At 34.4% G+C, this 115,343-nt stretch carries 92 protein-coding genes (2 of these 92 only partly in view); 45 read left to right on the top strand and 47 right to left on the bottom strand.

The genetic code is table 11. The annotated features are described in order from the left end of the window. From AC3Y25_RS04685 to AC3Y25_RS04630, 12 genes are all read right to left on the bottom strand, one after another. On the bottom strand, positions 1-43 hold the beginning of the coding sequence (locus AC3Y25_RS04685; protein WP_489901922.1) for a TerB family tellurite resistance protein. 593 nt of this gene lie to the left of the window's left edge; the window shows 43 of its 636 coding nt (coding positions 1-43); its start codon is at positions 41-43; its stop codon lies beyond the left edge, outside the window. 11 nt (positions 44-54) lie between these two features. Beyond that, the gene (locus AC3Y25_RS04680) at positions 55-669 is read right to left on the bottom strand and encodes a hypothetical protein (RefSeq protein ID WP_489901921.1); all 615 of its coding nucleotides are present in this window, start codon (positions 667-669) and stop codon (positions 55-57) included. 16 nt (positions 670-685) lie between these two features. Next, a complete protein-coding gene (locus AC3Y25_RS04675) occupies positions 686-1,369 on the bottom strand; it encodes a conjugal transfer protein TraI (protein WP_489901920.1) in 684 nt (227 codons plus the stop codon). Positions 1,370-1,381: 12 nt separating this feature from the next. After that, on the bottom strand, positions 1,382-3,850 hold the full coding sequence (locus AC3Y25_RS04670) for a TraG family conjugative transposon ATPase (protein ID WP_489901919.1): 2,469 nt from the start codon (positions 3,848-3,850) through the stop codon (positions 1,382-1,384). Between the two features lie 37 nt (positions 3,851-3,887). Continuing rightward, entirely contained in the window at positions 3,888-4,499 is a 612-nt protein-coding gene (locus tag AC3Y25_RS04665; RefSeq protein WP_489901918.1) for a DNA cytosine methyltransferase, read from the bottom strand. A gap of 30 nt (positions 4,500-4,529) precedes the next feature. After that, positions 4,530-4,844 (bottom strand): DUF4133 domain-containing protein, encoded by a 315-nt coding sequence (locus AC3Y25_RS04660; protein ID WP_489901917.1) that lies wholly within the window; start codon positions 4,842-4,844, stop codon positions 4,530-4,532. A 13-nt stretch (positions 4,845-4,857) separates the two neighbouring features. After that, positions 4,858-5,118, bottom strand: coding sequence for a DUF4134 domain-containing protein (locus AC3Y25_RS04655; protein WP_489902046.1), 261 nt, complete (start codon positions 5,116-5,118; stop codon positions 4,858-4,860). Between the two features lie 204 nt (positions 5,119-5,322). After that, entirely contained in the window at positions 5,323-5,784 is a 462-nt protein-coding gene (locus tag AC3Y25_RS04650) for a hypothetical protein (RefSeq protein WP_489901916.1), read from the bottom strand. Positions 5,785-6,030: 246 nt separating this feature from the next. Then, positions 6,031-6,225, bottom strand: coding sequence for a YqaE/Pmp3 family membrane protein (locus tag AC3Y25_RS04645; RefSeq protein WP_091490775.1), 195 nt, complete (start codon positions 6,223-6,225; stop codon positions 6,031-6,033). Positions 6,226-6,296: 71 nt separating this feature from the next. Continuing rightward, entirely contained in the window at positions 6,297-7,433 is a 1,137-nt protein-coding gene (locus AC3Y25_RS04640) for a hypothetical protein (RefSeq protein WP_489901915.1), read from the bottom strand. Between the two features lie 78 nt (positions 7,434-7,511). After that, positions 7,512-8,399, bottom strand: coding sequence for a helix-turn-helix domain-containing protein (locus AC3Y25_RS04635; RefSeq protein WP_489901914.1), 888 nt, complete (start codon positions 8,397-8,399; stop codon positions 7,512-7,514). 301 nt (positions 8,400-8,700) lie between these two features. Beyond that, the gene (locus AC3Y25_RS04630) at positions 8,701-9,384 is read right to left on the bottom strand and encodes a hypothetical protein (RefSeq protein ID WP_489901913.1); all 684 of its coding nucleotides are present in this window, start codon (positions 9,382-9,384) and stop codon (positions 8,701-8,703) included. 335 nt (positions 9,385-9,719) lie between these two features. Between AC3Y25_RS04630 and AC3Y25_RS04625 the strand changes: the two genes are divergently transcribed. Continuing rightward, positions 9,720-11,423: a helix-turn-helix domain-containing protein gene (locus AC3Y25_RS04625; RefSeq protein WP_489901912.1), complete on the top strand. Its 1,704-nt coding sequence runs from the start codon at positions 9,720-9,722 to the stop codon at positions 11,421-11,423. 59 nt (positions 11,424-11,482) lie between these two features. Beyond that, positions 11,483-11,659: a histone H1 gene (locus AC3Y25_RS04620; RefSeq protein ID WP_290969628.1), complete on the top strand. Its 177-nt coding sequence runs from the start codon at positions 11,483-11,485 to the stop codon at positions 11,657-11,659. A gap of 1,007 nt (positions 11,660-12,666) precedes the next feature. Here AC3Y25_RS04620 and AC3Y25_RS04615 read toward each other — a convergent pair. The 4 genes from AC3Y25_RS04615 to AC3Y25_RS04600 form a co-directional block, all read right to left on the bottom strand. Next, positions 12,667-13,671: a DNA-processing protein DprA gene (locus AC3Y25_RS04615; RefSeq protein ID WP_489901911.1), complete on the bottom strand. Its 1,005-nt coding sequence runs from the start codon at positions 13,669-13,671 to the stop codon at positions 12,667-12,669. Positions 13,672-13,684: 13 nt separating this feature from the next. Then, positions 13,685-14,437: a hypothetical protein gene (locus tag AC3Y25_RS04610; RefSeq protein ID WP_489901910.1), complete on the bottom strand. Its 753-nt coding sequence runs from the start codon at positions 14,435-14,437 to the stop codon at positions 13,685-13,687. 3 nt (positions 14,438-14,440) lie between these two features. Next, entirely contained in the window at positions 14,441-15,037 is a 597-nt protein-coding gene (locus AC3Y25_RS04605; RefSeq protein ID WP_489901909.1) for an HAD hydrolase-like protein, read from the bottom strand. Positions 15,038-15,688: 651 nt separating this feature from the next. Beyond that, positions 15,689-15,931, bottom strand: a complete 243-nt coding sequence (locus AC3Y25_RS04600) for a helix-turn-helix domain-containing protein (RefSeq protein ID WP_489901908.1) — start codon at positions 15,929-15,931, stop codon at positions 15,689-15,691. 544 nt (positions 15,932-16,475) lie between these two features. Here AC3Y25_RS04600 and AC3Y25_RS04595 point away from each other — a divergent pair. Genes AC3Y25_RS04595 through AC3Y25_RS04585 form a run of 3 tightly spaced genes read left to right on the top strand, consistent with a single transcriptional unit; the run spans position 16,476 to position 23,563 of the window. Then, entirely contained in the window at positions 16,476-19,499 is a 3,024-nt protein-coding gene (locus AC3Y25_RS04595) for a SusC/RagA family TonB-linked outer membrane protein (protein ID WP_489901907.1), read from the top strand. Positions 19,500-19,510: 11 nt separating this feature from the next. After that, complete coding sequence (locus AC3Y25_RS04590; protein ID WP_489901906.1) at positions 19,511-20,899, top strand: RagB/SusD family nutrient uptake outer membrane protein; 1,389 nt, start codon at positions 19,511-19,513, stop codon at positions 20,897-20,899. A 9-nt stretch (positions 20,900-20,908) separates the two neighbouring features. Continuing rightward, positions 20,909-23,563: a S9 family peptidase gene (locus AC3Y25_RS04585; RefSeq protein ID WP_489901905.1), complete on the top strand. Its 2,655-nt coding sequence runs from the start codon at positions 20,909-20,911 to the stop codon at positions 23,561-23,563. A 65-nt stretch (positions 23,564-23,628) separates the two neighbouring features. Here the strand turns inward: AC3Y25_RS04585 and AC3Y25_RS04580 are convergent, their stop codons facing one another. From AC3Y25_RS04580 to AC3Y25_RS04565, 4 genes are all read right to left on the bottom strand, one after another. After that, positions 23,629-23,889, bottom strand: coding sequence for a DUF6520 family protein (locus tag AC3Y25_RS04580; RefSeq protein ID WP_489901904.1), 261 nt, complete (start codon positions 23,887-23,889; stop codon positions 23,629-23,631). 89 nt (positions 23,890-23,978) lie between these two features. Beyond that, on the bottom strand, positions 23,979-25,031 hold the full coding sequence (locus AC3Y25_RS04575; protein ID WP_489901903.1) for a hypothetical protein: 1,053 nt from the start codon (positions 25,029-25,031) through the stop codon (positions 23,979-23,981). Beyond that, a complete protein-coding gene (locus AC3Y25_RS04570) occupies positions 25,028-25,510 on the bottom strand; it encodes a MauE/DoxX family redox-associated membrane protein (RefSeq protein ID WP_489901902.1) in 483 nt (160 codons plus the stop codon). The genes AC3Y25_RS04575 and AC3Y25_RS04570 overlap by 4 nt, the downstream gene beginning before the upstream one ends. Before the next feature lie 216 nt (positions 25,511-25,726). Beyond that, complete coding sequence (locus tag AC3Y25_RS04565; RefSeq protein WP_489901901.1) at positions 25,727-26,014, bottom strand: hypothetical protein; 288 nt, start codon at positions 26,012-26,014, stop codon at positions 25,727-25,729. A gap of 304 nt (positions 26,015-26,318) precedes the next feature. Between AC3Y25_RS04565 and AC3Y25_RS04560 the strand changes: the two genes are divergently transcribed. The 14 genes from AC3Y25_RS04560 to AC3Y25_RS04495 all read left to right on the top strand — a co-directional run bounded on the left by AC3Y25_RS04560 (position 26,319) and on the right by AC3Y25_RS04495 (position 43,942). After that, complete coding sequence (locus tag AC3Y25_RS04560; RefSeq protein WP_489901900.1) at positions 26,319-26,708, top strand: plasmid mobilization protein; 390 nt, start codon at positions 26,319-26,321, stop codon at positions 26,706-26,708. Next, a complete protein-coding gene (locus AC3Y25_RS04555; protein WP_489901899.1) occupies positions 26,696-27,988 on the top strand; it encodes a relaxase/mobilization nuclease domain-containing protein in 1,293 nt (430 codons plus the stop codon). The genes AC3Y25_RS04560 and AC3Y25_RS04555 overlap by 13 nt, the downstream gene beginning before the upstream one ends. A gap of 18 nt (positions 27,989-28,006) precedes the next feature. Then, positions 28,007-29,983 (top strand): conjugal transfer protein MobC, encoded by a 1,977-nt coding sequence (mobC, locus tag AC3Y25_RS04550; RefSeq protein WP_489902045.1) that lies wholly within the window; start codon positions 28,007-28,009, stop codon positions 29,981-29,983. A 263-nt stretch (positions 29,984-30,246) separates the two neighbouring features. Continuing rightward, the gene (locus tag AC3Y25_RS04545; protein WP_489901898.1) at positions 30,247-31,788 is read left to right on the top strand and encodes an HsdM family class I SAM-dependent methyltransferase; all 1,542 of its coding nucleotides are present in this window, start codon (positions 30,247-30,249) and stop codon (positions 31,786-31,788) included. Continuing rightward, entirely contained in the window at positions 31,788-33,095 is a 1,308-nt protein-coding gene (locus AC3Y25_RS04540; protein ID WP_489901897.1) for a restriction endonuclease subunit S, read from the top strand. Before AC3Y25_RS04545 ends, AC3Y25_RS04540 begins: the two co-directional genes overlap by 1 nt. 3 nt (positions 33,096-33,098) lie before the next feature. Continuing rightward, positions 33,099-34,754, top strand: coding sequence for a restriction system-associated AAA family ATPase (locus AC3Y25_RS04535; RefSeq protein WP_489901896.1), 1,656 nt, complete (start codon positions 33,099-33,101; stop codon positions 34,752-34,754). Further along, on the top strand, positions 34,741-35,868 hold the full coding sequence (locus AC3Y25_RS04530; protein ID WP_489901895.1) for a hypothetical protein: 1,128 nt from the start codon (positions 34,741-34,743) through the stop codon (positions 35,866-35,868). Before AC3Y25_RS04535 ends, AC3Y25_RS04530 begins: the two co-directional genes overlap by 14 nt. Before the next feature lie 7 nt (positions 35,869-35,875). Then, complete coding sequence (locus AC3Y25_RS04525) at positions 35,876-36,619, top strand: hypothetical protein (protein WP_489901894.1); 744 nt, start codon at positions 35,876-35,878, stop codon at positions 36,617-36,619. A 756-nt stretch (positions 36,620-37,375) separates the two neighbouring features. Beyond that, positions 37,376-37,765 carry a single-stranded DNA-binding protein gene (locus AC3Y25_RS04520; protein ID WP_489901893.1) on the top strand — a complete coding sequence of 130 codons (390 nt, stop codon included), beginning with the start codon at positions 37,376-37,378 and terminating at the stop codon, positions 37,763-37,765. 37 nt (positions 37,766-37,802) lie between these two features. Continuing rightward, complete coding sequence (locus AC3Y25_RS04515; RefSeq protein ID WP_489901892.1) at positions 37,803-38,183, top strand: PcfK-like family protein; 381 nt, start codon at positions 37,803-37,805, stop codon at positions 38,181-38,183. Next, on the top strand, positions 38,180-39,496 hold the full coding sequence (locus AC3Y25_RS04510; protein ID WP_489901891.1) for a PcfJ domain-containing protein: 1,317 nt from the start codon (positions 38,180-38,182) through the stop codon (positions 39,494-39,496). Before AC3Y25_RS04515 ends, AC3Y25_RS04510 begins: the two co-directional genes overlap by 4 nt. A gap of 227 nt (positions 39,497-39,723) precedes the next feature. Continuing rightward, the gene (locus tag AC3Y25_RS04505) at positions 39,724-40,194 is read left to right on the top strand and encodes a JAB domain-containing protein (RefSeq protein ID WP_489901890.1); all 471 of its coding nucleotides are present in this window, start codon (positions 39,724-39,726) and stop codon (positions 40,192-40,194) included. Positions 40,195-40,433: 239 nt separating this feature from the next. Then, positions 40,434-41,366 carry a HamA C-terminal domain-containing protein gene (locus tag AC3Y25_RS04500; RefSeq protein WP_489901889.1) on the top strand — a complete coding sequence of 311 codons (933 nt, stop codon included), beginning with the start codon at positions 40,434-40,436 and terminating at the stop codon, positions 41,364-41,366. Then, positions 41,363-43,942: a DEAD/DEAH box helicase gene (locus AC3Y25_RS04495; RefSeq protein WP_489901888.1), complete on the top strand. Its 2,580-nt coding sequence runs from the start codon at positions 41,363-41,365 to the stop codon at positions 43,940-43,942. Before AC3Y25_RS04500 ends, AC3Y25_RS04495 begins: the two co-directional genes overlap by 4 nt. Before the next feature lie 167 nt (positions 43,943-44,109). Here the strand turns inward: AC3Y25_RS04495 and AC3Y25_RS04490 are convergent, their stop codons facing one another. Beyond that, positions 44,110-48,027 carry a hypothetical protein gene (locus tag AC3Y25_RS04490; protein WP_489901887.1) on the bottom strand — a complete coding sequence of 1,306 codons (3,918 nt, stop codon included), beginning with the start codon at positions 48,025-48,027 and terminating at the stop codon, positions 44,110-44,112. Positions 48,028-48,335: 308 nt separating this feature from the next. On the opposite strand from AC3Y25_RS04490, the gene avs2 reads away from it, so the two are divergent. Further along, positions 48,336-52,838: an AVAST type 2 anti-phage system protein Avs2 gene (gene avs2, locus AC3Y25_RS04485; RefSeq protein WP_489901886.1), complete on the top strand. Its 4,503-nt coding sequence runs from the start codon at positions 48,336-48,338 to the stop codon at positions 52,836-52,838. A 427-nt stretch (positions 52,839-53,265) separates the two neighbouring features. Here avs2 and AC3Y25_RS04480 read toward each other — a convergent pair whose 3' ends face one another. Beyond that, positions 53,266-53,868, bottom strand: a complete 603-nt coding sequence (locus AC3Y25_RS04480; protein ID WP_489901885.1) for a transposase — start codon at positions 53,866-53,868, stop codon at positions 53,266-53,268. Between the two features lie 184 nt (positions 53,869-54,052). Here AC3Y25_RS04480 and corA point away from each other — a divergent pair, with 184 nt between their 5' ends. From corA to AC3Y25_RS04415, 13 genes are all read left to right on the top strand, one after another. Then, a complete protein-coding gene (corA, locus tag AC3Y25_RS04475) occupies positions 54,053-55,126 on the top strand; it encodes a magnesium/cobalt transporter CorA (RefSeq protein ID WP_489901884.1) in 1,074 nt (357 codons plus the stop codon). A 66-nt stretch (positions 55,127-55,192) separates the two neighbouring features. After that, positions 55,193-57,286 (top strand): phosphate acetyltransferase, encoded by a 2,094-nt coding sequence (gene pta, locus AC3Y25_RS04470; RefSeq protein WP_489901883.1) that lies wholly within the window; start codon positions 55,193-55,195, stop codon positions 57,284-57,286. A 74-nt stretch (positions 57,287-57,360) separates the two neighbouring features. Next, complete coding sequence (locus tag AC3Y25_RS04465; protein WP_489901882.1) at positions 57,361-58,545, top strand: acetate/propionate family kinase; 1,185 nt, start codon at positions 57,361-57,363, stop codon at positions 58,543-58,545. 9 nt (positions 58,546-58,554) lie between these two features. Then, positions 58,555-59,211 (top strand): hypothetical protein, encoded by a 657-nt coding sequence (locus tag AC3Y25_RS04460; RefSeq protein WP_489901881.1) that lies wholly within the window; start codon positions 58,555-58,557, stop codon positions 59,209-59,211. Positions 59,212-59,311: 100 nt separating this feature from the next. Further along, positions 59,312-62,056 (top strand): helix-turn-helix and ligand-binding sensor domain-containing protein, encoded by a 2,745-nt coding sequence (locus tag AC3Y25_RS04455; protein ID WP_489901880.1) that lies wholly within the window; start codon positions 59,312-59,314, stop codon positions 62,054-62,056. A 244-nt stretch (positions 62,057-62,300) separates the two neighbouring features. Continuing rightward, positions 62,301-65,315, top strand: a complete 3,015-nt coding sequence (locus AC3Y25_RS04450; RefSeq protein WP_489901879.1) for a SusC/RagA family TonB-linked outer membrane protein — start codon at positions 62,301-62,303, stop codon at positions 65,313-65,315. Positions 65,316-65,319: 4 nt separating this feature from the next. Next, positions 65,320-66,798 carry a RagB/SusD family nutrient uptake outer membrane protein gene (locus AC3Y25_RS04445; RefSeq protein WP_489901878.1) on the top strand — a complete coding sequence of 493 codons (1,479 nt, stop codon included), beginning with the start codon at positions 65,320-65,322 and terminating at the stop codon, positions 66,796-66,798. Positions 66,799-66,873: 75 nt separating this feature from the next. Further along, entirely contained in the window at positions 66,874-68,250 is a 1,377-nt protein-coding gene (locus tag AC3Y25_RS04440; protein ID WP_489901877.1) for a glucoamylase family protein, read from the top strand. Positions 68,251-68,256: 6 nt separating this feature from the next. Beyond that, complete coding sequence (locus tag AC3Y25_RS04435) at positions 68,257-68,970, top strand: carboxylesterase family protein (protein ID WP_482501001.1); 714 nt, start codon at positions 68,257-68,259, stop codon at positions 68,968-68,970. A 92-nt stretch (positions 68,971-69,062) separates the two neighbouring features. Further along, entirely contained in the window at positions 69,063-71,363 is a 2,301-nt protein-coding gene (bglX, locus tag AC3Y25_RS04430) for a beta-glucosidase BglX (protein ID WP_428238197.1), read from the top strand. A 91-nt stretch (positions 71,364-71,454) separates the two neighbouring features. Further along, positions 71,455-72,228 carry a glycerophosphodiester phosphodiesterase family protein gene (locus AC3Y25_RS04425; RefSeq protein WP_489901876.1) on the top strand — a complete coding sequence of 258 codons (774 nt, stop codon included), beginning with the start codon at positions 71,455-71,457 and terminating at the stop codon, positions 72,226-72,228. Positions 72,229-72,257: 29 nt separating this feature from the next. Continuing rightward, a complete protein-coding gene (locus AC3Y25_RS04420; RefSeq protein WP_489901875.1) occupies positions 72,258-74,177 on the top strand; it encodes a discoidin domain-containing protein in 1,920 nt (639 codons plus the stop codon). Between the two features lie 166 nt (positions 74,178-74,343). Continuing rightward, entirely contained in the window at positions 74,344-75,735 is a 1,392-nt protein-coding gene (locus AC3Y25_RS04415; RefSeq protein WP_489901874.1) for a M20/M25/M40 family metallo-hydrolase, read from the top strand. Between the two features lie 55 nt (positions 75,736-75,790). Here AC3Y25_RS04415 and AC3Y25_RS04410 read toward each other — a convergent pair whose 3' ends face one another. From AC3Y25_RS04410 to AC3Y25_RS04330, 17 genes are all read right to left on the bottom strand, one after another. Further along, positions 75,791-76,093 (bottom strand): hypothetical protein, encoded by a 303-nt coding sequence (locus AC3Y25_RS04410; RefSeq protein ID WP_489901873.1) that lies wholly within the window; start codon positions 76,091-76,093, stop codon positions 75,791-75,793. Between the two features lie 5 nt (positions 76,094-76,098). Then, complete coding sequence (locus AC3Y25_RS04405) at positions 76,099-76,551, bottom strand: hypothetical protein (protein WP_427873130.1); 453 nt, start codon at positions 76,549-76,551, stop codon at positions 76,099-76,101. A gap of 90 nt (positions 76,552-76,641) precedes the next feature. Further along, positions 76,642-77,319, bottom strand: coding sequence for a YiiX family permuted papain-like enzyme (locus AC3Y25_RS04400; RefSeq protein WP_489901872.1), 678 nt, complete (start codon positions 77,317-77,319; stop codon positions 76,642-76,644). Between the two features lie 99 nt (positions 77,320-77,418). After that, a complete protein-coding gene (locus tag AC3Y25_RS04395) occupies positions 77,419-78,324 on the bottom strand; it encodes a hypothetical protein (RefSeq protein ID WP_320492617.1) in 906 nt (301 codons plus the stop codon). Between the two features lie 22 nt (positions 78,325-78,346). Continuing rightward, on the bottom strand, positions 78,347-79,165 hold the full coding sequence (gene kdsA / locus AC3Y25_RS04390; RefSeq protein WP_427873133.1) for a 3-deoxy-8-phosphooctulonate synthase: 819 nt from the start codon (positions 79,163-79,165) through the stop codon (positions 78,347-78,349). A gap of 238 nt (positions 79,166-79,403) precedes the next feature. Continuing rightward, complete coding sequence (locus AC3Y25_RS04385; protein WP_489901871.1) at positions 79,404-79,736, bottom strand: hypothetical protein; 333 nt, start codon at positions 79,734-79,736, stop codon at positions 79,404-79,406. A gap of 20 nt (positions 79,737-79,756) precedes the next feature. Continuing rightward, positions 79,757-80,203 carry a 2-dehydro-3-deoxyphosphooctonate aldolase gene (locus AC3Y25_RS04380; RefSeq protein WP_489901870.1) on the bottom strand — a complete coding sequence of 149 codons (447 nt, stop codon included), beginning with the start codon at positions 80,201-80,203 and terminating at the stop codon, positions 79,757-79,759. Positions 80,204-80,223: 20 nt separating this feature from the next. Then, positions 80,224-80,910 (bottom strand): lysoplasmalogenase, encoded by a 687-nt coding sequence (locus AC3Y25_RS04375; protein WP_489901869.1) that lies wholly within the window; start codon positions 80,908-80,910, stop codon positions 80,224-80,226. A gap of 8 nt (positions 80,911-80,918) precedes the next feature. After that, entirely contained in the window at positions 80,919-82,190 is a 1,272-nt protein-coding gene (locus tag AC3Y25_RS04370; protein ID WP_489901868.1) for a sterol desaturase family protein, read from the bottom strand. A 175-nt stretch (positions 82,191-82,365) separates the two neighbouring features. After that, a complete protein-coding gene (locus tag AC3Y25_RS04365; RefSeq protein ID WP_095927736.1) occupies positions 82,366-82,641 on the bottom strand; it encodes an ATP-dependent Clp protease adaptor ClpS in 276 nt (91 codons plus the stop codon). Between the two features lie 36 nt (positions 82,642-82,677). Continuing rightward, positions 82,678-83,511 carry a 50S ribosomal protein L11 methyltransferase gene (gene prmA, locus AC3Y25_RS04360; RefSeq protein ID WP_111424285.1) on the bottom strand — a complete coding sequence of 278 codons (834 nt, stop codon included), beginning with the start codon at positions 83,509-83,511 and terminating at the stop codon, positions 82,678-82,680. A 122-nt stretch (positions 83,512-83,633) separates the two neighbouring features. Then, positions 83,634-84,386: a triose-phosphate isomerase gene (tpiA, locus tag AC3Y25_RS04355; protein WP_379800624.1), complete on the bottom strand. Its 753-nt coding sequence runs from the start codon at positions 84,384-84,386 to the stop codon at positions 83,634-83,636. Positions 84,387-84,477: 91 nt separating this feature from the next. Further along, positions 84,478-84,975 carry a TlpA family protein disulfide reductase gene (locus AC3Y25_RS04350; RefSeq protein WP_320492622.1) on the bottom strand — a complete coding sequence of 166 codons (498 nt, stop codon included), beginning with the start codon at positions 84,973-84,975 and terminating at the stop codon, positions 84,478-84,480. Positions 84,976-85,300: 325 nt separating this feature from the next. Further along, positions 85,301-85,960 carry an alpha/beta hydrolase gene (locus AC3Y25_RS04345; protein ID WP_489901867.1) on the bottom strand — a complete coding sequence of 220 codons (660 nt, stop codon included), beginning with the start codon at positions 85,958-85,960 and terminating at the stop codon, positions 85,301-85,303. Between the two features lie 41 nt (positions 85,961-86,001). Further along, positions 86,002-86,457, bottom strand: coding sequence for a hypothetical protein (locus AC3Y25_RS04340; RefSeq protein WP_489901866.1), 456 nt, complete (start codon positions 86,455-86,457; stop codon positions 86,002-86,004). A 140-nt stretch (positions 86,458-86,597) separates the two neighbouring features. Continuing rightward, positions 86,598-87,698 carry a BT_3928 family protein gene (locus AC3Y25_RS04335; protein WP_489901865.1) on the bottom strand — a complete coding sequence of 367 codons (1,101 nt, stop codon included), beginning with the start codon at positions 87,696-87,698 and terminating at the stop codon, positions 86,598-86,600. 72 nt (positions 87,699-87,770) lie between these two features. Then, complete coding sequence (locus AC3Y25_RS04330) at positions 87,771-88,313, bottom strand: DUF1599 domain-containing protein (RefSeq protein ID WP_379800619.1); 543 nt, start codon at positions 88,311-88,313, stop codon at positions 87,771-87,773. 227 nt (positions 88,314-88,540) lie between these two features. Between AC3Y25_RS04330 and folP the strand changes: the two genes are divergently transcribed. Together folP and AC3Y25_RS04320 are read left to right on the top strand one after the other, a co-directional pair. Then, entirely contained in the window at positions 88,541-89,374 is an 834-nt protein-coding gene (folP, locus tag AC3Y25_RS04325; protein WP_489901864.1) for a dihydropteroate synthase, read from the top strand. A 149-nt stretch (positions 89,375-89,523) separates the two neighbouring features. Continuing rightward, on the top strand, positions 89,524-90,156 hold the full coding sequence (locus tag AC3Y25_RS04320) for a hypothetical protein (RefSeq protein ID WP_489901863.1): 633 nt from the start codon (positions 89,524-89,526) through the stop codon (positions 90,154-90,156). A 30-nt stretch (positions 90,157-90,186) separates the two neighbouring features. Here the strand turns inward: AC3Y25_RS04320 and rlmH are convergent, their stop codons facing one another. The 7 genes from rlmH to AC3Y25_RS04285 form a co-directional block, all read right to left on the bottom strand. After that, a complete protein-coding gene (rlmH, locus tag AC3Y25_RS04315) occupies positions 90,187-90,660 on the bottom strand; it encodes a 23S rRNA (pseudouridine(1915)-N(3))-methyltransferase RlmH (protein ID WP_035648259.1) in 474 nt (157 codons plus the stop codon). 208 nt (positions 90,661-90,868) lie between these two features. Then, positions 90,869-91,171 (bottom strand): antibiotic biosynthesis monooxygenase family protein, encoded by a 303-nt coding sequence (locus AC3Y25_RS04310; RefSeq protein WP_489901862.1) that lies wholly within the window; start codon positions 91,169-91,171, stop codon positions 90,869-90,871. A gap of 172 nt (positions 91,172-91,343) precedes the next feature. Next, the gene (locus AC3Y25_RS04305; protein ID WP_489901861.1) at positions 91,344-92,759 is read right to left on the bottom strand and encodes an amidohydrolase family protein; all 1,416 of its coding nucleotides are present in this window, start codon (positions 92,757-92,759) and stop codon (positions 91,344-91,346) included. Positions 92,760-93,170: 411 nt separating this feature from the next. Next, positions 93,171-93,455, bottom strand: a complete 285-nt coding sequence (locus tag AC3Y25_RS04300; protein ID WP_489901860.1) for a GNAT family N-acetyltransferase — start codon at positions 93,453-93,455, stop codon at positions 93,171-93,173. Positions 93,456-93,461: 6 nt separating this feature from the next. After that, on the bottom strand, positions 93,462-93,857 hold the full coding sequence (locus AC3Y25_RS04295; RefSeq protein WP_095927723.1) for an OsmC family protein: 396 nt from the start codon (positions 93,855-93,857) through the stop codon (positions 93,462-93,464). Positions 93,858-93,859: 2 nt separating this feature from the next. After that, positions 93,860-94,741 carry a pirin family protein gene (locus AC3Y25_RS04290; RefSeq protein ID WP_489901859.1) on the bottom strand — a complete coding sequence of 294 codons (882 nt, stop codon included), beginning with the start codon at positions 94,739-94,741 and terminating at the stop codon, positions 93,860-93,862. Positions 94,742-94,992: 251 nt separating this feature from the next. Continuing rightward, positions 94,993-96,093 (bottom strand): DNA alkylation repair protein, encoded by a 1,101-nt coding sequence (locus AC3Y25_RS04285; protein WP_489901858.1) that lies wholly within the window; start codon positions 96,091-96,093, stop codon positions 94,993-94,995. A gap of 205 nt (positions 96,094-96,298) precedes the next feature. Here AC3Y25_RS04285 and nadC point away from each other — a divergent pair, with 205 nt between their 5' ends. The 5 genes from nadC to priA all read left to right on the top strand — a co-directional run bounded on the left by nadC (position 96,299) and on the right by priA (position 101,841). Next, positions 96,299-97,156 (top strand): carboxylating nicotinate-nucleotide diphosphorylase, encoded by an 858-nt coding sequence (nadC, locus tag AC3Y25_RS04280; protein WP_489901857.1) that lies wholly within the window; start codon positions 96,299-96,301, stop codon positions 97,154-97,156. A gap of 87 nt (positions 97,157-97,243) precedes the next feature. Beyond that, complete coding sequence (locus AC3Y25_RS04275; protein ID WP_489901856.1) at positions 97,244-98,173, top strand: YihY/virulence factor BrkB family protein; 930 nt, start codon at positions 97,244-97,246, stop codon at positions 98,171-98,173. Further along, the gene (locus AC3Y25_RS04270) at positions 98,170-98,598 is read left to right on the top strand and encodes a DUF2147 domain-containing protein (protein WP_489901855.1); all 429 of its coding nucleotides are present in this window, start codon (positions 98,170-98,172) and stop codon (positions 98,596-98,598) included. Before AC3Y25_RS04275 ends, AC3Y25_RS04270 begins: the two co-directional genes overlap by 4 nt. Positions 98,599-98,608: 10 nt before the next feature. Continuing rightward, positions 98,609-99,367: a subclass B1 metallo-beta-lactamase gene (gene bla-B1-FLAV, locus AC3Y25_RS04265; protein ID WP_489901854.1), complete on the top strand. Its 759-nt coding sequence runs from the start codon at positions 98,609-98,611 to the stop codon at positions 99,365-99,367. A 23-nt stretch (positions 99,368-99,390) separates the two neighbouring features. Further along, entirely contained in the window at positions 99,391-101,841 is a 2,451-nt protein-coding gene (gene priA, locus AC3Y25_RS04260) for a replication restart helicase PriA (protein ID WP_427873162.1), read from the top strand. Between the two features lie 8 nt (positions 101,842-101,849). On the opposite strand, the gene AC3Y25_RS04255 is transcribed toward priA, so the two are convergent. Continuing rightward, the gene (locus tag AC3Y25_RS04255; RefSeq protein ID WP_008463025.1) at positions 101,850-102,548 is read right to left on the bottom strand and encodes a LytR/AlgR family response regulator transcription factor; all 699 of its coding nucleotides are present in this window, start codon (positions 102,546-102,548) and stop codon (positions 101,850-101,852) included. Between the two features lie 177 nt (positions 102,549-102,725). Here AC3Y25_RS04255 and rpsF point away from each other — a divergent pair, with 177 nt between their 5' ends. From rpsF to AC3Y25_RS04230, 5 genes are all read left to right on the top strand, one after another. Beyond that, positions 102,726-103,067: a 30S ribosomal protein S6 gene (gene rpsF, locus AC3Y25_RS04250; protein WP_068842999.1), complete on the top strand. Its 342-nt coding sequence runs from the start codon at positions 102,726-102,728 to the stop codon at positions 103,065-103,067. A 5-nt stretch (positions 103,068-103,072) separates the two neighbouring features. Continuing rightward, on the top strand, positions 103,073-103,369 hold the full coding sequence (gene rpsR / locus AC3Y25_RS04245; RefSeq protein ID WP_002987043.1) for a 30S ribosomal protein S18: 297 nt from the start codon (positions 103,073-103,075) through the stop codon (positions 103,367-103,369). A 68-nt stretch (positions 103,370-103,437) separates the two neighbouring features. Continuing rightward, entirely contained in the window at positions 103,438-103,878 is a 441-nt protein-coding gene (gene rplI, locus AC3Y25_RS04240; protein WP_095927713.1) for a 50S ribosomal protein L9, read from the top strand. A 133-nt stretch (positions 103,879-104,011) separates the two neighbouring features. Continuing rightward, a complete protein-coding gene (locus tag AC3Y25_RS04235; RefSeq protein WP_489901853.1) occupies positions 104,012-104,485 on the top strand; it encodes a DUF6495 family protein in 474 nt (157 codons plus the stop codon). A gap of 1,165 nt (positions 104,486-105,650) precedes the next feature. Further along, a protein-coding gene (locus AC3Y25_RS04230) for an Ig-like domain-containing protein (RefSeq protein ID WP_489901852.1) crosses the window boundary here: on the top strand, positions 105,651-115,343 show its 5' portion. 717 nt of this gene lie beyond the right edge of the window; 9,693 of the gene's 10,410 nt are visible here — the first part of the coding sequence; its start codon is at positions 105,651-105,653; its stop codon lies off the right edge, out of view.

Genomic DNA, 115,343 nt, shown 5'->3' with positions numbered 1-115,343 from the left:
TAAACAGGCAGATAAACAGTCCTAAAATCAATATCTTTTTCATCACTTATAAATTTATAGCCCGTAAAGAGCATTACTATTTTTAGCCTCTTTTTGATCTGCCGCCTTTGACAGTGCAAGCAGTTTGAGATCACCGCTGAAAGAAATGCAGAAATTGTAATCCTCCAGCATGGTTTTATGCAGCTCATCAATCCTCTGGATTCTCTGGTTATCCTTAAGCTCCAGTTTTGAATCAGTAGTGATAACTAAAAGCTGGTCCAGGGTATCGCTGCAGTTCTCAAGCAGCCTTTTAAAAGAACGTTCTATATAATCCATTTCACTTCCGTGAAATAAGTCTGCTGTTTTAAGATCAGCGTAAGATTTTTTATAAATTTTCATTATTTTAAACTGCATAGAGAGAATTTCTGCAGCCTTGTAATAATTCCTGACTTTTGGATTAATCTTCAAGAGTGAGGTAAAATAAGTACCGTGCAGATTCACTTCACCTCTTTTAGCATCACCAATAAAATTCAGTCCTTTTGACACAGCGGAATATCCTTTTTTAGCATAATCGATATAGACCTGCAATGCGGCAATCTGAAGCAGGAGTTCTTTTCTCTGCTTTGCCTGAGCCTGTATTTCCAGAGGGAAAATGATAAGCATCGAGAATATAAAAAACAGTTTTTTCATGATGATTGTTTTTAAATTATGGAATTCCGTAAAATTCTTTCACATGGTCTGCATCTGCTTCCGTTTTGGCACGCTGCAGGCTCAGCAGCATGTTCTGCCGGTTAAACAGGGTAAGGTCATCATAATTGGCATCAATCTGGTCTGCGGCTTTATTGATAATTTCAAGCCTTTTCAGATCGCTCATCTGGGTGGTGAAGGAGTCCAGTATCAAAAAGATCTGGTCAATATTCTTTACGCTTTCCTCCAGTATTCCGGTGTAGACACGCTCCATATACGCAATCTCACTTTCTTTAAAATGAGTGTCTCTTTTAAAAAGGTTCCACGCTCTTTCATATTCTTCGACAAGCCTTGTCTGTTTTTTTGTAATTTCCTTTATCCTCTGGTAATAGGTGATAATGGATTTTACTTTGGCCAGCTCTTCATAATATCCTTTATAGAGATCTTTCTGTTTCTGCGTCCAGTCTGAGATTTCGTCGAGTTTTAATTTAGACAGGACATTTTCGACCTGCTTCTGCGCGTTCTGAAGCCATATTGTTTTATTCTGCAGTTTCTGGATCCGCAGATCGATTGCTTTGATTACTTTTTTGGTTACTGCTTTTACTATTTCAAGAATGGGCAGTGCTGCAGTTTTTTCAGCCGGTCTGGCCGGAGTGCTGATTAGCAGCAGGCAGATCAGACAGGCGGTGATTTTTGTTTTCATTTTTCTCTTTCATTAATTTCCATTTCGCATTTCCTGAGCCATAGCGGCAATTCCCTTTTTGATGTCGCCGCCGAACTTCTGTGCGTAGGCATTCATTTTCACTTTCTCGCTTTCCTCCGTTGTGTAGGCAAGATATTCCTCCAGCGACACCTCTGTCCTGTATACCTTTGAAAGCATTCCTCCCAGAGAGATAAAAACCTCCTTGTATTTCTTTGCGGGATCATTGGCTTTATTTACCGAAAGCACCAGTGCTTTTTCTTTGTCGGTAAGGCCGAGAAGTTCCTGTATCTGGTCAAATTTATTCTGGTACTTGCTCTGGTCCAGCAGGATCTTGCAGTCACTGTTGTTGATAATGGCCTGTTTCACCACAGGTGAAGAAATAATATCTTCTACTTCTTGGGTTACCACTATTGCTTCCCCGAAGAACTTCCGAACGGTCTTAAATAAATAGCGTAAATATTCCGCCATCCCTTCTTTGGCTATGGCTTTCCAGGCTTCTTCAATTAATATCATTTTTCGGATGCCTTTCAGCTTGCGCATCTTGTTGATAAAGACTTCCATGATAATTATGGTTACCACTGGAAAAAGAATCGGATGGTCCTTGATATTGTCGAGTTCAAATACTATAAATCTCTCCTTCAAAAGGTTTAGATTTTCTGTAGCATTCAACAGATAGTCAAACTCGCCTCCTTTGTAATAAGGACGCAGCACATAAAGAAAGTTGTTTACGTCAAAGTCTTTTTCCTTAACCTTGTCGCTTTCCAGAATCGAAACAAAATCATCTTTTAGAAATTCATAAAAGCTGTTAAAGCAGGGAAATATAGCAGCATTCACTTCCATCTTTTCATAATACAGCTGAAGCGCATTGGAAAGCGCCACATATTCGCTTCGGTTAAAAGTTTCATCGTCTTTTTTCCAGAGTGCAAGCAGCAGGGTTTTAATACTTTCTTTTTTCTCGGTATCCAGATTGTCTCCATCTGAAATATAAAAAGGATTAAAACGGATAGGATTCTTTTCGTCATAAGTAAAATAGTAGCCGCTGACCATATCACAGAGCCCCTTATAGCTGTGACCGACATCCACCAGTACAATATGGGTTCCCTGCTCGTAGTAGCTTCTGACCATATGATTGGTAAAAAAGGACTTGCCGCTTCCCGAAGGCCCCAGAATAAATTTGTTTCTGTTGGTGCAGATTCCCATCTTTACCGGTTCATCGCTGATGTCCACGTGAACAGGTTTTCCTGTCAGACGGTCGCCGAGTCTTATGCCGCAGGGACTGAGCGATGATCTGTAGCCTGTTTCCATATTCAGAAAGCAGACTGCCTGCTCGGTGAAGGTATCAAAGGTGTCATTCATAGGAAAGTCCGCCGCGTTTCCAGGGATTCCCGCCCAGTAAATCTGGGGGGCTCCGACAGTTTCGTGCTTCGCTGCCACATCCATCTGCGCAAGGGCAGAGGAGACTTTGTTTTTAATATCCTTAAGCTCTTCTTTATTGGTGCTCCAGCATAACACATTAAAATGAGCCTTAACGGGAAGCCTCTGCTGGGAAACAGCTTCATTTAAAAAGTCATTCGCTGCATCCCTTGCGATCATATTTTCCCTGCTGTAGGCAGACAAAGACTGAAGCCTTAATCTTTTGCTTTCCAGCTTTTGGATTGTTTTCTGCGCATCTTCAATAAACAGATACTGATTATAGATATGATTGCAGGACAAGAGCTGTCCGAGAGTGGAGGCAAAGCCGACACTGAACTTGGTTTTATCCGTCGAATAACGGTCAAAGTTGATTCTTGAACCGCATAACGCCGGCAGATCTGCAGCATCTCCCAGAGTGAAAAGCTGGCAGTGTTTGTCGCCAACTGATAAACCTTCATCAAATTTGATATCATTAAAAACAAATGAATCCTCCCTTTCAGATAAGAAGCAGTACTTTTCGATCAGGCCTATTTTTCTGCTCTCGCTTTTAAGCGCTTCATTTTTCAGTCTGGCCAGCTTGACAAAACCGCCGTCTTCCATAATTCTCTTGAACTGTCCGCAGGCATCTTCAAAATCCTCAAGAAGCTGCGGGCTTAGAACATCTTCGGGAACAATGGAGCTTCTGAGCAGATTAGAAAAAAGGGAGCTTAAGCTCTTTCTTCCCTGCGGTTTCTTGGTCAGCATTATATAGCAGGAATGCTCTAAGAAAGGCCTTTCGTTGAAAAAACGTTCACTGCTTCTGGTCAAAAAACTGCTGTCTTCTCCTGTGAAATCAGCTTTATACGTGCTTTCTAAAAACCAATCCTGCTTATGAAAAACGCAGAACTTTGGAAGTACTTTTACTGCTTTAATCCATGACTGGTGAAAAGCTTCGTACTCCTGATCGGACAGCGTAAAAATCTCGGGAAGTTCCGCTTTAAAAACTATTGTTGCATCTCCCTGTTTTGATAAAATGCAATCATGTTCCACTGCCATAATGGGCAGTATTCCCTCCATCTCCTTTTTCATCTTTTACGTATTTTACTTATTGTCTAACAGCTTTAAATTACTGCTGCGGGCATATGCGGCTTTTTGCCGTTTCCAGAATATGCAGTCCAAGCTGCGGATTGACACAGTTGCGGAGAATCTGCCTTTTATTCTTGAGTTTGAATTCCTTCAGGCTGAATCCTAATGCTTTTTCAAGCTCAGGAATCTGCGCATGCCTGATCTTTATCTCTGAAAGACTCTCAATTGCAGGTATTGTAAAATTTGACCAGAACAAATGACGGTGCAGTACCGCATCGGGTTCAATCAGAGGTTTGTAATACGGTTTGACATTTTCAACTGCCCAGCAGCACGAGGCGTTATGTTTTAGAAACAGTATTTCCTGATAAAGCCGCATATCAGGGTAGACTGGGGGAGTGCCCCTGAATCTCACGCATATGTTCTGCCTGAAAGAAGAGTGCGACTGGCAGGGCGGAGAAGACCAGATAAAATCAAATTCGCGAAAATGATCTAAAAGATACTGGTGCGCATCGGCAGCTATTACATTGTCATCTGGAAATCGCTGCGCATATATGGAAGCCAGCAGCGGATCCATCTCAACAGCCGTCACTGATACATCTGTCCAGTTTTTCCTGTTGCCGCCAATTCCTGCATATAAGTTTAAGACTTTCATACATCATCATTCTAGTTTAACGTTCAGCAGCTATAACTTTGTAAACACAGCCCTGCTGTATGCCTTAATGCACTTCGGAATCTGTTTTGCAGCCAGTGCTTTCATCATGCCATGCTCGCCATACTTATTGCTCATCTTGTATATTTTAAAGACAAGAAAACCGCCTGAAGCTCCTATGATGCTGATACATATTATAGAAGGCAGCCCTATTATGTACAGCACTGCAAAGACAATCATAAGTGCGACAACGCCTCCGCCCAGGTACCAGATATACTGCGCTTTAAGACCTTTGAATTCTATGCTTTTGTTGATTCCCTTGTTGATCGGGTAAATACTATTGGCCATGGCGTATTATTGGCTAAACGCCGAAAAAGGATTTAATTACCGTTGCCACCACAACTAGAAATACACAGCTTCCAAACCAGGCAGCGGCAACCTTTCCTGTATCGGGATCTCCCGCATTCCACTTCTGATATACTTTTACAGCGCCTATAAGGCCGAGTATGGCACCTACTGCGTACATGAGTTCAGTGCCCGCATCAAAATAACTTCTCACTTTCTGGTTCGCTTCATTAATGCCGGCTACACCGTCCTGCGCGTAACCGATGCCGTTAACCATCAGCAGTAAAAAAGACGAACTGATAAGCACTTTATTTTTTCTGCAAAAACTCTTTAATTTCCATCCACATTTTTTCATCGCACATTATTTTAAAAGTTATTCCGTTATTAAAAAGCAGAGGAATACCGCCGTTACAGCTCTATTTCCTTGTCACATAAAGCCATACCGCACCAGAGAGAACAGGGGTGATTCCTCTGCTGGATTTTAGAAGACCGATCCTTCCCAGAGACTGTCTGCCTCGCTTAAAGTCAAATGCAGAGCAGGGTATTTTTCAGATTCGGAAACAATCAGTTTATTGATGCTTTCTCTAAGCGAAGAAATCTTTACATAGGGATATTCTTCGAGAAGCATTCTTAAGTAGTTTTGAAACTGTTCTTTTGATAGATTCTTTTCAGCACTTTCTGCAGCAGCCTGCTGGATGCGGGATGAAAGCTGTTCTGCATCATCTAAAGTGTCAAATGATTCGGAAAAAGAATCCGATATGGATTTTGCTTCCCTTGTATTTTGAATATTTTTTTTGAAAAAGGGGAGTTTTAGTTTCTTTTCCCCTGAGAAGATTTTTTTTAAATCTCCGCTGTAAAATTTTAGTGCTATAAATAAATACCAGATTATTACCGCTGTACCTATTACAGTTAGATAGCTGTTCCATGAAACATTTGTAAACATAGTTCTCATCATTTATCGTTCAACATCATCTTATCTATGTAAATCATTATCAGATTGGATATGATTTATTCTACAGTCCAAAGGAACAATACAAATACAGTCTCTGCAAGTACAACTTTTTTGTTGTACCCTTTTGTACCCCGATCGCCATCAGCAGAATTAGGCATTCACTAAAAAATAGTAATAAAAAAACCGGAGAAAGGGTTATTTCATTCTCTGGCCTTATGGTATAAGTCTTAAAGCTGTCTATTTTCTCATGGCTTTTATCAATTTGGCATTTCGTTTATCTGCTCTTGAATTCTGCAGGGAAATAACTGCCCATATTGCAGCAGGGAGCCAGCCGATCAAAGTAATCTGAAGAATGAGACAGATCAGGGCAGTAAAGATCTTTCCTCTTAAAAGAAAGGAAATACACGGAAAAAATATTGCGATTAATGTCATATTCTATGAGTTTTAATTATTTGTCGTTAATGAGCTGGATTGTTACTGAAAGTGATTTTATATTTCGATTTTCAGTAAGACCGGATTTTTTTAATCATTTTTTCCAGACCTGCTATAGCAGTTTCTTTGTCTTTTTCTTCCGCATTGTATGATTTGCTTCTGACGGATTGATAGGATAAATCTTTTTTAAAAGCGGTAGAAAGGTAGGGGATAATCGACTGAAAGACCAGATTCATAGAACGTGCCTTAATTAGTCTTGACTCATCTGCTGCTCTTAAAATTAATCCTAGCTGATCTGCTGAGAGATCGCATTCTACTTTTTCTTCTATTGATTTTGATTTTGCCCGTCGGACAGAAGCCCCTAATTCCTTTTTTTTCTCCCAGTAGGCAATTTCATTCTTAAACCAGTTATCTAAAACATATTTGATATTCTCCATACTGGCATCAAATGTTATTTTCTCATTGGAAGTGAGATGATTAAAATCTTTATAATATAGAAGAAGCAGTTCAAGCCTGAAAGCAGATTCTTTTTCCGTATCAATGTTTTTTAAAATTTGTTCTTTAATTAAGCTGATGTATTTTCTGCAGTTGAAATTCATAGCAATCAATATCTGGTCAGCTGTTCCAAAAATGGTTTCGTCTTTAGGATTATAATCCTGATTAATCAGGGCTTTTAATAAGTCGCGCTCATAGCGTATCTGCCGGAAAGTTACCTTATTCTGGGTTTTGGATTCAATAGATTCTGTAAAAGCATCAATTACAATCTGGATTTTCTCTTTGTCCTTTTCATTTTTCGCTCCGAGGGCTTTGAGCTTAGCCAGTTTGACTTTTAATTCTTTTCTCGAAACAATCAAGTAGGTTATGGGTACTCTTTCATCCATGCTTAAATAATAAGTAAACCTGTTTTCTATAAAACAAAGCATTTCATCCAGCACTTCAATTAGCTGCTCAATTAACTGTGAAAGCCTGTTTGTTTTTAATTCTTTAAAATTTTGATTTTCGATTACGGTATCCAGAAGAAATATTAAATTAGAGTGATACTTGCGCACTAGAAGCCGGATCTGTCTTTTCCTGAACATTGCGAAAATTTCATTTTTGATAAGCACTTGTATTCGCTGCGATTCTTTCTGTGCATTTTCTGAAATCAAATCAAGATCCTTTTCTGATAATGCTGAAACATTTGTTTTTTTCGGATTTAAAGTCTGCACTATCAAAGAATCTAACCATTCTAAAGGATATACATTACTCATAATACTTTGTTTTAATAGCAGGCATTTAAACGAAAATTAAAGATTTTTAAAATTTTCAATAGAGTTTAAACGGTATTGAGATGGGGAGATTGAGGTGTGATATTTGAAAAAATCACTGAAATTATGGACACTAGCGAATTCTAATTCTTCAGATATCTCAAAAATTGTCTGCTGCAGGTCTTCCAGCAGAATTTTTGCTTCGATTATAACTGCTTCATTAATAAAATCTTTAGCTGTCTTGCCTGTGGTATCCTTTATTATTTTACTTAAATAGGCAGGAGTGATAAAAAGGGCTCCCGCATAAAATTTTACCTGATGCTGTTTTCTGCAGTGAATGGATAAAATGGTTAAAAACTGTATAGTGAGGTTTTCTTTTCGGGAAAAATTCAGCATGATTCCTGAAGTATATTTTGAATATATAATTTTTAATTCGTAGAGAAACAGATTAAAGCTGATGCGCTGCAGATCATTAATATATCCATTGTTTTTACTGTCTTTATTTACAAAGTAAATCAGCTTGTAGATCATGGACAGAACCAGATAATCCTTATCTTCAAGATTTATTCTTAAAGGTTCTTTTCGGACTAAAAAGTAAAAGGAATCCACCAGTTCTTTTCGAAGGGTGTTTTTAAATGCAAAATCGGAGGAAAATGTAATAATATAAAGTTGCAGCTTATCTTCTATTTCCATTAACGTGCAGAAGGAGTTTTTGGGAATAATCAGTAAATCATGTGCCGTTAAATCCTGCACAATTTCTTTGAGCTTAATTTTAAACCTGCCCGACTTAATAAGCAGTATGGACAGATTGCTGGAGAGAAATGACTCATTTCTGTCTGTTTTAACAATATATTTTTTTATGATATGAATGTCTAATCCCTCGACTAACTGGTCTTTAAGTTCAATATTTATTATATCTTTTATCATGGTATTTTTAACTTAAGGAGTTAAATCAGTTTTTTATTTAGGGCTTATCGGTAAATTTCTTTTTTATTGCTGTATAGAATAAATAATAGAGGTTCAGAAGCGTGGAAATGTAAAACAGATAGGCCAGTCCCCTTGTCCGCATGGATTTTTTTTCTCCGCTTAGTAAAAAGCCGGTTATTTCATCATAGCTGAATAGGACTATGATGAAATACAGGCTGGCAAGATTAAATATGACCAGAATTATATAAAATATGGTGAACGGTTTTATTTTAGGCATGATCATTTTAACCTTAATTTGTTATTATTTGATGTAACTGCCGAGAAGTGCAATTATTGAGGTGAGTGCAGATTCTTTTACGGTAAAAAGAGTTTTGGCCGGCCTGCTGCCCACAGATGTTTCCCAGTCCCTGTCTTTTCTTTCTTCAGCCGAATAAAGAGAATATCGTGAAATAGAGGCGACCGTCAGGATAGTTTCGGTTTCATCCAGATCCAGAATGCTGTCTGTTAGAATATTAGATTCGTAATCCGTAATATAATTGTAGGTGATACTGAATTCTTCCTGCCTTTGAATAATGAGATTTTGAAGAAAATCAATCAGGCTGGCTTTGGCATAAGTCCCCAGCGTGCTTCCCTGGATAATGAGAATCATATTATTATCGGGATCTTCCATAATAGACTCTACTATTTCATCTGTAAATTCTATCAATCGGCTGTTTTTGAGGCTTTTTGTTATTGGTGTTTCAGTAATGAAATTGATCTGGTCAGCGAGTTCTGAATAAGAATCTGGAATTTTGTTTTTTTCGTAAAAAGCATTGAGCTTCTCGTAAATTTCTTTTCCTTTTTTATCGTAAGGGTTATGAATGTTTTCAGCCAGCTGATACTTTTTCTCTGCCAGCGGCTCACTTTCAGCTGCACTGAAATCAGAATCGGAAGAGCATGAAATAAGAAATAGTGAAACTGTGATGCATAATAAAATAGTTTTCATGATTTGGTTTGTTTGAAAGTGAATGAGAATTGCTTCTCAGTTCTTTTCATCCGGATAAGCAGAACTTTTATCCAGCACCCTGCTGGACTTTTTTTGCTTTTGAATTCATGACAAAGCTATTGGGCTCAAATATTGAAAACAACCCTATATCTGTGGATTTTCGGTATTTATGGTATGGATTTTCCGAAAATCCATACATCATTTTTTGTTAATAAGTGTTTGTAATACAGTTGTTTGTGTTATTTTTGGGTTAAGGTAAAGTAAAATTATTCCGATAGCTGTGAGGAAGTGCTTCGGGATTATTCCAGGCGCATTATCCCCTAAATATATGTATCATGAATAAACAGAATTTACTTGTATTGCTTTTAATTTTCTCCAATTATGCATTTACGCAGCAGTCCCGTTTTAGTATTCCTGACTCATTAAAACACAAAAGTTATGGATACTTGGATGACAGGATTTATGGACTTAGGAGAGACAGTTCCAGGGCGGCTGTTTACCTGTTCACCTATATCAGTAAAGCGAAAAATGAGAAAAACTGGAAGCAGCTGGTTAACGGATACCAGAACCTGCTGCATGAGTCTCCTGATAAACTTCGGCCGGCTTATGCTGACAGCATGATATATGCTGCCAGGAAGTCTAATGATGATGCCCTGATCGGATCTGCATATTTATCCAAAGGGATAGTATTTTATGGACGGAAGGATCAGGAAAAAGCGATGGATAACTATCTTATTGCCAACAGCTATATTTCTAGAACAGATGACGCTTACCAGAAATATAAAGTAAAATATCAGATCGCTTTGACCAAGCTTTACATTGGTTTTTATGAAGAGGCAATTTCACTTCTTCGCGAGTGCGTAGACTATTACAAGGACCGGAACGCACGGCCATATTTAAACTCGCTTCATACCCTTGGGCTCTGCTACAATAAAAACGGCAATTTTGGACTCTGCACCGAGACAAATAAATTAGGGCTTGATGAATGCCAAAGGCTAAATATTCTGGAAATGGTTCCCTATTTTGTCCATTCGCAGGGAATTAACGAGTTCTTTTTGAAAAATTACTCTAAGTCGATAAAAGACATCGAATCATCGCTGGACGCAGTTAAAAAGAATCATGATTTTGCAAACGAAGCAATCGGGAATTTTTATATTGGCAGGAGCTATTGGGCACTAAACAGGAAGGAAAAAGCTGCCGGGTATTTTCAGATAGTGGATAAAATTTTCAAGGAGAAAAACTATCTCCGCCCGGATCTGCGGCAGTCTTTTGAATTATTGATAAACTATTACAGGCAGAAGAAAGATTTAAATTCACAATTGTATTATATTGACCAGCTTTTGAAGGCGGACACTCTGCTGGTGGAAACCAATAGATATATAGTCGGTAAGATCCACAAACAGTATGATACCAAAGAGCTGGTGCAGGAAAAAGAAAATCTCCAACGGCAGAGCGAGGATCTAAAAGAGAAATTGCAAAGGGAAAAAAACTACGATATTATTTCTCTCATAGTATTTTTATTTATGCTGATTATCATTACAGTGCTTACGTATCGCTATTACAGGAACAGAAGGCTTTACAAAAAGCGTTTTGAAGAGTATATCACAAAGTTAGAGCAGAATAAAAATAAGCCAAAGAATAATATGGAGAGGCTGCCTGCCGCTGATATTAACAGCGGTACTGCCGCATTGATATTAAAGCAGCTGGAAAAGTTTGAAAAAGAAAATAAATTTTTAGACAGGGACTGGAAGCAGGGAAGCCTTGCAGCCTATTTTAACTCCAACTCAAATTATCTGGCGGGCATCATTAAGCAGTATAGGGGAAAAAGTTTTTCCGAGTATATAAACGGTCTTAGGATTGACTATATAATAGCACTTCTGCAAAACGAAAAGAAATACAGGAGTTATTCCAATGATGCTTTAGCCCAGGAAGCCGGGTTCAGCTCCACCCAGCGTTTTGCCAATGCGTTTTTAGCTAAAATGGGAATGCCTGCAGTCTATTTCGTTGATCAGATGAAAAAGAATAATTATGAGGCATAGGATTAGTATTTTATTGTTAAGTTTTTATTTTTGCCTCGTAATTTTAAAAAACAGAAAATATGAAAGATTTATTGGTGAAAATTAATGCTGAGATTGATACTTTTAAAACGGAATCCGATTCGCTTGCTGAAAAAGGAGTGAAAGCGGCGGGAGCAAGAGCCCGCAAGGCTTCTTTGGAAATTGAAAAGCTTTTAAAAGAGTTTAGAAAAGTTTCTATTGAGGAGTCTAAGAAATAATTATCGCTTTTGGCGTCTTGCTGAGAGTAAAAGGTGGAATAATGGGGCTTTTTGGCCCCATTGTTTTTTATTATTGTGTGGGCAGCTTCTCCCGCTTTGTGCTGCAATCTTTTGTGCCGAACTCCGGCATAAAAGGATTTCCGCTTCAATCGGGGCTGGAAAAAAAATCTACTTTTTTTATAAGCGTTTAAATATAGCACATTGTTGGTATCTTTTATATGTAGTTTTTATTTAAATCCGAATAGTTCCGTCTCTTTAGAATCAATTATTCCTTGTTTGTGTAGTATTTTTGGTATATGTATCTATCCGTATTGAGATTAAGCGGTTTCTATTTGATATTGGCAACTAATTAATAATTCCAATTAATTTGGGTTTGCTTTTCAAATCAAAATTATCTATATAGCATAGACCACATCCACTGATTCCAAATAAATCAGGTCTAAAACTAATTGATTTAGATTTCAGATTGGGAGTGTTTTGTCGGTTATATTCTACAATTAAATTTAAATATTAATTTCTTATACTAGTTTATATTCACACATTTTGTGATACCAATTAAAGGAATTAAGTGAAAAAAATCTCTTGAATGTGATTTTTTTGACCAGCTACTTGGATATCCAAAAACTATTTAGCTCATAAAATCAACTGAAGAACGATTAATCTCGATATTTGAGGTGTCAAGAAACGAATAATCAATGCTTAAATCTTTTACAGATTGATTGCACAAAATTAAAATTGCCACATCTAATTCATCAGATTTTAGATTTTTTTTTGGATCATTTTTAATAATTCTGCCGACAGGTTTTATTAATGTTTTACCTTCTTCGATTGGTATGGATAATTTTTCAAAATTATCAAAGGCTTGAGCAAGTTAAGGATACGACTATTCATGGCTAAATGAAAATGTTATTCCCTCTAAATTAACAAATGGCTACATAGGTGTGTTGCTGGCAGGCTCTTTTTTATTGATGCTCGTTTCTTTCGTCAATTTTTGTTTAAGTTATTTATTAGCCAAATAAGTTGCCTTGATGAAAAGTTGTCTTGACTTTAGCTGTCGACTTATTTTTCATTATTTCTGCTACTGTTTCGGATATATTATCTTGAGTTATGATTGTAATGTCTTTCTGTTCTTTTATTAGATCTCTGTTCAAATCAAACATTGGATTGCTTGCGTCATTTCCTTCATCATACATTACGGCTCTCGGAATGTCATAGTCTTTTGCATAACCCATTGCTAATCGTGCTCCGCTGTCAAGTTTTTGTCCAAACATTTTCCATCGTTCAGCAGAATTTTGAGCATAACTAGACGCTAAAACAATTGTGTCGCAAAACAATGCTTGTAGGCGGTCTCTTTCTTTATAGCGGCTGCTTAATTCCATTGGACTTTTGAAATCAGTACCGTATTCCGTAATAAGTAGTCCGCCTTCTTCTACAATTTGATATGCTAACCCTCTGTTTCTCGCTGGCAAAATGTTGGTTAATGGACTTGGTAAAATTGCAACTGTGTTTCCATTAGAATCTAGTGCTTGCTGGTGAGAAATACTGTCACAACCTAAGGCCAAACCACTTACTATTGTCGCACCATCTTTTACAAATTGAGCAACAATATTTCGTTCACGTTCTTCGATATTGCCTTCTGGATTTAGAAGTCCAATTACAGAAATGTTTTTATTGTCAATACTTAACAAGTTGATGTTTCCTTTGTAATATAAAAAAACAGGTTGTTCGCTTTCTTTTACATTTCCACGATGTTGTGGAAAATTTGGATCACCTAATGCAACAAAGCCATCACAGCAATCTTGAAATTTTTCTACAAGTTTTTTTTCAAAATTATTTTTTAAGCCCTCAAATTCTTCTATGTTTGTTGGTTCTCCTTTAATTGTTTTGTTTAGTAAAGACACAATTGCTTCAACACTTTCGTTGCCTTTCAAATTTTTCACAATCCAAGCATTGCCAATTCCTTTGTAAGATTTGGAAGTTAGAATATTTAATGAGTTATCTGTATATATCATAATTACAAAGTTACTAATTTCTTAATACCGTTTTTCCAATAGAGTAAAAAGTAACAGATTTAGCTCCTTTGTCAAGTAATGCTTGAATGGCATCTTCATCAATGTTTACACTCTTAGTATATAAATCATCAATTAGTAAAATGTCTTTACCTGTTATTTGTTTAGAAATTGTGCAGGTATCTTTTGTAATTCCAGGATATGGTAAATTTCCGTCTCCCCCTTCACCATTTCTATCTAAATGCGTTGTTCTTGTGTTTTTATGACGAATAATGTATTTTGTTCCATTGTCAAAATTCTGCAACTTATCTACAACTTGACTAACTATTTCTCTGAATAAAAGTTGGTCTTGTCTGTAATGACTTTCTGCTTTTGAACGTGGAATAACACAGACAGTAAGATTACTTTTTTTCGTTGTTTGTAAAATTTGAGGTAATTCTTCATGTAAAATCTTACTAAGTTGAAGTGCAACACTTTGTATTCGGTCAGCAAATGGGTCAACATCATTTTTTAGAGTCCAAATCATATTTTCTATTGTATTTTTTATCTCCCACGCACCTCCACTATTATAATCAGAGTGATAAAACGCAATAGTATCCTGATTAAGAAAATTCCCAACTAACCTAATTTCATCAGAATCATTGACAAAAAAGCCTGTGTTGGCAACTCTTCCTCTTCGTTTTTTGCCAATTATCCTTTGGAAATTGTTTGCTTTTTCTTCTGGGATATTATACCATTGCTCTTCCGATAAAATTGTAAAACTTTTCATTTCTTATAGATATTTTGGGTTAATAATTGAAATACCTGCTTTTTGAGCGTCAGCAATTTCGCTGTCTTCATTTTCAAAAACGATAACAAAATTGGGCGTAACGCCCAATTTTAAAATTGCGTTTTCAAATTTGTTTACTTTTTTTTCATTATCTCCAAACTCTCTATAAAATATGTCGCTAAACTTGTCTTCTAGCCCGAAATGCCTTAATGTTGCCATTGCTCTGTCTTTTCGGCAATTTGTAACCAAAACAGTTTTGTTTGTTTTTGAATACTTGAAAAGTATTTCTTTATTTTTTGTGATTAATTTGGTTTTGTGTAGAAAGTCGTTATAGTATACTTCTTTTTCTTGGATTATTTTTTCGTATTCAGTCTCTGTCAAGTTTGGAAGAGTGTGTTTGAGAATACTGCGGTTAAAACGTCTGTTGGAATTGTAGGTCAGGTCGTAGTCTGACTCTGTTACCAAAAGAATCGCTTTCTTATAAGAAAGAAAATTGGCAAGGTTTGTATCAACCAATGTTCCATCCATATCAAAGAATAAAACCATGTCAGCCATAATTTTATAGTGGATGTTTTGTTTTACTTCATTTGATTCTTCCATTTTTTAGCTCTGTTTTATTTGTTCGGTTTGTTATTACACTTACCGCCAAATCATTTATATAGGCAATGAAATTAATTAGATAAGTACTATTTTGAATGGCTTTATGCCATTGCCTAAATTTCAAAATCAAACATACAAAGCTACTTTTGTTTTGTTTTACGGTTTTCCATAATCTGAATATAAATATGTGACAAAATAATTCTTTTAACAATAAATAGAAAACAGTATATATACCTGTTTTTAATTTTTCGTGGAACATAAAAAAAGATGCCATCAGGCATCTTGAAATTATAAGTTTAGAAGATAAGAACTTGCTTGTATTAAAAAAGAGCAACGATTAATAAGAATATAATAGAGGTCAAAATTATTATGAAAGTCAACATAATCAGTGTTTTTTCAACTAATGTGATTATCCAGCTCTGCTCATAATTTTGGAATTGCTGCAATCCTCCAAAACCTCTTCGTTTGAATCTACGTTTGTTAATTGCATATCGAATGGTAAAGCAGATCATTAAAACTATAACTGCTGTAGTAATTACGGTAAAATCTGATTTATCAAAATTCATAATAATCAAATTATATAGGTAATCGTTATGGATTTTTAATAAAATAAAAAGATTTAGCTTATCCTCTTTTAAATATTAAAAAGATTTAATCTTTGCCTAGATCAAATTTGAAATCGAATAACTCTTTGGGAGATATTTCCAAACCTTTGGCTATTGATAAAATTGTACCCATTGAAGCACCATGTTCACCATTTAAAACACGATAAACTTGCTTAGGCTCTATTTTTCCAACTGATGCTATAGTCATTACATCTTTATTATGTTGTAATAATAATTTTTGTAAGTTTTCTCCAAAAGCTATAAAATATTTTTGCCTAATCTCTTTCATATAGTGAAATTGAGACAATTGGGATAAAAAAAATTGTCAAATTTGACAATTTTGTGATATTTTTTTTATATTTGACCTGTGAAAGCATATTTAGACTAAAAAATTAAATAGGTTTTATTAATTTTGCGACTCTTCAATAAAAATATTTGAAGCATTCGCTTTGAATCTCGAACAGAAAACTGGCGTTTTTTAAACCACGAGAGGATAAGTAAGATGCTCACGTCATTGGCGTGGGCTCACTTATTGTGGTTGGTGCCGCCAGTACCTCTGTTCGATAAGCTGAGTTTAAACCCACGCCTCCTTTTTAGGACGGTTAGCCGTTTTCTCTTCTTTTTTCTTAGCATTTGTTTCTTTTCAGCTCTCGCGAAAAATCCAAAGTTTAATTTGAAAATTATTTTTTATTGTAAAAAGACCAGAACTTAAAATTATGCTCATTAAGCAGTTTACTTAATACATAAAAAAATGGCCCTCTACTGCAGCGACCAAACTAGAGCAGAGGACCTTAGCTAATCAAATCCATATTTAACTAACCAATCCCAATATTATGAATTATTCTTCATTTTACAAGGATGGGAAGGCACTTTATTGCATAATTTTTTCGTGCATTCTACTGTCATTTTCATCTTCATTTGCCGGAAGTCTGGGCCGGTATTCTAAGTTTTCTATTCAAGAAATAAAAATCCAAGGAACCATCACCGATGGAAACTCTCCGCTGCCTGGAGTCTCCATCGCGGTTAAAGGCAGGGCAGGAGCAGCTACGATTACAGATTACAGCGGGCAGTATGCGATAGCTGCAGAATCAGGCGATACCCTTGTAGTTTCTTTCATCGGTTTCAAAAAGGCTTTTATCCCAGTACAGGGCAGAAGCAGAATCGATATTGCACTGCAATACGATACCACTACATTGCAGGAAGTAAAGGTAAATGCAGGTTATTATTCCGTAAAAGAAAGTGAGCGTACGGGGAGTATTGCACGGATTACCTCTAAAGATATTGAAACGCAGCCAGTGACCAACGTTCTGGCCACCATGCAGGGAAGAATGGCTGGAGTAAGTGTGACGCAGACTACAGGCGTTCCGGGCGGAGGTTTTGATATAAAGATCCGCGGTCAGAACAGTCTCAGGTCCGATGCCAATGCCCCCCTTTATATTATTGATGGAGTGCCCTACGCCTCTGCACCGATAGGCTATATTCAGACAGCTACAACTTACCCTACCGTAACAAGCCCTTTAAACAGCATCAATCCAGATAATATCCAAAGTATTGAAATTTTGAAGGATGCAGACGCAACGGCTATTTATGGATCACGCGGCGCAAATGGAGTAGTTCTGATCACCACAAAAAAGGGGAAAGCAGGAAAGACTGCTTTTACAGTGCAGGCCTCAACAGGAACAGGTAATGTTACAAAATTTATGGATCTCATGAATACGGAGCAATACCTAAGCATGCGCCGCCAGGCCTATAAAAATGACAACATAAATACTTACCCTGCAAATGCTTATGATATTAATGGAACGTGGGATCAAAACCGATATACCGACTGGCAGAAAGAACTGATTGGGGGCACGGCCCTAATAAATACGCTTTCAGGTTCCGTTTCAGGAGGATCTCAGAAAACACAGTTTATATTATCCGGGAATTATTACACCGAATCCACCGTGTTTGTGGGAGATTCGCGCTACAAAAAAGGCGGCAGCCAGTTTAGCCTAAACCATCAGTCAGATAATGGAAAATTCCGCCTTACCTTTTCGGCAGGATATAATGTTCAGGATAATAAACTCCCTGCACTTGATTTCACAACAGATGCCCGCAATCTTGCCCCTAATGCCCCGGGGCTCTACAATGCTGATGGTAGCCTTAACTGGGCAAACAAAACATGGAATAACCCTCTTCGAAACCTCAATGCCGAATTCAAATCTAAAACCAATGACTTTGTATCGAATGCAGTATTGTCTTATGAATTGATTCCCAACCTTTATATTAAAAGCAATTTTGGTTTTACAAATCTTTCCACAACCGAAACCAGAACCTCGCCTTCAACGATCTATAACCCTGCAAATAACATTACAAGTGCAAGATCGAGCATCTATGTAAATAACACGACTCGTTCATCATGGATTGTTGAACCGCAGGCAAATTATTCCAGGGAAATCGGAAATGGAAATCTGGAAGTCTTATTGGGCGCAACTTTTCAAAGCCAGACCTCTGCAAGTTTATATCAGACAGGCAACGGATTTGCGTCCAATAGCCTTATCTATAATCTTGCGGCCGCTTCCTACGTCACAATTCTTCTCAATGATGAAACCCAGTATCGTTATCAGGCACTCTTTGGAAGAGTGAACTATACCTTGCAGCAGAAGTATATTTTGAACCTTACCGCGAGGCGCGACGGCTCAAGCCGTTTTGGTCCGGGGAACCAGTTTGCGGTATTCGGTGCCGTCGGCGCAGCCTGGCTTTTTTCAAAAGAAAATTTCTTAAAGAACAGTTCTTGGATAAGCTTTGGCAAAATTCGTTCCAGTTACGGAACTACAGGAAACGATCAGATTGGAGACTATCAGTATTCTGACACCTACACGGTCTCCGCGTCCGCATATAACGGAACTGCTGGCTTACAGCCGACAAGATTGTTCAATAAGGATTTCGGCTGGGAGATAAATAAAAAATTCGAGGCCGCTCTGGAACTGGGTTTTCTTCAGGACAGGATTTTTACAACCGCCTCGTGGTACCAGAACCGGTCATCTAATCAGCTTACAGGTATGCCAATTGCAGCAACTACAGGTTTTACCCTCCTTCAGGGCAATTTGGACGCAGTGGTTGAAAATAAAGGCTTGGAGCTGACCTTAAGGACTGTCAACATTAATTCAGGAAGTTTTAACTGGACAACCAGTTTTAATCTAACTTTTGCGAAAAATAAATTAATCCGCTTTCCGGGGCTGGAGAGTTCCTCCTACAGCCAGCAGTACAGGATTGGAGAACCTTTGAATATTAAGCTTTTATATCAGTACGATGGCATAGATCCCCAGTCTGGCATCTACCAGTTTAAGGATCTTAATGGTGACGGAGAAATATCATTCCCAGACGATCAGCAGATTACATCGGATTTTAATCCGAAGTATTATGGAGGATTACAGAACCAGTTTTCGTACAAGCAGTGGAAACTTGACTTTCTATTTCAGTTTGTCAGCCAAAAAAACAGGGCTTATTTGAATGGCATTCCGGGACAGATGCTCAATCAGCCCTCAAGAATGACCGATAGCTGGACTGGCATTGATGATCAGGCGCAGTATCAGCTCTATTCGACGGGTACCAACAGCGCTGTTGTAAATTCTAATTACTATTACTCCAGAAGTACGGCAAGTGTGGAAGATGCGTCCTATATACGCCTTAAAAACATTGCACTTACTTATGATCTTCTCCTGCCGATAAAAGATATGCAGTGCAGAATAATGATGCAGGGACAGAACCTGCTCACTTTTACAAAATTCAAGGACGGAGACCCTGAGTTTACAACTTCAGGATATCTGCCTCCCTTAAGAATACTAACTGCCGGCGTTCAGCTGACATTTTAAATCAGAAAAAAATGAGAATAATGCTAAAAACATCCAGAATATTTCTGCCATCACTGCTGGCACTTATTATGCTCTCATGTGATTCTTTCACAGAGGTAAATCTACCCAAATCGCAGATGACTAGCGAGGGCGTATTTAATGACTTTGCTACTGCAGATGCAGCGCTCACCGATATTTACGCAAAATTGAGGGATACAGGTTTGCTTACAGGATCCAACACTGGCCTTTCAATTCAGCTTGGTAATTATACAGATGAACTTATTGCATTTGGAAGCCCGACAAGCACTACGGTAAGTTTCTTTAATAACGCAGTCCTCCCTTCAAGTTCCAATATATCGGATTACTGGAATTCATCATACAATCAGATTTATGCCGCCAATTCCGTACTTGAAGGTACAGTGGCAAGTACATCTATTTCGGCAGAAAATAAGTTAAAGCTCCAGGGTGAATCATTATTTATAAGAGCTCTGATCCATTTCTATCTGGTTAACATTTTTGGAGGAGTACCTTATGTTACAACAACAGATTACGCTACTAACAGTTTCCCTGTACGACAGAGTGTGGATGATGTATATAAAAATGTTACAGCGGATCTGCTAAAATCCGTAGAACTGCTCTCCGATAGCTATAGCAGCACAGAGAGAATCCGTCCAAACAGGTTCACCATTAAAGCTTTACTTGCCAGGGTTTATCTCTACAGGGGATTATTCGCAGAGGCGTCAAACGAAGCTTCTGCAGTATTAAACCAAAGCGACTTATACACCCTTAATCCAAACATAAACCAGGTATTTTTAATCGGTTCTAAGGAAACAATATGGCAGCTAAAACCCGCTGTTGCCGGACAGAATACTAAAGAGGGAACCACATTTATATTTTTGATAGCTCCTCCGACCCTAACCTGCATTAACCCTGTTTTATACAATTCTTTTGTCTCTTCAGACCTTCGCAGAACAAACTGGATTAAAGAGGTAAAAAATGGAAACGACTCATATTATCATCCCAACAAGTACAAAGAACAGACTTTTACTGCCACATCAAAGGAATACTCCATTGTTTTTAGAGCTGCTGAACAATATCTTATAAGATCGGAAGCCCGCGCACAGCAGGGAGATTTAATAGGTGCGAAAGAAGACCTCGATAAAATAAGGCAGCGTGCAGGTCTTCCCAATACAACCGCACTATCTAAGGAAGAAATCCTTTTAGCTGTGCAGGAAGAGAGAAAATGGGAATTTTTCACAGAACATGGACACCGATTCTTTGACTTAAAGAGAGCCAAGAGCATTGATAATGTGCTTTCCGCTGTTAAGCACGGTTGGGACAGTACAGACAGCCTGCTTCCCATTCCACAAAGTGAACTAAGTGCAAATCCAAACCTGCGACCTCAAAATGCAGGCTATTAAATCAATTTTATGACAACTAATTATAATATTACTGCTTATTGCAGCAGTATACGACAGACTCTGCTAGAGACTATTTTTTTACTTTTTTTATTTATTTTGCCATTAGTAGTCTGTCCCCTATGGGGACAGACAGGGCAAAAAAGAAAGCTTTCTGCGGAGAATTACAATAAGTGGGGCCGTCTGCTTCTTGAAAAAGTTTCTCAGGATGAACTCTGGATAAGCTATAAAATGCTTTATGACAGCAGTTCTGACTCACTTTTTGTCAGAGGCATTGAAAACAATAAAATCTATCGCTTTGCAGAAGTAAAAAAATCCGCATTTACAGCAGGAGGGTTTGTCTGTTTAACGGGCGGAAACCTGCATCTTCTTAATCTGGCACGGGACAAAAGTGAAATCATACAGTCAGTAAAACAGTTTGAACATCTTAGTTCTTTGGATTATGTTTTAATACTGAAATCTGGGGGAGAAAAAAAACAGACATTGATAATAAGGACTCTTGAGGGCAGAATAATCGACAGTATTGCCAATGTTGTAAGTTTTTCTGTTAGTCCTGATGAAAATAAACTGATTTTTACTGAGGCATCCAGTGATAAAATGGTTTTAATGCTGATGGATTTAAAGAAGAATTCTAAAAAGAAAACAGTTTATGAAAACGCATCATCATTCACTAATTTTACATGGAGTAAAAATAGTAAAGCTTTCGCTTTTAATAGCAGGCCTAAGGGAGAATTAAAGTGTTTACTGCATTATTGTCTTGCGGATTTAATTAAACTTTATACAATTGCATCCGACAGGCTTCATTTTGATAAGGAAGCTTTTATAACAGATCATCAGAAGAGGAATCTTTCAATTGCAGATGATGGCAGCAGGGTCTTTTTCAATTATAAATATGACGATAATGAAAATATACCTTCGAGTTCAGGTACTGAAATATGGAATGGTAATGATAAAAGGGTCTATCTTGAGAAAAAAGTAAACGGAGATTTTAAAACTACCGTAAAAACAGCGGTATGGAATCCTTTTTCAAATAAAGTTTTTCCTTTAACTTCGTCTGAGCTTCCAAAACTTTTTTTAAGTGCAGATCAGAAGCATGCACTGCTTTATAATCCGGAAGCTTATGAGCCGCAATGGGAAAGGGACAGTCCCATTGATTTATTTTTAATCGATACTCATTCAGGAGAGAAAAAAAAAAGTATTGAGAAACAGTCTGCCGATCTGGGGGCAACTTTGGTTTCTCCTACAGGAAAATATGTCGCCTATTTCAAAGACAGGAATTGGTGGATCTATAATATTAAGACAGATACACATACCAATATTACTAAGAATATAGATTCGAGCTTCAGTGGCAAAGAAGAGCAGTTAGTACCTGAAAGTGTATATGGAATTGCCGGATGGAGTCTCCAGGATAAAGAAATTTTAATTTATGACCAGTTTGACATTTGGGCGGTGAAATGTGACGGATCTTCTTATAAAAGACTCACAAGGGGAAGGGAGAAAAGGATTAAATTTACCATAACGGAATTGTTAAATCTTCCATTACTGCGATATGCTGATAATGTTCCTTTGACTTATAACTATGACATTGAAAAAGAGCTGCTTCTAAGGGCTGAAGGTTATGACGGAATGACTGGCTGGTTCAAATGGAATCCTGGGTCGGAAGAAGAAGCAATCGTTTATAAAAAGAGATTTACAGATCAGCTTTATTATAATCCAAAAAATCAAAAATTAATTTTTACGGAACAGGATTATAATGTTGCACCACGGATTGTTTTAAGATCAAAAGAAGGAAGTGAAAAGCTTGTTTTTCAGAGCAATCCGCAGCAGTGGGACTTTCTCTGGGGGTATTCTCAAATGATATATTATCAAAATTCACAAGGTAGATACCTGCGGGGCGTGCTGATATATCCTGCTGATTACAATCCCGACAAGAAATATCCTATGATTGTCCATATATACGAAGAGCTGCACCAAAGGATACATAAATATGTTAACCCGTCACTGTTAAACAGCACTGGTTTTAACTATACGACGGCATCATTGGAAGGGTATTTTGTATTTCTTCCTGATATTATTGCTGAACCTGGAAAGCCGGGTGCAGCCTTAACAGATTGTATTAAAGCGGCAATTGGAAAAGTAATTGAGATGAATGTTATAGATCCTAAAAGGATTGGATTGATTGGGCATTCTTTCGGAGGCTACGAATCTTCGTACCTCATTACCCAGACCAATCTCTTCGCAGCCGCAGTTGCAGGAAACGGGATTTCAGATCTGGCTACTATGTATTTAACGGTAAGCCGAACCTCGGGAAAACCGGATATGTGGAGATTCGGAAGCACTACCTGGATGATAGGAAAAACGCTCATGGAAGCCCCGCATCTTTATCAGCTTAATTCGGCTGTCTACAATGCGGAAAAAGTTAAAACCCCTCTGCTTTTATGGGCTGGAAAAGAAGACAGGCAGGTTGACATGCGACAAAGCATGGAGTATTATCTGGCGCTGCGACGACTGGGAAAAAAAACAATTATGCTTTTATATCCGGATGAGGATCATGTTCTTGTGCGTGAAGAGAACCAGAAGGATTTGACTACCCGCATATTGCAGTGGTTTGACTTTAATTTGAAGGATGACTCTACTGTTGAATGGGTAAAAGAAGGATTGAAGTAGTCTCAAAAAAACAATGCAGTTCTAAGCGGAACTGCATTGCTCATTTAACACGTTAAAATTTAATTCTAAGGCTGAAATAGGGTAACATTACAGTTCCCCTGGTCGTCAAGGCCATAGGCGGTCTGACCGTCACTGTGTTTACAGATTGGATTGGGCTCTGTGTTGCATTGAACCGGAACGTTACAGATGTCATTATTATCAAGAACATAACCTAATTGTGGTGCGGCACTGTCTGCCTTCTGCATAGAAGTAGTTACGAATGCCCCTGCGGTACCCAGAACAGCAACTGCAATGGGAACCATGTTTTTAAAAAAATTACTTTTCATGACTTTAAATATTAAATTAAATATCCGACTTACTTTTTTCTACAGGTTTTCAGTCTTCATACCTGATAGTGGCCACTATATCTTGACTGTCATTTTTCTTTTATTTTGACAGAATTAATTTCATTTTTTAGTAAATCCCGCAGTCTGTAAATCCCCAATTTATTTTCCATTATCGCATAAAGGCGGTCTGAGGTTACATAAAAAGAATTCAGTTTTTTGTCATCGATTTTGTAAAGGGCAAAACTCATCAGATAGGCTTTGCGATCCAGATCATAAACATCGATTATATAGGCCTGTTTCCAGAGTTTTTCGCTTTCAAAACGACCCGAAACCTTTGAGTTTATGAAAAATAAATTCTCACATATTGCTGCGTGGGCATTGACCGTAATTGCAGGTGCAGACAGTTTTCTTTCTGTATTATTTTTAAGTCGTGCAACTTTTATCTTTGCTCTGGTTGTTGTATCAATGGTATGTCCACTGAATTCCAAATCTGCATTACTGCTTATTGCGATATACTCATTGCGATAGTAGTATGTATAAACCGCCCTTTTTGTTTTGTCATCAAACACAAGAATACCGTCTGTATCAAAAATACCGTCTATCTGCTTTTTTAAAAGACCTGCATTATATATTACTTTTGGATTATCTCTTTCATTAAATATCCCTAAGGAATGTTCTGCATTTTTTCCGTTGCTTGACCTGAGAATAACTTTTGTTTGGTCAACAGGCTCCGCTAAAGTAAAATATGAAAGTCCCTTCAATTCTTTCCTTACATTCCAGTCTGAGGTTGACCCCGAATAAACTGCTGGCACGGTGCCATCCATTAAATAAAATAATGAATCCCTGACACTAACCCTTACAGATAAAAAGCGGACATCTTTAGAATCAAATTTGATTTTAAATGTATTCTTTACTTTAGATTTTTTATCAAAAGCCGTTAAGTGAAGGGGGCTGCTGTAATTCCCCAAATATATTTTTTTCTTGTCTTCCCCTGCAAAATAATAAGAGTTGTATTTCAGATTTATAATGGTATCCTCAACAATGGGATGTTTGGGAAAGCGTCTAATAAATGGATTTTTATAGTGCATGATCTGTTCCGAGGAAAGAAACAGAACAATGATTATTATTACGCTGAATATCATATTTGATGTAATGTAAAACCATTTTTTTTTCTGTTGGTATGATTGCCATTTGAAGTTTTGGAAGATGAAAGCATTAATATAGAGGTCAGGGCAATTCCTACAAAAAACAAATTGAAAATAAGGTGGACATTCCAACTCATTTTTTCTAAAATTCCCCCACAGGAGCAGGGCACAAAAGAACTGAAGTGGAGCATTATAAAGATATAAGATGAGAACATCGTCATCAGGCATAAGCAGACATGTAATCCACTAGTTCGGAATTTAGGAACAACTAACATTAATGAAATTAATAATTCAATAGCGATAATCATATAAGATATCCAAATGGCATAGGAACTTAGTAATGGAGACTGTCCAAGCTGAACCTGAAAATTTTCGAAATCAAGAAGCTTGGTAATCGCTGCATAAGTAAATAATAATACAAAAAGTAGCGATGTTGTTTCTATGAAAGTATTCTTTAAACTGACTTGTAATTTCATAACTTGAAAAATTGCATTTTCTTTTTCGGTTTTGAGAAGATGGAAAAGAAAAAATGATGTACAAATTTAGAAGCATGATTTTATAAAACTGTTATTAAAATCAAGCCAAAAGTTCTGAAAATCAAGCTAATTTTATTTGGGACTGTAATGTAAAAAGTGTCCATATAAATATTAGTACTTTATGGACACTTTAGTGCATTTTGAAATAATAGATTATTACTTAAATGCCTGGCTTAAAGTCTGAAGTTTTTGATTCAGCTCCACCAGACTTGCTTTTTGAAGACATTCCTCCGAGATGTTTTTCAAATCCGTTAAACTTTCTTCTGAAACAATTCCCATAAGATTTGAATCGTCTTTTTCCAACAGCAGTCCCTGTTCGATAAAATAACTAAGCAACAGTACATTTTTTCGTGAAATTTTCAAATCAATCTTCACCATCTCACTCATGCCGGGGATACTTAAAACCGTATCAAATACCTTGGCAACATCACTTTTTGTAATCATAATTGCACCATTTTAAATTAATATTCAACTGTGGTAAAGGTAATGAGCATATTGCTGATTCTCATGGACATAATATAACCATGATAGGCTTAATCCAAAGCGCTTAATTAATTTAGCCGGATAAATGAGATAGTGATAATCTGATCTGGTTCGATTCTTCAAATATCTCAAAGATTGCCTCGTTCCTGCAATCGGCCAGATGTCCGGTTGTTAAACAACCGAAACTGCTGCTCTTTACTCGGAACTCGTGAGCAGTGAAACTGAAAGAAGAAAAAGAGTTTGAAATTAATGAAAATGAGAGAAGATGGAAAAGGAAAATTCAAACAGAACGCGTATTGTAGGTCTGCGTTTTACGCCTGCAGAATATGCAAGAATTGAACGTAAATGGAAGGCTACAACCTGTCGCAAATTAAGTGAATATATTCGCAAACATTTGTTTGATAAACCCATCACAACTAATTACCGCAATCAATCCCTGGATGAATTTATGTTCGAGATTATCAGACTCAGAACTGAGCTTAAAGCCTTGGGAAACAACTTTAATCAGGCAGTAAAAAAGCTCCATACACTGCAGCAGATTCCGGAATTTAAAACCTGGATTATCAATCATGAACTGGAGCGAAGGATACTTTTTAATAAGGTAGAAGAGATAAATAAATATATTGAGAAAATCTCCCGAAAATGGTTGCAGTAATTAAGACTGGAACTTCAATGCACAACATTTTCAACTATAATGAAAATAAGGTAAAACAAGGTGCAGCGGAGTGCATAGGCGAAGGGAATTATCCTCTTGAAGTGGATAAAATGAGCATCACTATGAAGCTCAGCAGACTACTCAATCAAAATACTTTAAATGAGAATGTAACGCGGAATAGCGTGCATATTTCCCTGAATTTTGATCCCTCTGAAACCTCATTAACCAACGAAAAATTAATGCAGATCGCAGATGCCTATATGCAGAAAATTGGTTTTGGCGCGCAGCCTTATCTGGTATACCGCCACTATGATGCTGGACACCCGCACATTCATCTGGTGTCTATAAAGGTAGAGCAGGACGGAAGCAGGATCGACATGCACAATATTGGCAGGAACCAGTCTGAAACAGCCCGTAAAGAAATAGAGAAGATGTTCTCTTTAGTGGCCGCACAGGGGCGTAAAAACAATATTGATAAAGTTCTTAAGCCTATCAATGTTCAGAAGGTTTCATACGGAAAGATGCAGTCAAAAAAAGCGATTGCAGCAGTGCTTAACGGAGTGCTTTCAACCTATAAATATTCAAGTCTTTCCGAGCTTAATGCAGTGCTGAAACTCTACAATGTTTTTGCTGACAGGGGATCTGAAGACTCAAGGATTTTTAAGGCAGAAGGATTAGTGTACCGAATACTTGATAGTGATGGAAAACCTATCGGGGTTCCTATTAAAGCCAGTGACTTTTATAATAAACCGACCCTTAAATTTTTAGAGCAAAAATTTATATCCGCCGGTAGTGGAAGTGTATCGATGAAAATCAGGATAAAGAATGCCGTGGACCTGGCGCTTCTTAATAAAAGCATTTCATTTTCCGAGCTGGGAAAACTGCTCGAAAAAGAAGGAATTAATATTATTTCAAGAAAAAGTGCTGCCGGGATGATTTACGGTATCACCTATGTGGATCATACTACAAAATGTGTATTTAATGGAAGCGTTTTAGGCAGGCAGTACAGCGCAAAGGCAGTACAGGAACGCTGTAATTTAATGGGTAAAACTCTGCAGGGTTCCGATAAGGACATAAACATAAAATCCAAAGCTGAATTAATGGGAAACATATCGAATAAAGATTTATTAGAAATTAGTAAAACTGATGGTTTTGATACTGCCCTGGCTAAAGTTTTGGATGTATTGACCCGGATGGAATCCGCGCAGGCTGACCTGCCCAATCAGCTTAAAGCGAAACGCAGGAAGAAAAAAAGAAAAGGGCAGTCAGACAATCAATAAAAAATTAATATCATGGGAATGCAGACAGGAGAAAATGAACAGGCACTGAGAAAAATATTGGATATGACAAGGCTCATAGGGGTTATCATTCTGGTAATTCACTTTTACTATTATTGTTATTCTGCCTTCGAGCAGTGGCAGCTGGTAAGTGAGTTTACCGATAAAATTTTAGGCGGTATTTGTCGTGCAGGGCTATTTGATAATTTTCATAAATCGAAATTTTTTGCCCTCGGATTTCTCGTGATTTCGCTTCTTGGTGCAAAGGGTAGAAAAAATGAAAAGATCAGTTACAAAGTTGCTTTTGCTTATTGTATTTCTGGAATGCTTATTTATTTTATAAGTTATTTTGCGCTTTTGTTATTTTCATTGCAGACACATAAAGCAATAGTTTATATTGTAATTACTTCGACTGGATTTCTTATCATGCTTTCCGGCGGGACAATGCTTTCTCGGATTATAAAAAAAACGCTGAACAGCAAGGACATTTTCAATAAGCTCAATGAGACCTTTCCACAGGAAGAAAGACTGTTGGAGAATGAATATTCTATTAACCTCCCCGCCAGATATTATCTAAAAGATAAACTGCGAAACAGCTGGATAAATATTATAAATCCATTCAGGGCGCTGATGGTTCTGGGCACTCCGGGATCAGGTAAATCTTATTTTGTGATCCGCCACGTTATTACACAGCATATAAAAAAAGGCTTCAGTATGTTTGTTTATGATTTTAAATATGATGACCTCTCAAAAATTGTCTATAATACTTTTGAAAATAATAAACAGGCGTATAAAATTCTGCCCAAATGTTACTTTATAAATTTTGATAATATTATGCACAGGTGCAATCCGCTGGACCCTCAGAGCATGGAAGATATAACCGATGCTTCGGAATCAGCCAGGACTATTTTAATGGGGCTCAACAGGGAGTGGATTAAAAGGCAGGGTGACTTTTTTGTTGAGTCTCCAATCAATTTTTTATCGGCCGTAATATGGTATCTCAGAAAGTATAAGGATGGCGAATTCTGTACCCTGCCTCATGTAATTGAACTCATGCAGATGGATTATGACAGTCTCTTTACGCTTCTTCGGACAGAGAAAGAAATTGAAGTACTGATAAATCCGTTTATTAATGCTTATATCCAGGAAGCCACAGACCAGCTTGAGGGGCAGATTGCTACAGCGAAAATCGCCATGGCAAGGCTTTCCTCCCCGCAGTTATACTATGTTTTATCAGGAAATGATTTCACTTTGGACATCAATAATCCCGAGGAACCTAAGATTGTCTGCATGGGAAACAACCCCCAGAAAATACAGATATATGGGGCCGTATTATCGCTTTATGTGAACAGGCTTGTAAAGCTGGTAAACAAAAAAGGCAAAATGAAATCAAGTCTCATCTTCGATGAATTCCCAACAATATATCTCAACAATATGGACAGTTTAATTGCTACTGCGAGAAGCAACAAAGTGGCAACCTGTCTGGGTATTCAGGACTTTACCCAGCTCCGCAAGGACTATGGGCGGGAACAAGCAGATGTTATTATGAATATCGTCGGAAATATAATAAGCGGACAGGTTACAGGAGATACTTCCAAACAATTATCAGAGCGATTCGGAAAAATTATGCAGGACAGGGAAAGCCTGTCGATCAACAGCGCCGACACTTCAATCAGCCGTTCAAAACAATTGGAATCTGCAGTCCCGCCCTCGAAAATATCAGGGCTTAGTTCAGGGGAATTTGTGGGCATGGTGGCCGATGATCCGGATTGTAAAATTGAACTCAAAACCTTTCATAACGAAATTATAAATGACCATGAAGCGCTGAGAAAAGAGATGAAAAATTATAACGAAATACCTCCAGTTCGAAAACTTGACAATTCAATGATCCAGCGTAATTACCTTCAGATAAAACAGGATGTTCAGGATATAATTCATTCAGAAATGGAGAGGTTGTTAAATGATCCTGGGCTACTTTATTTGATTATAAAGAAATAATAGAGTAAAAAAGGGATATAGAAAAGAGAATAGTGACAAGAAATATTATATTTGCGTAGCTTCATATTTTGTACAGTAAAATAACATAACGTATAGTTTATTATTTAATTTAATATTAAACGAAATGAGTTTAAAAGTTACAGTTAAAAATAAATTACGAGTTTAAATATAACAAAATATAACACATCCAATAATAATAATAATAATAATAATAATAATAATAATAATAATAATAATAATAATAAGATTAAATAAGCTAAAATATGCTTTCAACAGATATAAAATCAAAAATTAATAGACTTTGGGATATGTTTTGGGCTGGCGGAATGGCTAATCCTATTACAGCACTGGAACAGATTTCTTATCTATTATTTATGAGAAGAATCGAAGATGTAGGTTTAGTTCATGATGACAGGTATAAATGGAGTGTTTATACTAAATTAGATTACTACAAATCAGACTTGCCAAAACATATGAAAGAGGTCTTTGAGTATGTTAAAACTATTCAATCTGAACATGAACCTTTTACAAAGGCAATGGAAGGAGCAAATTTCGATATGACCAAACCTTCACTTTTAGAGGCTGCGATAGAGTTGATAGATAAAATTTATGAAGAAGTAGATATTGAAAGAGCTAATGGGCAACATTTTCAAGATACTTTAGGTGATTTTTATGAACTTATTTTAAGACAAACTAGTGAAGCAGGGAAAAATGGTCAGTTCCGAACCCCGCGTCATATAATACAATTGATGTGTGAATTAATACAACCTTCTATTAATGATAAAATCTGTGATGTTACATCGGGCACATCTGGCTTTTTAGTAGGTGCCTACCAATATATTATTTCTCAAAACTCTAAAGATAATGCTCAAATAGATGAGAATGGTTTTGAAAGAAGAACTTCAGGTGATATGATTGAGGTAGGCTCTGAACGGGAAGATAAACTCACAAAGGATACTTTTTTTGGTTATGATATTGATGCGACAATGATTAGGTTGGGTATGATGAATCTTTTGATGCATAATATTAAAGAACCAAAAATCACACATATTGACTCTCTTTCTCAAAAGTTTGACGATGAGGAAAAAGATGTGAAATATTCTATAATTCTTGCAAATCCACCATTTACAGGACGAATTGATAGTACCGAGACAAGCTTAGTTTTAAATAGAAATTACATCCCTAAGTATGACAAAGAAGGTAAGCGAGTAAAACAAACAATTCAATCAGAGATATTATTTTTAGAGCGTATTATACAATTGTTAAGTATTGATGGAAAGGCTGCTGTAATTGTTCCAGAGGGGGTATTGTTTGGTTCTGCAAAAGCACCTACTAGGATTAGAGAGATATTGCTAAAAGATTGCCAACTAGATGCTGTAATATCATTACCAAGTGGCGTATTCATGCCCTATACAGGGGTAAAAACATCAATTCTAATTTTTACAAAGAAAGAATTTGGTAGTGAAATATTTCATACCCAAAAAGTTTGGTTTTATGGTTTAGAATCTGATGGTTATAGTTTAGACGCAAATCGAAAACCTCTTAAAGAAAAAACACTTCCTAATTTGGTAAATGATTTTCATTCAAGGGATAATTCCTCCAATGAAGATCGCACAAATATCTACTTTGATATTCCAATAGATGAAATTATTGAAAAAAATTATCAATTAAGTTTCAATCAATATAAAACTTTTGTTTACGAAGAGGAAGACTTTCAAGATCCAAAAGTTTTACTAACACAGCTTTTAGATCTAGAAAAAGATATTTTTAAAGGTATGGAGGAAATTTTAAAGCTAATCGATTGATGACGTACAAAATAAAAGATAAGTTTACATTCTTGGCTAAATCTTCACTTTTAGCTAAAGAGGGAGAAAAAAAGGGGTTCTTTCCATTTTATACCTCTAGTACAACTCAAGACAAATATCGGAATGATTATTTGTATGAAGGTGAATGTATTATTTTAGGTACGGGGGGGAGTCCCAGTGTTCATTTTCAAGAAGGTAGATTCTCTGTTTCTTCTCATTGTTTCGTTCTCCAAAGTAACTCAAATGAATATTCTGCGAAATTCTTATATTATTATTTACAAGGAAATATTTATCTTTTAGAACAAGGCTTTAAGGGGGCTGGTCTTTTAAATATTTCAAAAACTTATATTGAAAATATTGAAATTCCTTCTTTTGATTTAGAGATTCAAAAAAAGATAATTGCTAAATTAGATAAAATCCAAGCCCTTATAAATAAGCGCAAGGAGACGATAGTTCTTATTGACAAAATTCAAAGAGCAACTTTTTTAAGTATGTTTGGTGATCCAATATTAAATTCATTTGGATGGGATATTAAATTACTTGGAGATCCAATTGTAAGTAAGCTGGAAAGAGGTCGATTTTCCATAAGACCACGAAATGACCCTTCCTATTTTGGAGGTGATTTTCCATTTATACAAACCGGAGACATTAGAGAAAGTAATCATAGGCTTTCTAAATTTAAGCAAACTCTAAACGAAAGAGGAATTAGAGAAAGTAAAAAATTTAATGTTGGAGATATCGTAATCGCAATTGTTGGCGCAACTCTTGGAGCGACTGCAATTCTAAAAATAGAAACTTATGCAACAGATAGTATTATTGCTATTAAATGTAATGATTCAAATAACATATTTTTAGAAATGCTTCTACGATTTCATAGAAAAGCATTAAAAGACAGTGCTCCAAGTGCGGAAAAAGCAAATATAAATTTATCAATTCTCCGAAATTTAGAAATAATTTATCCTCCTATAGAGCTTCAAAAGAAATTTGGAATTATATCAGAACAAATCGAAAACAATAGGGACGAATTACAAAAAAGCCTTACAAATCTTGAAATGCTTTTTCAATCCATAATTCAGCGAACTTTTAGAGAAGATGGTTTAATAGAAAAAAGCGAATTAGATAAATACTTAACTGATATTGTCCTTCAAGAGGAATTAGTTGGCAGAATAAATACAAGAGATTTTGAAGTAAAAGAAGAATATGAAAGTGCCCAAAAAATTTTATTTCAATTGTTAGAAAGTTCTGGTTCTAAAATATTTCAGGTATATAATTCAAAAACAGGGAAAATTGAACTTCAAATTAAATAGTAAATGAAGCTTATACAACTTAAATTAAATGATCAATTTAGAAGTTTGCAGGCAGGGTTTGAAATAAATTTTCACAGTACTGAACCAAGTGAGTATTTAGAAACATTTCATCCGTTTTGTTTAGCCGGTTTGAATGGCTATGGAAAATCCAATGTTTTGGAGGCACTGGCAAATATCTTTTATCATTTAGAATGTTGTGTTCATAATTATCCTTCCTATGCATTCAATCCAAAATATAGCGATCCTGATGCATATCAAATAAATTATTTTATTGCTGAAGATCCTGAGTCAAGAGTGTTCAAAGATTTAGTTTTGGTAACAATAAGCAAAACTGTTGGTGAGTCACCAAAAATGCAAGTAGGGAATGGGGAATCTTTTGAGATAACACAAGAAAGAGGCAAAAATTACCTGCCAGATTTGGTAGTTGCATATTCATCTGGTGAGAACGAGATTTTGAGTTTACCTTTTATTAAAATGAAATTATTTCAATATGATGAATATATAAATGATTTTCTTTCAGGAATAGCTTATGAAAAACCTAAAAGTAGCCTCTTATATATTGACTATGAAATGAGTCAAGCAGTTTTGTTGACAATATTTTTATTTTTTGATGAAAAAGTATTAGGTCCTTTGATAAAAGAGTTGGGTATAGAAATGGTTCAACGATTTACTATTAATTTAAATAATAATTGGCAAAAATTAATTATTAAAGATAGCCAGTTGATCCAAATGATAACTATTTTTAACGAAGATAATAGAAAAGGTGACAAAGGTTATGCAGGAAGAATTTTAGATCATCTATCAAAACAAATTGAAAAATTGGAGAATTGCGTTACATCGACGTACCACACAGATGGGTATCAATGTTTAGACTTTTGGGTAGACGATTCAACAATTCAAGCTATTAGGGCTAATTTTGATAATGATCCCTATAAATTCTTCAGTCTTTTTCAAATGCTTCATTCTTTAAATGAAAGAGTTGAAGACTTGTCTGAGAAAAAAGAGATTTATAATTCAAAAGGATTTTATACAGATTATAAAAAAACAGAATATCCGTGGTTTTTTAATTTTTCAAACTATTTCATAAAAAAAAGAAATAAAGGAGAAGAAAAAACAACACAATTGTTGCTTAAAAATCTATCAGATGGTGAACAACAATTTTTACATACTTTAGGAATATGCCTTTTGTTGCAAAATAAACGGGCATTATTTCTATTAGATGAGCCAGAAACACATTTTAATCCTGATTGGCGTTCAAAATTTATAAATATTCTTAGAAAAGCATTAAAGGCAGGTGGGGATAATTTTATGCTAAAAGATATCATTTTAACCTCTCATTCCCCTTTTATCATATCAGATTGTATGCCAGATAAAGTAATTCAACTTGTAAAATCTGATAAAGGTGTAAAAGCAATAAATGCAAAAGATCTCAATTTTAATACTTTTGGTGCAAGTGTTGAGTATATTTTACAAAAGTTTTTTGGAGTGAAAAGTCTAGTTTCCGAGTATTCACTTGGTAAATTAGAAAAAGTGATTAAAGATGGCAACGATGAAGAATTAAAACAAGCTATTGATCTGTTTGGAGAATCTAATGCCAAGCAATTTTTATTTAGTGAAATATATAAACGATCTAATAAAGATATAGATGATATTAAATAGTTTACAACCTTTTGATACAACTTTGCGTAGAATACAAGAAATTCCTGTAATGTTTTTTAGTAAGATTGAAAATTCAGACAGCTTCAGTAATGACTTGTTTCCGGATTGGTTAACAGATGATGAAGGAAATCCAGCGGTTTTTAGTGAGAAAACGGATTTAAGATTAAAATTCTTGGCATTATATGATAAATACAAGGCAATTACTGAAGTAAATGAGCGTAAAAAGATAATTAATGCTTTTGTTAATACAAATAAAGTATTAGACTTATGTAATAATGAAGATGATACTATCTTATGTATCGAATTGACGGAATTGCATGAAAGTGTTAGAACAGAAATTGATGAATTATTTTTGTACCTATATAAAACAGCTATAAACCATCCTCAATTTAATCTTTTTGTTAATGATAATTTAACCAATGCATTAAAACGTTTTACAGAAAGTAATAACATAGAAATATGCCCATTTTGTGGATTAGAGACAATGCTTCAATTTCAAGGTCAGCCAAGGCTCCCTTTGGATCATTGGCTTAATAAAGATCGATTCCCTTTTGTAGCTGTTAATTTTGATAATTTGGTTCCAATAGGAAGTGTCTGTAATTCTAATGGAGTTAAAGGTCCAAAAAATGTATTAAAAGATAAAACACAATTAAGAAGAGTTAAGTCATATTATCCATTTCACAATTATAATGGAATATTTGTAACAATCTCTTTACTAAAAAAACCCTCCATTAAAAATGAATACGGAAAATGGGATTTAAGTATCAGTCCGAATAAGCAATCAGAAAGTGAAATTTTTGAATCTTGGGATTATATATTTAATATTTCAAATAGATATATCAATTATCTCAATGATTATCCTGTGATTAGATGGCAAAAAGATTATATTGAATTCATTAAAAATGAAGAAGAAGATATAGTAATTCATGCCCAGACAATAGATGATTTTAAAGAGAATTTAAGGCAGTGGAAAAAAACATTTCAAATTAGAAAAAAACATGGTTCTATAATATTTCGACCTTTCATAGATTATTTACTAAATGCACCTAATGAATATCTTTTTGGAATAGTGGAAAATTTCAAAAGTCAGCAAAATAAAGGTGTTATTAATTAAAATTATTATGGAGGACTATAAGTTGTTGTCAGCAGAAATATATAAAATGCTCAAAGAGAAAGGGCTTGAGTATCTATATCATGCTAATACGGTAAGTACTTCTTTATCTTTTATAAAACAAAATGCATTGCTTTCAAGAGAATATGTAGAGGATAATGATCTTGTACAGACTAGTCAAAAATCAGATGCAGGGGATAAAAGACATGATGTATGGAATCATGTTTTTTTGGACGGTGAAGATCTTCATAAAAGATATTCCCAAGAAAATCACTACGGTCCGGTAACATTTAGAATGAAACTTGAACTTTTAAATTCTTTAGAGTTGCAACATATTTACATTACAAGATCCAATCCCATGTATTGGAAAGAAAATACTCCTTTGGAAAAGAAATTTTATGCAAGTGTTGATGAGGTTAAAACAGATTATTTGTCAGGTAAAAAATTGGATTCACAAATAATGTTTACTTTTAGAGATACTCAAAAACTAATAGCACTTAATAAATTTTTGGTGGCAATTGGTATTGATAAACCGAAGATTTTTATTAATTTAAAATCTGGAGGAATGAAAAATGTGGGTGAATATACATTTGAGAAAATATCAAAAACTCTCGCAAATTCAGGATTGGACAATATCCCGGTTTATTACAGACACGAAAATGAAAGCAGTTATTGTAGATGCAATTTTAATTATACTTATTTCTATAATTTTAAATATACTGAATTTGAAAAGAGATTTTATCCTTATGAGTGATTTTTAAGTAAAATTACTTGTAATTTCCTGTTAATATTTAATAGATGCTAATCAATAATTATTAGGATTAATGTAATTGTAATAACAATCCAATTAGCAAAGACTTATTCCTCGTTAAAATTTTAGAAATTAATTTATATCATGAGAAGTATTCAACGTTATAATTAAGATAGTCTTTCATTCGGACAAGTTCATTAAGAACGGTTTTATTCTTACATTCTGCTTTGATAAAACCTCTTAAAAAATTAAAATCTTTTCGAGAATATGACCGAAATAGTTACTATCTGCATCAGGAGAAAAATTGATCTGATTCCGCAGAATTTATTTTCCCAGATAAACTCATTCCAAACATCTGCAATTATATGCAATATATCTCTTACCTAATCTTTCATATTGTGGTTTTGTAAGTACTTCAATTCAGGGTTCCGTCTGGTACTAAATTAAGATTTATTTCCAATTTTTCCTGCTTTTCTCAATTTGCATATGCTTCTTGCTGTCCATAGCGGTAAATCAAGCCTTTAATTTTAAAAATTATTTTTAAAAGGTTTTCATTCGAAACGGACTAAAAGGGCAGCCAAATTAGTGTCCGCCGGGTACTGCATGCGCATAACAGCTTCGCTGCCCTTCGGGACTTATAGCACTCCGTACCCGTTAACCGTACACTGGATTCTTGCTTTCTTTTTTTCCGTTTTTTCTTTTGAAAACAATTTTGCGGAGCAGGCGGAAAGAAGCAGTAATAATCTAAACTTTTAAATCATGGAAATTACAGGACGCTTAACCAGAGATGCTGTTGTTGCCAAAACAGCAAAAGACAGACAGGTTGTTAACTTCTCCATTGCAGTTAATGACACCTACAAACCCAAACACAGTAGTGAGGTAAAAAAAATAGTCACATTTATTGACTGCTCCTACTGGCTCAGTGCAGGTATAGCCCAGTGGCTCAAAAAAGGCACAATGGTGGAACTATTCGGAAGAATCGGAGTGAACTCCTATCTCAGCAGTGAGGGTAAAGCGTTAGGCAGTCTCACTTTTCACACCAGTAATATTAAAATATTGATTTTCGCCTCAGACACTCAGCCTGTTCAGTCGAGGAATTTTTCTCCTAAGAAAAGTAAAAAAGAAGAACCTGACGATCTGCCTTTTTAATTCAGATTATAAATGTATAAGCCTAAAGAAATGAGTTATGAAAGCTTCTGACAAATTTAAAACCGTTATAGAAAATTACCTCAATGAAACTGCGCAGAGCGACACCGTCTTTGCGCAGAACTTCAGTAAAGCATCCAAAAACTTGGAGTGCTGTTTCAACTACATTTTGGGTGAGGTAAAAAAGACTGGATTCTGCGCCTTTGATGATTCTGAAATATTTGAGATGGCTGTTAAATATTATACCGATGACAGTATTGCTCAGCCTGAGCCTGTGCAATGCAGGGTTGTGGTAAATCAGCCTGAAAAGGCTGATTTGTTTACCTCCGCATCAGAAGTTCCTCAAAACAGCATTGTTCCAAAAACGCAAGTGCCTACTCCAAAACCCGCACCAAAAACCTTAACACTCTTTGACCTATGATACCTAAAACGATCATCGAAAAGCAGATTACAGCTTTGAGCGATTCGCTTAAACCTATAACGGAAAAAATACAGGGCAGGGCAGAAAGAGACATTTTCCTGAAATGGGCTGTGCTGTCAAGGGGAAAATTCCACTGTTTGGAATGCACACACACTTGGAAACCTGATGCGCAGAAAGCGTCCTGCAAAAATTATATAAACTGCACAGCATGCAGGGGAAAACTCAAAATACAGCAGTACAATCAGGTGCATTTCAAAGAAATAGAGTATTGGGCAGTTTTAAGTGTATGCGCAGGATTTCAGGTGGTGCGCATTATCTGCTCGCACAAAAACATGAAAAAGAATTTTATGCCGACTTACTTTCACAAGGAAGTTATGCAGCACTGGATAAATCCAAAAGGGGAGGTGCGTACGCTCTCGCTCGGCACCAACGTTTTTTCAAATACTTATGATGCCTGGACATATTACTCGGCCCTTGAAATTCGCCCCCGAAATTTTGAGGATTCTCCAAAATACCGAATAAATCCATATAAGGTTTATGCAGGAGCGCATGTACTTGATATCCTGAAAAGAAACGGCTTTAAAGGCAGTTTTTACACCATTGCACCACAGGTGCTTTTTACGGCTCTTTTGAAAGATTCTTATGCTGAAACACTCCTTAAAACAGGACAGACAGATTTCCTTAAGCATTATCTGCTGTCGCGCGCGCAGTATATCAAAGAGAACTGGCAGGCCGTTAAAACGTGTTTTAAAAACAATTATAAGGTAACAGATTTTACGCTTTGGGAAGATTATATTTCACTGCTCAGATGGTTTAAAATGGATTTGAGCGTTCCTGCTAATGTGTGCCGAGAAAATCTGGCTCAGGAGCACGACAGACTTGTTGAGAGAAAACGTAAAATTCAGAGACGTCTTAAAATAAAGGAACTTCGCACGGAAATACAACAGGCGCAGATTATTTATGAAGAACAGAAAAAACAGTTTTTCGGACTGGAGTTTACTAGGGAAAATCTCAGCATAAGTGTCATGGAAAGCGTGCAGGATTTTCTTGAAGAGGGCGATGTACTCCGACACTGCGTATTTACAAACGAATATCATAAAAAGAAAAACTCGCTTATCCTTTCGGCAAAATTTGAAAACAAGCCTGTAGAGACTATCGAAGTGGCGCTTCCATCACTTGAAATTGTGCAGTGCAGGGGAAATAAAAATAAGGAGTCCCCGCATCACAAACAGATTCTAAAACTTTTGAATCAGAACCTGTATCAGATTAAAAAGCGTATAAAAAATAAAAAAGCAATCCGAGCCGAAAATTAGTTTTCGGCTTTTTTTATGTGAAATTCCGGCGAGCAGACACTTAAAGGGGGTATTGTCTCAGGGGTTCATGCTTAATTTCAAAACAAAGTTCGGGAAGGAAAGGCGGTTCGCCGAAAAAAATTCCCCCATAAATGCAGGTGAAAAACCTGCTTTATTGCGTTGCTTTTTTCGCTCGCTTTCTCATTCCCGGCTGAGGTTCCATAATTAATCTTAAAACTTTAGAAATCATGGAAACTTCAAAAACACTTCAGAACTGGAATCAGGTAGCGGAAATTGAATTGGTCTACAAAACAATAGTAAAAGCATCCGAAAGACCCGTTATCAATTCATCCAAAACGGCTTACCAGCTGGCACTCCAGTCCTGGAATCCTGAGAAAATAGAATTTTTCGAGCAGTTTAAAATCATGCTTTTAAATCAGTCCAATAAAGTGCTTGGTATCTACGAAGTATCTTCCGGAGGTATTTCTGGCACTGTGGTTGACCTGAGATTGATTTTTGCAGCAGCACTTAAGGCAAATGCCGTATCGCTGATTATGATTCATAACCATCCTTCAGGTCAGATCAGACCTTCTGAAGCTGATAAACAGATAACCAGAAAAGTCAAAGAAGCCGGCGGAATACTTGATATTGCACTGCTGGATCATCTTATCATTACTCCGGATATTTACTACTCCTTTGCAGATGACGGAGCTTTTTAGCTCCGTTATTTAGTGGGGATTTTTTTTGTTAAAAGTAAGTTTGCTCGGTTATATCACAAGGAATTTAACAAATAATAATGCAAATATTTATTTATAGCAATTTTTTATAAATTGATTAAAACAAATTTATTAAGACTAGTAGTATTTTTTTTGTATAATTGTATCATAGATTTTTTATAATGTAATTATTATTCATACCGAGGAATAATTTTGTCTAATCATCTTTAAAAGTATATCTGATGAGTTTAAAAACTGATGTAAGAAAAGATTTTCTCGATTTATTCTATTCAGATATAAAAGATCAAGAACTGGAAAATTCAAATAAATTAAATTTATTTACTCTCCGAGTTACTAATAATCGATTTGTTTATAATGAACTGATTGAATTATTAGCCGACCAGCTGCACTACTTTGCTTTGTCTAGAACAGAGGTAAAGAAATTAATTGATGAAGGAAAATTTAGGACGCTTACTGATAAAGCAAAAGGTCTTTTAAGAAATCACTTAGAAATCAAAAAAGATGTTTCATCTACAACTAAAGAGACTGAAGGAGGTGAACTCGGGGAAATATTACTTTATTGCCTTTTAGAATCTCATTTAAATGCTCCAAAAATTCTAACAAAACTTGAACTTAAAACATCAAATCAAATGTTTGTTAATGGTGCTGATGGAGTTCATTTACTAAAATTAAATGATAAGGATTACCAGTTAATTTTTGGAGAATCTAAACTAAACTCGGATTTACAGCAAGGTATTTATAAAGCATTTGAATCCATTGGTAAATTACTTTCCCAAAAAGGAGCAAAAAAAGATTTTGAGATTGAATTAGTAAGCAGCCAATTGGTAAAGGAAGCTTACGATGAGAATAGCTATAATCTTTTAAAAAAAATTATTGTACCAAGTGCAAGTACAGACGAAACAAATATCGACCACTCATTCGGAATTTTTTTAGGATTTAATATTGATATTGATTCCGACGAAAAAAAAATGTCCAATCATGAATTTCGTGAAAAGATCAGAACTAAAATTACTACTCAGGTTAATTCATTATTAAACTCGATAAACTATCAAATAAAGAAAGCTGAATTCACTGGTTATAATTTTTATATATACGTTATTCCATTTTCTGATTTAGAGGAGACTAGAAAGGACATAATAAAGGAACTGCTATGAGCCAACTAAAAATCATAGATAAATTAACCGAGGACATATTGCATGATGAATATTTTAAAATTTTATTCGATAAATGTTCTTTGATAAATGCTGAACAAGCAATAAATAAAGAGATAAAAAGCATTCTTTCAAATAAAGAATTGAAGGATTCATTGAGATTTGCAGATATTCTTTCAAATTCATTAGATTCAGCAGCAAGAAACAGATCTTACCAGATTGTTACATTTCTTAATTATAATTATTTTGATAATGAAATATATAGAACAATGTCAAAAGCTATATATTCAAAATTGGGTAATTTTCCCGCAGTAAGATATCTGGAAAACTTAAATTCAAATCATTCTTTGATCCCATTTGACCGAATGATTGAAGTGGAAGCAAAAAAGATAATCCAGCATGTTCCGGACTCCGAGAATCAGGTTTTTACGGATTCTCAATATTTATTGTTTAAGAATTTAAGTTCAAGCCTGAGATATAGCTTTTCTGGTCCTACTTCAATGGGAAAATCATTTATAATAAAAGCTTTTATTAGAAAAGTTATAAAAAATATTCCTCCTGAAAATTTAGTTGTATTGGTTCCTACAAGAGCTCTAATTAATCAGTTTACAATAGATTTAAAAGGAGAATTACAAAGCATACTTGAACGCTATAATTATAAAATTGCAACAAATTCCAATATTAGCGATCTACTGACAGAGGAAGTTCATAACTATATTCTAATTTTAACACCGGAAAGATTAATTAGTTATTTGTCGCAAAAAAACAATCCTCCAATAGGTTTTTTATTTGTAGATGAGGCCCATAAACTCGCACAGGAAAGGGATTCACGAAGCATAACCACTTATTCTGCTATTGAACGAACGTTGAGTAAATATGGTAAAAATGTTAAGTTGTATTTCTCCTCGCCCAATGTTTCGAATCCGGAGGTTTTTTTGAATTTGTTTGACAGCCAGACTAGCGATAATTATTTTCAAACAGATGAATCGCCTGTTTCTCAAAATTTATACTTTATCGACATAGTAAACGAAACTGTAGAACTAATTGAGAAAAATGATTTCAAAAAAATTGAGACAGAAAATTTTAATGAAAAATTTTCCACGATCAGTAGAGTGATAGATTATTTGGGGGAGAATTCGAATAATCTAATTTATAATAACAGCAAACCAAAAACTATAAATGGAGCGGTTGATTTTGTAAAAAATAGAGAGAACAAAAAAATAGAGATCACAACTGCCATTGCCAACGCCTCAAAACAAATTAGAGATTACATCCATAAAGATTATTTTTTGGCTGACTTAATAGAAAATGGGGTTGCTTACCATCATGGAAAACTTCCGCAATTATTGAGAAATCTTGTTGAAGATTTATATAAGAGTGAGGAAATCCGAAATGTATTCTGCACATCCACATTATTGGAGGGGGTCAATATGCCGACTAAAAACTTATTTATCTTAAATAATAAAAATGGTTTAGGAAAATTGGAAGAAATTGATTTTTGGAATCTTACTGGCAGGGCAGGCAGGTTAAATAAAGAATTATTTGGAAATATCTACTGCATTAAACATGAGGACTGTACATGGGAAAATAAAAGTACTATTTTGCTCAAAAAGCCGATTACCTTAAAGCCTACAATTTTGACCAAAATTGACAAGAATCTGCAGAAAATAGAAAAAATTTTATTAAACAAAAATATCAGTGGTACGGAAACTGAAAAAGAAATTTTAGATTACATAGCAAACATTATATGTATCGATACTTTAGAAATCAGGTCTTCATACAAAAGCCCTGTTATTGAAAAACTTATCGAGAAAAATAAACAAAAGATAATTGACCTTGCAAAAAGCATTACCAAGGATATAACTATACCCAGAGAAATTCTAAATGCAAACCAGTCAATCAATATTAGTAAACAGCAAAAAATTTTTAATATTTTAAAGGGAAGACATTTAAAAAAGCAGGATATAAGACTTCCCAATACAGAGATTTCGTATGCAGTCTGTTTGCGGATTTTGGAAAGTATGTATGATTTATATGAATGGGAAAAAGCTGAAAAAAAGCTTTCCAATAAGAATAGTATGAAATACTATGCTGTTATAATGAACCAATGGATGAATGGAATAACTTTAAATCAAATCATTGTTCAGTCTCTTAACTGGCATGATGAAAAATCCTTGCAGATACAAGTTGATTATAATGAATTTACAGTATTTGAGAAAAATAATTTAAATCATATTAACATTGTTATTGAAAAAATTATTGATGATATTGAATATGTCTTAAGATTTTTGTTTGAAAAATATTTTAATCATTACTATCAAATTGTAATAAACCTATTGGGTGAAGAAAATTCAGGAGAAAATTGGGCAACCCTTTTAGAATATGGTACTCAAAATAGAATTGTTATTGCACTACAAAATATGGGATTATCAAGACATACGGCAATGACTATATATAATAAATGCAGATATGCGCTTAATATTCAAGATTCAAAGTTGGTATCAATTAGCAAAAGTGAAATACTTAAAAATTATAAAGAATCATCTCTAGAGTATCATGAAATAACTACTATGTTATGATTTATTCTAAGGGTGATATGCCTAGGTAAAAAGGACAAAATGTTTTTAACTAAGGCTATTGTCTAACTTGTTGTATTTAAAAGTTAGTGCTGATTTAAAAAAAACTTTGACAATGCTCGATAATTACGTTTCGAATGTTTGTTTCACATTTTTGTTATTTAATAGCTCTATAGATTTGTTTCTTGCTGTGCAGCTTCAATAATTTTAGAAATAATATCCTGATCTGACCATAACTTTTTTGAATATCGGTTTTCTTCATACCAGTTTATAAAACTATTGTTAATGGTGCTTTCAGGAATTAATTTAATGTTTTTATCGATTGTTTGAAGATGTTTGTATTCAAGCTCTTCAAGCCATTCACTCTCAAATGTACCATCACCGCTTAATATTGATCTTGCCTGCGATAATTTCCATACTTCTAATAAAATTCTGTATTTGAGATCCGCTGAAGACTCTGTAACCTGCTTTTTTATTTCGACATTTAATATCTCAGCATGCTCATGATCTGGAATTATAGGTAAAGGGAGATTTAAATTTAAATCTTCAAACTTAGTGTCATCAAAATCATTTAAAATTTCAAAAAGTTCCTTTTTGAATCTAAATCCGCTTACAGCTATGTTGTTCTGGATTGATAGTAAAGAGAAAAAGTAGGCTGGATAATCAGCTAAGGCTCGAAGTGCATATGCCAGTAGAAAGATGTTGTTTTCTTTTGCGAAATCAAAATCTTTGATGCCGATTATCACTGTTGCAGCACTTTCCATTTTATTAATTCTCTTGGGTGGTATGAAATCATAGCCGATTTCTATTGCCGCTGCTTCTAGAATTTTTTTCAGCTCAGTCATCTCGCTGTTCAGAAATTCAATATACCACTTCTCGACAGCCAAACGTCCAATTTTGACAGGAACCTGGGTACTGAATGGAAAATGATTCATTAAGTAGGTTATACTTTTGTAAAGCCGCTCATATATGATGTTTTCAGCTTTATCTACTGATAAAGAATCAAAGTGAACGGCAGTAAGGTTTTCTATATCGTGAAAAGCAGTCTGCATTTCTGTAAGTTTTAGGAAAATGGACTTGAAATTGTTTGAAGCAACGTACTGGTCATTTTCTCCTTGGGGATTAAATAAGTTTACAAATTGGGAATTTGAACTCCTGATTGCACCGAACCAGGAATTGACTGATTGTTCGGCCTTCTTTAAGTCTTCTTTCTCAGGCATTGTATTGGCATATTTCGGATAGGGCTTGATGGGCGTCATTGAAACACTTAGTTTCTCGCTGGCCAGCACATAGATTTGCGTTTCCTTGTTTCTTTTTGGCACATTTCCTTCAAAAGAAGAATCAATCATGCGCACTACACTTTTGCACCATTCCACAGCTGTATTTCGTATTTGCAGAATTTTTTTCTGCCATTCAAAAGCTGAGTTCTCATAATAATTTCTGCTGATTGTTTCAATCCAGACATTACTATACGAAGCTTCGGAGGAATCTGGAATGTACTCAGGACTGATGCTTTTGCTGGCATCACTCCTGGTGACTCTGATGATTTCCTCAGTTGGAAAGGGAAGTATTATAGGCTGGGTATTATATTTTTTATAATAGGGAAGAAAATTATAAACATGTTCAATCCTTTTCATGCTTTGATTGACGGTTGTCTGTGATGATTCACCGTCCCATATATATTGTATGTCAATATGGCTTTCATTTTCTGTAATGCTTAATGATTCAGTATTTTTTCTAAGATAGTTTATGATATTTTGTTTATTCTCCAGAATAAATTTTTCATAAAGTGAAGGATTTGAAAGATAGGCATATTGAAAAAGTCCTACTGCTTCTGCGATAGTAAGATTTTTTAAGTTTTCGGATAAGAAATTCTTGTCAAATGGAATAGTTATTTTTAGATCAAGCTTTGTAAACCATTTCGCTAAATGACCAAGACCCAAATATGATGGCTTGAAAGAATTAGAGTTATTGATTTTCTCGATTAGGGCAGTTGCTAAAATATCTATATCACCTCCCTTAAAATCATATTTTGATAATTTTTTTAGAAGATCTCTCTGCTTGGTCATATTTGCACTAAACTGACTTGGCATAATTTTTATGAGTTCATCAAAGGTATTGATTTGCTTGCCTGGTATAGTATGCATTATAAACAAATCCAATGCTCCGGTTTTAAAGGCGTCATCAAACTGCTTTTGATTCTCGAGCCAGTATTTTTGAGGTTCGGTATGAGAAACACCATTTAGGGCATACACCATATCCATATAAGTTCCATGGCTTAGGACTTCTGATATACTATTGTAGAACTCAAAAGATTCTTCTTTTTTGACTAAAAGAGCTGCATTCTGGAAGAAATTTTGCTTGTCGGAATCGTGTAATAATTGGTAAAGATTAATAAAAGTATCCGGCAGAGCCAGCGTGGTGTGCAATAGCTGAAGCAGATGAGTAGAACGGATAGGATGTAGACCCTCAATATTTTTGCTGTCAAAATTAATAAAATACTCGTTTTGAAGCTCGTGCAGTACTTCCCCGCGATCTTGGTTAGAAAATGTGACAGATTTCTCAATGTAACTAATTAAGTCTTTTGTTGTTATCTTAAGCTGAAGACAATCAGCGGCAGATACAATTCTTAGAATTTCAGTTTTAGCTGCCGGACTTCTGTCATCTTTTAATTTTTTAATCTGCGATCCAAGACGTTCGCTGATCATTGCACCTCTTGTCAATAAATAGGTATATTCAATCAGGAGTCCTTTCTCCAGCACCTGCTCCCAGACAGGCTGCCATTCTTTAATTTCTTCATGCAGCTTGCCTTTTTGTTTTAATTGATTATAGATTTCCTGAGCTTCTTCTCTCCCAATACTAATATCTACGGGTTGTAAGCTTATGGTTGAAATATCACCGCCAAATCGTGTCCAGTCTTCATGTCTTGAGGTAATGATATAGCGAACAGGCAGCAAGGATGTACGCTCAACAAGAATCTGCCAGTGATCTAGATCATTATCAAGCCCATCTATTATTACAATTGGAAATTCTCCGATTAAAACCCTTGCTTGTAAGAATTCCATAGCTGAGTTTGCCTGCTCCCAGCTCTTTGAAATATGAAGCTGATAAATATTGTATTTTTCCCTTAGTGAATAGCCGGTCTGCCAGGCCAGAGTTGATTTGCCCTGTCCGCTTGAAGATCTGATTAATACAACATCATTTGTCCTTAACGTTTCAATTATCTTTTTTTCCCAGAATTTTCTTTGAACAGGTAGCCCGTTGGAAATATGGTACGGTTTAGCCGCTTTACCATCATAATAATTTAAGAGCTCAGAAGGAGAAGGAGTGTTGGTATAATCGACACGCTCGATCCAATTATTTTTTACAGCTTCATTTTGGACAGCCTTGGAATACGAATCTTTAACATCTTCAAAAAGAGCACGGACATTCTGATGATTAATAGTCTTTCGTTCCTTTGACCATTCCAGTACATTATTGACTAATGCATTTATAAATTGTCTTTCTGTTCCGGGATTAATGTTCCAATGTTTAAATAAGCATTGAATGATACTATTTGAAATTTCATCAAATGAGATTCTTTCATAGGAAATTTTACTAAAAAAATCCTGGCAATCAAACGTAATGTCACAACTGCTCTCTAACTTTGTCTGCCAGTATTCAAGAGAATTTGCTGTGTGCTTGTTTTCAAAAAGGTGACTCAAAGATCCGTCTGCTATTTTAAAATTATAAACCAGTCTGAACTTACTTGAATTTTGTGCTAGATATACCTTCAGGAAATTCTGAAGTACATTCATGGTCCAAAAATCACCTGCATTTAATTTATTATCCGAAGACTTTAATTGTATGAATTCCGAAGAGTTTGCGGTTACTGAAATATTTTTATAATCGATATCTTCAAGTCCTTCAAGCATTATGCTTTCCTCTTTTGATGAATCATTTAGATTTTTAAGGATCAGATGGCAGGAATACAGAATCTGATAATGAATACCCCTGAAGTTAACTGATCCGCCGCTTCTTTTCTTTAGAAGCGTATCCAAGTCCTCTACGATACTAATTTTTTTTGTTTTGTTATTTTGAATCTTCATAAAGGATTAATTTAAAAAGCAGCTGATTTTTATTAGGAAATTGTTAACTGTTACGAATTCCTTTCGAGTAAATGGTTGCTGTCAATTACTATTGTTTAGTGCTTATAAAACTAATCAAAAACAGTTTAAAAATATGAATATTTCAAAAACAGGTATTTCTACTTGGTTTTTGGAAAAACGAAACGGATAAATTTATCAGAAAAAATTTAAAGAGAAAACATGTATCTTTAATCTCTATACATACAAAACTTGGACACGTTTTGCATTCCTGTGGAGATTTACATAATTTAACAAAGAAAAAAAAATAGATGGAACCATTATCAATTACTGTAATAGCATATGTATCTATTAAATTTGTTGATCAATTTATTAAGGAAGAAGGGTACGGAAGATTTAGGAGATTTATATTTCCAACAAAAAGCTATCAAAATAAGCTGGTTGAAATAATATATGAAACCATAAAGGAATTTGAGTCAGAAAAATCAATTGAAACTAACTCTAATAAATTTCCTTTTTATCATTCGCAAATTTTGTTTAGTGAGCTAAACAAGTATACTCTATTCACGAATTCACAGGCAGATTATAATTCGGTCATTAAATTATTAGAAACTAATTCTAATATTATAATTCCTAGTACAATTGACTTGGTTTTGTTTTATGAAATATTTATAAAAAAAATTAAAAGTGACAATAAGCTTAAGAAGCTGTTTATTGAAGAAAATTATAAGTCTAAGATTTTTGATTTAGGAGAAGGAATCAATAGAATAGAGAGTAAAATTGAAACTATAAGTTCCACGATTGAAGCTCTCCGCTCTGAATTGACTTTTCAGCCTGATGAGAAATGGTTCATCCAACAATGCAAATCATCTATTGTCGACCTTGGCAAAAGGTATACGCCTGAAATAAATGTAAAACTTGAAGTATCAGAAATCTTCGAAGGGCTGGGAAGAACCGAAGACTTTAAAAGAAAAGTGACAAAGCAGTTTGATGAGTTTCTTATAAAAGGTAAAAAAGTTTTAAAGAATAAACTTGAAATTAAGGAAAGTCTTGAGAGTTTAGAAAATACCTTTGATGACTTATATACGTTGTTTCATAATACTGATTTCTTGGGAACTACTCCAATTCCAGTAAATGAGTTTGAAGGCTTGCATGATATAGCTTATAGTTCCGTTCAACAAATTTATAACTATTACATTTCTGAAGAACGTAAAGTACAAAAAGAAAAAAATGATTACCAATATTATCATAAGTACGCTTCTGAATTAAGAAACATTAGAGAATTTGAGCAAGAGCTCTCTTCTTTTCAACGTTTGCTTCATAGTTCTTCGATCGATCTTGCAAATAATCCTTTTTTACTACTAGATGGTGAAGCTGGTATTGGGAAATCTCATTTGATTGGAGATATAATTTCAAGAAGAATTGATAAAGGACACGAGAGTATTTTTCTTCTCGGACAACATTTCGTTACAGAAGAAGACCCATGGACGCAAATTTTTAAAAGACTTCAAATTAATTCTAAAGCTGAAGATTTTCTAAAAAAAATAAATCATCGAGCTGAAGAGTCAGGAAAGAGAATAGTTCTTTTTATTGACGCTATCAATGAAGGGAAAGGTAATTACTTCTGGAATGAGTATGTAAAAAGCTTTATTAATGAGATAAAAAAATACAATTGGCTAGGGCTTGTATTGACGGTAAGAACTTCATACAAAAAATTAATTTTTCCTGAGGAAGAAAGATCTAATCTGGGTATAATAGAACATCAACACTATGGTTTTAGGAATAGTGAATATGAAGCAAGCAAATTATTTTTTGATAATTATAAAATTGAATTGCCTAATGTACCATTACTACATCCCGAGTTTCAAAATCCACTCTTCTTAAAACTATTTTGTGATGGAATTAACAAAGCTGGATTAACACGTATTCCTGATGGTCTTCAGGGAATTTCCTCAATTATCAACTTTTTTGTAAAAAACGTAAATATTGTTTTATCAAAGCCAAAGAGAGTTGGATACTCAGATAGCTTGAACCTTGTGCAGAAATCTATTTATGCTTTAATTAAATGCAAAGTTGACAATCAGCTTAGATATATTCCATATGAATTAGCTTATCAAGTGGTTAACGAGTCCATTTCAAGTTTTATTGATAAAAAAGGTTTTATAGATGAACTAATTACCGAAGCTGTACTATCAAAGAATCTTTTTTGGAAAGAAGATAATAATTATGAGGAAGGAGTTTATTTAGCATATGAGAGATTTGAAGACCACCTAACTGTTCAATATTTACTTGAACAATTTCCTGATTTAGAGAAAGAGTTCAAAGAAGACGGTAAATTCTATAATTTAGTACGAGGTGAAAATGAAATTTACAGATATAAAGGATTAATTGAAGCTTTTTCAATTCAGGTTCCTGAGAAAAACGGATATGAATTTTATACTCTTATTCCAGAGCTTAAAGATAAATATCCGGTAGTCGAATCTTTTGTTCAAAGTTTACTTTGGCGAAAGTTCGATACCATCAATGAAGAATCAGAAGAATATGTAAATAAATATGTTTTTTCTTATGATGGTACTCACGATCTTTTTTGGGAAACTATTCTTGCAGCAACGGGAATTCCAAATCATTATTTTAATGCTCATTTTCTACATAACTATTTAATTAATTCCTCTCTTGCTGAGAGAGATGCGAACTGGACACAAGCTCTTAAATACAAATATACAAATGAATCATCTGTAAAAAGACTCATTGATTGGTCATGGAATCAAACAGATAAATCGCACATTTCTGACGAATCCATATTACTCAGTTGTATCACTTTGACATGGTTTCATACTTCTACTAATAGAAAACTAAGGGATTGTTCTACTAAAGCTTTGGTCTCTTTACTGGAAGAAAGACTTGATATATTGGTGCAACTTTTAAAACTATTTGAACAAGTTAACGATCCTTTTGTCTATGAACGACTATTTGCTGTTGCTTATGGATGTGTAATAAGAACAAATCAAAAAGAAAAAATTAAAGAAGTAAGTGAGCATATTTTCGAAACTGTATTTAATGATATAAAAGGTGTAATTCCGCACATATTATTAAGAGATTATGCTAGAGGAATAATTGAATATGCCAATTATCTTGGTATAGAATTAAGTTTTGAATTATCAAAGGTTCGCCCTCCGTATTTTAGTAATTGGCCAGAATCAATTCCATCATTGGAAGATTTAAAGGAAAAATATGATAATGAAAAATATTATCATATATGGAGCTCTGTTATGGGTTTTGGTGATTTTTCAAGATATACAATTGGTACAAATAGTAATTTTTCTGATTGGTCAGGTTGCAAAATAGGGGAAACTCCTATCGATAGAAGACAAGTCTACAAACATTTTAAAAGTAAATTAAATTCAGAGCAACTGGAGTTATTGAAGAAACTTAATCCTATAATAACTGAAGATCCTAAAGATGATTTTATGATAGGAGATGGTAAAATTAAGTTTAAAATTGCTGTTGGTCGAAAAACAGAAGAGGAATTAGAGGAATTTAGAAATGACTTTAAAAAGTTAATACATGGTGAATTGTTGGCGGAATATGAGGATGAAGTAGAACCGTTTTTAGATCATAATCATAAGATTATAAATACTGCAGAATATTTTGATTTAAGGATTGCTCAAAGATTAATCCTAACAAGGGTTATAGAACTGGGCTGGAATCCTGATTTGCATCTTTCGTTTGATAAAAAAATTGGCACTGGTAGAGGAAGAAGTACAACTCCCCATGAAAGAATTGGAAAAAAATATCAATGGATTGCATATTATGAATATATGGCCTTGTTATCTGATAATTTTATAAAACGTGAAAGATGGGGAGGTAAGAAAGAAAAACCATATGAGGGACCTTGGGATCCATATGATAGAGATATTGATCCGACAATGTTAATTAGTGAAACCGGAAGCTACGATGATGAACAGTCACAAGAATTTTGGTGGGTTAACAACAAAATATTTGACTGGAATTGTACAAATGAAAACTGGGTAAATGACTCAGCTACCTTGCCTGCTATGGAAGATATCATCCAACTGAAAGATGATAACAACGAAGAATGGCTAATATTGGAAGGTTATCCCTCGTGGTCAGAACCCAAAAAAATTGGTGAAGAAAAATGGGATCAGCCTCATAAAGAGCTTTGGTGTCATATTAGAAGTTATCTAGTTAAGGAAGATGATTACACTTCATTTAAAGATTGGGCAATTCAGCAGGATTTTTCAGGAAGGTGGATGCCTGAAAGCGGCGATAGATACGAAATGTTTAGTAGGGAATACTATTGGTCACCAGCTCAGAATCATTTTATGAGTGAATATTATGGAGGAGGTGAATGGAGTGAAGTTTACGACAAGGAGTCAGGAGATTATATAGCAGAGGTAAATGTTACAGCTATATCATTTTTATGGGAAGCAGAATTTGACAATTCTAAAGAGCATGTAATTAGCTTTTTAAAACCAAGCACAATAATATATAATGGTATGGAATTAAATTACAGCAAAAGAGAGGGAGAATTTATTAATGATAATAACGAAATACAATGCTTTGCGGCAAACGTTTACAATGACTCAAAGTCGTACTTGCTTGTTCGAAAGGATTCTTTTTTGAAGTTTTTGAGGGATAATAATTTGAAAATTGTCTGGACGATACTAGGGGAAAAACAAGTAATTGGCGGCCGTTCTTTCGAAAATGAACATCCTGGAAGATTAGAAATTAGTGGAACATATTATTTTGAAAATTCAATTTTAACAGGTAAGTTGCAAACAAGAATTAGTTAGACAATTGGGTCAATATGACTAAATGGGAAAATATGGTTTATAAATTCGAACAAAGTTTAAAATGATTGGCTTTCAGAAAAGAAATATCTCGTTTCGTGAAATAAAATAATTGTTTTGTTCCATATTTGTACCATTTATGTGTAATGTGTTGTTAATCAGATGTGGTTATTTTTGAAGAAGTAAAATAATTCTTTAGTATTAAGTAATTAGTACAAAGTATTAAGATAGAAAACCGAGTCAGAAATGACTCGGTTTTTTTTTGTTTTGCGTTTAGAGTTAAACCCGACAGGTTTTTGAAACCTGTCGGGTTTGCTGTAAAGGAAATGATTGCGATTTTTTACTTTGAATGCTTTAGTTTATGAAATAGATTTTTTTTGCGCTAAGTTAAACCCGACAGGTTTTTGAAACCTGTCGGGTTTGCGATACGTTATAAATTAAGAAATTCTTCAATTGAAGTAAAATTTTGTCTTTTATTGTGAACAGATTTTAAATTGTCAAGGTTTTCAAATAGTGAGATCACTTTTTCACGTTTTAGTTTAGTTTGTTTTTCAGAAACACAAGTTAAATAAGAACTCCATGGGTATTCTATTGGATGTTCGCAAAAACCATGATTTACGGGATTGTAATGAATGTATTTTATAACAGAACACAAATAGGATTCATTATTAATTAATTTTCTTTTAAAAGGTCTTTCAAATAAAGCGCCATGCCTATTGCAACTTTTATTAATTGCTTTTGTGTATGCATTAAATAAATTTCCAAAAGATTGATAAGTAGGAATTATCTTTTTGATTTTAAACTCTTTTTGGCTTTTCAAAACTTCTTCGAAAGTTTTAATTTTTACCAATAAATGAAAATGATTTTTTAAGAGACACCAAGCAAGTGTTTCTGCAATTGGATCAATATGTTTAGTGTAAAGCATTAGAAAATATTCATGATTTCTATTTTCTTTAAATAGATTTTCGCCATTAATACCACGATTATAGATATGGTAATATTTTCCAGGTTCAAGATTTTCGGTTTTTTGCATGTGTAGTGTCGTCAAGAGACCCGACAGGTTTTTGAAACCTGTTGGGTTTAATTTAATGTAAAAGTAGTAAAAAGATTACTTTTTAAATATAAAATCATTCGATTAAATCTTTCGGAGCAAACTGATAATTGTCATTTCCTGTTCGGATTCTTTTTCGTAATATTACTATTGTAAATTTTCATGGATGAGAAAGATCAAATACAAGAAAGGACGTAAGTTGCAACACATTACTTTAGAGTATACTGGCACCCACAAAGAGCACGAAACAGAAATGCAGCTTTTTGTTTATAATGATAATGATGTTGTTGAATATGATAAGTTTACAGTTCTTGCCCTTAATTCTTGTTTTGATTATACTAAAAACAATTGGCTCAATATTCATGGTTTAAACGATATTAATCTGATAAAAACTATTGGAGCGCATTTTAAGCTTGACGATTTTCTTTTAGCCGATATTTTAAATACAACCAAAAGAACCAAGTTAGAAGAACAGCAAAATGTTCTGTTCTTTAATATAAAATCACTTTTGCCTTCTGAGTATTCTGATAATATCAGTGTCGAACAGATTAGTTTTATTCTGAAAGACGGAATTTTAATTTCCTTTCAAGAAAAACGAAGTGATTTCTTTACCCATATTCGCGAGCGCTTACGTACGCATGCAGGAATTGTTAGAACCAAAAAGGTAGATTATCTCTTGTATTTGCTTTTAGACGCTGTAATGGAGAATTTCTACATTACATTGGAAGACGAAGAAGATAAAATAGAAGAATTAATCAATTTGACCAAAAAAGATGCAAAGCCAGTTATTTTAGAAAAAATTGAAAATCACCGCGATAATTTAAATTTCTTAAAACGCTCCATTATACCGCTTCGGGATTCTTTGTTTTATCTAAAAACGATTAAAGATGATGACGAATCAAACGGTTTAATTCAAAAAGAAACATTTAATTTCTTTATCAGACTTCATCAAAAGAGTCTAGAGCTTTTAGAGCAGATAGAATCTGACATGAGCGCACTGGAAAGTGCCTCAAACTTTTATTTCTCGGAACAAAGCCGAAAAATGAACGAAATCATGAAAACGCTGACGATTATTTCAGCAATCTTTATTCCGCTTACTTTTATAGTTGGAGTGTACGGAATGAACTTTGAAAACATGCCAGAACTTAAAACCCAAAATGGCTATTTTGTTGTCATGGGAATTATGTTCTTGCTCGTAGTCGCCCTGATCATTTATTTCAAAAAAAGACGCTGGTTTTAACATTTGTTGCAAGCCAGAGAAATAGTATTTATGTAATTTTGTTATTTAGAATAAATATAAATAATTATGAGTAAAGCAATATATATAGCCACTAGCGACCATAACAGTGGTAAATCAATTATTACGCTCGGTTTAATGAGTATCTTAATTGGTAAAACGGCTAAAGTAGGGTATTTTAGACCTATAATCGAAGATTTTGTGGATGGTGAGGTAGATAATCATATCGAAACTGTTTTGTCGTATTTTAACCTTGATATTGCGTTTGACGATGCGTATGCTATCACCAAAAGCAGATTGATTAAGAAAAAGAATAAAGGTAAGATAGGAGAGGTTCTAGATTTAATTATTGAGAAATATAAGAAGCTGGAAGAACGATTTGACTTTGTTTTAGTTGAAGGAACTAGCTTTACAGGCGAGGGAACTTCTATCGAATTGGACTTAAATGTTTTGATTGCCAAAAACCTCGGAATTCCAACCATAATTGTTGGTTCGGGAGTTGGTAAAACCTTAGAAGAACTTTTAGATAGTTTATATCTGGTTTATGATTCTTTTAAAATAAAAGAGGTTGAAGTATTATCCGTTTTTGCCAATAAAGTACAGCCAGAAAATATAGAATTGGTTACTACTAGTTTACAAAAAAGTTTGCCTTCAAATGTTTTGATTAATACAATTCCGCTTATTTCGAGTTTGAATAATCCGACCATGCAGGAAATCGTACACGAATTGAATGCTAAAGTGCTATTTGGAGAAAATTATTTGAATAATGAAATTGGACATTATAGTGTAGGAGCAATGCAATTACATAATTATCTGGTTCATTTGCATGACAATGCGCTAGTTATTACTCCAGGAGACCGTTCTGATATTATCTTAGGAGCTTTACAAGCAAATGAATCTGCAAATTACCCAACTATTTCAGGAATTATTCTGACAGGAAATATTGTTCCAGAAGAAAGTATTTTAAAGCTTATAGAAGGACTTTCTCCTATTGTCCCAATTATTGCTGTTGATGGCGGAACTTATCATATCACCAATAAAATAGGTTCGATTAAATCGGAGATTTATGCTAACAACACGCATAAGATAGAAACATCGATTAACACTTTTGAAAAGTACGTTCAAATTGAAGCGCTATCGCAAAGAGTAATCACTTTCCAACCTGAAGGAATGACTCCAAAAATGTTTCAATATAACATGGTTAAAAGAGCAAAACAGCATAGAAAACATATTGTTTTGCCAGAAGGAAATGATGACCGAATTATTGCTGCAGCTTCAAGATTATTAGATATGGATGTGGTTGATATTTCTATTATTGGGGATAAAAAACAAATTGAAAGCAAAGTTGCAGAACTTGGACTTACATTTGATTTTTCTAAAGTAAACATCATCAATCCAATCGAATCTGAAATGTATGAGGATTATGCTAATACGTACTATGAGCTAAGAAAGGCGAAAAACGTAAGCATTACAATGGCAAGAGATTTAATGGAAGATGTTTCGTATTTTGGAACTATGATGGTGTACAAAGGACAGGCAGACGGAATGGTTTCTGGTGCGGCACACACAACGCAGCATACCATTTTACCAGCACTGCAATTCATTAAAACCAAACCGAATTCATCTGTAGTTTCTTCTGTATTTTTCATGTGCTTAGAAGATCGAGTTTCTGTTTTTGGAGATTGCGCTATTAATCCAAACCCAACAGCAGAACAATTGGCAGAAATTGCAATTTCTTCTGCAGAATCAAGTTTAGCTTTCGGAATTGAACCAAAAATTGCGATGCTTTCTTATTCTTCTGGATCATCTGGAAAAGGGGATGAAGTAGACAAAGTGAGAGCGGCTACGGCAATCGTAAAAGAAAAAAGACCAGACTTAAAAATCGAAGGGCCAATTCAATACGATGCTGCGGTGGATTTAACTGTAGGAAAAAGCAAAATGCCAGATTCAGAAGTAGCAGGGCAAGCTAGCGTATTAATTTTCCCTGATTTAAATACAGGAAATAATACGTATAAAGCCGTTCAAAGAGAAACTGGAGCATTGGCAATTGGTCCAATGTTACAAGGCTTAAATAAACCCGTAAATGACTTAAGTCGCGGTTGTACTGTAGACGATATTATTAATACGGTAGTTATTACAGCGATCCAAGCGCAGGGAATGTAAAAACAATAAAAAAATAATAATAAACTAAAACGCTTAGAATCTTAGCTTCTTAGAACCTTAGCAACTTAAAAAGAATGAAAATACTAATAATAAACTCAGGAAGTTCTTCAATTAAATACCAATTAATGGTAATGCCAGAAAACGAAGTAATCTGTTCTGGAATGATTGATAGAATTGGTTTAGAAACTTCAAATATAACTTTTAAAACAGCAACAGCTTCAATCGAAGAAACGCTTCCAATTCCGAATCATAAAGTAGGTTTGCAAAAAGTAGCCAATATGCTTTTGGATGCTGAAAAAGGAGTTATTAAATCAACTTCAGAAATTTCGGCAGTGGGACATCGTGTTGTGCATGGTGGAAGCGATTTTAGTGCAACAGTAAAAATCGATGAGAAAGTTAAAGAAAAGATCAAACAACTTTTTGAGTTGGCGCCTTTGCATAATCCAGCAAATTTAGAAGGAATTAATGTAGCAGAAGAGATTTTCAGTTCAGCAGAGCAAATTGCTGTTTTTGATACCGCTTTTCATCAGACTATGCCAGAAGTAGCGTATAAATATGCTATTCCAAATTATCTTTTGACAGAAAATAAAGTCCGTGTCTATGGTTTTCATGGAACGAGCCATAAATATGTGTCTGAAAAAGCCATTAATTATTTAAAAGATAATTCTAAAATAATTACGATTCATTTAGGAAATGGCTGCAGTATGGCCGCTGTTAAAAATGGAAAATGCATTGACACTTCAATGGGGTTTTCTCCTTCAAATGGTTTAATCATGGGGACTCGTGCTGGAGATATTGATCAGTCTGTGGTCTTTTATATGATTAAAAATTTAGGATATACGCCAGATGAAGTAAATGCTGTTTTACTGAAACAAAGCGGTATGCTTGGTCTTACAGGCTACAGTGATTTGCGTGATATTGAAGCTGAAGCCGAAAAAGGAAACAAAGATTGCCAGTTGGCATTACATATGAATGCTTATAGAATCAGAAAGACGATTGGTGCTTACGCAGCAGCTCTAAACGGATTGGATGCCATCGTATTTACAGCAGGAATTGGCGAGAATTCATCTTACATGCGTAATTTGATTTGTACAGACATGAATTATTTTGGAATTGAAATTGACACAGCAAAAAATCAAATTCGTTCGAAAGAATTAAGAGAAATAAATTCAGAAAATGCTACTACAAAAGTTTTAGTTGTTCCAACAGATGAAGAGTATGAAATTGCTAATCAGGTTTTTCAATTATTGGAAAATTAAAATTTAAAAATGGAGAATAAACTATTTGAGCTTGAAAAGCAACTTGAAGATTATTCTGGATATTGTCAATTGGACATCGACAGTGGTTTGTTGTTTCCTGAAAATTTCAGACAAATTTATAAATATAAAATTTTTGGAGACAATCTACTTTCAATCCCAGCAAATTTAATTATTGATGGTGATGATGATGAATTTGAAAAGCCATTTAGTTTTTTAAACACATCAGAAGAATTAGATGTTTTTGAAAAAGAGTTTAGATCTGAAATTTCAGACCATTTTATTCAAATAGGTCATTTATATAATTGTACAGAACTTGTACTGTTAAATAAGATAAAAAATACAGTGCATGTTTTTCATGTTTCTGATATTGCAGATAAAGACTGGTTGAATTATAAATTAGAAAACGGGATTTGTAATTTGGATGAATTTGTAAATAGTATTAGACCACATACAGTTTGTTGTTTAATCAATCCGAAAGATTATTCTGAATGGGATATATTTGAAATTAGGAATGAAACAGAATTAAAAACTGAAACAGAATTGATAGAATTTAAAGATAAAAAAACTGTCAATGAAGAATATTTTAAAGAAGTGAAAAAATCTTTAGAAAAAGGATTTGATATTAATTACGCCCCTCAATCAGTACTTCTTAATTTAAAAAAATGATTTTATCTAAATAGTAAAAAAAACTCCTCAAGCTTGAGGAGTTTTTTTTGGCCTAAAAATTAAATATTTGTGAGTATCTTTGAAGTTAAAAACGAATACTTTGAAATCGATACTTTTTAAATCAGTTATCTTCTTTTTCATCGCTTTACAACTTCAAGCACAAGAATTACTTCCCTTTGTCGAAAATTACAGCAAATCAGATTATCAGGGTGATAATCAGATTTGGAATGTGGCACAAGGAAATGATAATGCGATGTATTTTGCCAATAATCACTACTTGCTTCGTTACGACGGAGTAAAATGGGAAAAATATACACTTCCGAACAAAACGATCATTCGATCTATCCTGATTGAAGGAGATAAAATCTATTCTGGTTCTTATAAAGAATTTGGCTATTGGTATAGAAAAGAAGGAACAATGCACTATGTTTCTATTACCAAAAACCTCAGATTATTTGATGAGAAGGACAACGAGGAAATATGGAAAATATTCAGATTTAATGGTTCTCTTTATTTTCAGTCTTTTAATGATGTTTTTATTTATAATGGAAAAACAATTAAGAAAATTAAATTTCCTTTTCTTATTTCTTATTGTTTTGGTGTAGATAAAGATTTATATGTTGCTTCAGTTAGAGACGGAATCTTTAAAATGAATGGTAAATACATTGCCAATCCAAAAGGATGGAATGTTTTGAAAAATACTGTTGTTCATGCCATAGAAAAGTATAAAAACCAGACTTACATCTTTACACAGAAAAAAGGAGTTTTTATTGTAGAAAAAAATGGATTAAGAAGTTGGGATCATCCCATAAATGAAGTTTTAAAATCGGCTACAATTAATGTGGCAAAATTTGTCAAAAATGAAAAATTAATTATCGGAACTGGAAATCGTGGAATTTTCATTTTAGATTTAAAAACCAATTCATTCAAAAATATTGAACGCAATAATGTTTTAATGAATAATTCGGTTTTAAGTTTAGGATTGGATAAAGAAAATGATTTGTGGGTTGGTTTAGATAATGGTATTGCGCACGTTGAGGTTAATTCTCCTATTTCTTTCTTTTATGATAATTCTGGACTTTTAGGATCAGTTTATGCAGTTGCTTCAATTAATAAAGGCTATTTAATTGCTTCCAATCATGGAATTTTTGAATATAGTGCTGGAAAGTTTACTATGATGCCTAATACGCAAGGGCAGGGCTGGAATATTTCTCTCATTGACGGAAAATATATCATAGGTCATAATGATGGTACTTTTTCGTATGAAAATAATACGCTGAGCAAGATAAATGGCGTTAGCGGAGGTTGGAATATGTCTAAGAGCAGTATTAATGACACTTATTTTCAATCGACTTATAGCGGTATTCTAGTTTATGACGATCCCTCAAACATGTCTCATTATAAAATCATAAAAGATCTTGCAAAACCTATAAAATATGTAGCTCAAAATAAAAAAAATGAAATTTGGGCTGCAGATAATTATCGCGGTTTGTATCGTGTTTTGCTAGATGATAATTACAACACGCTAAAAGTTGAAAATGTCACACAGCAGAGTAAAATACAAAACGATTTTGGGATAAAGATTTTTGAGTTTAGAAAAGAAATACTTTTCTTAATTAATAATTCTTGGTATACCTACAATTCGATAGCTGGTAAATTGGAAGAAAATGAATTGTTTAATACAAGTTTTAAAAATGTAACAGATATTGTTTCCATAGACGATGATCATTTTATGGTTCTGCAAAACGGGATCTTATATCATATTTATACAGAAGGAAACAAGTTTGTGTGGAATATTATTCAGGAGAAATATTATAAAGGAAAATTAATCAATGAGAATTTAAGGATTTTCAAGAAAGATAATTATTATCTGTTTAATCTCGATGACGGATTTGTTTCACTGAAACTCGAATATGAAAACAAACAAAATTCTGGAGTAAAAATTGAAGCATTTAGTAATGATCTTTTAGTTCCGAGTGAAGAGAAAGTTAAATTCAATACTGAATTAAAGATTAACGTTATTTCTGGAATTTATGGTGCTAGCAGACCAAATTTGTTTTATAAACTTGATAAGGAAAAAGAATTTATCTCTATTTCAGATGGATTAATCGTTTTGAACAATTTAAGCAGTGGTGATCATACAGTAGAAATATTCAAACACGATGGATCAACTTATGATAAAGTTTCTTCTTATAAATTTAAAGTTGCAGAGCCGTGGTATTTTTCTTTTTGGATGATTCTGTTATATCTTCTTGTTGTTGGAGCCGTTTTATTTTTCTATTATAAATGGAATAAACTTCGCTATATGCAAAAATTAAAATTGCAGGCTGAAGAATTAAAACATCAGAGAGAAATTCTTGAGATGGAGTTGAAGAAAGAAAATGAACTTAATATTCAAGAATATGAAAAACATATCTTGGAATTAGAATTGCAAGCAAAATCTTCAGAAGTAGCGGGTAAATCTTTATCAATTGCCAAACAAACAGAAATGATTGATAAAATTCAAGGTATTTTGGAAACCGAAAAAGATTTTGGCAAACTTAAAAATGAAATTAGAAAAGCAATTAAGATCAATGAAGTGAATAAGCACGAATGGGAAACTTTTGAAACCAATCTGAATCAAATTCACAATGAGTTTATTATTAACCTTTCTAAAAAATATCCACAATTAACTCCAAAGGATATAAAACTGTGTGTTTATCTAAAAATGAACCTGTCTTCTAAAGAAATTGCTCCTATGATGAATATCTCTTTTAGAGGTGTAGAATTACATAGATATCGTCTTAGAAAGAAGTTAAACCTTACTCAGGACGAAAACCTGTCTAAGTTTTTATTAACTCTGTAAGATTTGGTTTTGTTTTTTACAGAATTTATATTTTTCCATATCATTTTTTATATAATTGCGATACATCATTACTACATCATAATGTTATGTTAAACGAATTTCTTTAACATTTATAATATTGATAATCATTGTTGTAGGGTAAAATTTTAACATAATGATGTAGCTATGTTGTAGTGGTGTTTGATGTACTACAACGTTGTAATTGCTTAATTTGGCTCTACTAACTTAAACGATTACGTACTGTATGAAAAATTTTATTTTTAGCTTTTTAGCGCTCTTGCTGCTGCCTACCTATATGATGGGGCAAGCTCAAGCAATTAAAGGAAAAGTAGTAGACAGTAATGGAATGGGAATTCCAGGAGCAATTATCGCTTCAGCTGATGCTAGAGCAACTGCAGATGCAGATTTCGACGGAAACTTTACAATTAATGCAAAACCTGGAGATATTTTAAAGATCTCTATGTTGGGTTTTGATTCGGTTTCTGTACCGGCTACTTCCGCACCAATGACAATAACCTTAAAAGAAGCGGGTGATACTGCTTTAAAAGAAGTAGTTGTAATTGGATACGGTACAAGAAAGAAAATTGATAATACTTCGGCTGTAAGCTCAATTAAGTCCGAAGAGATTACCAAAATGAAAGTAATAAATGCTTCTCAAGCTATTCAAGGTAAAGCTGCAGGGGTGCAAGTTGCTACTTCAGACGCACCAGGAAGTACACCTTCTATTGTTATTAGAGGGGTTGGTACTGCATTAGGAGGAAGAAATCCATTGTATGTTGTGGATGGTATGCCTACTGATAACATTAATAATATCAACTCAAATGATATTACTTCTTATGAGGTTTTAAAAGATGCTTCTGCACTTGCCATTTATGGAACAAGAGGTGCAAATGGGGTAATCATGATTACTACTAAAACAGGTAAAGGAAAACTTACTGTAGATATTGATAGCTATGCTGGTTTTAGATCTCCTCTAAAGAAAGTGAAAATGGCAAATGCTGACCAATATATTCAGTATAATAATGCAGCGTTTATTAGTCAGTTTCCTGCTGGAAGATTTTCTCAAAATCAACCGTATAATACAAATTGGTTTGATGAAATAACAAGAACAGGAGTTTACACTCAAAATAACGTATCGCTTTCTGGATCAGGAGAAAATATTAAATATTTCTTTAGTGTTGGTAATTACGAAGAAGAGGGTATCTTAAAAGGAACTGAATACGGGCGTACTACTTTTAGAAGTAACAATGAGTACAAAATTTCGGAGAAACTTAAAATTAGCCAAAATTTCAGTGTTAGTTCTATAAAAAATACTCCACAGCCAATGTCTGCATTCACATCTGCTTACAGACAATCGCCTTTAGTTCCAGTACGTTATCCTAATGGGAAATATGGTGTGCCATTTATACAAAATGGAGTTATTTCTCAAACGGGAGATTCTTTTAACTCAGTTGGAAACCCTGTTGTTGCCTTAGATTATAACAACGAGCAACAAAAAACAGTTACACTTCAAGGTGGATTAAGATTAGATTGGGACATCATGAAATCATTGAAGTTTACCTCTCAATTTAATGGAGAATATTTTACTTATAAACAATATAATTTCGTTGATAATTTAGGTCTTTGGTTAGCAGCTGATCCGAGCAGAGTAGAATCTGCATATGACAAAAAGAGTTTGAATACAAACACTTTGACAAGAAACACTGATGATTATTTCAACTGGAATTTATCGAACTATTTTACATATAATAAAGTTTTTGCGGAAATTCATGATGTTGAAGTTACTGCAGGTATCGAGGCTAACGTAATTGGAACTAGATCAAAAACTACTGCAGATATTAGAAACGTAAATCCAAATAGTAACTATTGGGGACTTGATGGTATTAATTACGCACAAAATGGAGGTGTAACTACATATAAAGCTGTAAATGATAATCAAGCTCGATTAGCATCATATTTTGCACGTTTTCAATATAAATTATTGGACAGATATTTATTAACAGGTACTGTAAGACGTGACGGATCTTCAAATTACTCTAGCGACTACCGTTGGGGAACATTCCCATCAGTAGGTATTGGATGGATTGTAACAAAAGAAAGCTTCTTATCTGATATTAAAAATTTAGATTTATTAAAAGTTAGAGGTTCTTGGGGTAAATTAGGAAACCAAAAAGTGCCATTAAACATTCAGTCATTTACATCTGGAGTAGATTATAATGGAGGTTCTGGAACAACTATTAATTCGCAAATTGATCCAAGTTTATCATGGGAAATTGTAGAAGAAGCTTCTGCAGGTATAGATGTTGAATTGTTTAATAGCAGATTGAAAGGATCTTTTGATGTTTACAGTAAAAACACTAACAATGCTATTTTAAATGTTACGCCTTATTCAACTTCAGGAATCACTGTAGAATCTCCAACACACGTAGGTGAGGTATCTAATAAAGGATACGAAATTGCTTTACGTTGGGATGATAAAATCACAGATAACTTAAGTTACTGGGTAGGAGGAAATTTCTCTCATAACAAAAATGAATTAGCTAGTTTGAAAAATGTAAGACTTGCAACAATTAATGGTGGTTCATTAGGAAATGGTCAAGTAACAAAAATACTTGATAATACATCAGTAGGACAGCCTTTAGGTAGTTTCTATATGTACGAATATGCAGGTGTTGATCCAGCAAACGGACAGATGTTGTACTATACAGCAGACGGAAATAAGGTAGCTCAAGGTGCTTTAGATCAAACTAAAGACAGAAAATATGTTGGTTCAGTTTTACCAACTTCTACTTACGGGGTTACTTTAGGATTAAATTACAAAAATGTTGATTTCTCTGTAGACGGATACGGAACAGGTGGAGCCAAAGTATATAATGGAAAAAAAGCGCAGCGTTTTTATGGAGAAAATGTAGAAACGTCTTTACTTAATGACATGTGGACACCTACAAATACATCAGGATCTAATCCAGCTCCATTTAATCAGGTTCCAGTAGCATCAACTTATTATTTAGAATCTGGAGATTTTTTCAGAATCAATAATATCACATTAGGATATAAACTTCCATTAAAAGAAGAAGGTTTTATTAACTATTGTAGAATCTACGTAAATGCTATGAATCCTTTCATTAGCCAAAAATTTTCAGGATTCTCACCTGAGGTTTTAGGAGATGGTGAATTAGTTAAAGGTACTCAAGGAGTAGAGTTAGATGCTTATCCAGCATTGAAAACATTTGTAGTTGGTGCAAACTTAAAATTTTAATATCATGAAACGATTATATATATCACTTTTTATACTTTCTGGTTTGTTTGTATCTGGATGTTCAGATGAATTTTTGGAAGTAGATCAGACAAAAAATATTCCAGCAGATCCTGCTTTAGTGGATAGCGATGCAGGGGCTACATCAATGGTTGATGCAGTTTATAATATATTTTTATCTTGGGACATGTCTTCTTTTGCTTGGAACGGGGTAAGCAGTATTATGACTGACGACGCAGATAAAGGTTCAGATCCAGGAGATACTGGTACAGATAAAGATGTTCTAGACGCTTTAACTTTCAATTCTTCTACACCATCTTTTAGTAGTATCTGGAATTATAATTATGCAGGAATCAACAGAGCTAATCAAGCATTAGCAATGTTTCCAAAGCTTAAGCAAGTATCTCCAGCTTTAAAAACAAGATTAGAAGGAGAAGCTAAGTTTTTAAGAGCTTTTATGTACTTTACTTTAGTTAAAGGATATGGAGGAGTTCCAATTGTTGACCGTTTGCCAATTCCTGGAAATGAAGAAGACAGACTTATGCAGTTAACTCGTAAAACTCCAGCTGAAGTTTATGCTTTTATCGAAAAAGACTTAAATGACGCGATTGAAGCTTTGCCATTAAAATCGTCTTATAGCGGGACTGACGTTGCACGTGCTTCTAAAGGAGCTGCTTATGCTTTGTTAGCTAAGGTTAATTTATACCAAAAAAACTGGCAAAAAGTAATTGACAATTGCAATCAAGTAACAGGTTATTCTTTAGTTTCTGACTATTCTTTACAATACAAGAAAGAAGGAGAGTTTGGTCCAGAGTCAATTTTTGAAATTAATGGAATTGGAGGAACTTCTTCTCCAGGATATGGAATAGGAAATTATACTGTGTCTCAAGCGCCTAGAGGTGCTGGAGGATGGGGATGGGGTTTCAACACACCTTCTCAAGGACTTGCTGACGCATATGAAGCTGGAGATGTAAGAAGAGCTGCAACCATTATTTTTAGAGGTTCTGTTTTGTATGATGGTAGAGAGGTGGCATCTACTGTATCTAACCCAATGTACAATTATAAAGCATATTCATCAGCGTTTTACAATCAGGAATTTACAGACGTAAATCTTAGATATTTGAGATATGCTGAGGTAATTTTAATGAAGGCTGAGGCTTTAAATGAATTAGGACAAACTTCAGAAGCGATTCCTTTGATCAATCAAATTAGACATAGAGCGGGATTAGGTGATACTCCAGCAACTGGTCAGTCAGATGTTAGAAAAGCAATTTATAAAGAAAGAAGATTAGAATTTGCTTTTGAGCATGACAGATGGTTTGATCTTGTAAGAACAGGACAGGCAGAAGCAGCTATGAAAGCAGATGTTAGCGCTACTTTCCCTAACGGAAAAACTTTTATAGTGGGTAAACATGAGTTATATCCAATTCCAGCTTTAGTGGTTCAACAATCTGGAGGGGTAACAACACAAAACCCTGGTTATTAATCAAAATCTTAAAAATCACTTCCCTTTAGATTTTCTAGGGGAAGTGATTATTTATTAAAATCTTAAATTTTTATAATGGTTAGAATTTCAGTTTTATTTTTAGCTTTTACTTTTTTTAGTTGTGGATCCAATGCCGATAAGTCGAAAGAAAATGTACAGGAAAATACTTCTGGCGTTACTGCATTAACAGACGAGCAGCTTCTAGATGCTGTTCAAAAACAAACTTTTAAATACTTCTGGGACTATGCAGAACCAAATTCTGGATTAGCGAGAGAACGTTATCACCCTGACGGAGTTTATCCTGAAAATGATTCGAATATCGTTACAACAGGTGGTTCAGGTTTCGGATTAATGGCACTTGTTTCAGGAATGTCTCAAGGTTATATTACTAAAGAGCAAGGGGTAGAAAGACTTAACAAAATTGCAGATTTTTTAGGCAAAGCAGATCGTTTTCATGGAGCATGGTCTCATTGGATTGACGGAAATACAGGAAAAGTAAAACCTTTTGGAACCAAGGATAATGGTGGTGATTTAGTCGAAACTTCATTTTTGGTTGCAGGAATGATTACCGTTCGTGAATATCTTAAAGATGGTTCTGAAAAAGAAAAAGCGGTAGCACAAAAATTTGATGCACTTTGGAAAGGTGTTGACTGGCAATGGTACACAAATAATAAAAATGTTTTGTACTGGCACTGGTCTCCGAGCTATGCTTGGGAGATGAATTTTCCATTAGAAGGATATAACGAATGTCTTATTACTTACGTAATGGCAGCGTCTTCACCAACGCATGCAATCGCTGCGAAAGCCTATCACGAAGGATGGGCGAGAAGCGGTGGTATAGTTTCTTCAAAAACAAAATACAATATTCCACTTATTTTAAAGCATAATGGTGCAGAAGAATTTGGGGGTCCATTATTCTGGGCTCATTATTCTTATGTAGGTTTAGATCCAAATCAGTTAACAGATAAATATGCTAACTATTGGGATTTAAATGTTAATCAGACTAAAATTAACTACGAATATTGTGTTGAAAATCCGAAAAAAATTGCGGGTTATGGACCAGAATATTGGGGATTAACAGCATCATATTCAAGAAACCCTGACGGCTCTATTGGATACAATGCACATATGCCAAGTAACGATCAAGGTGTGATTTCGCCAACAGCGGCAATTAGCTCAATCGTTTATACGCCAAAAGAATCAATGACATTTATTCGCAATTTATATGAGAATCATAAAGATGAAACTTGGGGAAATGCAGGTTTTTATGATGCTCTTAGTTTAGGAAATAAATGGGTAGCGAAACGTTATTTGGCAATTGATCAAGGTCCAGAAGTTGTAATGATCGAAAATTACAGAACAGGATTATTGTGGAAATTGTTTATGAATGCACCAGAAGTAAAACAAGGCTTAACAAAACTTGGATTTAAATCTGGAAAATACGGAATTTAAGGTTCTATGAAAAATAAGTTAGCATTTATATTTCTGTTGTTTTCTATAGTTGTTTTTGGGCAGAGTGAAACAACTGGAAAAATCAATACAGTTATAATGTCTAAATATGAACTGGGATATGTTTTACATCGTCCAGCGAATGTTAAGGAGAAAAAACCATTGATTGTTTTTATTTCGGGAGATGGAGAAAAAGGAACCGATTTGGAGAAAGTAAAAATTAATGGTCCTTTAAAATATTTAAAAACACACCAATTAGACGCTTATGTTTTGGCTCCACAATGCAAAGAAGACGAAAATTGGGATATAGAATCAATTTATCAGCTGATTGTTAAAATTCAGAAAGAGAATAAAATCGATTCAGAAAGAATATATGTTACTGGTTTGAGCTCAGGAGGTTGGGCTTCTTGGAATTTGGCTTTTTCACATCCGGATCTATTTGCAGCAAATGTACCTGTCGCGGGTTTTGTAGATTTAATTCAGTTAGAACATGCTTGTGAAATAGCTAATATTCCAACCAGAATTTTCCACGGATTACAGGATAATGTGGTAAATGTAAATTATGCCATCACGATTTATAATGAATTGAAAAAATGTAACGCCAAAGATGTAAAGCTGACCATTTTTGATGATGCCAATCATGACAGCTGGACAAGAGTTTATGATAACAAAGAGATCTATGACTGGATGTTACAGCAAAGAAAAACGAATACAAACAAATAAATAGAATAGAATGAAATCACTTTGATTCAAACAAAAAATTGAACGAAGAAAAGTGATTCCATGTTCCGATTAAAAACAAATATTAAATACACATGAAAAACAAATTAGTCTTACTTTTTTTAGGATGCGCTGTTTTGGGTTATGCTCAAAAAAAGCCAGCTAAAAATACAGTGAAAATTAAACCAAAGTCTGAATTTGTGGCGGAGTTAATGTCAAAAATGACTTTAGACGAGAAATTGGGTCAGTTAAACTTGCCAACATCTGGTGATATTACCACTGGGCAAGCAAACAGCTCAAATGTGGCAAAAAATATTGCTGAAGGAAAAGTGGGTGGTTTGTTCAACATTAAATCAGTTCAAAAAATTAAAGAAGTGCAGAAAATTGCGGTTGAAAAAAGCCGTTTAAAAATTCCGTTGCTTTTTGGTATGGACGTTATTCACGGTTACGAAACAACATTCCCAATTCCGTTAGGATTATCTTGTACTTGGGATATGGGATTAATTGAAAGAAGTGCGCAAATTGCTGCAAAAGAAGCCAGTGCAGACGGTATCAACTGGACATTTTCTCCAATGGTTGATGTTTCTCGCGATCCAAGATGGGGAAGAGTTTCTGAAGGTTCAGGAGAAGATCCATACTTAGGAAGCCAGATTGCAAAAGCAATGGTGAATGGTTACCAACAGCATGACCTTTCAAAAAACAACTCAATTTTAGCTTGTGTTAAGCACTTTGCATTATATGGAGCTCCAGAAGGCGGACGTGATTACAACACTGTCGATATGAGCCACATTAGAATGTTTAATGACTATTTCCCTCCTTACAAAGCTGCAGTAGATGCTGGTGTAGGTTCGGTTATGGCATCTTTTAACGAAGTTGACGGAATTCCAGCAACAGGAAACAAATGGTTAATGACAGATGTTTTAAGAAAACAATGGGGTTTTAAAGGATTTGTAGTAACAGATTTTACTGGAATTCCTGAAATGATTGAGCACGGAATGGGAGATTTACAAGCAGTTTCTGCTCAATCTCTAAATGCAGGTGTTGAAATGGATATGGTTGGAGAAGGTTTCTTAGGAACTTTGAAAAAATCTTTAGACGAAGGAAAAGTAAAAATCGAAACAATCGATAATGCTGTAAAACTTATTCTAGAAGCAAAATACGACTTAGGATTATTCCAGGATCCGTATAAATATTGTGATGAGAAGAGAGCAAAAACAGAGATTTTTACAACAGATAGCAGAAAAGAAGCACGTGATATTGCTGCACAATCTTTAGTTTTATTAAAAAACCAAAACCAGCTTTTACCACTTAAAAAATCTGGAACAATTGGTTTAATCGGACCATTGGCAGATGCTAAAGAAAACATGCCAGGAACTTGGAGTGTGGCTACAAAAATGGAAAATGCCGTTTCATTATTGAGAGGTATTAAAGAAGTAGCGGGAGCTGGAACTAAAGTTTTATATGCAAAAGGAAGTAACTTAGATTATGATGAAACTTTTGAAACTAATGCTACAATGTTCGGTAAAACTTTACACCGTGATGCTCGTTCAAAAGAAGATTTATTGGCAGAAGCTTTAAAAGTAGCAGAGCAGTCAGATGTAATTGTAGCAGCTTTAGGAGAATCTGCAGAAATGAGCGGAGAATCTAGCAGCCGTACAAACTTAGAAATTCCACAAGCGCAAAAAGATTTATTAAATGCGTTATTAAAAACTGGAAAACCAGTTGTTTTAGTTTTATTTGACGGACGTCCGTTAGTAATTACAGACGAAGAAAAAACAGTTCCAGCAATTTTAAATGCTTGGTTTGCTGGTACAGAAGCTGGTTATGCAATTGCTGATGTGTTATTCGGAGATGTAAATCCTTCAGGAAAATTGACTTCAACTTTCCCAAGAAGCGTTGGACAGTTGCCAATTTATTATGCACACAAAAATACAGGAAGACCGCTTTCTAACACAGAAGGGAAATTCGAGAAATTCAGATCAAATTATATTGACGAAAGAAACGAGCCTTTATTCCCATTCGGATTTGGTTTAAGCTACACGACTTTTGATTATTCAAACTTGAAAATTTCTTCTGATAAAATGAATCCATCTGGAAAATTGAAAGTAACTGTTGATGTAACAAATACTGGAAATTTTGACGGAAAAGAAACAGTTCAATTATACATTAGAGATTTAGTTGGTTCAGTAACAAGACCAGTTAGAGAATTAAAAGGTTTCCAAAAAATAGCACTTAAAAAAGGTGAAAAACAAACAGTAAGTTTTGATATTACTGTTGAAGATTTAAAATTTTATAACTCTGATTTACAATTCGTAGCAGAGCCAGGGCAGTTTGATATTTTCGTTGGAGGAAATTCAAATGCCGATAAGAAAGTTAGTTTTGAGTTAACTAAATAGTTGGTTTATTTGATTAGTGAAAAGCCCTTCGTTTGGAGGGCTTTTTTTCTAAAATGACAAAGCCTTTTTGTAATTTTTTAACTACGTTATTATGAATAAAATTAAAATATTTAGTGCCGTATGTCTTATTGCTTTCTCCTATTGCAATGCGCAAAAGAACGCAATAGTAGCGCATCGCGGAGCTTGGAAAAAGAATAATTTACCTGAAAATTCTATTGCATCATTAAGACATGCAATAGATTTAAAATTGCCAGGATCAGAGTTTGATGTTTGGAGAACAGCAGATGATTCACTTGTAATCAATCATGATGCTCATTACAACAAACTGCTTATTGAAGAAACAAATTATGCAGATTTGATAAAGTTTAAACTTTCTAACGGAGAAAAACTTCCAACGCTGTATGAATATATTTCCGAAGGAATGCGAAATAACAAGCACACACTTTTGGTTTGCGAAATTAAACCTTCGGAAATCAGTAAAGAAAGAGGACAAAAAACGGGTGTAGCAGCAGTCGAAACCATTAAAAAATTAAAAGCCAATAAAAATACCTGCTACATCAGTTTTGATTACGATATTCTAAAAAAAATCAGAGCAATAGATCCGAAAACTTCTCTGCAATATTTAGAAGGAAATAAATCTCCAAAAGAGGTAAAAGCGGATAAAATTAACGGTGTTGATTACCATTATTCTGTTTTTCAAAAACATCCTGAATGGATACAAGAAGCAAAGAATAATAAAATTATTCTAAACGCTTGGACTGTTAACGACGTTAAAGATATGGATTGGATTATTGCACACAAATTCAATTACATTACTACAAACGAACCCGAACTTTTAAAGGAAAGAAAAGAGATTAAAAAATAAGCTGTAAAGCTTAACTAAAAAATCTAACCATGAAGAATATATATAAACAATTTAAGCCAATTTTATTGCTTTCGATGCTTTTCGGAAGTAGTCTTTCGGCACAAAATTCTGGGAAAACAGAATGGTTTGACCCTAGTAGACCGGCGACAACATATTGTAATCCGATAAATATTGGGTACAATTTTACGACTCATAATCACAATGGAATTCCAGAATCACGTCGTTCAAGCGCCGATCCTGTAATTATTACGTATAAAGGCGAATATTATTTATTTGCTACCAATCAGGCAGGTTTCTTCTGGAGTAAAGACATGTCCGACTGGAATTTTGTTTATGGAAGTTTCCAAAGGCAGCCAGGCGATGATGACCAGTGTGCTCCTGCTGCTTGGGTTGTAAATGACACTTTATTCTATGTAGGTTCAACTTGGAAGAGAGATCATCCGATTTGGAAAACGGCAGACCCGAAATCGGGAAGATGGACACGTCACGTAGACAAAGCAATGTTACCAACTTGGGATCCAGCGATTTTTCAAGATGATGACAAAAAAGTATATATGTACTACGGTTCTAGCGGAAAACTACCACTTGTAGGTGTTGAGGTTGATTATAAAACTTGGCTTCCAAAAGGAAATCAAGCAGACTATGCAGAATTGTATAAGGCGACAGAAGTAGAGGATATTCAGAAAGTTTATGGACAAGTTAAGGAAGTCGCTATTTTGGATCCTTCGGCTCACGGATGGGAACGTTTTGGACCAAACAACGATATGGAACCTGCGCCGTGGGGGAATTTCATTGAAGGAGCTTGGATGACCAAACATAACGGAAAATATTACATGCAATATGGAGCGCCTGCTACCGAATTTAAAGGCTACGCAAATGGTGTTCATGTTGGAGATAATCCGTTAGGGCCATTTACGTACCAAAAACACAATCCGATGTCATATAAACCAGGCGGATTTGTAATTGGAGCAGGACACGGAAATACTTTCGCAGATAATTATGGAAATTACTGGAATACAGGAACGTGCAAAATCTCTATTAAAGATCGTTTTGAGCGTCGTATAGATATGTTTCCTGCCGGATTTGATAAAGATGATGTAATGTATTCGATCACAGCTTATGGGGATTTTCCAATTGTGTTGCCAACAGCTCAACGTGATCAAACAAAAGGAGCTTCTTCTGGATGGATGTTGCTTTCCTATAAAAAGCCTGTAACGGTTTCTTCTTCAGAAGAATGTATGGAAGTAGAAACACACAGAATGGATAATGGCGGTAAAAAAGTATATGAGAAATTCTGTTATGGACCAGAAAATCTTACCGATGAAAACATTCAAACCTATTGGTCTGCAAAAACTGACAATCCAGGAGAATGGCTTCAAATGGATTTGGGAAGACAAATGGAAATTAATGCTCTTCAGATTAATTATGCAGACCATAAAGCAACGCAGTTTAATAAAGCAATGGATATCTATTATCAATATAAAATCTATATGTCTGATGATGCTCAAAATTGGACTTTGGTTGTAGATAAATCTAAAAATGATAAAGATGCACCTCATGATTATGTAGAGCTTTCAAAATCTATTAAAGCGCGTTACATTAAAATGGAGAATATTCATAATGCATCTGGTTTGTTTGCAATTTCAGACTTTAGAGTTTTTGGAAACGGATTGGCAGCAAAACCAAAAGCAGTTGCTTCTTTTAAAGTCGATAGAAATAAAGCAGATTCTAGAAACGCTATGATTTCGTGGAAAAAACAAGCTGATGCTATTGGTTATAATATTTATTACGGAATCGAACCAGATAAATTGTATAACAGCATTATGGTTTTCGGTGATAATACCTATGATTTTAGAGGTTTAGATAAAGGAACAAAATATTATTTTACGATTGAGCCTTTTAATGAAAACGGAATCGGAACGAAAAATAAGATTATTGAAGTTAAATAGTCTTTATTTATAAAATCTGTAAAAGCTCTAATTGCAAATTGAAAAATTTGTAATTAGAGCTTTTTTTTGAGAAAAGGTTAAGAAAAAGAACTTAGAACTGTCAATAATTTTGTTCCTTTGTGAACGTGCCAAAAGCACTATAAACTCCAAAATTACTATCAAAACTATGAAAAAAACAATTCTTTTAACTGCATTAGTTTTAAGCGGATTGACATCTTTTGCTCAGACAAATGATGAAAAAAACATCAAATTATTTTATAAAAAAGCTTTAACCGAATCAAAATGTTACACTTGGTTAGAATATTTGTCTAACGATATCGGGGCTCGTTTGTCTGGATCTAAAGGTGCAGAACTGGCAGTTGACTATACTAAAAGACAATTAGAAAGTTTAGGACTAGATAAAGTTTATTTACAAGAAGTTATGGTACCTCATTGGGTACGTGGCGAAAAAGAAACGGCTTACATTCTTGATGGAAAAGTGAAAACTACTGTGCCGATTTGTGCACTTGGGGGTTCTGTAGCTACTGCAAAAACAGGTCTTACAGCAGAAATAATCGAAGTTCAAGGAATTAAAGAACTAAATGAACTTGGAGCAGATAAAGTGAAAGGAAAAATTATTTTTTATAACAGACCAATGAATCCTGAAAATATTGAAACTTTTACTTCTTACGGAGCTTGCGTAGACCAAAGATATGCAGGAGCAAAAGAAGCAGCAAAATTAGGTGCCGTTGGAACAATTGTTCGTTCTATGAATTTACGTTTAGACGATTTTCCTCATACAGGTACTCAAAGCTACGGTGATTTGCCAAAAGAACAATATATTCCAACAGCTGCTATTAGTACAAATGGAGCAGAATTGTTGAGTAAAACTTTAAAAAGAAATCCAGCTTTGAAATTTTATTTTAAACAATCTTGCGAAACTTTACCAGATGCATTGTCTTATAATGTAATTGGTGAATTGACAGGAAGCGTAACTCCAGAAAACATTATGGTTGTTGGAGGACATTTAGATTCTTGGGATTTAGCAGATGGTTCTCACGATGATGGAGCAGGGGTAGTGCAGAGTATGGAAGTAATTCGTATTTTGAAAAACTTAAACTACAAGCCAAAAAATACGATTCGTGTTGTATTGTTTATGAACGAAGAAAATGGAGGAAGAGGCGGAGCCAAATATGAAGAGGTTTCAAAACAAAATAAAGAAAACCACATTTTTGCTTTAGAAAGTGATTCAGGCGGATTTTCTCCAAGAGGATTTTCAATTGAAGCAGATGATGCTAATTTGAAAAAAATTCAAGGTTACAAAGACCTTTTTGAGCCTTATTTGGTACACAGTTTTACAATTGGCCATGCAGGTTCAGATATTAGCCATTTGACTTCTCAAGCTATTGTAAAAGCAGGTTTAAAACCAGATTCTCAGCGTTATTTTGATTACCACCACGCAGCAAACGATAAATTTGATGCAATCAATAAAAGAGAGCTTGAACTTGGTGCGGCAACAATGACCACATTAATGTATTTATTAGACCAAAACGGAATCGAAACTAAAAAAGCAAATTAAGTTTCAAAAAAATAAGACACAAAAAGCCATAAGTTTACTTGTGGCTTTTTTTATGTCAAGATTTCATCACAACAAAATAATAAAAAAAGAGGATTGGAATATTTGAAAATAAGATAAGAAGTTTTACTCCAATATCTTTTCGCTGTTCTGAGAGATGAATAAACAAATCTGTCAAATGCACAAACATAATTGCATTTACAATTATGGCTCCTAAAGCAAAAGGCCATGCAATAACTAATACCATAGCATTTCCGTTTGAAATGATGTAAAGAATAAATAGAATTGTACTGATTATAAATGTACCGATAGCTAATTCTGTAGACTGTTTTTCTTCAGAAGGATTATAAATTGTTTTCATGATTTTTAAATTTTAAAAGTTTGCTGAATAGTTTGAATTGGTAAAAAAAGCATTTTTGAAAAATCGAGGTAATGAAAAGCATTTGCCTTTTTCCCTCTTTTAAATTGCTGAATGAAATAGCTCATACGTTTCGGATAAAAAATAGTGCCAGTTAGTATGACCATAAACAAATACAAGCTTTTCTTCCCATTTCCGAGTAAATAATACTGCATTCCGATTTCTTCATAAACTGAAACTCCCGTATTGGTCAGTACATGAATGATGTCGTGATCTTCGAGTTTTTCCTGAATATCAAAATGATTTTTATAAAGAAAACTACCCAAGCTAAATCCTAGGCTTTCTTCAGGATAATCCATTAATTTAGTTTTATCAATATTCCAAGGCTGATTCTTCTTGAAATATTTTTGATACGGTTTTTTAGAACATTCATACAGTTTTTCAATCAAATAATCTCTCATAGGTTAGTTTTTATAAAGTTCTTTGAATTTCAAAGTAAATAGGTAAATAAAAAAGCTAGAAACAATAAAGCAATCTAGCTTTTTAAAATATTAGTAAGTGTCTATTACAGTTTTTAAAATAGTAGAATCGGCAAGGTCAGAAGGAGCAACGACTTTTTCCTCTAATGGTATATTGTTGCCATAACGTTCTTTTAGTATTTTCTGAACTCTCGGATCTTTCAAATTAAAATCTTTCAATTCTCTAAGTGGAGACAATTCGATTCCTGCAGCATTTTTATAAATTTTCCAGATCAATTCAGAGCAATATATCCTGTTATCAGTCCATTCAAAATAAGCATCATATTCTTTACCGTCAAACTGCTGGCTGTAGTCTTTCATTTTTTGTAAAACTTCGGGTTTTAAAACACTATCGTCTTTTAGTCGTTTAACAACATATTTATGATCTTTTCCATGTTGGATCCAATCTTCTAACGGAGTAAGCTTTACAGGCTGAACGGCTTCAAAAACAAACCATTTTCCGTTAACATCATAAATGATTCCACAATGAGAAAACTTCGAATTTGTGGCAATGCGAACTGCTTCACACTGTTTAGATTCTGATGTTTGAAAAATAAGATCTCCGTCTTTAAACTTGCTAACAGCTTTTTTTTCTGTTTTGGATGTTCCAGTAAACGGATTATTCGGAAAAACTTTTATAGCCACGAATAAGGCACAGCCAAAGCTTAAGAAAAAAGTAATAATCGGAAATAGATATTTTTTGTTTTTCATAAAGTAAAATTTAAAGTACTTTGAAGTACAAAGTAAATGATAAAAAAAATAGCTGCCAAATAAAATGGCAGCTATTTTCTAAATATATTTTACGAGATATTAGAGCCTAAAAATACCTCCAACAGCAATAATTCTTTGAAAATAAGTAAAGTGCTGAGAAGCTTTATCTTCATTGCTAGTAGTTGTTCTAATGTCTTGCATATTGATATAACCACCTTTTAACTCTCCTTGAATATAGAAATGCTTGAAGAAAGTAACGTTTAAACCAGCTTTTGCAGAAACACCATAACCTGAAACGTGAAAATCATCGTGACGTTCTTTACCTAAAAGAGTAGTATTTGTTTTAGGATATAAAACTCCAGCGCCAATACCTTCGGTTAAGTTAATCTGAACTTTATCAATATTTGGTAATCCAAACCATTTAGAAACATCATCAAATCTTGCAACTTCCGTATTAATGTAGTTTAAACCATCTGTATGTTCGTACATTAAAAAAGCTGGACCATTTACATTTATTTCACCATTGCCATAACCGCCTTCTTTCGCTCCTCCTTGGGACATATCTACAGGAGTATTGTTGTAATTACCATTGTAAATTGACGCGGGATCATCTGCAGGTAAATTGATGTTTCCGGTAACATTTGCGATTTGATTCTGTGACATTACATATTTCATATGGTCAACACCAATTGTAACACTATAATGATCACTAAAAAAGTAACCCAATCTCAAATTGGTTTGAGGAATAGTCATGTTAACAGGATTGATGTAATCAACATGCCATCCTTTTGGTTTGTCATGAGCAGCCATATTCTCAACTGTAAAGTTGTAATCTTTACCTCTAAAGTTTACATCAGATTTTGAGTAGCTTTCTCTGTTACCACCCCACATAACAAAGAATTTTCCTTTATTATGGGCAGCATATTTTTGTACTGGTATTTCTTCCTGAGCAAATGTGTTTAAAGAAACACAAGTCAGTAAGAAAAATAAAATTTTTGTTTTCAAAGAACTTAAGTATTATAAAAAATTAAAATGAGTTAACCGTTTTTCTAATAGCTACTAATTTGTTCATCAAACCTTCAAAATAGTCTAAATGAAGCATATTAGCACCATCACTTTTTGCATTTGCAGGATCAAAGTGTGTTTCGATAAAAATACCGTCAACGCCAACTGCGATACCAGCTTTTGCTACTGTTTCAATCATGTCAGGTCTTCCGCCTGTAACACCAGCAGTCTGATTTGGCTGTTGTAAAGAGTGTGTTACATCTAGAACTGTAGAAGCATATTGCTGCATAGTAGGAATACCTCTAAAATCAACAATCATGTCTTGGTAGCCAAACATAGTACCACGATCTGTAACCATAACATTCTCATTATTACAGTCTAAAACTTTTTGAACAGCATGTTTCATGCTCTCCGGACTCATAAATTGTCCTTTTTTCAAGTTTACCACTTTTCCAGTATTCGCAGCAGCCACAACAAGATCGGTCTGGCGTACTAAAAATGCAGGAATCTGTAAAACGTCAACGTATTGAGCTGCCATGTCAGCATCTTCGTTGGTATGGATATCTGTTACAGTTGGAACATGAAAAGTTTCTGAAACTTTTCTTAAGATTTTTAAAGCTTTTTCGTCACCGATACCAGAAAAACTGTCAATTCTAGAACGGTTTGCTTTTTTAAAAGATCCTTTAAATACATAAGGAATCTGAAGATTGTCGGTAATACCAACTAATTTTTCAGCAATTCGCAACGCCATTTCTTCTCCTTCGATAGCACAAGGCCCTGCCAATAAAAAGAAATTTCCGCTGTCAGTATGCTTAATTTGTGGAATATGTTGTAAGTTCATAAAATTATTTTTTGCACTGCAAAGGTAGTTATGATTTATGAATAGCAGATGAAGATTTAAGATTATTTTAAGAACTCGAATAGCTGACTAGGAGCTGAGTAGAATTAACGAATTGCTAAAATTTCTTTAAAACCATTAAGTGCTTTTTCCGAGGCAATATTAAAGCATCAAAAGAAACTAATAAATGACATTTATCATGTTCTAAAGTTTTACAGTTTAATGCAAGAAATATTAAGATTTATATCGTATTTCTTTTTGCTCGCCATCTCTTAATTAGAAATTGAATTACAAGAATCAATATCAGAACAAAAAGTAAAAAGAAACAAGCTACAGCCATTCCTACAAGTGGCATGCCACATCTCATAGGATTGGGATATTGTTCGTATTGTTTAGAAAAATTATAATCAGCAATATTAAAAGCTACAAAAGAAAGTACAATTTGCAGGATAAAATTGATCCAAGAAATTTGGCTGAATTTAAATGATGCAGATCTATAGATAGAAAATGTTCCCCAGATTAACTGTGATAATACAGGTAAAATAATCAGCAATAACGGTAGTATAGTAAGCATGGTCTTGATCTGAGATTATTTTATTTCAACCTCAATCCCATCGGAACCATTAAAATTCCTTTTTCATAAATGTTCAAATACAGTTTTACAGGCTTTTTCTGCCCTTCCCATTTCAACTCATAAACATTCAAAAATCCAGCGCCCATATTGCTTCTTTTGGTTGGAAACGGGCAACAGGTTTCTAATCTAGTATACGTAATTTTTTCGCCATTTGGACCAGCTAAAGCATTTAAGAAACGAGTTTCGTTTAAAGTCTCACTATTTGTATTTTGAAAAAATATATTAACAGGATAATCAGGATCATAACCGTACTTTTTGTCTTTAGCAAATTGCGTTATAGCAAACGTATTGTCCTTCTTCAAAATCAAATCAGGCGCATTATCATCAACATTTTTTAAAGTCGATTTTGTGCTTACGCAAGAAGAAGCAATGATTACTAAAACAATTAAAAGTGCTATTTTTTTCATGATTGAGGTGGTTGGAAAAGTTAAACTGTTTGCTGTTCTTTTTTTGGATTTAGTTTTAAGATACCAACTACAATCAGATATTGTGCCAGAAGATAAGTTAGCATAATAAAAAATGAGCTTTTAGGAATTGGAGCATAAAATTTATTTACAGCCAAAATACTATCAGAAATAATAAAGAAAACAGCCCCTAAAAACACAAGCTGATTTCCCGGCTTTTCCCACACTAAAAATCCGTTGAAAGCAAATAAAAGCATAATTGAAATTATCGAAGCGTAAATGGAAACAGGGATTTCAAGATCTCCTAAATGTGGCATTAATACAGAAACCATCCCTATTAAATAGACTGCAATTAATATACTGCCAAATATAAAAATAGGTTTGTTTTGCTTTTTTCTAATTCTTTTCTGCTTATTGAAAAGAATGCAGTAGATGATATGTGCAGATAGGAAACATAAGAGTCCTAAAATAAAATAAATTTCACCAAGATCTGTAAAAAGTAAGATGACATCTCCAAGCCAAGAGAGTACAAGCGCAGCTAATAAAATATTCTGTGTTGGAAAATTTCTATAGAAATAAGCGCCAAACCCAATAATTGGTATTAGAATGGGTTTAAGAAAAAGATCAAAACGTTCGTGGCCAGTGAGCAGAATAATGAGGTAAACCACACTAAATGCAGCATAAATTTTAAAAAAAGATGAGTTTCTCATAATAGGGGTTATGAATTGGTATATTGGTTTTGGTTGGTTTTAAAGTCAAAATTAACAAAATAAAGTGTTGTTAAAAAAGATAAAATCAGGTAGGTAAAAATAATATAATTACTAATTGGGATTGTACGATTTAGCCCAAACCAGTCTCCGTAATAGCCAATAATACCCATTACTATTGCTATTCGGGTGCCTTCCCATAAAAGAGCCAATCTATTTTTATCCATTAACTCTGTGTAGCTATATATGGTTACGAAAATAAAAAAACCGTAGATGAAAATATTGGGCAGACCAATTTTGGCAATATTTTCAAATAGATAGCTTACAAATAGTAAGGTTATTAAAACTTGTACGACCGACCAGTAAATTAATTTTTGAGAGTTTTGAGTGCCGTATTTCTCAAAATTAAAAACATTTTCAATTTTGTTTACAGGATATTTTTCTTCAAAATTTTCGGGGCGCCAGCCTGTTGGTTTAAACCAAATGGTGAGTTTGTCTTTCCATTTTGGAGCGCGCCAGGCATCTTTTATAAGCAAGCTCAAATGCTGAAAATTTATTTTAATAGGATTCCAAGTATTGGCAGGTCGTGTGATTCCGAAAACAGGAGGAACTTCGTCTAGTTCTTCTTGGAAAGTGCCAAAAAGTTTATCCCAAAAAATAAAAATCTGAGAGTGGTTTTTGTCTAGATATTCTGGATTAATGGCATGATGCACTCGATGATGCGAAGGAGTTACTAAAACATGCTCCAAAAAGCCCATTTTTTTGATATGTTTGGTATGATACCAAAATTGCAAAAATAAGTGAATAGGAAGCGTTATCGCAATTACTGAAGCAGGAACACCCAGTAAAGCAGCAGGAATCAATAAAAAAGTAAAGAGATTAACGAAACTAGCAATGGGCTGACGTAATGCGCAGGCAAGATTAAATTCTTCACTGCTGTGATGAATAGCATGTTTGTTCCAAAGAAAATTAATCTGATGCGCTAGTCGATGACTCCAATATCCGTAGAAATCAATCACAAAAAAGGCTATGAAATAAGACAAGACATTGACTTCTAAGTGTTGTAATGCAATTTTAGAAACCAGCCATTCATAAGAAAGAAAAGTGATACTGAGTCCTAAAACATCTTTTACAGAATTGGTTATTCCAGAACTAATGCTCGATACGCTGTCTATTAGTGGCGCTGTATCGTTTTTTACATAAATGCCGTATATTTTTTCAATGATAATTAAAGTCAAAAAAATGGGCATTGCAATAATCAATATCTTTCCATATTCTTCCATAAAAAAAGCATTCTATTTCGTTCAAATATAGAATAAAATCAAATGCTTTTTAAATTATTGTTAAATTAAACGGTTTTTAATGTGATATTTTGATTTAAAATAAGACAAATAAAAAACGCATTCTATTTTATTCGAATATAGAACAAAATAGAATGCGCTTTAAATTATGGATCAATTAAACAATTTCGGCGCTAAGTCCAGCTTCCAAAAGTTGTGTGCATTGAGGTTTAAGTTTTTCAATCGGACCCGTTTTTACAGTGCATTTTCCGTTGTAATGAACAATCAAAGAGCATTGTTCAGCTTGTTCAGCCGTATGGTCGCAAACACGCATAAGAGTATCGATTACGTGATCAAAAGTGTTTACATCATCATTATAAACAATGATCTCGTTATTAAAAGCAATGGCTTCTTTTTCGCGAACTCTTTCTCTTACTTTTTCTTTAGTACTCATATCTTATAGGTTTTGTACTGAGTTGATTATCAGTATCTAATTTACGTATTTTAAAGATACCCAGTTGTTTCTTTGAAGCTTTTTAACATAAGTTAATCCCTTTTCAACACATGAAGCGTCAATAAATGGAATGTCTTCTTCATAAAAACCGCTAAAAAGAATAATTCCTTTTGGGTTTAAAGCATCAACATAAGCCTGCATATCGTTCAACAAAATATTTCTGTTGATATTGGCAATGATTAAATCGTATTTTTTACCCGCTAATAAAGCCGCATCGCCCTCATAAACGCTGATATGTTTACAATTATTGCGTTCGGCATTTTCAATAGAATTTAAATAACACCAATTGTCAATATCAATGGCATCGATAGGTTCAGCGCCTTTCATTTCTGCTAAAATAGCTAAAATGGCAGTTCCGCAACCCATATCAAGTGTTTTTAAGCCTTTTACATCCATTTCCAATAAATGCTGAATCATCATATGAGTAGTTTCATGATGACCAGTACCGAAACTCATTTTAGGTTCGATCAAAATATCAAACTCAGCATCGGTTTTTGGGTGAAAAGGAGCTCTAACGTGGCATTTTCCATCAACATCGATTGGTTCGAAATTTTTTTCCCATTCTTCGTTCCAGTTTACCTGATCGATTTCTTCAATGGTATATTCAATTTTAAACTCTTCAGATTGTAAAATGTAAATATCATCCAGAATATTCTCATCCCATAAATCCTTCTTCACAAAAGCCGAAATTCCGTTTTCTGTTTCTGTAAAACTTTCAAACGCTTTTTCGCCCAATTCAGCAACTAAAATTTCTGATCCTAATTCTTTCGGCTCAATCGTAAAATGATATCCTAAATAGATGTTTGACATAAATAAAAATTTTTGCAAAGGTAATCCTTAAATTATAAATTTTCAATTTAAAAATTCCAAATTCCAAAACGAAAAAACCATCCGCACCGCGAATGGTTTTTTGTAAAATCTAAAATCTAAAATTAGATAGCAGTAACAATAGCTAAGAAATCGTCAGCTTTTAAAGCAGCACCTCCAATTAAACCACCATCTACGTCTGGTTTAGAGAAGATTTCTTTAGCGTTTTCTGGTTTTACAGAACCACCGTATAAAATAGAAACTTCATCAGCGATTTCAGCTCCAAAAGCTTTACGGATAGTTTCTCTGATAAATTCGTGCATTTCTTGTGCTTGTTCTGGTGAAGCAGTTTCTCCAGTTCCAATAGCCCAAACTGGCTCGTAAGCTAAAACAATTTTAGACCAAGATTCTTTAGCAATATGGAAAACACCGTCACGTAATTGGTTTTCAACAATGTTAAAGTGATTATTAGACTGACGATCTTTTAATTCTTCTCCAAAACAGAAAATAACTGTCATGTCATGTTTTAAAGCTGTATCAACTTTGTTTGCAATTAAAGCATCTGTTTCGTGGAAAATAGCTCTACGCTCAGAGTGACCTAAGATTACGGTGTTAACGCCAATGCTTGTTAACATATCTGCAGAAATTTCTCCTGTAAAAGCTCCCCCTTCAGCTTGGTGAACGTTTTGAGCAGAAACACCAATAGTTGTATTTTTTAGTTTAGCCGCCGCCGCTTGTAAGTTTACAAAAGTTGGAGCTACAATAACTTGTGCGTTTGTTTTAGCTGGAATTTTAGCCACTAATTCGTTTAATAATTCTTCAGTTTGCGCAGCATTTTTATGCATTTTCCAGTTTCCTGCAACAATCGATTTTCTCATTTTGGTAGTTTTATATTATTTTTTTGTTTTTTTGTTTTGAAAGAAGTCAAAATTTAAATTGAATTTTGACATTGATATTGTTATTGAAAGATTATTTCAATGATTGTAAAGTAGAATTGATTTTCTCAAAATCAGTTTCGATCGCTCTGTATAAAACGATTTTTCCAGTTTTATCAACTACAATGTATCTTGGAATCCAGTCTAAGTCAATAGCTTTTCCGAAAAGACCTTTCATGCCATCATTCATCATGTAATGATCGCCTTTATTTAACTCGTGTTTTTCGATTCCAGCTTTCCATTTATCAGCCGTTTTATCAGCAGAAATGAATAAGTATGACACATCAGGATTATTAGCTTGTAGCTCTTTTAATTTTGGCATTGCTTTGACACAATCACCACACCAAGAAGCCCAAACTTCTATCACTAAAGTTTTGCCTTTGTATTTTTTTAAGATGTTTTTAAAGGTAACCTGACTTCCATCAGTGGCTAGTAATTTCTCAGACAGAGCTTCTTTAGAAAAAGCTGTTTTTTGAGCTTGTGAGCAAGAAAAAGAAATAAACGCAATTACGACTAGAACTAATTGTTTCATATTTGATTAAAATTATTTTTTATTAGGGTACTGAATTCACAAAGTTAAACAAACAAATTGAATGCCAATTGTAGATTAACAAAATTTGAAGAGTCGTTTATTTTGTAACAAATCGACGTTTTTTGGTTGAAAAAAGAGTATTGAAATCGTAATAGTTGAGGTACGAAATGGTGTTTTTTCCTAATGGAGGTGTTTTGCAAATAAAAAAATGATAAAAATTTTATTTTTGGAAAAAGATTTTAATCAAAAAAAACGTCAGATTGCAATAAAAAAAGCCTTCAATAAAATCAAAATTATTGAAGGCTTTCTTTATGTTTTTCAATGCTTAATTTAATTCATAGTTGCCATTTGCCCATTTTTTGCTCGGAGCAATCCAATTGTCTGCCGCTTTGAACAAAAAGCCGTGTTTGAGACCTGTGTTAAGTTCAATTTCTTTAAAATGATCTATTTTACATTTCGAAGTTTCTTTTCTTTTAATGGCAGAAACTCCATAAATATCTGATTTTTCGTAAATGGTTAAAATATTGCCACAGAAATTAATATCTGGAATTTCTTGAATATCAACATCTCTAAAACAACCAATGAAAACGAAATTCACATCTGGATTGGAGAGATAAGTCGAAACATATTGGGCAATATAACCACCTTGTGAAGTTCCAATTACTGTAATATGATTTGGCGGGACGCCTTTCTTTATAAGCTTTTTGATTTGTTTTGCGATCTTCTCGGCATATTCGGCAGAATTGGTGTTTTTCTTTCTTTTTTCACTGAAAACGATGAAATTGTCTTTTCTGAATGATTCTAAAATTTCGTTGTATTCTGCTCTGCCATATTCCGGATGAACTGCATTTAAATCATTTTCTTCAACAAATTTGTTGTGAAAAAAGAAAATGTAACGTTGATCTTCATTTTTTGTTTGGCTGAAACCTGAAATGCTAAATAAAATGGAGAACGCAAAAATAAGTGATTGAAAGATTATTTTCATTGATTGGATTGAAGGATTGTAAAGCTGAATTAAAAATGATTTTAGTTTTTTGTATTTATTAGAATTTTATAAATCCCAGTTGTTTTTTCTTCTTCATATTCAGCATTTTTAATTTCAATTGATTTTTTCACGATACCATTACATTGGCTTCCTTTCATTCTCTCCGTAACAACAGATAATTCAAAGGCAGGTTTGTCTCCAATATTTACAGCATATTTAAATGTTCCTGTTTCAAATGCTAATACTAACAGAGCACGATCTGAATTGTTGTTTTTCATATAAGTAGTTTGAATTATCTTATTTTGATTCAAATCTGTTACTGTCACGGGTGTTTGTGGGGTAAAAGTGCCATTGTCAAACAAGTTTGTTCCCGAATCTATATCAACAAATTCAAAAGTATAAATCAAAGGTCCCGTTTCGCAAATTATTTGAGGCGAGTCACATCCTGCAGCAAAAAATAAAACTAGAATAGCGGAAATCTGTAGCAGTTTTTTCATGGTTAAAATAGTTTTTGGTTTGCTCAAATGTAGGATTATTATCCGTAATCTAAAAGTTAACTTTTGACGGAATGCTAAAAATCAAAAACGCCAGCAAACAATACGTTTGCTGGCGTTTTTAATTTTTTTTTTTTGAAGTATTACAATTTCAAATCATCAACATCATTGTAATGCACTTTTTGAGCGATAGTTCCGTCATGTACCACAACAATACTTGGATTTGCTCTTTCAACAGTTTTTAAAGCTGTTCCGTCGCAGAAATAGAAATCAATGTCTAAAGCATATTCTTTTTTGGCTTTAACAATTTCATCAGCTCCAGAAGCCGTCATTCCGATTACTTTGTAGCCTTTTGCTTTTGCATCTGCAGTAACTTTTGCTAATTTTTTCATTCCTTCCGGATTTGATAAATTCAAATCGTAAGTTACATAGATTAACAATTTTGGCTCTTTTAATAATTCTTCTTTATAGTCAGAATCATCTTTTGTCATAGTAAAATCGTGAATAGGAGGAACGTAACCTTCAGTAATTACTTTGTCTTTACGATCCACAAAAACAGCACCTTCAGGAATATTCATTAAATCTTTCTCTGTAAATTCTTTGTCAACGCCATTTACTTTGTAGATAAAAATCATTTCTACAACCGATTTTGGAGCACCTTCTGGAATTTCCATTCCTTTTTCGATGTTTGTACCTACTTTATACGGACGGAAATCTTTGATAGGATTATGATTAATAACCCAAACCGCCATAAAAACACATAAAACAATGCTGATTAAAGTGGTAATATTGGTTACCAATTTAGAGAATAAAGGTTTTACTAATTTTTTGTTGATGAATAAAATCAATATAAAGAATAGTAAAACAATATCTTTTGTAAATGATTGCCAAGGCGTTAAATGTAAAGCGTCTCCAAAACATCCGCAATCTTTTACTACGTCAAAATATGCTGAATAGAAAGTAAGGAATGTAAAGTAAACAATCAATAAAAGTAAAGCCCAAATTGTTAGTTTTGATTTATAGCCAACCAACAGCATTACACCTAAAACTACTTCTAAAATCACTAAAAAGATCGCCAATCCTAAAGCTAATGGCTCTAAAAATGGCATATTGAAAACAGGTTCACTGAAATATTCAGCTAGTTTATAAGAGAATCCAACTGGATCGTTTAGTTTGATTAGTCCGGAAATGATAAATAATACGCCGACAAATAATCGGGAAAATTGAGTAATGATATTTTTCATAATGAATATTTAAAAATTCAAATTCCAAGCTCCAAGTTTAGCATTGGAATTTGGAATTTAAAATTTGGAATTTTATTTAGTAATTGGGTTTAGGATTAAAGCAAACACAGAGTAATTAATCATATCCTGATAATTGGCATCGATACCTTCAGATACGATTGTTTTCCCTTTGTTGTCTTCAATTTGCTTAACGCGAAGGAGTTTCTGCAAAATTAGATCGGTTAAAGAACTTACACGCATATCACGCCAAGCCTCGCCGTAATCATGATTTTTAGCTTCCATTAATTCTTTTGTCAATTTTACTTTAGCATCATATAATTCAGTTGCTTTTTCAACATCAAGATCGGGCTGATCAACAACGCCTAATTCCAATTGAATTAAAGCCATAATAGAATAATTGATGATTCCGATAAATTCTCCTTTTTCATCTTCATCCACTTTACGAACATCATTTTCCTGTAAACTTCTGATTCGTTGCGCTTTTATAAAAATTTGATCTGTTAGCGATGGCAATCTTAAGATTCTCCACGCGCTACCATAATCTTTCATTTTATTGATGAACAAGGTTCGGCAAACCTCGATAACATTATCAAATTCTTGGGAAGTATTCTTCATTTATATGCTGTATATTTGCTAAAATTTCTTCAAAAATAAGGATTAAATTAAAGAGTTTCAAGTTTCCGGTTTTCTTTGTTTCAAGTTTTTTCTAAACAAAGTGTTAACAGCAGTAACTTGAAACTAAAAAAATGTTTCAAGTTTTAGGTTTCAAGTTTTAACTTTTCGAACTTACGCAATCTGCATCAACTTGAAACATGAAACATGAAACAAAAATAACAAAACGCATGACGATTAATTGCAAAGGCGAACTTATAGATTTATCGATTCCTAAAGTAATGGGAATTTTGAATGTTACGCCAAATTCTTTCTTTGACGGAGGGAAATATAAAAACGAAGACGAAATTATTTCGCAAGTAGATAAAATGCTTTCTGAAGGCGCAACATTTATTGATATTGGAGCGTATTCCAGCAAACCAAGCGCTGAGTTTGTAACCGAACAAGAAGAAATTGACCGAATTGTTCCAGCAATAGAATTGATTTTAAAACACTTTCCAAAGACTTTATTATCTATTGACACTTTTAGGGCTGAGGTTGCAAAAGCAAGTATCGAAAGCGGCGCAGCAATTATAAACGATATTGCGGCAGGCGAATTGGATGAAAAAATGTTTGATGTAATTGCGCATTATAACGTTCCATATATCATGATGCATATGCGAGGCAATCCGCAGACGATGCAGAGTTTGACACAATATGACGACATCATTAAAGAAATGCTTTTTTATTTTTCTGAAAAACTGAAAAAAGCGAGAGCTTTAGGAATCAACGATTTGATTTTAGACCCTGGTTTCGGTTTTGCCAAAATAACCGATCAGAATTATGAAGTCATGCAAAAAATGGAACTTTTTAATATTTTAGAATTACCCATTTTAGCAGGGATTTCAAGAAAATCAATGATTTATAAAACGTTGGATATTACGCCTCAAGAAGCCTTAAATGGAACAACTTTTCTGAATACAATTGCTTTGACAAAAGGCGCAAAAATTCTTCGTGTGCATGATGTGAAAGAAGCGGTGGAATGTGTTACTTTGTTTAATAAAATGAGTTTGAATACTATTTAAATGATAGATTTGTCATTCCGAGGAACGAGGAATCACACTAGTATTTCCTCAAAGTATGTCGCTAATCTTTGTCGAGTTTCGAGTGTGATTCCTCGTTCCTCGGAATGACAAAAACGTTGTATTAATTCTTTGTGTAAAAAATAAATAAAATGAGATACTTCTCTATACTTATAATTTGTCTTTTGGTTTCCTGTGGAAAAAAAGAAGACGTTTTATTGCCAAAATCAAACGTTTCAATCGTAAAAGATGTAAAAGATCATTCGCCAATTTACATTTTCTTTAAAAAAGAAGGAAAAGATACCATTGCCGATTTGAATAGAAAAAGTGCGATTATCTCAACCAATTGGATATTCAATATTGACAAGCGTTTGCCATTAAAAGTTGTAATTCCGCAAGTAATCAAAATGCAGGATAAAAAGCGAGCTGACAGTGCTCACAAGAACGAAAAAGCCGAAAATTATTATTCCTACGCAGATTCTATTGGGAAAAATCTAGCCTTTTTGCCTTTCACGAAAGTGTTTTATAAAATGGAGAAACCTACAGCAGGAAGTTTTGTGGTTTACTTTAGAAAAGGTAAAAAACAGGTTTTTATGGGAAATCAGGAAATAAAAATATCAGAAATACTAAAACATTTTTACAGTATAAAGTTTGATAAAGTACCAGATCTAGTATTTTTATTTGATAAGAACATGAGTTATGAAGAATATATTCAATATAAAATTCTACTGCAAAAAGACGTGACTTATAATCTTGATACACTTCCAGTAGAATTTATTTTCTAACTTGAAACTTTAAACCTGAAACAAAAAAAACTATTGATGATGATAAGGTTCATTTCGTAAAATCGTAAATCCGCGGTACAGTTGCTCTATAAAAAACAAACGTACCATTTGATGCGAAAACGTCATAAGGGAAAGCGAAACTTTTCCCTGCGCTTTTTTATAAACGGTTTCAGAAAATCCGTAAGGACCGCCAATTACGAAAACTAAAGTTTTAACACCAGAATTCATTTTCTTTTGTAGTTCTTCAGAAAAACCAACGCTTGAGAATGTTTTTCCGTTTTCATCCAACAAAATCAATTGATCGGTTGCAGAAAGTTTAGACAGAATTAATTCGCCTTCTTTTTCCTTTTGCTGACTTTCAGATAAGTTTTTTACGTTTTTGATATCGGGAATAATCTCCAAATCAAATTTGATGTAAAACGACAAACGTTTGGTGTAATCGTCAATCAATGTTTGAAGCGATTTATTATCTGTTTTGCCTATTGCTATAAGTTTGATGTTCATTGGTTAATTTTTTTGCCACGAATTGCACGAATTGGCACGAATTTATTTTTGCCACAGATTAAAAGGATTAGAATGATTTCTTTAGATTGTCAGGCTGAGCGAAGTCGAAGGGCGTTCCAATTGGACGTAGCCCTCGAATTCGCTCAGCCTGACAAAAACAGCAAATAGAAAATCCTTTTTAATACTTTTAATCTGTGGCAAATAAAATCTATTTTTTATTTTCAAAAACCGTTTCAAAATGCTCTACAATTGGAAAAGGTTCGTAATAATGATGTAAAATCTTTTTCCATTCCAGATACGCTTCAGAAGTTCTAAAACCTACTGTGTGATCTTCAAGGGTATTCCAATCGACCAATAAAAGATATTTGTTTTCGACTTCGAGACATTTCTCTAATCGATGCCCTAAATAACCATCAATTGAAGAAATGTATTGACTTGCTTTCGCAAAATCAGCTTCAAATTGATTTGCTAAGTCTGGTTTTACGTAAAGAAATGCTGCTTCTAGTATCATATTTAAAGGAATTTTATCTGCTGGATCTGCCAAATCTGCCGGAAAAAAATATAATCTCGCAGATTTTGCAGATTAAGCTGATTTTATTTTTAGTATTTTGGTAAAAAAAATCAGCATTAAATCAGCCTTAATCCGTTTAAAATCTGCGTGAAATTTTTACACAGATTTTAGATTAGTTTTTAGAAAACTTCGCTTCAAAAGTTTTAAAACGATTATCTAAATCTTTTATTAATTGGTTTTTTACTGATGCGTCTTGAATAAAACTGTAATTAATGCTGTTATAAACGTATTTTTTAATTGTTTCGTAATTTACATCAGGATATCTTTTTGCCAGTAAAACATATTGTTCTGTCATATTGCTTCTTAAAATTCCTGCATCATCTGTGCTGATTACAATTGGCACATTAAATTCTTTGTAAAGTGTAAATGGATGTCTGTTTTCTTTTACTTTCAAAATGAATTCATTACTTACTAAATTAATCTCAATTGGAATATTTTTTTGAGACATGTACTTCAATAAATCATACGAATTAGCTTCGTAAGCAATATCAACTCCGTGACCAATTCTGTTTGCACCTGCAACATAAATAGCATCGTTGATGTGCCATGTTAATTCTTCTGGCTGAACTAAACCTAAAGTCAATTCACCTGCATGAAGCGTATATTTTACATCAGGAAATTTGGAATGACAGTATTTAAACATCACCATGTGCAACCAGTAATCTTTCATAGAAGTCTGTCCGTGTTCTGGAGAAACGATATTTACACCCGCAGTTAATTTACTTTCGCTTGACGAAATAAAAGCAATAACCAGATTTTTAAACAAATCTACCGGTTCCATAAAACGAAGCACAAAGTTTTGATAACGCATCGTGAATTTATCGTCATCCATTTTTAATTCCTTGTGCAGCTTGGCAATGAAATTAGTGTTGAAATCTTCAGCATATTTTTTAGCCTCTTTTTTCTGAAGTGATTTATACAATTCATCCAAAAGTTTCAGAACTGCTTTTTCATCTTTCTGTTCTGCAGCTTGGCGAAGTTTGGTATTGAAATCGGTTAAATCCGAAACATTCATATCGCATGGAATTGTAGATAATTGTGTTTCTATATAACTTACATTTTCGGCAATGGCGCGTTTTTTTAATTCTAACATTCCTTCTGCAAAATGCCCCGCGATAGCGGGTTCAAATTTCATGAAAGAATCAAAAAACTGATCATCAGAAGGGACAGAGCCATTATAATCTTTTACCGACCAAGTTTGCATGATCTGCTGTTCGTAATAATCTAGTTTTCCATCATTTTTTATAGAAGAAAAAGTCTGCCAGTTTCCTTTTTCGGGTTTGGTTTTAGAAACTGCCATAGTTTCCAAATTTAAATAAAAGTCTTCTGCAATAGCTCTTTCTAAAAGAGGTTCTGCATAAACTGATCCTGAAAAATGGTGGTGTAAATCGCCTCCTTTAGGCATTTGTTGAAAGAAAGCCGTTAAGAGAGCTTCATTATTTCTGATTTTTTCTAAATAACTCTCAGCCGATTGAGAAAAGCCAATTTGTGCTATAAAAAAACAGAAAAGCGTAATTATTCTTGTCATACTCTAAGATTAAATTACGCGCAAATATACGAGTTTTCGGAGAATTTTGAAAATTTGTTTTTTGTTGTGGTGAGTTTTACCGCAAAGAGCGCAAAGATTTATCGCGAAGTTCGCAAGGTTTTATTATAAGCTTAACTTGATATAAACGAAAAAGTTCGCAAAGCTTTGTGAAAATAACTTTGCGAACTTTGCGTAATCCTTCGCGTTCTCTGCGATTAAGAAAAACTCTACTGCGGGCATAACCAGTTTTTTTTACCGCAAAGTTCGCAAAGTTTTATTCCAAGCTTGACTTAATGTAAACGAAAAAGTTCGCAAAGCTTTACGAAAAAAACTTTGCGAACTTTGCGTAATCCTTCGCGAACTTTGCGGTTAAAAAAACTTAGAACCTTAGCATCTCAGAACCTTAGAAACTCACGAAAAAAGTACATCACGAATTTCCTCAACTTTATCAAAAACGCTTTTGGCAAACGGACAAAGCGGAATAATTTTTAAGTTGTTTGCTCTTGCATATTCTACGGCAGCCATAACTAATTTTTTACCAACGCCTTTTCCGTTAAAATCTGGGCTTACTTCGGTATGGTCAATTATGAATTTTGAATCTCCCGCCCAAGTGTAAGTCATTTTTCCGGCTTCTTGTCCGTCTTCTAGGGCTTCAAAATAGCCTTTTCTTGTATCGTTTATTTGTTGAATTTCCATATTGTTTTATACTAAAGAAGTTTCTATTTTAATTGTATTTATAAGTGTTTTATGAACAGGACAGCTGTTAGCAATTTTCAAAATACGCTGTTTTTGAGCATCGTCTACATTTCCTGTAATTAAGATTTTGGTTGAAAACAAAGAAACGGTATGTTCTTCATTCTTTTCAAAATCTACCCAGATTGTAAGTTCTGAAACATCCCAAGCTTTGCGGTCAATGTACATTCTTAATGTAATTAAAGTGCAAGAAGCTAGAGAAGAAGCTAGGAGTTCAAACGGACTAAAGCCTAAATTTTTTCCGCCCATTTCTTGCGGTTCGTCGGCAATTAGAATATTTCCTGTTTTAGAAGTTATTTCTGTGCGATATTTTCGGGTGTCTATTGTAGCTTTTACTGTATCCATATTTATTTGATTCTTGGTTCTGGTAATGGCACAAATTCAGTTTCTCCTGGAACTTTCGGGAAAGTTTGATTTGTCCAATCTGTTTTTGCTTTTTCGATGAGGTTTTTGTCAGATGAAACGAAGTTCCAAAAGATAAAATGTTCTTCAGGAAAAGGCTGTCCGCCAAAGATGTATACAATCGAATTCGCGGCAATTTCGAATTCGCAAAGAGAAGCTTCAGTTGTAATCAGAATTTGTCTCGGATCGTAAGTGTGTTCGCCATTTTTAATGCTTCCATCTAGAATATACAAACCGCTTTCGCCAAATAAATGATGTCCAATATTGATTTTCTTCGCTTCTTTACTTTTAATTTCAATAAAATATAGCGGACTATAAACAGGAACCGGAGATTTTTTGCCAAAAGCTTCACCAGCAATTAATTTATATGAAACGCCATCTTCTTCCCAAGCCGGAATATCATCTGCTTCAACGTGCGTAAAATTAGGTTCCATTTGCTCCAATTCTTTTGGAAGCGCCACCCATATCTGCAATCCGTGAAGCATTTTGTCTGAATGTCTTAAATATTCAGGAGTTCTTTCGGAGTGAACGATTCCTTTACCCGCTGTCATCCAGTTTACGGCGCCTGGTTTTATTTCTAGTTCTGTTCCTAAACTGTCGCGGTGCATAATGCTTCCTTCAAACAAAAATGTAAGAGTAGAAAGTCCGATATGCGGATGTGGAGGAACATCCATATTTTCGTGATCACTTAAATGTGCAGGTCCCATATGATCGATAAATACAAATGGTCCGACAGCTCTTTTTTCACGGAAAGGCAATAAACGGCCTACCATAAAGTTGCCAATATTGGCAGCACGTTCTTCGATAATTAAACTGATATTTGACATGTGGTATTATTTGATTTGAAAACAAAATTACAGTTGTGATGCGTCTCTGTAACTTAATTTAGATTAAGAAAAGTTATTTTTGGATTTTTGAATTATAAAAGTAAGGAAAACCTTCGAATAATTTATTTCATTTTTGTTATTGTAAAGTGAAGTGTATTTTTGCCAGACTGAGCGAAGTCGAAGTCCCGCATGCTGAATCACTTTGCGGGACTTCGACTTCGCTCAGTCTGACAATAATAAAGAGATTCTGTTTAATCAATCAATTCAAACTCCAAAACTTCACTCTCAGTTCCATTTATAATAATCGATAATTGATGAATTCCAGTATGAAAAACTCGCGTTGTAATGAGCTTAAAAGACTGGTTTCTTTCAATCTTAGTTAATTGATTCGGATGATAAACTTTCTCACTAATTTTAAAGACTTTTTTCGCCAAATGTCCTTTTGCTTTTTTGTAATGGACAGCATATTCTAAACGGATTGTTTTCGGTTCTTCGTTTTTATTATTTAAATGAAATTGAAACTGAAGATAATCTCCGATTTTTACAATTGGTGTTTTAATCTCAAATGACGAAAGTTCAATATCAGTGCTTTCTAGACCATAATGACTTAAAATTTCAGGATGTCCTTGTTTTAGTAAAGTTCGAGATCCGTGTTTGATGATTCCGTCGGTTTCTTTGCTGTGTCCTTTCCATTTATTGGCGATTTCTAACACAATCTGCGGATTATCTTTTGCAATATCATTTAAATTATTGGCAACACTTCTGCGGACATATTCTGAGGGATCATTCTTTAAGTTCTCCAAAATTGGAAGAATAGACGAGGGGTCTTTTTTAAGAAACGGAATTGCCATTGCCCAAGGTAATCTGGGGCGAGAACCTTCACTTGCCAATCTGCGAACATGATGATTTTCGTGGAATGACCATTGGATCATTTCTCTGATCATTTGTTCTTTATATTTTAAAATAAAAGGACGAACGGCAAATTCGCAGCTTATAAATTGTGTTATAGAAACAAAGGCTTTCGCTGAAGTTTCAAAATCATCTAAACCATACATTTCGATATAATCGGCAAAGAAAATGAAAGCCAAATTGCTGTCTGCAAAATTATTTCTCTTTAAATTTTCGATGATTTTATCAATTAAAGAAGTGGCTTCTACGAAATTTTGAGGCATGAATTGATGAAGTACAACTGTAGTATGTTTCATTCGTTCTTTCCATTCTTTTTGAATAAAATCACCTTCATAAATGGTATCGATGAATTTCTTTTTGTTGAATGAAGGATGCACTTCGGCGACAGCTTGACCAAATTTTTCGTAAAAAGAAACCGAGTAAATATCTTTAATTAATCCCATAAATTTTGTTTGATTGAACTTCAAAGATATTTAATTGAACGCTTATTAGTAGATTAAGTTTTGTTAAGAATTGTAACTTTATTTTTCGGAATATCTTAATGGTTAAAAAAGAGATATTTAATGTTTTATGTGATTTTTCATGTTGTCAGAACTTTCAAATCCATAAAATATATCCTAATTTAGCATTATTATTAAAAACAGAAAAATGATAAGCAAAGCTCAATTTCAAGCAGAATTACAACTTTTAATCAGTAATGCCATTAGAGAAGATGTTGGTCCAGGCGATTACAGTTCGCTGGCTTGTATTCCTGATACAGCACACGGTCAGGCTAAATTATTGGTAAAAGATCAAGGGATAATTGCTGGTGTTGAATTGGCTAAAATGATATTTGAGCATGTAGATCCGAAGCTGAAAGTGAAAACTTTTATCGAAGATGGAACGCGTGTAGAGTATGGCGAAATTGTTTTTGAAGTTTCTGGGAGCTCACAATCTATACTAAAAGCAGAAAGAGTTGTTTTAAATACGATGCAGAGAATGTCTGCAATTGCAACAAAAACAAACCATTTAATGCAGCTTTTGGAAGGGACAAATGCAAAAATATTAGATACACGTAAAACAACTCCAAATTTTAGAGTTGCAGAAAAATGGGCTGTAAAAATTGGCGGAGGAGAAAATCATCGTTATGCTTTGTATGATATGATCATGTTGAAAGACAATCATATCGATTTTGCTGGCGGAATTACTCGCGCTATTTCTAAAACTAAAGAATATTTAAAGGAAAATAATCTGGATTTAAAGATTATTGTTGAAGCCCGCAATCTAGATGAAATTAGAGAAATTTTATTGAGTGATGGTGTTCATAGAATCCTAATTGATAACTTTAATTATGAAGATACCAAAACGGCTGTCGCTTTAATTGGTACAAAATGTCAGACAGAATCTTCAGGAAATATTAGCGAAAAAACAGTTCGCGAATATGCTTTATGCGGTGTAAATTATATTTCGTCTGGAGCTTTAACGCATTCTGTTTATAATATGGATTTGAGTTTGAAAGCGTTTTAAGGAAGTTATAAGTTTTGAGTTATAAGTTATGAGTTTTGTAAATCTAAAATCTAAAATCAGAACTCTGAAATCTAAAATCAAAAAAATATGTCGCAAGAGATAGAAGATCGGATTGAGAAACTGCCTGTGGTGCGGACTTTAGCCCGACTTTTGAAGAAAATAAAACTGCCTTGGCTGGAAGGATTTTCATTGTACGATTTATTAGAAATGTATACCATCGGGATTATTGATGGAGCTTTTTCGTATCATGCAAGTGCGGTTTCTTTTAGCTTTTTTATGGCTTTATTTCCTTTTGCGCTGTTTATCTTAAACTTAATTCCGTTTATTCCTATAGACAATTTCCAAGAAGATTTTTTGCAGTTTGTGCAACAGAGTGTTCCTCCGAATACGTTTGATGCTATTAGTAAAATCATCAGCGATATCTTAAATAATAGTCACTCGGGATTGTTATCGTCAGGTTTTTTGCTTTCGATATTCTTAATGGCAAATGGTATTAATGGAATTCTAAGCGGTTTTGAATCTTCCAAACACGTTTTTGATAAGCGTGGTTTTTTTAGACAATATTTAGTTGCGCTAGCGATCTCTATTGTTATGACTGTTATTCTGTTTGTAACAGTGGCAACAATTGTGGTTTTTGAGGTATTTATTCAAAAAACAATAATTCAGGATGTGCTCAGTGATCGAATTCCGTTGATCATTTTAGGAAGATATCTGTTTGTTGTTTTAATGATCTTGATAACATCTTCAATATTATTGCGTTATGGTACAAAACAGTACAATAAAGTGCCTTTTATAAGCATTGGTTCTGTTTTTACTACGGTCTTAATTGTTATATCTTCATTCTTTTTTGGGATTTGGGTTATAAAATTTTCAAAATACAATGAACTTTATGGTTCAATTGGGACATTATTAATTCTAATGTTTTATATTTGGATAAACTGTATGATTCTGCTTTTAGGGTTCGAATTGAATGCTTCTATCAGAAAATTAAAACAAAAAAAAAGAGAAATAATATGAAAAATTTGATGCTAACTATCGGAGTGTTCTTCTTTGCGCTGACCATGCAAAGTCAAAGTGTAATTGGAAAATGGAAAACAATTGACGATGAAACAGGAGAAGCTAAATCTATAGTAGAAATCTACGAAAAATCGGGAAAAATATATGGTAAAGTAGTAGATATCCTTCGTGACAGCCATAAAAAAGATGTTTGTGTAAAATGTGATGGAGCCGAAAAAAATAAGCCAATTTTAGGTATGGTAATTATGAATGGTCTTAAAAAAGATGGCTCAGAATATAACGGAGGAACCATTTTGGATCCTACAAGCGGTAAAAAGTACAAATGTTATATTACTTTAGAATCTGCAGACAAATTAAAACTTCGCGGTTATGTTGGGATTTCTTTGATGGGAAGAACACAATACTGGATGAGAGTAAAAAACTAACTAAAATATAATGCGAAAATTTGCTTCAATAATTTTATTCTTAGTTATAGTTTCAAATAGCTTTGGACAATCTAAGAATTCGCCATTACAAATAAGTCATCTTACAGGTGACTTTTATGTTTATAAAACTTTTAATGAATACAAAGGGGTAAGGATTTCTGCCAATGCTATGTATGTTGTTACAAAAGAAGGTGTTGTTCTTTTTGATGCTCCGTGGGATAAAACGCAGTTTCAGCCTTTGTTGGATAGTATTGAAGCGAAACATAATAAAAAGGTCGTAATGGTTTTTGCAACGCATTCGCATGAAGATCGCGCGGGTGGATTGGATTTTTATAGAAAAAAAGGAATTAAAACCTACTCAGGTAAATTGACAGATGAAATCCTTAAAGGGAATAAAGAAGGAAGAGCAGAATTTGTAATTCCAGATGATGCGACTTTTACCGTTGGGCAATATAATTTTGAAGTGTATTATCCGGGTAAAGGCCATGCGCCAGATAATATTGTGGTTTGGTTTGGGAGAGAGAAAATTCTTTATGGAGGTTGTTTTATAAAGAGTATTGAAGCAAAAGATTTAGGAAATTTAGGTGATGCTGATGTTAAGGAATGGCAGAAATCCATAAAAAAAGTTCAGTCAAAATTTAAGAATCCGAAGTTTGTTATTCCGGGACACGACGGAGGAACGACAAATGAGTCTGTTGCGTACACTTTAAAGCTGGTTCAGGATTATAATCTTTCCAATGGCACTTCTTCTAAATCAGGTCAGAAATAATTACTGACTTATAAAAAAAATCCATGCATTTCATTGAAGTTATTTTACCGCTTTCTTTAGCTAAGACATTTACATACCGAATTTCTGAAGCCGAATTTCATTTCATAAAAAAAGGAATGCGTGTTGCTGTGCCATTTGGTAAAAGTAAAATATATACAGCGCTTGTTCTGGACGTTCATGAAAATGCTCCAACATTATACGAAGCTAAAGAAATCCATCAAATTTTAGATGAAGTACCTATTGCAACCGAAATCCAGATTAAACACTGGCTTTGGGTTGCAAATTATTATATGTGCGGAATTGGAGATGTGTATCGAGGCGCATTTCCGAGTGGATTATTGTTGGAAAGTGAGACAATTATTTCGCATAAACCTGATGTTGTGGTAAATGACAGCGAACTTTCTGATGATGAATTCTTGATTTATGAAGCGCTACATCATCAAAGTTCGTTAAAGATTCAGGAGATTACTTCGATCTTAAATAAAAAGAATATACTTCCGATTCTGCAAAAGCTAATAGCGAAAGACATTATTTTTTTGGATGAAGAAATAAAAGAAACATACAAGCCAAAATTGGTTCGATATGTTAAATTGCATTCAAAATACGAATCGGATAACGGCTTGGCTGAATTACTCGAAGTGCTGAAAAGCGCTAATAAACAGAAAGAAATTGTTTTAACTTATTTTCAGTTGAATGCTTCGGAGAAAAAGCCAATTACGGTCAAAAAACTTACGGAAGTTTCAAATGTAACCGCTGCAGTTGTAAAAGCTTTAGTTGAGAAGGAAATTTTCGAAGAATATTATTTGCAGCACGATCGTGTTACATTTAACGGAGAAGTATCAGATAAGCAATTGCAGCTTAGTGAGGCTCAGGAAAATGCTTTTTCTGGAATCAAAAATAGTTTTCTGGAGAAAGAGGTTTGTCTGCTTCATGGTGTAACTTCTAGCGGAAAGACTGAGATTTATATCAAGTTAATTGAAGAGTATTTAGAGACAGGAAAACAGGTTTTGTATCTTTTGCCAGAAATTGCTCTTACTACGCAGTTGGTTTCGAGACTGCGTTTTCATTTTGGAGACAAAGTAGCTGTTTTTCATTCCAAATACAGTAATAATGAAAGAGTTGAGGTTTGGAGGCAAACGCTTGAAAATTCTCCAAAAGCACAAATTGTAATTGGAGCAAGATCGGCTTTGTTTTTGCCTTTTAATGATTTAGGATTGTTAATTGTTGACGAAGAACACGAGCAGACTTTTAAGCAGACAGATCCTGCACCAAGATACCATGCCAGAGATGCTGCAATTGTTTTGGCTAATTTTCATAAAGCGAAAGTGTTATTGGGTTCTGCAACGCCTAGCATTGAAACCTATTTTAATGCCCAAAATGATAAATACGGATTGGTAACACTTTCTGAACGTTACAAAAATGTCCGCTTGCCTGAAGTGCTTTTAGTTGATTTAAAAGACAAGCATTTCAGAAAAAAAATGACGGGACATTTTAGTGATCTTTTAATCGAAGAAATTGCAGAATCGATGTCATTAGGTGAGCAAGTTATTTTATTTCAAAATAGAAGAGGATATTCGCCTATAATAGAATGTTTGACTTGCGGGCACGTTCCGCATTGCCAGCAGTGCGATGTAAGTTTGACTTACCATAAGCATAAGAACCAATTGCGATGCCATTATTGCGGTTATTCTATAGCAAAACCTACAAATTGCCATAATTGCTCCAGTATAGATTTAACTACAAAAGGGTTTGGGACTGAGCAGATAGAGCAGGAGCTGGCTTCGCTTTTTCCGAAAGCAAAAACAGCTCGAATGGATCAAGATACTACTCGAGGTAAATTTGGTTTTGAGAAGATAATTGATACGTTTAAAAATCGCGAAATTGATATTTTGGTGGGCACGCAAATGCTGGCCAAAGGACTTGATTTTGATAATGTAGGCTTAGTCGGAATCATGAATGCAGATAATATGCTTCATCATCCAGATTTTAGAGCTTTTGAACGTAGTTTTCAAATGATGACGCAAGTTGCGGGAAGAGCAGGGAGATCAGAAAAACAGGGAAAAGTTGTCATTCAAACTTACAATCCGAATCATAATACAATTCAACAAGTTACAAACCATAATTATATAGGTATGTATAAAGAACAGTTGTATGACAGACAAATTTATAGATATCCGCCTTATTTCAGGATTATTAAGCTTACGCTAAAGCATAAAGATTTTGATAAATTGAAGGAAGGGGCTATGTGGCTGTATCAGGTTTTAAGTCAGAACTTAGGAATGCCTGTTTTAGGGCCAGAAGAGCCAGCGATAAGTAGAATACGAAATGAATATATCAGAACTATTTTAATAAAGATTCCGCATAATCTTCATTTAGGAAACACAAAAAAAACTATTCAGAAAATGCTGAATAGTTTTGAAGCTGTGGCTCAATACAGAGCTATAAAAGTTGTAGTTAATGTAGATTTTTATTAAAACGGCAATTAAGAAGAAGTTGAAAGAGCTTTTACTAGATCTTCTTTTTTATTGCGGCTTAGCGGTATTTTGGTAATGCCTATTTCGGCAAATTTACTATTGAAACGTTCGACCTTATCGATATTAATAATATACGATTTGTGAACACGAATAAATTTGTCCTTAGATAAATCATTTTCAAAAGATTTCATAGTAGAGAGTACCAAATTGCTGTCGTCTTCGGTTACTACTCTTACGTAATCTCCAAAAGCTTCAATCCATTTTATTTTTGAAGTAAAGATTTTAAGTTTTTTTAGATTACTTTTGATGAATATATGTTCGCCTTCTTCTTCTTTAATGTCCTTTTTAAGCAAATGCATATCAATTGCTCTTTTTACAGAGGCATTAAAACGATCTACTGCAATAGGTTTCTGAAGATAGTCGGTAGCGTCGTAGTCGAAAGCTTTAAGGGCATATTCGGCTTTAGATGTAATAAATATAATTTGCGGTTTTGATTTTAATCCGTCAAGAAAATCAAATCCGTTAATAACAGGCATTTCAATATCAAGAAATATTAAGTCAATATTATTTAATGAGATACAACTTTTTGCTTCAATTGCATTAGAAAAATCCCCGATTAAATGCAAGCCTGGGTGATTATTGACCAATTTGGCAATAATTGTCCTTTGTATAGAACTATCATCTACAACAACACAGTTTAGTTTCATAACATTTATATTTAGAATAAATTCAGGATAGCAGTAGTAAATGTATTATTTTTTTGTAAAAAAAACTAAGGTTGAGGCATCTTTTTTGCATTATGACGAATAAAAGAAAAAAAATGTTGGATATGTAAATTAAATGCTTAATTTTGCACCCAATTTTAACAAATAAAATTTTTATTTATGAATCATTATGAAACTGTTTTCATTTTAAATCCCGTTTTATCTGAGGTTCAGGTGAAGGAAACAGTAACGAAATTTGAAGAATTTCTTACTAGTAGAGGAGCTGAAATGGTATCGAAAGAGGATTGGGGTCTTAAAAAAATGGCTTACGAAATCCAAAACAAAAAAAGTGGTTTTTACCATTTATTCGAATTCAAAGTAGCTGGAGAAGTTCTTTTAGCTTTTGAAACTGAATTCAGACGTGATGAAAGAGTTATGCGTTTCTTAACTGTAAGTTTAGATAAACATGCTATTTCATGGGCTGAGAGAAGAAGAGCAAAATTAAAATCTACTAAAGCGTAATTATTATGTCTACAATCGAGCAATCTGCAAAAGGAAAAAAAGACGGAGATATCAGATATTTAACGCCTTTAAACATTGAAACTAACAAAACTAAAAAGTATTGCCGTTTCAAAAAATCAGGAATCAAATACATCGATTATAAAGATGCTGATTTCTTATTGAAATTCGTTAACGAACAAGGAAAAATTCTTCCACGTCGTTTAACTGGAACTTCATTAAAATACCAAAGAAAAGTTTCTGTAGCTGTAAAAAGAGCTCGTCACTTAGCTTTAATGCCATACGTGGCCGATTTATTAAAATAGTATAAAAAAATCTAGTCGCTGGTTTCTGTTTGATCAGAACCTAACTTCTAAAATATAAGGACAACAACATGGAAATTATTTTAAAACAAGACGTACAAAACCTAGGGTTTAAAGATGATGTAGTATCTGTAAAACCTGGTTACGGTCGTAACTTTTTAATCCCTCAAGGTTTTGCTACTTTAGCAACTCCTTCTGCTAAAAAAGTTTTAGCTGAAAACCTAAAACAAAGAGCACACAAAGAAGCTAAAGTTGTAGCTGATGCTAAAGCAATAGCTGAAACTTTAAAAGCTCTTGAAATTAAACTTACTGCAAAAGCTGGTGGAGAGAAACTTTTTGGTTCTATCACTAATATCGATATTGCTGCAGCTTTAGAGAAATCTGGTAATGCTATCGATAGAAAATTCATCACTAGCGGTGTTGTAAAACGTTTAGGTAAATACAATGCTACAGTTCGTTTACACAGAGATGTAATCGTTGAATTAGCTTACGAAATTGTTGCTGAAAAGTAATAGTTTTTAGATCTATACAAAAATCCCGATGAAAGTCGGGATTTTTTTGTTTAAGACAAGATTAATAGTAATAATTAGACTTATGGCTGGATGCTTATAGCTTGCAGCGTAAAGCATAAAGCCTAAAAAAGAAATGAAATACGCAAGATTAACAAAAGAGCAGTTTGACGAATTACATGCTGAATTTGCAAGTTTTTTGGCAACACAAGCAATAGACAGAAAAGAGTGGGAAGAGCTTAAGATTAATAAGCCAGAAGTTGCAGAACAGGAACTTGATGTTTTTTCAGATTTGATTTGGGAAGGTGTATTAGGTAGAGCAGAATATTTGGAACATTTTTCTAAGAGCCATATTTTTCTGTTTCATTGTTTTGATACTTATATTAAGTCAATTGTTTTGAAAACTTTTTCTCCAGAAGTGGACTTTTTGACTAAAGAGGGGCTTCAATGGTTAAGCGATAATATGTTTACAGAAAATATTGAAATGAAAGTCGGGAAGAAAGTGTTTACAGATGAACGTAATTCTTCGATTTTTGAATTGATTAAACAAGGTGCTTTTTTAAGTGATGGACAGTTGTTTAATCAAATTAATACAATTATAGAATCTTAGAATAATTTTTGTAAGGTTTTTAATAAGCAGACAGTTGTTGGCAACTGTCTGCTTTTTTTGTTTTTTAACTTTTGTTTAATATTTTTGAAATTTTTGACCCCGTATTTCTACTTGTTTTTTTAAAACTCTTCATATTTTTTTAGATTTTGAGGTTTCATGAAACAGTTTTTGTGCTTTTGGTCTTTATTACGGATAGTTTTGTCGATAAAATTGTTTTTAATGTAGGATTATTCTTTATTTATATCGATTTAACATATTTTGTTTAATATTTTGTTTAATAAGGAAATTGTAAGCTAATTATGTTAAAAGTAGCGATTTTCTTGATGTTTTAATGTGTCTGTAATTTTAGAATTAAAGTTTTATGAATAAATTATAAGAATTTTATGTTTGTTTTATGTTTTTGTTTTACCTAATTTTAGGTAACAAAAGTTAAACAAAGTTTTCTTTTGGTTTTCAAGACATATTGGTTAGAAAATTATTGGCCATGTTGTTAAGATTGAAAATTGAGAAATTATACCACAACCTAATAAGTCTGCGTATGGAATTGACAATTACTTTCTTTATCAAATTTACTTTAATCGTAAATTTTGTTTTAGTTTTATTTTTTAACCTATTTCGCTTACTTCGTTTCAACGATAATTTTAATCGTTACATAATACTTAATTTTTTTTCAAAAAGTTTACATTTTAATTTGCTGTCTTTTAATCACCCCATTTGGCGGGCTGACTATAAGGAAGAATAATTTTTTGGATATAAAAAGATTCGAACTAACTTTTGCAGTTAGTTAGTTTTAGAAAAGACTAATCAACTTTCTGAAAAAAAGAATCGACATATATAAAGAACCCCAGTTCTACTTTCAACTAAAATTTTCATTATGAAAATTAGGCCTGCAACAAATTACTCCTCTTGGAAAATTGATTACAATCATTTTTCCTCTAAAAAAACAGAATTTATTTTGTCTCACAGAGATAGAATTTGTTCTACGGTATACTTTGATATACCGAATTCAACATAATTTTTTTTATTAAAACAGAATTTAGCAGCTTTTTTATAGGCTACTATTGTTTGTTTTAACTGTTTGATTTTTAACTGATTGTTTAATTGCGTAGGTGCTTGCACTTACTGCAAGAGGTGTTTTATTGTCCATTTTCTAATCTTCCAAATTATGAAAAAAAAATTTACTTTTTGTAGTCTCAATCCTCAAATGAGATTATTAGGACTTTTAACGTTATTCTTTATATGCACTAATGCATTCTCTCAGACTATTTGTAGACCTGTGTCTCAGACAAATAGTGCAGGAGGAGGACTTTTGTGTTTAGGAGTAGATGTTAATAGTCCTGCCAATGCGTATGATAGCGCTGGCTTATCCACTTATGCAACCTTAACAAATGGTGTTGCAGTGCTTGGATGTTTTGCAGAAGAAACATTGACCTTAAACCAAACAGCTAGAGCTGGTGACCAAGTTGCAATATACTTTGGTACAGGCAACGGATTGCTTGATTTAAGTTTGTTAGCAAATGCAACAGTTCAAGCTAAAAATTCTGGAGCCAATGTGGGTTCCAGTGTGGCTTTAAATAGTCCGCTTTTGAATTTGAATTTGTTAAGTGGGAATACTGTTGCTGTTGCAAAATTCCCTATTACGGGTGACACCAACCAAATTCAAATTCAGGTTGGTGGTGGACTTTTAAGTCTTTTGGTAAGCTTACGAGTTTATGATGTTAGGCTAGAATTTGCACAACCAACTGTATCTGGCGGTTTATCGCAGACAGTTTGTGCGGGAGTTCCAACAACTCTTACTGCAACGCCTGCAGCGGGTACTTCGCTGGCATGGTACAGTTCTGAATTTTCTACAACAGCTTTGGCAGTAGGTAATACGTATACGACTCCTGCTTTAGCAGCAAATACAACATATTATATAGGAATAACTAGAGCTGCAGGCTGCGAAGGAAATGTTCGTGTACCTGTGGTCTTGAATGTTTCTAATCCATTAATACCAGGAATTAGTAATGTTGGAACAACAGTTTGTTCTACAGGTGCAACTCAACAAACCACTTTATCGGTTGTAAATGTGGCTCCAGGAACAACTTACAACTGGTACTCTTCGGCAACTGGTGGGCCTGCTTTAGCTAGTGGAACTACTTATTCGCCAACAGTACCATTAGGAACGACTCAATTCTTTGTGGAGGCTGCTATTGGCAGTTGTGTTAGTTCACGTACGCCAGTTAGTGTTGTTTCTACAGCCGTTCCAATAACTCCGACAGTTTTAACGCAAAGTGTGACTATTCAATCTGGTCAGAATGCAACGTTAAACGCATCTACTACAGAGGTTGGAGCACAATTAAACTGGTATGAAACTTCAACTGGTGGAACAGCTGTTGCCACAAATACAGCTACTTTTACAACACCAATTTTAACAGCTACTAAAACGTATTACGTTGAAGCACAAAGCCCAAACGGAAATTGTGTCAGTGCAACGAGAGTATCTGTTACAGTAACGGTTCAGCCAGCAGCTTTAGGCGGATGTCTTGAAGCCAGCAGTCAAGTAACTTCTCAAATTGGCGTATGTTTATTGTGTAATGCTACAAATCCGAATTTTTCTGTAGACGGAAATCCTGCAACTGCAACAAGACTTACTGTTCCTGCCAATGTATTAGGATCTATGCAGCAAACATTACAATTTACAAATCCAGGAAAAGCTGGTGATATTGTTGATGTTGACTTAGAATTGCCAGGAGGATTAGCAGATGTTCAGTTGTTAAGCGTGATTAGTTTGGCAACCTACAATGGTGCAACTTATAATAATGATAGAGTTGCAATTAATAATCCTCTTATTACCTTGCAGTTATTAAGTGGTACTAGATATAGAGCTAGCGTTACGGCTGGTGCCAATTTTGACCGTGTAGAAGTTCGTTTAGGAGGTGTACTTGGTCTTATAACTAATTTGGATATTTATCAAGCTGCCTATAGATATAAAGCTCCAGTTGTTTCTGGAAATACTACAATTTGCAGTGGACAAACGGCGACATTAAATGCTAATCTGGCTTTAGGGGAAACGATTAGATGGTATGATGCTTTAACTGGTGGAAATTTACTAAGCAGTACAGCTTCGTTTACAACTCCAGCCTTGACAGCTAATACAACTTATTATGTTGAATTAACTCGTAATGGTTGCGTTAATAGTGTAAGAAATCCTTTTGCTGTTACAGTCGATAGTCCAGTAGCTCCAACGGCGATTTCTACTGTTCCTGCAAATTTATGTAGTGGAGAAACGACAACGATAACAATTCAATCTCCAGTTGCCGGCACAACGTATAATTGGTATGATGCTGTTACAGGAGGAACTTTGGTATTTACAGGAACTTCTTTTGTAACTCCAAATCTAACTGTTCCAACTACTTATTATATTGAAGCAGTAATTGGAGCTTGTTTAAGTACTCGTACAGCGGTAAATGTAAATGTAAATCCTAGACCAGCGGCACCAGTCCCTGTATCTTCTAGCGTTATTATTCAGTCAGGCCAGAATGTACAGTTGTCTGTTGTAAGTAGCCCTGGAGTTTCTTATTTATGGTATGATGCTCCAACAGGAGGAACTCTTTTGCAAGGTACTGGTAGTAATACTTATATACCTAATCCAGTTTTAACAGCAAATGAAACATTTTATGTTGAAGCTGTAAGTACGGCATCAGATTGTAGAAGTACTTCAAGAGCTGCTATAAATGTGATCGTAACCAATACAGTAAGCACTTGTTTGCAACCAAGTACACAAGCCATAACGGTTGACCCTGGTTTATTATGTGTTCTATGTAATGGTGTTAACGGACCTAATGCTGTTGACGGAAATCCAAATACATTTTCTTCTTTGACAATAGCTGCGGGAGTGCTTAATTCATACATACAACAACAGTTAAATTTTCTAACACCCGGTCAAGCAGGAGATATTATTGATGTTGAATTAGAATTACCAGGCGGTCTTGCTGATATTGCATTGCTGGGATCTGTAAGCATAGGAACTTCTTTAGCAGGAGCTGAAAATCCAGGCAGACTTGCAGTAAACAATAGTTTATTGAACTTACAAGTATTATCAGGAAACAAATTCAAAGTTAGTTACCCAACAACTGCTGCATTTGATAGAGTTGATATTAGATTGGGAGCATTAGTGGGCTTATTGACTACTGTAAACATTTATGGAGCTTCTTATAGATTTCCAAATGCCACAATAACTGGAGCAGCGGCACCAATTTGTGCTGGCCAAACAGCTAATTTATCTGCAACTTCAACAGGAGGAGAAACTTTTCAATGGTATGATTCTCCAACTTTAGGAAATGTTGTAAGCGTAGCTCCAACAGCTCCATTAACAACTACAACTACATACTACTTAGAAGCAACACGAGGAGGTTGTGTTAACAGCTTACGCCAAGCGGTTACTGTTAATGTTTTACCAATTCCGACTGCGGCAAATATTTTAATTACAAGTCCAGTTGAAGCTACTTGTTCTGGAGAGGCAGTTTTAACTCCATCTTCTGATATTGCTGGTGTTCAGTTTAAGTATTATAGAGATCAGAATAAAGTAACAGAAATTGTAGATGGAAGTGTAGATGGAAGCATAACATTTGCAAAAGATCCTATTACTGGTGTTCTTTCATTAACTGGTTTAACAACTTTAAATTCTCCTTACAATTTATATATATCTGCAGTTAATGGAGGTACTTGTGAGAATGTGAATGGAGATTTAAAACTAGTAACGGTTAATTTTCCTTCAACAACACCTTTAACGGTTATCACTACTCCATTAGTAGCCTGTGGTAGCGCCAATTTGGCTAATGCAATCACTAATTTTGATTCAGCAGCTACTTATACTTTTTATGATCCTTTAAATAATGTAATGACCGCCGATGCTGCTGCAAATGTAACAGTAAGTGGTATTTATTCTATACAAGCACAGGGCGCGACAAGCACTTGCCCATCAGCTAGACAATCTGTGACCGTAACAATTAATGCGGTACCAACTTTAGTGGTGACTAATCCGCAAGAATCTGTAAATGTTGGAGCTGATGTTGCGTTAAATGCTACTTCTACAGGAACTGTAACATGGTTTAATCCACAAGGTGTTGCGCTTGCAGGTCCTCCATTTACAACAGGTCCTTTAAATGTTCCGGGAGTTTACACCTACACAGCTGTTGCAACTTTAGGAACTTGTAGTGTTACTGCAACTAAGGTAATCAATGTGATAGATCTTACCAGCTGTCAAAACTTAACAGAACGAGTTTATGCATCAGGAGAAAGTGAAGGCTTTATACTTACTGGGGGTGTTTCAAACAATGCAAATGCAATTGATGGAAATCCTCAGACATTCTCAACAATTACTACTGGTTTAGGACTTTTAGGAATTGGCACAACATGGCAGAATTTAACTTGGGCAACTCCTATTGCTAAAGGTACTCCTGTTACAGTTAAATTAGGATCTGAATATAGTTTGTTGGCTGTTGGAGAGAACTTATCGGTAGTAGGAACTATTGGAGGTAATCTTATTGGAGCAATGCAGCCTGTGTCGGGATCGCTATTAAAACTAATTTCAGGAGACAATACTTATGAGTTTACTTTTGTTCCTTCAGATGCATCAGGTCCGCAAGATTATGATGGTATTCGTATTGTATCTTCTTCAATTTTAAGTCTTGCTCAAAATACAAAAGTGTTTGAAGCTCATTATAATAAACCAGTTACTGCTGTAACTTGTACTCCAGGAGATATTCAGGATATTTTTTATGGTGCTACAGATATAAACCTTCCTATAGGTGCGGCAACTGCTTTAATAGGTGTAAGTGATGCTTGGAATGTTGCTGATAATGACGTAACAACTTTTGCTACAATGTATAGTGGAGTTGGAGTGGCGGCAGCTGCAGATTTAACGGTACAATTTAAAACACCTTCTGTTCTTAGTGATACTTTAAGAATTGTGGTTTCAAAACCAGGCAGTCTTTTAAGCGTGAATCTGCTTACAGGATTCTCAATTCAGCGTTATTTAGGAAATGTGGCAGTTGGTGCTCCAATTCAAAATACTAGTACATTATTGAGTATAAAATTATTGCCAGGAAATTCTTTGGCAATGGTATTAGTGTCTTCTCCAACAGAGATTTATGATAGAGTTAGAATTCGTTTAGGAGGTGTTGCTGGAGTATTAGATTTCTTAAGAGTTCATACTGTAGAAAGAACAGCTAACACTACAGTGATTGGAGCAGATCCGCAGAATAAAATTACGGTCTGTCCGGGTAGCGAAATTGAACTCCAGATTCCTGAAGTCGCCTGTTCGACCTATCGATGGTATGATGCCGAGATAGGAGGAAACTTGGTGGCTAGCGGACCAACCTTTACGTTACCAGATAATTTAACTGCAGGTATCTATAAGTATTATGTACAACCAGTACGTTACGGTTGTGAAAATTACGCAAGAGGAGAAGTTACTGTCGAAGTAAAAGCTTCTGCTCCAGTAAATGCTTTAACAGATATTACGTTAAATGGAGGAACAGCTACATCAATTTGTTCTGCTTCTGGAACTGTAACTTTAGCAACAGGTTTAAGCGGAACTCCTGCTTTAACTAATCCTGTATACCATTGGTATAGTTTTAATGGAACGACAAGTCAGTTAATTCCTGGCGAAACAACTGCACAGTTGATAGTAAACGGATTGGCTCCGGGAACTTATACTTATTTCGTTGGAGTGAGTTCAGATGAATTGTGTGAAACTGCAGCAGCAGATAGAAAACAAATCACATTCACAATTTTGCCTCCTTCAATAGGAAGCGATATTTTGGTTGATGATGTAACGGTTTGCCCAGGCTTATCAGCATCATTAACTCCGACTGCACCAGCATTAACTAGCCCAGTATTTACTTGGTATTTAGACGCTGCTAAAACGCAACCAATTACAAATGGAGCTGTAATAGCAGGGGTTACTTATGCAATAGATGCAGCAGGTATTTTAACTGCTACAGGTTTAACAAAAGCAGTAAGTCCGATAACTTATTATGTAGCGGTTTCAAGCACTAATACCTGTGAAAATTTAGCAGGAACATTACAAGATGCAGTAATTATAGTTAGCGATCCAAATACGCCAACAACTACAAACGATACTCAGAATTTCTGTTTATCTACTGATCCTACAGTTGCAAATATTCAAGTAAACGAGAGCAATGTTATTTGGTATGATGCAGCGATAGGTGGAAATGTAATTGCCTCAACTACTCCTTTAGTAAGCAGAATTTACTACGGAGCAGCTACTGATGCACTTACAGGCTGTGAAAGTTCAGTGAGATTGGAAGTAACAGTAAATGTAAATGATCCAGGAACACCTACATTAGTAACAGCAGGAGTACAAAATTTCTGTCAAGTAGATCAGCCTACATTTGCCAGCATTCAGACAAATGAAACTAATATTGTTTGGTATACAGCTATAACAGGCGGAACATTGATTCCATCTACTACGGCTCTAACAACAGGACAATATTTCGCAGCAATCTCCGACCCAACTACAGGTTGTGAAAGCAATTCAAGGTTGACAGTTGATGTAATTGTAAGCGATCCGGGAACACCAACATTGGTGACTGCAGGAACACAAACTTTCTGTAAAGAAGACCTTCCAACATTTGCAAGCGTTCAGTTTAATCAAGCGAATATTGTGTGGTATACAGCTATAACAGGCGGAACATTAATTCCATCTACTACGGCTCTAACTACAGGACAGTATTTTGCAGCAATCTCCGACCCAACTACAGGTTGTGAAAGCGCTACAAGATTAACAGTTGATGTAATTGTAAATGACCCAGGAACTCCAACATTAGTAACAGCAGGTACACAAAACTTCTGTTTGGCTAATGCTCCGACATTTGCAAGCATTCAGACTAATGAAACTAACATTGTTTGGTACACAGCTATAACAGGTGGAACATTGATTCCATCTACTACGGCTCTAACAACAGGACAATATTTTGCAGCAATTTCAGATCCTGCAACAGGTTGTGAAAGCGCTTCACGATTAACAGTTGATGTAATTGTAAACGATCCAGGAACGCCAACTTTGGTAACAGCAGGAGTACAAAATTTCTGTCAGGTAAATCAGCCTACATTTGCCAGCATTCAGACAAATGAAACTAATATTGTTTGGTACACAGCTATAACAGGCGGAACATTGATTCCATCTACTACGGCTCTGACAACAGGACAATATTTTGCGGCAATTTCAGATCCTGCAACAGGTTGTGAAAGCAATTCAAGATTAACAGTTGATGTAATTGTAAGCGATCCGGGAACACCAACATTGGTGACTGCAGGAACACAAACTTTCTGTAAAGAAGACCGTCCAACATTTGCAAGCGTTCAGTTTAATCAAGCGAATATTGTTTGGTATACAGCTTTAACAGGCGGAACATTGATTCCATCAACAACAGCTTTAAACACAGGACAGTATTTTGCAGCAATTTCAGATCCTGCAACAGGATGCGAAAGCGCTGCGAGATTAACAGTTGATGTGATTGTAAATGACCCAGGAACTCCAACATTGGTTACTGCGGGAACACAAAACTTCTGTTTGGCAAATGCTCCTACGTTTGCAAGCATCCAAACTAATGAAACTAACATTGTTTGGTACACAGCTTTAACAGGCGGGACAGTAATTGCGCCGACAACAGCTTTAACAACAGGACAATATTTTGCGTCAATTTCAGATCCTGCAACAGGTTGCGAGAGTGCTACAAGATTAACAGTAGATGTAATTGTAAGTGATCCGGGAACGCCAACTTTAGTAACAGCAGGAACGCAAAACTTCTGTTTGGCTAATGCTCCGACATTTGCAAGCGTTCAGTTTAATCAAGCGAATATTGTTTGGTATACAGCTTTAACAGGCGGAACGTTAATTTCATCAACAACAGCTCTGACAACAGGCCAATATTTTGCGGCAATTTCAGATCCAGCAACAGGCTGCGAAAGCGCTTCGAGATTAACAGTTGATGTAATTGTAAGTGATCCGGGAACTCCGACTTTAGTAACAGCAGGAACACAAAACTTCTGTTTTGCTAATGCTCCAACATTTGCAAGCGTTCAGTTTAATCAAGCGAATATTGTTTGGTATACGGCTTTAACAGGCGGAACATTGATTCCATCAACAACAGCTTTAACAACAGGCCAATATTTTGCTGCAATTTCAGACCCAGCAGGCTGCGAAAGTGCTGCGAGATTAACAGTTGATGTAATTGTAAACGATCCAGGAACGCCAACTTTAGTAACAGCAGGTACTCAAAACTTCTGTTTGGCTAATGCTCCAACATTTGCAAGCATCCAAACTAATGAAACTAATATTGTTTGGTACACGGCTTTAACAGGCGGGACAGTAATTGCTCCTACAACAGCTTTAACAACAGGACAATATTTTGCAGCGATCTTAGATCCAGCAACAGGTTGCGAAAGCGCTTCAAGATTAACAGTTGATATAATTGTAAACGATCCAGGAACTCCGACTTTAGTAACAGCAGGAACACAAAACTTCTGTTTGGTAAATGCACCGACTTTTGCAAGTGTTCAGTTTAATCAAACAAATATTGTTTGGTATACAGCTTTAACAGGCGGAACAGTAATTGCGCCAACTACATCTTTAACAACAGGCCAATATTTTGCAGCGATCTCAGATCCAGCAACAGGCTGTGAAAGTGTTACAAGATTATCAGTTGATGTAAATGTGACTGACCCTGCAACACCAACAACAACTGCTGCTGCACAAACTTTCTGTACAGGTACAAATCCTACAGTTGCTAATATTCAAGTGAATGAGAGTAATGTAGTTTGGTACACAACTCAAACAGGAGGAACTGCTTTGGCTGCGACAACTGCGCTAACTACAACAACTTATTTCGGAGCAATTAAAGATCCAGTAACAGGTTGCGAAAGCAGTGTCAGATTGCAAGTGGCTGTAACAGTTGGTAATACATTAAATCCAACGACAAATAGTACAGCACAGACTTTCTGTTCTGCAAATGCTCCTACTATTGCAAATATTCAAGTAAACGAAAGCAATGTAACATGGTTTACAGCAGCGACAGGAGGAACAGCAATTCCAGCAGGAACAGCGCTTACTTCAGGAATTTATTTCGGAAATATAGTTGATCCATCAGGATGTGAAAGTTCAACTCGTCTTCAGGTGACTGTTACCGTAGTTAATCCAAGTCCAACACCGACTACGACTAACACAACACAAAACTTCTGTACTTTAAATTCGCCAACAGTGGCAAATATTCAAGTAAACGAAGCAAATGTTGTTTGGTATAGCACAGCTACAGGAGGAACAGCAATTGCGCCAACAACAGTTCTTGTTACAGGTACATATTATGGTGCAGTTTCAAGTGCTATTGGATGCGAAAATCTAGCTAGATTAGCTGTTACGGTAAATGTAAATTCGCCAAGTGTAATTACAACGCCAAGAACTACACAAACATTCTGTTTATCAGCTTTGCCAACATTGGCTAATATTTTTGTAAACGAAACAAATGTAGTTTGGTACGCATCTGCAACTGGCGGAACAGCATTAGCAAATACAACTCCGCTTACAGCAACGACTTATTATGCAGGAGCATTGACTAATACATTTAACGGTTGTGATAACGGACCAAGATTAGGAGTTACAATTGCATTCGAAAATGACGCTGCAGTTCAGCTTGCTACGACAGATGATACTCCTTGTGTATTCAAAGGCGTAACGTATTCAATTGCAAATGGTAAATCTAATTATGTATGGACTATTAATGGAGGTACAATTGTTTCAGGCGGGGGTACAAACGATGGTTCTGTAACAGTTTCTTGGTCAGATATTGGTCCA

Source organism: Flavobacterium sp. LK-23 (assembly GCF_058135255.1).
The sequence above is the reverse complement of the archived record's forward strand: the minus strand, read 5'-3'. Positions and strand labels throughout refer to the sequence as shown.

Bases quoted from the DNA above. Each gene is read 5' to 3' on its own strand.
- AC3Y25_RS04680 (WP_489901921.1), bottom strand. From the start codon at position 669: ATGAAAAAACTGTTTTTTATATTCTCGATGCTTATCATTTTCCCTCTG.
- AC3Y25_RS04675 (WP_489901920.1), bottom strand. From the start codon at position 1,369: ATGAAAACAAAAATCACCGCCTGTCTGATCTGCCTGCTGCTAATCAGC.
- AC3Y25_RS04670 (WP_489901919.1), bottom strand. From the start codon at position 3,850: ATGAAAAAGGAGATGGAGGGAATACTGCCCATTATGGCAGTGGAACAT.
- AC3Y25_RS04665 (WP_489901918.1), bottom strand. From the start codon at position 4,499: ATGAAAGTCTTAAACTTATATGCAGGAATTGGCGGCAACAGGAAAAAC.
- AC3Y25_RS04660 (WP_489901917.1), bottom strand. From the start codon at position 4,844: ATGGCCAATAGTATTTACCCGATCAACAAGGGAATCAACAAAAGCATA.
- AC3Y25_RS04655 (WP_489902046.1), bottom strand. From the start codon at position 5,118: ATGGTTAACGGCATCGGTTACGCGCAGGACGGTGTAGCCGGCATTAAT.
- AC3Y25_RS04650 (WP_489901916.1), bottom strand. From the start codon at position 5,784: ATGTTTACAAATGTTTCATGGAACAGCTATCTAACTGTAATAGGTACA.
- AC3Y25_RS04645 (WP_091490775.1), bottom strand. From the start codon at position 6,225: ATGACATTAATCGCAATATTTTTTCCGTGTATTTCCTTTCTTTTAAGA.
- AC3Y25_RS04635 (WP_489901914.1), bottom strand. From the start codon at position 8,399: ATGATAAAAGATATAATAAATATTGAACTTAAAGACCAGTTAGTCGAG.
- AC3Y25_RS04630 (WP_489901913.1), bottom strand. From the start codon at position 9,384: ATGAAAACTATTTTATTATGCATCACAGTTTCACTATTTCTTATTTCA.
- AC3Y25_RS04625 (WP_489901912.1), top strand. From the start codon at position 9,720: ATGAATAAACAGAATTTACTTGTATTGCTTTTAATTTTCTCCAATTAT.
- AC3Y25_RS04620 (WP_290969628.1), top strand. From the start codon at position 11,483: ATGAAAGATTTATTGGTGAAAATTAATGCTGAGATTGATACTTTTAAA.
- AC3Y25_RS04615 (WP_489901911.1), bottom strand. From the start codon at position 13,671: ATGATATATACAGATAACTCATTAAATATTCTAACTTCCAAATCTTAC.
- AC3Y25_RS04610 (WP_489901910.1), bottom strand. From the start codon at position 14,437: ATGAAAAGTTTTACAATTTTATCGGAAGAGCAATGGTATAATATCCCA.
- AC3Y25_RS04605 (WP_489901909.1), bottom strand. From the start codon at position 15,037: ATGGAAGAATCAAATGAAGTAAAACAAAACATCCACTATAAAATTATG.
- AC3Y25_RS04600 (WP_489901908.1), bottom strand. From the start codon at position 15,931: ATGAAAGAGATTAGGCAAAAATATTTTATAGCTTTTGGAGAAAACTTA.
- AC3Y25_RS04595 (WP_489901907.1), top strand. From the start codon at position 16,476: ATGAATTATTCTTCATTTTACAAGGATGGGAAGGCACTTTATTGCATA.
- AC3Y25_RS04590 (WP_489901906.1), top strand. From the start codon at position 19,511: ATGAGAATAATGCTAAAAACATCCAGAATATTTCTGCCATCACTGCTG.
- AC3Y25_RS04585 (WP_489901905.1), top strand. From the start codon at position 20,909: ATGACAACTAATTATAATATTACTGCTTATTGCAGCAGTATACGACAG.
- AC3Y25_RS04580 (WP_489901904.1), bottom strand. From the start codon at position 23,889: ATGAAAAGTAATTTTTTTAAAAACATGGTTCCCATTGCAGTTGCTGTT.
- AC3Y25_RS04575 (WP_489901903.1), bottom strand. From the start codon at position 25,031: ATGATATTCAGCGTAATAATAATCATTGTTCTGTTTCTTTCCTCGGAA.
- AC3Y25_RS04570 (WP_489901902.1), bottom strand. From the start codon at position 25,510: ATGAAATTACAAGTCAGTTTAAAGAATACTTTCATAGAAACAACATCG.
- AC3Y25_RS04565 (WP_489901901.1), bottom strand. From the start codon at position 26,014: ATGATTACAAAAAGTGATGTTGCCAAGGTATTTGATACGGTTTTAAGT.
- AC3Y25_RS04560 (WP_489901900.1), top strand. From the start codon at position 26,319: ATGGAAAAGGAAAATTCAAACAGAACGCGTATTGTAGGTCTGCGTTTT.
- AC3Y25_RS04555 (WP_489901899.1), top strand. From the start codon at position 26,696: ATGGTTGCAGTAATTAAGACTGGAACTTCAATGCACAACATTTTCAAC.
- mobC (WP_489902045.1), top strand. From the start codon at position 28,007: ATGCAGACAGGAGAAAATGAACAGGCACTGAGAAAAATATTGGATATG.
- AC3Y25_RS04545 (WP_489901898.1), top strand. From the start codon at position 30,247: ATGCTTTCAACAGATATAAAATCAAAAATTAATAGACTTTGGGATATG.
- AC3Y25_RS04540 (WP_489901897.1), top strand. From the start codon at position 31,788: ATGACGTACAAAATAAAAGATAAGTTTACATTCTTGGCTAAATCTTCA.
- AC3Y25_RS04535 (WP_489901896.1), top strand. From the start codon at position 33,099: ATGAAGCTTATACAACTTAAATTAAATGATCAATTTAGAAGTTTGCAG.
- AC3Y25_RS04530 (WP_489901895.1), top strand. From the start codon at position 34,741: ATGATATTAAATAGTTTACAACCTTTTGATACAACTTTGCGTAGAATA.
- AC3Y25_RS04525 (WP_489901894.1), top strand. From the start codon at position 35,876: ATGGAGGACTATAAGTTGTTGTCAGCAGAAATATATAAAATGCTCAAA.
- AC3Y25_RS04520 (WP_489901893.1), top strand. From the start codon at position 37,376: ATGGAAATTACAGGACGCTTAACCAGAGATGCTGTTGTTGCCAAAACA.
- AC3Y25_RS04515 (WP_489901892.1), top strand. From the start codon at position 37,803: ATGAAAGCTTCTGACAAATTTAAAACCGTTATAGAAAATTACCTCAAT.
- AC3Y25_RS04510 (WP_489901891.1), top strand. From the start codon at position 38,180: ATGATACCTAAAACGATCATCGAAAAGCAGATTACAGCTTTGAGCGAT.
- AC3Y25_RS04505 (WP_489901890.1), top strand. From the start codon at position 39,724: ATGGAAACTTCAAAAACACTTCAGAACTGGAATCAGGTAGCGGAAATT.
- AC3Y25_RS04500 (WP_489901889.1), top strand. From the start codon at position 40,434: ATGAGTTTAAAAACTGATGTAAGAAAAGATTTTCTCGATTTATTCTAT.
- AC3Y25_RS04495 (WP_489901888.1), top strand. From the start codon at position 41,363: ATGAGCCAACTAAAAATCATAGATAAATTAACCGAGGACATATTGCAT.
- AC3Y25_RS04490 (WP_489901887.1), bottom strand. From the start codon at position 48,027: ATGAAGATTCAAAATAACAAAACAAAAAAAATTAGTATCGTAGAGGAC.
- avs2 (WP_489901886.1), top strand. From the start codon at position 48,336: ATGGAACCATTATCAATTACTGTAATAGCATATGTATCTATTAAATTT.
- AC3Y25_RS04480 (WP_489901885.1), bottom strand. From the start codon at position 53,868: ATGCAAAAAACCGAAAATCTTGAACCTGGAAAATATTACCATATCTAT.
- corA (WP_489901884.1), top strand. From the start codon at position 54,053: ATGAGAAAGATCAAATACAAGAAAGGACGTAAGTTGCAACACATTACT.
- pta (WP_489901883.1), top strand. From the start codon at position 55,193: ATGAGTAAAGCAATATATATAGCCACTAGCGACCATAACAGTGGTAAA.
- AC3Y25_RS04465 (WP_489901882.1), top strand. From the start codon at position 57,361: ATGAAAATACTAATAATAAACTCAGGAAGTTCTTCAATTAAATACCAA.
- AC3Y25_RS04460 (WP_489901881.1), top strand. From the start codon at position 58,555: ATGGAGAATAAACTATTTGAGCTTGAAAAGCAACTTGAAGATTATTCT.
- AC3Y25_RS04450 (WP_489901879.1), top strand. From the start codon at position 62,301: ATGAAAAATTTTATTTTTAGCTTTTTAGCGCTCTTGCTGCTGCCTACC.
- AC3Y25_RS04445 (WP_489901878.1), top strand. From the start codon at position 65,320: ATGAAACGATTATATATATCACTTTTTATACTTTCTGGTTTGTTTGTA.
- AC3Y25_RS04440 (WP_489901877.1), top strand. From the start codon at position 66,874: ATGGTTAGAATTTCAGTTTTATTTTTAGCTTTTACTTTTTTTAGTTGT.
- AC3Y25_RS04435 (WP_482501001.1), top strand. From the start codon at position 68,257: ATGAAAAATAAGTTAGCATTTATATTTCTGTTGTTTTCTATAGTTGTT.
- bglX (WP_428238197.1), top strand. From the start codon at position 69,063: ATGAAAAACAAATTAGTCTTACTTTTTTTAGGATGCGCTGTTTTGGGT.
- AC3Y25_RS04425 (WP_489901876.1), top strand. From the start codon at position 71,455: ATGAATAAAATTAAAATATTTAGTGCCGTATGTCTTATTGCTTTCTCC.
- AC3Y25_RS04420 (WP_489901875.1), top strand. From the start codon at position 72,258: ATGAAGAATATATATAAACAATTTAAGCCAATTTTATTGCTTTCGATG.
- AC3Y25_RS04415 (WP_489901874.1), top strand. From the start codon at position 74,344: ATGAAAAAAACAATTCTTTTAACTGCATTAGTTTTAAGCGGATTGACA.
- AC3Y25_RS04410 (WP_489901873.1), bottom strand. From the start codon at position 76,093: ATGAAAACAATTTATAATCCTTCTGAAGAAAAACAGTCTACAGAATTA.
- AC3Y25_RS04405 (WP_427873130.1), bottom strand. From the start codon at position 76,551: ATGAGAGATTATTTGATTGAAAAACTGTATGAATGTTCTAAAAAACCG.
- AC3Y25_RS04400 (WP_489901872.1), bottom strand. From the start codon at position 77,319: ATGAAAAACAAAAAATATCTATTTCCGATTATTACTTTTTTCTTAAGC.
- kdsA (WP_427873133.1), bottom strand. From the start codon at position 79,165: ATGAACTTACAACATATTCCACAAATTAAGCATACTGACAGCGGAAAT.
- AC3Y25_RS04385 (WP_489901871.1), bottom strand. From the start codon at position 79,736: ATGCTTACTATACTACCGTTATTGCTGATTATTTTACCTGTATTATCA.
- AC3Y25_RS04380 (WP_489901870.1), bottom strand. From the start codon at position 80,203: ATGAAAAAAATAGCACTTTTAATTGTTTTAGTAATCATTGCTTCTTCT.
- AC3Y25_RS04375 (WP_489901869.1), bottom strand. From the start codon at position 80,910: ATGAGAAACTCATCTTTTTTTAAAATTTATGCTGCATTTAGTGTGGTT.
- AC3Y25_RS04370 (WP_489901868.1), bottom strand. From the start codon at position 82,190: ATGGAAGAATATGGAAAGATATTGATTATTGCAATGCCCATTTTTTTG.
- AC3Y25_RS04365 (WP_095927736.1), bottom strand. From the start codon at position 82,641: ATGAGTACTAAAGAAAAAGTAAGAGAAAGAGTTCGCGAAAAAGAAGCC.
- prmA (WP_111424285.1), bottom strand. From the start codon at position 83,511: ATGTCAAACATCTATTTAGGATATCATTTTACGATTGAGCCGAAAGAA.
- tpiA (WP_379800624.1), bottom strand. From the start codon at position 84,386: ATGAGAAAATCGATTGTTGCAGGAAACTGGAAAATGCATAAAAATGCT.
- AC3Y25_RS04350 (WP_320492622.1), bottom strand. From the start codon at position 84,975: ATGAAACAATTAGTTCTAGTCGTAATTGCGTTTATTTCTTTTTCTTGC.
- AC3Y25_RS04345 (WP_489901867.1), bottom strand. From the start codon at position 85,960: ATGAAAATAATCTTTCAATCACTTATTTTTGCGTTCTCCATTTTATTT.
- AC3Y25_RS04340 (WP_489901866.1), bottom strand. From the start codon at position 86,457: ATGAAAAAACTGCTACAGATTTCCGCTATTCTAGTTTTATTTTTTGCT.
- AC3Y25_RS04335 (WP_489901865.1), bottom strand. From the start codon at position 87,698: ATGAAAAATATCATTACTCAATTTTCCCGATTATTTGTCGGCGTATTA.
- AC3Y25_RS04330 (WP_379800619.1), bottom strand. From the start codon at position 88,313: ATGAAGAATACTTCCCAAGAATTTGATAATGTTATCGAGGTTTGCCGA.
- folP (WP_489901864.1), top strand. From the start codon at position 88,541: ATGACGATTAATTGCAAAGGCGAACTTATAGATTTATCGATTCCTAAA.
- AC3Y25_RS04320 (WP_489901863.1), top strand. From the start codon at position 89,524: ATGAGATACTTCTCTATACTTATAATTTGTCTTTTGGTTTCCTGTGGA.
- rlmH (WP_035648259.1), bottom strand. From the start codon at position 90,660: ATGAACATCAAACTTATAGCAATAGGCAAAACAGATAATAAATCGCTT.
- AC3Y25_RS04310 (WP_489901862.1), bottom strand. From the start codon at position 91,171: ATGATACTAGAAGCAGCATTTCTTTACGTAAAACCAGACTTAGCAAAT.
- AC3Y25_RS04305 (WP_489901861.1), bottom strand. From the start codon at position 92,759: ATGACAAGAATAATTACGCTTTTCTGTTTTTTTATAGCACAAATTGGC.
- AC3Y25_RS04300 (WP_489901860.1), bottom strand. From the start codon at position 93,455: ATGGAAATTCAACAAATAAACGATACAAGAAAAGGCTATTTTGAAGCC.
- AC3Y25_RS04295 (WP_095927723.1), bottom strand. From the start codon at position 93,857: ATGGATACAGTAAAAGCTACAATAGACACCCGAAAATATCGCACAGAA.
- AC3Y25_RS04290 (WP_489901859.1), bottom strand. From the start codon at position 94,741: ATGTCAAATATCAGTTTAATTATCGAAGAACGTGCTGCCAATATTGGC.
- AC3Y25_RS04285 (WP_489901858.1), bottom strand. From the start codon at position 96,093: ATGGGATTAATTAAAGATATTTACTCGGTTTCTTTTTACGAAAAATTT.
- nadC (WP_489901857.1), top strand. From the start codon at position 96,299: ATGATAAGCAAAGCTCAATTTCAAGCAGAATTACAACTTTTAATCAGT.
- AC3Y25_RS04275 (WP_489901856.1), top strand. From the start codon at position 97,244: ATGTCGCAAGAGATAGAAGATCGGATTGAGAAACTGCCTGTGGTGCGG.
- AC3Y25_RS04270 (WP_489901855.1), top strand. From the start codon at position 98,170: ATGAAAAATTTGATGCTAACTATCGGAGTGTTCTTCTTTGCGCTGACC.
- bla-B1-FLAV (WP_489901854.1), top strand. From the start codon at position 98,609: ATGCGAAAATTTGCTTCAATAATTTTATTCTTAGTTATAGTTTCAAAT.
- priA (WP_427873162.1), top strand. From the start codon at position 99,391: ATGCATTTCATTGAAGTTATTTTACCGCTTTCTTTAGCTAAGACATTT.
- AC3Y25_RS04255 (WP_008463025.1), bottom strand. From the start codon at position 102,548: ATGAAACTAAACTGTGTTGTTGTAGATGATAGTTCTATACAAAGGACA.
- rpsF (WP_068842999.1), top strand. From the start codon at position 102,726: ATGAATCATTATGAAACTGTTTTCATTTTAAATCCCGTTTTATCTGAG.
- rpsR (WP_002987043.1), top strand. From the start codon at position 103,073: ATGTCTACAATCGAGCAATCTGCAAAAGGAAAAAAAGACGGAGATATC.
- rplI (WP_095927713.1), top strand. From the start codon at position 103,438: ATGGAAATTATTTTAAAACAAGACGTACAAAACCTAGGGTTTAAAGAT.
- AC3Y25_RS04235 (WP_489901853.1), top strand. From the start codon at position 104,012: ATGAAATACGCAAGATTAACAAAAGAGCAGTTTGACGAATTACATGCT.